Source organism: Actinomycetospora termitidis, assembly GCF_030286555.1.
In the GTDB taxonomy this organism is placed as follows: Bacteria; Actinomycetota; Actinomycetes; order Mycobacteriales; family Pseudonocardiaceae; genus Actinomycetospora; species Actinomycetospora termitidis.
This window is the reverse complement of record NZ_JASVWF010000004.1, coordinates 283594-396120: the sequence shown is the minus strand read 5'-3', so window position 1 is coordinate 396120 and position 112527 is coordinate 283594. Positions and strand designations below refer to the sequence as shown.

Genomic DNA, 112527 nt, shown 5'->3' with positions numbered 1-112527 from the left:
CCCGCCGGCGGGAACGCCCGAGGGCCATGTCCAGCCGCGCCAGCCCGAAGAACGCCGCCATCGTCACGACGACCCCGCCGACCCACACCGCCCAGCCCAGCGCGCCCACGCCGACCGCGCTCCAGCCGACCGCGTCCAGCGCCCCGGACGCCTGCCACACGCCGAGCACCAACCACACCCACAGTCCGACGTAGGCCACGAGCTGCAGCAGACCGTGCCGCACCAGGGGCCCGGAGGCCGGGTCGTCGTTGGCCATCGCGAACGGGATCAGCGCGACGATCCCGAACAGCCCGCCCACACCCGCGAGCACGACGACGTTGACCCACGCCAGCACGACCATGGCGCCGAGCCTCGCGGGGAGGGCCCGGGCCCGAGCACCGCGGAACTACTCAGCGGCCCGTCCACTGCGGCGCGCGCTTCTCCGCGAACGCCCGCGGACCCTCCTTCGCGTCCTCGCTGGCGAAGATCCGGTTGCGGGTCGCGCTGTTCGCCGCCCACGCGTCCGCACCGAGCTCGTCGTCGTGGGCCGCGGCGATCATGAGGGCCTTCGACTCGCGGACGGCGAGCGGGGCGTTCGCGACGATGGTCGCGGCGATCGACCGCGCGCCCTCGAGACTGGTGCCCGCCGGCACCACCCGGTTGACCAGCCCGAGCTCGTACGCCCGGGCGGCGCTGATCGGCTGACCGGTCATCGCGATCTCGAGCGCCACCGCCCGCGGGATCCGCTGCGGCAGCCGGATCAGCCCGCCCGCCGCCGCGACCAGCCCGCGTGTGACCTCCGGCAGGCCGATCTGGGCGTTCTCGTCGACGATCGCGAGGTCGCAGGAGAGCATCAGCTCGCAGCCGCCGCCGAAGGCGAGACCGTTGACCGCGGCGATCGTCGGCGTGGCGATCGGGTGCTGCGCGAACCCGCCGAAGCCCCACTCCGGGTGGTCGGCGTCGGAGAGCGTGTCGCCCTGCGCGACCGCCTTGAGGTCGGCGCCGGCGCTGAACGCCCGGCCGGTGCCGGTCACGACGATCGCGCGCACCGCCTCGTCGTCGTCGGCCGCCTGCAGCGCCCGCCCGAGCGCCGTCGCGACCGAGGAGTTGATCGCGTTGAGGGCCTTCGGTCGGTCGAGGGTGATGACGGTGATCCCGTCCGTCGTCTCGACCCGCACCTCGTCAGACACCAGCAGACCCCTTCCCGACGACGGCGGCCCGCGCCGCGCGATCATCGGCACCTTGCACCACGGCGGCGAGGTCGGCCAGCGTCGACCGGTCGTCGTCGTCCCGCACCGCGATCGAGAACTCCACGTCGGTCACCACCGACGCGTACCTCTCCAGCAGCCGCCGGCCGATCTCGTCGTGCCGCCCGATCACGACGAAGCGGTGCAGCGTCTCGTCGTCGATCATGCCCGGGAGCTCGTCCCAGCGCTGCGCCTTCGACAGTTCCTTCGCCGCGGCGGCCAGGTCCGACAGCCCGACGTGGTCGAAGGCGGCCCGGTACCCGGGGGTCGACGCGTAGAAGGCGATCCGGGCCCGGGCGTCCTCGATCTTGCGCGCCAGTTCCTCGTCGGTGCGGGCCGAGGCCACGAGCGGCTTCATGCACACCCGGAAGTCCTCCAGCGAGCGGCCCGAGCGCGCGGCCCCGCGGCGTACCGACGGCAGCATCACCTCGGCGATGTAGCTCGGGGTGCACACCGGGTGGGGGCGGATCCCGTCGGCGACCTCGCCGGCCACGGCGCACATGAACGGGTTCACCGCGGCGAGGTGCACCGGGATCGCCGGGTGCTCGATCGGACCGGCGTCGAACAGCGGCACCATGAGGTCGAGGTCGTAGTGCTCGCCGTGGAAGGCCAGCGGCGTGCCGTGCTGCCAGGTGTCCCACACCGCCCGCACCGCCTGCACGTACTCCCGCATCCACGGGGCCGGCGGGTGCCACTCCACCCCGTAGCGACGGCGGATGTGCCCGCGGACCTGCGTCCCGAGGCCGAGCGTGAACCGTCCGCCGGAGAGCTTCTGCTGCGTCCACGCCTGCAGCGCCATCACCGTGGGGCTGCGGGGGAAGGCGATCGTCACGGCGGTGGTGGTCCGGAGCCGCTGCGTCGCGGTGGCGGCGAGCGCGAGGACGACGAACGGGTCGTCCTTCGTCTCCTCCACGGCGATCCCGCCGTAGCCGATCTCCTCGAGGAACCGGGCCGTGTCCGCGACCGCGTGCAGGTCCAGCGGCGTCTCCGGGGCCCGCAGCCCGGGATCGACCTTGCCGAGCGGGAGCAGTGTCTCCAGGCGCACACGAGCAGTCTCTCCGTTCCGGACGGCAGGTGCTGCGGCACTCTGGGAGCCATGTCGGCCGAGAACACGCGCCCGCTGGAGTCGGGCATCGTCCGGGACTTCACCGAGAACCTGTCCTACGGGCGCTACCTGCACCTCGACGAGCTGCTCGCGGCGCAGCACCCACGCAGCGAGCACCACGACGAGATGCTGTTCGTCATCCAGCACCAGACCTCGGAGCTGTGGCTGAAGCTGGCACTCCACGAGCTGTCGGGGGCCTGTGACGACCTCGCCCGCGACGACCTCGCGCTCGCCCTCAAGCGCCTCGCGCGGGTCAAGCACGTGCAACGCCAACTGATCGAGCAGTGGTCGGTGCTCGCCACCCTGACCCCGAGCGAGTACCACGAGTTCCGGGGGTTCCTGGGCACCTCCTCGGGCTTCCAGAGCTACCAGTACCGCGCGGTGGAGTTCGTACTCGGCAACAAGAACGCCGCGATGCTCGAGCTCTTCGCCGACGACCCGACGGCGCAGCGGGTGCTCACCGAGGCCCTCGAACGGCCGAGCCTCTACGACGAGTTCCTGCGGCTGCTCGCGCGGCACGGCCACCCGGTGCCGGCCGAGCTGCTCGACCGGGACCTGACGACGGCCCACGTCGAGAACGCGGGGCTGGTGGAGGTGTTCCGGGGCATCTACGCCGACCCGGAGCGGTACTGGGACCTCTACGAGGCGTGCGAGGAGCTCGTCGACATCGAGGAGAACGTGCAGTTCTGGCGCTTCCGCCACCTCAAGACCGTGGAACGCACGATCGGTTTCCGCACCGGGACGGGCGGGTCGAGCGGCGCCGGATTCCTGCGCCGCGCGCTGGAACTGACCTTCTTCCCGGAGCTGTACGCGGTGCGGACCGCGCTCTAGATCGACGCGCCGGACGCGGGGAGTTCACGCCGTGCGTCCGTTCGCGCTAGCGTGCGCCGCTGACCAGCAGGTTCAACCACAGCCTGGGCACAGGAGGCCGTCATGGCGGGCAAGTTCGAGGTGTACGAGGACAAGTCGGGGAAGTTCCGCTTCCGGCTGAAGGCGAGCAACGGCCAGATCGTCGCCAGCGGCGAGGCCTACGAGACCCGTGCCGCGGCCAAGAAGGGCTGCGAGTCGGTGCAGAAGGCGGCCGAGGGCGCGCCCGTCACCGAGGTCTGACCACCGGCTCCACCGGCCCGGGGCCGGCGTCCCGTCACCGACGGGGCGCCGGCCCCGCGGCGTCTCCGGGGGACAGTGTCGGGGGGTCCTGGCAGAGTCCCCGTCGACACGTCACCGCCGACCCGGAGGACCCCGTGAGCGAGCTCGAGACCCTGCGCATGGTGATCGGCGGCAAGCCCGTCGACGCGATCTCCGGCAAGACGTTCGAGTCACAGAACCCGTACACCGGGCAGCCGTGGGCGGTGATCCCCGACGGGGACACCGACGACGTCGACGCGGCCGTCGCGGCGGCCCGCTCGGCCTTCGACGGGGAGTGGGGTTCGACGACGCCGTTCGCCCGCGCCGCGTGCCTGCGCCGGCTCGGCGACCTGATCACCGAGAACGCGGAGCGCCTCGCGCGCCTCGAGGTCAACGACTCCGGCAAGCTCTACCGCGAGATGCTCGGCCAGCTCAACGCGCTCGGCGGCTGGTACCACTACTACGCGGGCCTCGCGACGGCGATCGAGGGCGCTCAGCCGCCGTCGCCGAACCCGAACTACCTCGTCTACACGCGGCGGGAGCCGGTCGGGGTCGTCGCCGCGATCACGCCGTGGAACTCGCCGCTGCTGCTGATGAGCTGGAAGGTCGCGCCCGCACTGGCCGCGGGCTGCACCGTGGTGATCAAACCCAGCGAGCACGCGCCCGGCTCCACCCTCGGGTTCGCCGAGCTGATCGAGCAGGCGGGCATCCCGGCGGGCGTGGTCAACGTGGTCACCTCCCTGCGCGGCGAGGTCGGCGCGCACCTGGCCGCGCACCCCGGCGTCGACAAGGTCGCCTTCACCGGCTCGACCGCGACCGGCATCAAGGTCGGGCACGCGGCGATGGACAACCTCAACCCGGTCACCCTGGAGCTCGGCGGCAAGTCGCCGCAGGTCGTGTTCCCGGATGCCGACCTGCAGGCCGCCGCGAACGGCCTCGTCGCGGGGGTCTTCGCCGCCACCGGGCAGACCTGCATGGCCGGCTCCCGGCTCGTGGTCCACGCCGACGTGCACGACGAGCTCGTCCGGCTCGTGGCCGAGCGCGCCTCGCAGATCAAGCTCGGTGACCCCTTCGGTGAGGACACCGAGATGGGCCCGGTGGCCAACGGGCCCCAGTACGAGAAGGTCCTGGGCTACCTCGAGACGGCGCGGGACGAGGGGGCCACCATCCAGTACGGCGGGTCGGCCGAGGAGGCGCTCGGCGGGTACTTCGTGAAGCCGACCGTACTCACGGTCAAGCCGACCGACACGGTCTTCCGCGAGGAGGTCTTCGGGCCGGTCCTCTCGGCGGTGACCTTCACCGACGAGGACGAGGCGGTGAAGCTCGCCAACGACACCCCCTACGGCCTCGCGGGCGCGGTCTGGACCAAGGACATCCACCGCGGGCACCGGGTCGCCGGGCGGATCCGGGCCGGCACGGTGTGGATCAACGCCTACCGCGCCGTGGCCCCGAGCGTGCCCTTCGGAGGCTACAAGATGTCCGGGCTGGGCCGGGAGAACGGCCACGCCGGCCTCGAGCCCTACCTGGAGACGAAGTCGGTGTGGGTGGAGCTCACGGGCGGCACCCGGGACCCGTTCACGCTGGGCTGAGCAGGAATCGTCGCCGACCGCGAGGGGTTGTCCCGGGTATGACGAGCGTCGCGGAGGACCTGACCACCGAGTGGCAGCGCTGGCACGACGAGCGCGAGGAGACGCTGCGCGACCCGCACGGCTGGCTCTCGCTGACCGCGCTGGAGTGGCTCCAGCCCACCCCGCGCGCGATCGACGCTCTGCCCGGGACGTGGGCGGCGCCGGGCGACGGCACGGTGGTCGTGACGGCCGCGGCGGCCGACGGCGTCGAGGTGGACGGCACGATGGTCGACGGCTCCGTGGCCGTGACCCCGGTCGACGGAGCGCCGGGCGTACTGGTCACCGTCGGGGACAAGGTCGTCGAGCTCGCGCGGCGGACCGACGCGTACGTCCTGCGCGTCCGCGACCCCGAGGCGCCCACCCGGCGCGACTTCACCGGCGTCCCGGCCTTCCCGGTCGATCCCCGCTGGGTGGTCACGGGTCGCTACGAGCCGTATGCGGAGCCGCAGCGGATCACCGTCGGCGCGGTCGTCGACGGGCTGCAGCACTTCCCGACCGCGGTCGGCACCGTGCGGTTCACCGTCGACGGCGTCGAGCAGCAACTGACCGCGCTCGCCGGCAAGGACGGCGGCCTGTCCCTGCACTTCCGGGACGCGACGAGCGGCACGACGACCTACGGCGGCGGGCGCATCCTGCGAACCGACGACGCGGCCGGCGACGGCTCGCTCGTCATCGACTTCAACCGCACGGTGAACCTCCCCTGTGCCCTCACCGCGTTCGCCACCTGCCCGCTGCCCCCGGCGGAGAACGTGCTGGACGTGGCGGTGGACGCCGGCGAGAAGAGTGACCACTGAACAAATTCCCGGTCGATTGCGCGAAACGCGATCGCACGGGTGACTGAGAGCTTGCTGAGAGGGTAGGAACCTCCTCGACCGTGATCTGAACGAGATCGAGGAGGAACCATGACGCGGACGACCCGCCGCGCCGGCTACGCCGTGGCCGCCGCCGCGCTGTCGATCGGTGCCCTGGGGGCGTGCTCGAGCGGGCAGCCGCCGCAGCTCCCGAACGTGCCGTCGGGCGTGCCGACGGCGGTGCCGTCGAACCTGCCCAACATCCCGGGGATCCCGGGCCAGGGTGGTCAGCCGGGCCAGCCCGGTGCGCCGGGGCAGCCCGCTCCCGGACAGCCCGGCGCCGAGGGTGGCGCTGCCGGCGGGGCCGCGGGGGGCGCCGCTGGTGGCGCCGCCGGGCAGCCGGGCACCGAGGGCCAGGGCGGTGCGGCCGGTCAGGGCGGCGCCGCAGGCCAGGGCGGGACCGACGGCCAGGGCGGTGCGGCCGGTCAGGGCGGCGCCGCGGGCACGGGCGGCTCGGCCGACGGTTCCGGCAGCGGCTCGGGCTCGGGCAGCGGCTCGGGATCGGGCTCCGGCTCGGGCTCCGGCGGTGCGCCGAGCCAGACCCCGTCGGGCGGCGTCCAGACCGGCGGCGGCAGCACGACCGGCGTGGAGCACCCCGAGCTGTTCGGGCTGGGCGGCGTCGCGCTGCTCGCGGCCGGCGGTGTCGCGGTCGCCGCGACCCGTCGTCGTCGGGCCGAGGACTGAGCTGACGAGCTCCCCGGACGGTGCCGACGCCCCGGCGTCGGCACCGTCCGCCCGTCCGTCCCGACGACGGGTGGTGCTGCTCGCCGTGGCGGCCCTGCTCGCCGTCGTCGGGATCGTCGCGATCGTCGCCGCCGTCGTCCTGCAGCAGCGCCCGCCCGCCGAGCAGGACGCGGGTGTCCTGCCCGCGCCGCCCCCGCCGGTCACGACCACCTCCACCACCCCGGCCGGTCCACCCGCCTCGCCGCCGGCACGCATCGTCGTCGGGAAGATCGGGGTCGACTCCCGCGTCGAATCCGTCGGGCTGAACCCGGACCGCACCATGGAGGTCCCGGCCAAGGGACCGCTGTTCGACCTCGCCGCCTGGTACCGCTACTCCGTCACGCCGGGGCAGCAGGGGCCGTCGGTGATCATCGGGCACATCGACTCCGCGGAGAACGGCCCCTCGGTGTTCTTCCGCCTCGGCGCGCTGGCCCCCGGGGACACGATCGACGTGACCCGCGCGGACGGTCGCGTCGTCACCTTCACCGTCTACGCGACGCGGGCGTTCCCCAAGGACGCGTTCCCGACCGACGACGTCTACGCCGGCACCCCCGGCCCGGAACTGCGCCTGATCACGTGCAGCGGCTCGTTCGACGCGGCCTCGCGCAACTACCGCGACAACACCGTCGTGTTCGCCCGGGAGTCCTCCCCGCCCCTACGGTGAGCGGCATGGAGTTCGGCGTCGAGCACCTCGTCGGGACCTTCTTCGCCGTGCTGTTCGTCGTCCTGAACGCCGGGCTGCTGGGCACGGTGGGCCACGTCGTCGCCGTGGTGCTCGCCCTGGTCGCTGCGGCCGTCGTCGTGCTCGCCTATCTGCGGAGCCGTGCGGCCCGCGGCTCGGCGGGGATGTTCGCGATGACGCGCGCCTACCGGGTGATCGTCACCGTCGAGGTCGTCGCCCTCGTCGTCGGGATCGTGGTGTGCGGCCGGCTCGCCCCACAGCTCACCGTGCCGTGGATCGTCCTCGTCGTCGGGGTGCACTTCCTCGCCTTCGCCCGCTGGTGGCCGGACGGGACCGAGGCCGCGGCCCGGGGCGGCCGGGACGGGGCCCGGGCGTTCCTCGTGATCGGCGGGGTGATGACGGTGCTCGCGGTCGCGGGTGGGGTCGTCGGGATCCTCGGGGGCCCGGCCTCGCAACCGGTCGCAGCCTTCGTCGCGGGCTTCCTGACCGGCGTGGTCATGCTGGTCGGGCTCGTGGTCCCCGCGGTCGGACGCCTGCGCGCCTGACTCAGCCGGCGAGGGCCTGCAGCGCGTCGCCGTCGACCCGGTGGGTCGTCCAACCGTCCTGCGGGGTCGAGGAGAGCGTCGCGTAGAAGTCGAGCGCCGGGGTGTTCCAGTCGAGGACCGCCCACTCCAGGCGTTCGTAGCCGCGGTCGACGCAGGTGCGTGCGAGGTCGGCCAGCAGGGCGCGGGCCACGCCGTGGCGGCGGTGGTCGGGGGAGACGTAGAGGTCCTCGAGGTGGATGCCGTGCACCCCGGTCCAGGTGGAGTACGTGAGGAACCAGATCGCGACGCCGGCCACCTCCCCACCGACCCGGGCCACCGTCGCGAAGACCGCGGGCGAGGGACCGAACAGCGCGGCGTCCAGCTGCGCCTCGGTGAGCCGGCACGACTCCGGCTCGCGCTCGTAGGCGGCGAGCTCGTGGACGAAGCGGACGAGGATCGGGACGTCGTCGGGCTCGGCTGGTCGGATGGTGACGGACACGCGATCATCGTCGGTCATGACGGCACTGGTCACCGGCGGGGGCACGGGCATCGGACGGGCGATCTCGGAGGCGCTGGCGGGGCTGGGGCATCCGGTCGCCGTGGTCTACAGCCGATCGGCCGACGACGCGCAGCGGACCGTCGAGGCGATCACCTCCGCCGGTGGGCGGGCCGAGGCGTTCCGGGCCGACGTGACGGACGAGGCCTCGGTGCGCGCCGCGGCCGCCGCGGTGCGCGAGTCGCTCGGCTCGGTCACGGTGCTGGTGAACAACGCCGGCGGCACCGAGCACATCCCGCTGGCCGACCTCGACGCCGCCACCGACGAGGTCTTCGAGCGGCTGTTCCGGCTCAACGCGCTCTCGGCCTGGCACGTCGCGAAGGTCTGCGCCGACGACCTGCGCGCGGCCGACGACGGGTGCGTGGTCAACGTCGGCAGCGCGTCGGTCGCGTCCGGGCGCGGCTCGTCGGTGCCCTACGTCGTCTCGAAGGCGGCTCTGTCGGGCCTGACCCGGGCGCTGGCGAACGCGCTCGCCCCGGTGCGGGTGAACGAGGTCTGGCCGGGCCTCGTCATCACCCGCTGGTGGGCGGGCAAGGAGGAGCAGGGCCGGGCGCTGGCGTCGAACGCGATCGTCGGGCGGGAGACGACGGTCGAGGACGTGGCGGCCGCCGTCGTCGGGCTCGTGACCTCGCGGGCCATCACGGGTCAGACGATCACGATCGACGGCGGCCAGACGTTGTGAGCACAGGTGAGCACTTGTTGTCGCCATACCCACAACAGGTGCTCACCAGCCGGGACGGCACACCGTGCAACCCCGGTAGCCGGCGTCCCGGGCGGCCGCGGCGGAGCGGAACGACACCCGGTGGGCGTCGGTGATCCGCCGGGCGTGGTGGCACGACGGCAGGCAGGCGATGCCGGTGGTGTCGCTCCCGACGAGCACCGTGCGGGCGGCGGTGAACGCCGCGAGGCCCTCCAGGTCCGCGCCCTCGTCGGCGAGCAGCCGGGCCTTGGCCTCCTCACCGAGCATGTAGCGGCCCAGGGAGCCGTCGGCCTTCGTCACGCGGTGGCACGGCACGATCAGCGGGACGGGGTTGCGGGCCAGCACCGTGCCGACCGCCCGGACGGCCGCCGGGCTCCCGACCTCCCGTGCCACCCACCCGTACGGCCGGGTCTGCCCGGCCGGGATCGACGCCGTCGCGTCCAGGACGTCGCGCTCGAACGACGAGCACGCGCGGAGGTCGACCGGGGTGCGGGCGCCGATCGACGGTCCGGTCGTGCCGGGGACCAGCGGCCGGCCGAGGCGGCGCCGGTACTCGGCGCGGAAGCCGTCGACGTCGCCGACCGGGCGCAGGTAGGTCACCCCTTCCGCGGAGGAGGCGACGAGGACGTCGCCGAGCGGACCGGCCGTCGTCGTGAAGGTGTCCATCACCGCGCCGGAGAGATCCTTCTCGACGGCGGGTGGGCTCAGGCGGGCGAGCAGGGAGTCGGTCACGAGGCACTCCGATCGTGCGAGGCGAGCAGGGTCCGCAGCCGGGCGAGGCCGCGGGAGACGTGCGAGCGGGCGGTGCCCTCGCCGACGCCGAGCGCCGCCGCGACCGCGGGGACGTCGAGGTCGGCGACGTGGCGCAGGACGACGGCCTCCCGCTGGACGGCGGGCAGGCGGGCCAGGGCGGCGGCGAGGTCCGGGTCGGCGCGGGCCGCGACCTCGGCGGGTCCCGGCTCGTGGGCCGGCCGGTCGGGCAGCGGCGCGCCGGAGAGCGCCGGGCGACGGGTGGCGGTCCGGATCGTGTTGCGGTGCTCGTTGAGCAGGACGGTGACCAGCCAGGCCCGCAGGTCCAGGGCGGCGATCCGGTCGGCGTCGTAGTCGCGCAGGGCGCGGAACGCCCGCAGGAACGCCTCGGCGGTGAGGTCCTCGGCGCTCGCGCGGTGCCCGGTGAGACGTAGCGCGGTCCCGAGGAGCGATCCCTGGTACCAGCGCACGACCTGCGCGAACCCGCCGTCGAGATCCTCGACGAGGGCGTCGGTCAGGTCGCTCATGTCCGGGAGAACACCATCCCGACGACGGGTGTTGCGCGTCAGGGTGCGAACGAGGCGACGCGGGCCAGCGCGGCGTCGAGGGCGGCGCGCAGCGGGTCGGTGGTGCGCATCGTCCGGCTCAGTACGTTCCCGCCCGCGAGGGCCGCCAGCAGCGCGAGTGCCAGCTCGTCGAGGTCGGCGTCGGCGCGCAGGTCGCCGCGGTCGCACATCGCCGCCAGGCCCTCGCGGAGGATGCCCTGCCAGCTCAGGAACCCGCTGCTCAGCTCGGCGCGGGCCTCGTCGTCACCCACCGCCAGTTCGCCCGCGAGGGAGCCGAGCGTGCACCCGCCGACGCCCCGGTCGCGCTCCTGGTACTCGATCGCCGCGTCCGCCCAGGCGCGGAGCGCCTCCTGGCTGTCGAGCGCGCCGATCTCCGGACTCGGGCCGGCCGTGGCCTGGCGGGTGATGACCGCCCGGATCAGGGCCTGTTTGCCGTCGAAGTAGTGGTAGAGCTGCGACCCGCTCACCTCCGCGGCGCGGCGCACCTCGTCCAGGCTCAGCCCGGCCACGCCGCGCACGGCGATCAGATCGGTGGCCGCCGCGACGATGCGGTCGCGGGTCGCCCGGCCCTTGGCGGTGAGACGTGGGGCGGTGGTCATGACGACGATCCTACGCGGAATGGGTTGACGAACCCAGAAAAGCGAGCAAACTGGGTCGCACAACCCAGAAAGGGGCTTCCCATGACCACCACGTCAGACCTCACCGGTCGTACCGCCCTCGTCACCGGCGCCACCGCCGGTATCGGCCGCGCCGTCGCCCTGCAACTCGCCGACCGCGGTGCCACCGTCGTCGCGCAGGGGCGGGACGCCGATCGCGGCGCGGAACTCGTCGCCGCGATCACCGCGCGCGGCGGGGCCGCGCGGTTCGTCCCGGCCGACCTCGCCGAGGTCGCCGACGTCGAGCGCCTGGCCGCGGCCGCCGGCGAGGTCGACGTCCTCGTGAACAACGCCGGCGTCTACCGCTTCCTCGACACCCCGTCCACGAGCGCCGCCGAGTTCGACCGGCACGTCGCGATCAACACCCGCGCCCCGTTCCTGCTGGTCGCCGCGCTGGCGCCCGGGATGGCCGAGCGCGGCCACGGGGTGATCGTCAACGTCAGCTCCAGTGCCGCGACCACGCCCGCCCCGGTCGGGACGGCATACGGCGCCTCGAAGGCGGCGATCGAGCTGCTGACCCGCTCGTGGGCGGCCGAGTTCGGTGAGCGCGGCGTGCGGGTCAACGCCGTCTCGCCGGGACCGGTCCGCACCGCGGGCACCACCGGCATGCTGGGCGAGAACATCGACCTGCTCGGGAAGGTCACGCTCCGCGGGCGCGCGGCCGATCCGGAGGAGATCGCCGAGATCGTCGGCTTCCTGGTCGACGACACCCGCAGCGGCTACCTCAACGGCACCGTCGTCCTCGCCAACGGCGGCGAGCGCAGCGCGATGGCGGCCTGACGTGCAGGTCTACGTCATCGGGGCGACCGGGTTCGTCGGCGGCGGCATCGCCGCACACCTCGTCGCCGCGGGCCACCACGTTCTCGGCCTGGCCCGCACCGCGGAGGCCGCCGAGAGACTGGCGGCGCGCGGCGTCGAGCCGCACCGCGGCGACCTCGACGCCGGCCGGGCGGAGGTGGTCGCGACGGCGGTCGCGGCCGATGCCGTCGTCTACGCCGCCCAGCTCCCGGGTCCCGACGAGCTCGCCCTGACCGCCGCCCTGCTCGACGGCCTCGCCGGGACCGACCGTGCGCTCCTGTTCACCTCCGGCACCGGCGTGCTCCTGCAGCGGACCGGCGGCGCGTGGAGCCCGGACTCCTTCGCCGAGGACGACCCGTTCGACGTCGAGCCGCTCGCCGCCGGCCGGTACGCGGCCGAGCGGATGGTGCGCGAGGACGGTCGCTCCCGCGGCGTCGTCGTCCGGCCCGGGCAGGTGTGGGGGCCGGGCGACCACGGCCACGTCCACGCCACCTATCGCTCGGTCGCCGCGACCGGCGCCGCCTGCTACGTCGGCGACGGGCTCGCGACCTACACCCACGTCCACCTGGCCGACCTCGCCCGGCTGTACGACCTCGTCCTGACGTCGGCTCGGGGCGGTGCGGTCTACCACGCCGCCGCGGGCGAGGTGCCGAACCGCTGGATCGCCGAGGCCGTCGGCGCGGACCTCGGCCGCCCGACCCGCAGCCTCACCCTCGCCGAGGCCGTCGAGGTGTGGGGCGAGATGGGCGCGCTCGTCCTGGGCTCGTCCAGCCGCTCCCGCGACCCCCGGACCCGCATCGAGCTCGGCTGGCGCCCCGTGCACACCGACCTGCTGTCCACCGTCGGCGAGCCCCGCCTGCGCGCGCTCGCCGCCGTCCCCACCCCGTGAAGGAGACCGCCATGACCACCGCCACCGACGCCCTCGACGACGACCGCTGGGTCCCCGCCGGGTTCACCCGCGACCGCCTCACCACGAACGGCACCACGCTCTCCGTCCTGCACGGCGGTCGCACGGGCGGCCCCGTGATCGTCCTGCTGCACGGCTGGCCGCAGACCGGGCGCGCCTGGCGCCACGTGATGGGCCCGCTGGCGCAGCGGTACACCGTCGTGGTCCCCGACCTGCGCGGTGCCGGCGACAGCGACCGCCCGCTCGAGGGCTACCGCAAGATCGACCAGGCCGACGACGTCCGCGGGGTCCTGGAGGCGCTCGGGCTCGCCGGACCGTCGGTGGTCGTCGGGCACGACATCGGCGGGATGGTCGCGCTCGCGTGGGCGGCGCGGTACCCGGACGAGGTCGCGGCGCTGGTGACCCTCGACGTGGTCCTGCCCGGCCTCGGGCTGGAGGAGGCGATGGACGTCGCGCGCGGCGGCATGTGGCACTTCGGCTTCTTCATGCAGCCTGGCATCCCGGAGATGCTGTTCGACGGCCACGAGCTGGAGTTCTTCACCGCGACGTTCACCGCGCTCAGCAACCCCGGCACGTTCGACGAGGCCGACCTCGCCTGGCACGCCGCGGCCTACCGTGGCCGCGACCGCCTGCGCGGCGGCTTCTCGCAGTACCACGACCTGCTCACCGACGGCGCCGACAACCGCGCGATGCTCGCCCGCGGGCCCCTGACGATGCCGGTGCTGGCCGTCGGGGGAGCGGGGCGGGTCGCCGAGGAGGTCGGGCGGGAGCTCGCCCCGCACACCAACCGGCTGACCTCCCGGGTCGCGCCGACGGGGCACTTCGTCGCCGAGGAGGCCCCGGAGTGGCTCCTCGCCGCGCTCGACGACCTGTCCGCTCAGCTCACCACGCCGTGACGCCAGGCCCACGCGACCAGCGCCGGCCGGCCGTCGACCGCGAGCTTGGAGATCAGGTGGTTCACGTGCGTCTTCACGGTGGCCTCGCTGACGACCAGCTTCGTCGCGACCTGCTGGTTGGACAGCCCCTGGGCCACCAGTCGCAGGGTGTCCACCTCCCGGGCGGTGAGGCCCTCGGGGATCTCCGGCTCCGGCGGCGCCGCGGCCGGTGAGCCGGCCTCGATGGTCGAGCTCCGCTGCGCTGCGTCTCCGGCCAGCGACACGAGCCGCTGCTGGACGGCGGCGTCGAGCACCGAGCCGCCCGCGGCCACCGTCCGGATCGCCGAGCACAGCGCCTCGCCGGTGGTGTCCTTGGTGAGGTAGCCGGCGGCGCCCGCGCGGAGGGCGGGCAGGACGGCGTCGTCGTCGGCGTAGGTGGTGAGGATCAGGACGCGGACCTCGGGCGCCCGCCGCCGCACCTCGGCGGTGACCTGCGCGCCGTCCAGGCCGGGCATCCGCAGGTCCACCAGGGCGACGTCGGGGTGCTCGCGGACGATCGTCTCGACCGCCGCGAGGCCGTCCGGCGCCGTTGCGACCACGGTCAGGTCGTCCGCGGCGCCCAGCAGCATCGACAGCCCGTCGCGGACGACGGCCTGGTCGTCGGCGAGCACGATCCCGATCACCGACGTCGTCACGCCATCAGCCTGCCGGACACCGGGACGCGCAGCACCACCCGCCACCCGTCGTCGTGCGGGCCGGCCTCGACGGTGCCGCCCACCAGGGCCGCACGCTCCCGGAGCCCGACCAGGCCGTTCCCGCCCCCGACCCCGACGGCGGGTGTCCCGATCGGGGCCGTGTTGGTCACCGTCGCCTCCACGGTGTCCGGGCCCGCGGTGACGGTGACGCCGGTCCGGGCGCCCGGGGCGTGGCGGCCGGCGTTGGTGAGCGCCTCGCGGACGGCGGCGAACACGGCTTCGCGGACCTCCGGGGCGGTCCCGTCGAGATCGCCGTCGACGGTCAGCCCGGCGTCGTGGCGGTCGACGAGCGCCTGCAGGTCGGGGGTCGTCGGGGCGGGCGTCGACCGGAGGGCGGCGACGGCCTCCTTGGCCTCGGCGAGCCCGGACCGGGCGAGGTCCGCGGCGGTGTCGACGGAGGCGACGACGGCGTCGTCGGGACCGAGCCGCTTCGCGAGGACGGCCCGGATCGCCTGCAGGTGCAGCGAGAGCCCGGACAGGCTGTGGGCGAGGACGTCGTGCAGGTCGCGGGCGATCCGGGCCCGCTCCTGCGCGGCCGCGCCGGCGATCTCCGCCTCGCGCAGCGCGTCCCGCTCCGCGAGCAGGGCGACGACCCGGGCGTGCTCGCGGTGCAGGCGGGCCCGGTTCAGCGACTGCGACGCCAGGACCGGGATCGACAGGCCGAGCAGCAGCCCCCACGGCGAGCCGACAGAGAGCGCGAACACCGCCGACAGGGCCACCGCGGCCACGACGGCGAGGGTCCAGACCAGGCGCCCGTCGAGGACGACCCGTCCGGCGAGCCCGGCCGCGATGAACACCGTGGCGTAGCCCGCCCCGGCCGGGCTCAGCGAGGTGGCGACGAGCCCCGACAGCGCGCACAGGACGAGCAGCAGCGTGCGCCACGCGTCGCCCGGCGCCTGCTCGGTGGCGATCCGCGGGTCGCGCGCGGCGGCCACGGCGCAGAGCGCCCCGACCAGGACGACGGCCCCGCCCGCGATCGCGCCGGGGGTCAGCGGCCAGACGGTGCCGGCGATGACGGAGAGCCACAGCAGCGGTCGCAGGGCCTGCCCGAGCCCCGCCAGGCGGGAGCCCGCCTCGGAGCGCGGCACCCCCGCCGTCTGGAACGCGGGGCGGGGCGGGGGTTCCCGGTGCCCGGTGGTCGTGGCGGTCACGGGGCCGAGTCTGGACCCGTTCCCCGCCGGACACACCCGTTCTCCACCCCGTCTCCACCCGTGGGTCGACGTGCCGGGACCGCCGGCGGACGACCGTACGGAGCACACCAACGGGAGGGACGGATCATGAACGGGACGTTGTCGGCGGTGCTCGGGATCGCGGTGCTGGTCTGGGTGGTCTACAACCAGCTGCGGGTGCGTGAGTTCACCCCGCGCCGGGTGCGGGTGGCGGCGGTCCTGGGCGTGATCGGGCTCGTGCAGGTCGCGTCGGCGGCGGCGGACGCCCCCGTGTCGACCCTCGGCTGGACGCTGCTGGTCACCGGACTCGTCGTCGGCGGCCTGCTGGGTCTGCTGCGGGCGCGGACGATGAAGCTCTGGGTCGCCGACGGGACGGTGTTCACCCAGGGCCACTGGGGCACCGCGGCGCTGTGGATCGTCGGGATCGCGGCCCACGTCGGGCTGGATCTCCTGGCCCGGCTCGTCGCACCGTCGGCGGCCACGGTCAACGCCGCGAGCATCCTGCTGTTCGTCGGGGTGAGCCTCGGTGCCCAGGGTCTGGTGACGATGTCGCGGGCGCGGTCGCTCCCCGGTGCGCCGGCGATGACGCTGGAGCGGGTGCGCTGACCACCCGTTGTTGAGCGAAGGGCACCTTCGGTCGATCTATTCGACCGAAGGTGCCCTTCGCTCCGCGGGGGCCGGGTTGGCGAAGGGCGCCCACGGCCCGTCTATCCGACCGAGGGGGCCCTTCGCTCGGAACCGGGGGAGACCGGAGTGGCGCTCCACTACCGTGACGGCATGCCGCTGCGGGTGGTGATCGCCGAGGACGGCGTTCTCCTGCGCGAGGGCCTCACGCTCCTGGTGCAGGCGCGCCCGGAACTCGAGCTGGTCGCGGTCTGCGAGGACCTGCCGACGCTGCTCGACGCGGTCGCGGCGGACCCGCCGGACGTCGTCCTGACCGACATCCGGATGCCGCCCACCGGCACGGACGAGGGCCTCCGGGCCGCGCGACGGTTCCGGTCGTCCCACCCGGACCTCGGGGTCGTCGTGCTGAGCCAGTACGTCGAGCCGGACTACGCCTCGCAGTTGTTCGAGGACGGATCCCGACGCCGCGCCTACCTGCTCAAGGAACGGGTGTCCGACGTGGAGCAGGTCGTCGCGGCGATGCGCGAGGTCGCGGCCGGCGGGTCGGTGGTCGACCCGCGGGTCGTCGAGGAACTGGTGGCGGCCCGCCGGCGGGGCGGGGACGGGCCGCTCTCGCGCCTGACCGAGCGCGAGCTCGCGGTGCTGGCCGGGATCGCGCAGGGCCGCAACAACGCCGCGATCGCGGAGGCGCTGGTCCTCACGGTGCGCGCGGTGGAGAAGCACATCAACGCGATCTTCGCGAAGCTGGGCCTGGCCGCGGACCCCGGTAGCCATCACCGGGTCCGGGCCGCGCTGCTCTTCCTGGCCGAGTCGTCCGGCGCCGGCGGTTGAGGGCACGCGGCGGGTGACGGCACCCGCATCGTCAGGACGGTGCCCCCGCCCGGGCCCGACTCCACGCGGAGGCCGCCACCGACCGCGGCGAGCCGGTCCTCGATGCCGGCCAACCCGGTCCCGCGGTGGTGGGCGCCGGGGGCGAGGCCGCGCCCGTCGTCGGCGACCACGACCTCGAGGGCGTCCGCCCGCTCGAGCAGCCGGACGTCGACGCGCGCGGCCCCGGCGTGCTTCGTGACGTTCTGGAGGGCCTCGAGGACCCCGAAGTACAACGCGCTCTCCTGCGCCGGATCGCGGCGTCCCGGCGCCGGGCCGTGGATCACGACCGGCACCGGCGCGACGGCGGCCGCGTCCCGGAGGGCCGGAGCCAGCCCGTCCGCGTCGAGCACCGGCGGGTGGACCCCGCGCGCGAAGTCCCCGAGCGCCGCGAGCGCCGTCGCGGTGTCCGCGGCGGTCCGGGCGACGAGCGCCGCCGTCCGAGGGGCGCCGCGCAGGGCGGCCCGCCGGCCGAGGTCGTCGAGCCGCTCCCGCACCGCCGTCAGGGGCTCCGCAGCGCGGACCCGCACGTCGCGGCCGAGCAGGCGCCGCACCTGGTCACCGCTCTCCGCGAGCCGACGGCGGGAGGCCTCGAGCGCACGGACCTGCCGGGCGAGGTCGGCGGTGAGCAGGTTCGTGCGCAGTGCGAGCCCGAGCCCGCCCGCGACCGCCCGCAGCAGGCGTTCATCCGCGGGACCGATGCCGCGGGCCCGGCTCTTCGTGATCGACAGGGCACCGAGGACCTCGCCGTCGTGGACGACCGGCACCCGACGGGAGACGCCCTCCGCCGGCTCGCCGGCGACGGTCGCCGGGGGCACGGGCCAGCACGCCACGGGGCGCAGCGTGTCCCCGTCCCCGGCCCACACCGTGACGCCGGCGGCGCCGGTGCCCGCGGCGAGCCGCTCGGCGACGCGGTCGAGGGGGAGCGCCGCACCGGGAGCGGGCGGGAGCGCGCCCAGCACCTCGTGCGGGGCCGCGCGGCGGCCGAGGACGACCTCCGCGGCCAGCCGGCCGGCCCACCCCCGGAGCCGCGGCACGATCAGTGCCACCCCGACGGTGCCCGCGACGAGCACCGGGAGCCGCGTCGCCGCCTCGCCACCGACCAGCGCGGCGATCGCGAGGGCGGCGACGTACACCCCGATCACGACCACCGCGAGGATCGCCCCGGCCAGCGCCCGGGTCGCCACCAGCGACCTCACGACGCGGCACCCGCCAGTGCGGCGGCCCTCGTCGCGTCGGTCCGGTGCGTGGGCACCCGGCCGGTCAGGGTCGTGACGGCGCCGCGGGTCTCCACGCACAGGTCGCCCTCGAGGACGTCCAGCCGGTCCCGGACGAGGGCGAGGTCCGCCGTGTCCTCCCGGTCCCCGTCGCCCGGCGCGTCGGTCGCGCCGCTGACGCGGAAGACCAGCCCGTCGTCGTCGGTGCGGACGACGACGTCGAGCCGGTCCCGCGCCGTGCCCGACAGGTGGGCCACCGAGCCGAGGACCCCCAGGTAGACCGTCGTCTCGACGTCGGTCGGGAACCGTCCGGCCACCGCCACGTCCAGGGCGATCGGCACGGGGGCCAGACGCGCGGCGCTGCGCAGGGCCGCGAGCAGCCCCTCGGTCGCGAGCAGGGGCGGGTGGAGGCCGCGGGCGATCGTCCGCACCGCCTCCAGGACGTGCTGGACGTCCGCGGAGACCGCGTCGAGGTCCGCGGCGAGGTCGGGAACGGACTCGGCGCGCGCGGCGTCAGCACCGATGCCCAGGAGGAGCCGCAGGACGACGATGCGCTGCTGGGCGCCGTCGTGGAGGTCGCGCTCGCGGCTGCGTCGCTCCGCGTCCTGGGCGGCGACGAGCCGGACGCGGGAGGCCGCCAGCTCCCGGGCCCGCTCCTGCAGCTCGATCTGCAGGCGGCGGTGTCCGAGCAGGAGCGCCGCACCCGCGGCGGCGCCGCGGACCAGCCGCCGGTCGGCGGCGCTCACCGACTCGCCGCGTGCCTTCACGAGCGACAGGGCGCCGAGCGGCTCGTCGCCCTCGGGGACGCGGACGACGAGGTCGGCCTCGATCTCGTCGGGGTCGGCGACCGCCGCCGGGGTGTCGTCCTCGTCGGTCGAGCCGTGCGCCCAGGGACGGAACTCCGCGCCGACCCGGATCCACAGCACCACCGCCACCGCGCCCGTGCCGTCCGCGAGCAACCGGGCCAGACGGGCCGGGCCGCGATCGTCCGCGGTGGCCGCCAGACCGGCGTTGAGCTCGGTGAGGACGTCGGCCGGATCGGCCCGCCGTCCGTGGACCACGTGGTCCGCGAGCCGCTCCAGCCGGGCCCGCAGGGGCTCCACCGCGAGCGCGACGATCACCGTCACCGCGATCGAGAGCGGCAGGGTCGTCCCGGACCGGCCGACGACGGCGCCGACGCCACCCACGACGACGACGTAGAGCGCGGTCACGAGCGCGGCGAGGCCACCGAACACCACGGCCTTCGAGAGCACGACGTCGATGTCGTAGAGCCGGTAGCGCAGCACCGCGACACAGGCGCCGAGCGGGATCAGGACGAACACCCCGGCCGTCACGAAGGCGAACACGCCCTCGGCGACCGGGGACCCCGTGACGACGATCCCGACGACGAGCGTGCCGAGCAGGGCGGCCGCGGCCGCGGCGAGCCAGCGGAGCTGATGCCGTTCGTCGGCGCCGGCGCAGCGGTAGCGCAGGACCTGCGAGAGACAGCCGAGGAGGAAGCAGACGATCATCAGCGGCGAGAAGACGGCCTCCAGCACGTCGCCGAGGCCGCGCAGGTCACCGTCGAGCGGTGCGAGGTTCCCGGGCGGCACGCCGGTGTCGTGCCCGCCGAACCGGCCGGTCACGAAGCCCGCCGACGCACCCAGCAGGGCGGTCACCGCCGCGAGCCGGACGGCCCACCGCCATCGCCGGGACAGGAGGTGCCCGGTCGGGAAGATCAGCAGCACCGTCGTGAGCAGGCCGGAGACCGCCGCGGTCTCCAGAGCGGCCGCCACCCCGCTCGACCAGGACACCGTCCGCCCCACGAGCCCGAGCCGGATCGCGACGATCGCGCTCGGGACGAGGGTGCCGAGGCCGAGCGCCAGGAACGCCCACCCGACCCGGTGCCGCGGCCGGTGGACGCCGATGACCGACCCGGCGACGAGGAACGCCAGGTACGCCACCTGCCACACGCCGTCGGTGTCCTCGAAGGACGCTCCACCCGGGATCACGATCAGCACGACGACGACGAGGGCGCAGATCGACCCCAGGACCGAGAGCGCGATCACGACGCGACGCGCGACGTCGTCACTGCGCTCCCGCCCGATCGCGCCGACCATTCCGCGGATTCTTCGGCACGGTCCCGGCGCTGCGAAGGGGAGAAACCCCCCGATTCCGGGGGTGCCTGCATCCTCGGGCACCCGCCGGTCGACACCCTCGTGACCGGTCGCGCCGTTCCCGACACTTCTCGCCGACACATTCCGCAGGACGACGGGACGAGGAGTGCCGATGACGACACGCGCGCAGACACCGAGAACCACCCACCGGTCCGCCGGCGGCCTCTGCATGGTGGGCGCGGCACTGCTCACCGTGCTCGCGGTGACCGAGATCGGCTCCGCGGTCGGCCCACCCGTGCCCGGCATCGACCCGTGGATGGGCCTGGCCGCGCTCGGGATCGTGCTGACCGGCGCGGGCGTCCTGGAGACGGCGCGGGCCCGGCTCGCGGGCCCGGGACCCCTCGCCACGACCGGCGCCGTCGTCGCGCTGCTGGGCACGCTCGTCTTCGTCGTGGCGCACGTCCTCGCGTTCCTCGACGGCTCCCGCAGCGATTCCCCGATCTTCCCGGTCGGCCAGGTCCTCCAGGCCGTGGGCATGGTCGTGCTGGGCATCGCCGTCCTGTGGGGGCACCGCTGGACCGGCCCGGGCCGCGTGACGCCCCTGGTCTGCGGGCTGTACCCCGTCCTGGTCCTCATCCCGGTCTTCGCCGTGTCCGGAGCCCCGAACTTCGTCGCGATCGCCGGCTACGGCCTGACCTGGCTGGCGTTCGGCGCCGCCCTCGCGAGCACACGCACCGACGAGACACCACTTCCCGAAGGGATTCACCGATCATGAGCGCACCCACTCGCACGAATGCCGACACCGCCCGCCGGGTGTACGAGGTGTTCGGCGCCGGCGACATTCCCGGCCTGCTCGCGATGCTGTCCGAGGACGTCGCCTGGGAGAGCGACTGGGAGGACAATTTCGCCCAGCGTCCCGGCGGCCCCGCCTTCTACCGTCCGTTCTCCGGGCGGTCGAACCTCGGCCCGTTCTTCGACGCGATGGGGCGGAACGAGTTCTCGATGCTGGAACTCCGCGACGTGATCGCCGACGGCGACCGGGTCGTCTGCCGGGTGGCGCTGGCCTACACCCTGCCGGGTGGGGGCAGGTACCGCGACGAACAGCTCCACCTGTGGACGTTCGATAAGGCCGGGGCGATCACCTCGGTGCGGCACTTCCTCGACACCGCCAAGCTGCTCGCCGCCGCGGCCGGCGAGGACACCACCGTGCGGGCGGGGGACTCGTGACGGCCGTCGACGCCTACCGCTGCCCGGGCTGCGGCTACTTCGAGCGGGACCGGCCGCCCGGGGGAGCGTCGGACCACACGCACTGCCCGCGGTGCCTGACGCGGTCGGTCCTGCTCGGGACCCCGTCGGCCTTCGCCCGGAGGCACCCGGAGCTCGTGCGGAGGACCGCGTGACCGGCCACCCGTGAGCGGTGGTCAGTCCTCGTCGACGAAGCCCAGGTCGGCCAGGTCGGAGGGGCGGATCGTGCGCGAGTTCATCAGCCACAGGATGAGGTTGTGGTTGATCTGGTTGCCGAGCGGCGGGGCGATCTCCTCGGCACGCAGGCCGGCGAGGCCCTCCGCGGCCATCTCCTCCCGGATCCGGCGCACCCGGTTCTCGACGACCCGGCGGCTCCAGAGCCGGTCCGGGGCGACCTCGTCCAGCTCGGCCGCGACCTGCGCCCACGGCAGCGGGGCGGGGTCGGGCTCGAAGGCGAGGTAGCGGCGGGCCAGTGCGACCAGGACGAGGCGGTCGACCGGTGCGAGGTCGCGGCGCCGGACCCGGACGTCGTCGGTCTCGAGCCGGGCCTCGTCGTCCGCGTCGACGGGAGCGGGAGGCGGGGGCTCCCGCTCGCGGGTCACGCGGATCTCCACGAGGTAGTGCCGGCCGATCCGGGTCTCGAGGTGGACGGTCAGGTACCCCCGGCCGATCGGGACCACCTCCCCGGCACGGACCTCGCGCGCAGGTAGCCGGCAGGGGAGCGGGCCGTGGTTCGTCAGCTGCCACGTGGCCCCGTCGAAGAGCAGCGAGGCCTGAACCCGGGCGACCTCGGCGTCACCGGGAGCGAGGTAGACGTCCACCTCGGGCCGGTTGCGACCGATGAGCACGGGGCGCTCCCGGAACTCGCGTGCTCCCGGGTCGACCCGCACCCCGCCGTCGCCGGTGACCACGTAGAGCACGTCCGCCGGGTCCGTCCCGTCCGGGGTGCGCACCCGCGCGTCGGCGCCGGGCGGCAGGTGGGTCAGCGCGCGGCGGACGGAGGTCGGGGCCACCCGCCGGATCCTGCCCGGTGACGTCGTCCGCGGCGCGACCGGAGGGCACGACTCCCGGTCGTCAAATCGTCAGGTCGCCGACCGTGAGCGTGGTGTCGGAGAGCAGGAGGACCCGGCGTCCGTCCGGGGTGATCGCGACGCCCCCGGAGCCCGGCGGCGTGGGCACCGTGCTCCGGGTGGCCCCGGAGACGGCGTCGACGAGGGAGAGCGCGCTCGACGCGGGGGGACTCCGCCGGTCCTGCGCGACTGCGAGCACCCGCCCGTCGGGCGTGCCGGCGAGCTCGTAGGGCGCGCGCAGCGATGCCTCCGTGCGGATGCGTGCGGTCCGGCTGCGCGGGTCGATCACGTCGACGCCCGCCCGGGCCGGGTCGTCGTTCTGCACCACGACCCGCAGCGTGCCGTCCGGGAGCCCCACCATCGCCGACGGACTGCGGGGCGTCGGGATCCCGGTCACCGGGCCGCCGTCGAGCGGGATGACGGCGATCGTCCCGCTGGTGGGGCCGTCGATCCCGCCCGAGCTGGCCACGTAGAGCGTGGTCCGGTCCGGGGAGAGCACCATCCCGTCGGGCCGGGCGTCGACCGGGATCGTCCGGACGACCTCGCCGGTCGCCACGTCGAGCGCGGAGACGGTGGTCCCCGGCTCCTGCGTGGTGCCGTGGTCGCCCACGTACACCGTCCGGGAGTCCGGGGTGAAGAGCACGCGACCCGGCTCCACGCTCCGGTCCAGGCTCGTGCTGACCCGGGTGGGCAGGTCGACCAGGGTCACGCCGTAGCCGGTCCCGTCGTCGAAGCCCTGGTTCGCGACGGCGAGGGTGCGTCCGTCCGGGCTCAACGCCATCGCGAACGCCCCGAACCGGGCCGGGAGGAAGTCCGCCTCCCGGCCGGTCGCGAGGTCGACGACGACCACACCCCGTCGCTGCAGGTCCGAGACGTACGCCCGCCCCCCGTCGGCGGCCACGATCACCGCGCTCGCGTTCCGGAACGACACCGGGAGCGGACGCAGGTTCGTGACCCCGCTCACCGGTGGCCCCGCGGCGGCAGCGGGGCCGTCGCCGGTCCCGCCGGTCGGGCGGACGAGCACGACCGCCGTCACGACGGCCACCACCAGGACCAGCGCGGCTGCGGCGACGAGCGGTCCGCGGCGCCGGGCCGGGCTCGCAGGAGGCGGCTCCGGTGCGGCGGTCGCGGCGCGGGCATCCCGTGCGGCACGCGCCAGCTCCGAGGCCGAGGCGTACCGCTCGGCGGGGTCCTTCGCGAGCGCCCGGGCGATCACGGGGTCGTACCGCGCCAGGTCCGGGCGAACCGAGCTGGGGGCGGGCACCGGCCCGAACACGTGGGCGTGCATGGCGGACAGGGCCGTGGTCGCCGCGAACGCGCGGCGTCCGCAGAGCATCTCGTGGAGCACGCAGCCGAGCGCGTACACGTCGGTCGCGGCGGTGGCCTCGCCGGTGAGGTAGAGCTCGGGAGCGGTGTAGGAGCTGGTCCCGAGCACCTGGCCGGTCTCCGTCACGCGCCCGGCCGCGGTGTCGTCGGCGACCTTGGCGATCCCGAAGTCGGTCAGGTAGCAGAAGATCCCCTGCGACGCCTCGTCGAGCAGGACGTTCGCCGGCTTGACGTCCCGGTGGACCAGCCCGGCCGCGTGCGCGGCGTCCAGGGCCTCGGCGACCTGCTCCACGACCGTGAGCGCGCGGTCCTCGCCGATGCCGTCGGGCGCGTCCGCGAGCGCGTCGGCGAGGGTCCCGCCCGTCACCAGCAACATGTCCAGGAACGGGCGCCCGTCGATCTCGCCGAAGTCGTGGATCGGCACCACGTGCGGGCACGAGAGCGCCGCGGTCACGCGGGCCTCGCGGCGGAACCGGAACTCGAAGTCCGGGCGGTCGGAGTACTCGGCGTGCAGCCGCTTCAGGGCGACGACCCGGCCGCGGCGGGTGTCGCGCACGCGCCAGACCTCGCCCATCCCGCCCCGGCCGAGCAGTTCCAGCAGCTCGTAGTCGCCGAGTCGGTCACCCACCACGTCCACCGCGTCACCCCCGTGGAGGGACGGAACTGTAGTCCACGAGCGGATCACCGCGTCACCGGATCTTGGCGTCGAGCACCCGGACCAGGGCGGGCACCGACTCCGCGACCCACCTGCGGGCGGGGACCGGCGGGTCGGCGGGCAGGTGCCAGCCGAGGGAGTAGAGGACCTGGGGCGCGTGCAGGCACAGCACCTGGGCGACGTCCCCCGGCGGCGTCACGCGGATGCCTTCCGGGTCGGGGTCGTACGAGCTGCGGTCGAGCTGCCGCGCCCCGCAGCGGGTCGTGGGCGAGGCCGCGAAGGACCCGTCGTCGGGAAAGGGCTGGGGGACCGCGTCGGACGGCGGCACCGGCGTCGCCGACGGTGCGACCGTCGGCTCGTCCTCGGCGGCGGTGTCCTCGTAGACGAGGTCGTCGACACCGCCGACGGTGCGGAGCGCGAGCCGCAGCAGGGCTGTGCCGCCCTGCGGGCCGCGGACGGTCCACAGGCAGGTGACGGCGTTGGGGGTGCGCCCGATCCGTCGTCCGTCGAGGGACAACGGGGACCGTTGCGGCGCGGGCGTGCCCACCGTCGCGCCCGGGACGGCGGCCGCGATCTCGTCCGGCGTGAGCAGGGTGCACGCGTCCGGCCAGCGCCGGAACAGCTCGACGACCTCCTCGGCGGAGCGGGGACGGCCACCGGCGGTGTCGGGGAGGTCCAGGGTCTGACCGGTGATCAGCGCCCGGGGCACCGCAGGTGGGGGAGTCGCGACCGGTGTCGGGTCGCCGGGCCGCACCAGCCACGTGATGCCGCCCGCCACGAGCAGTACCAGGAGCGCCGCCGGCACCGACCACCACCACCGCGGGGACGCCGGACCGGGAGGGGCGGCCTCCGACGGGCGGAGGGTCGGCGCGCGGTGCAGCTCCGACGACGGGTCGAACCCGGCCGCCCGACAGGCCCGCGTCGCCGCGTCGGCCAGCTCACCGCACGACGCCGGCCGGTCCGCGGGGGCCTTCGCCAGCGCGGCGGCGACGACCTCGTCGAACGGGGCGAGCCGGGGCTCCACCGCCGACGGACGTGGGGGTGGGCTCACCAGGTGGTGCTGCATCACCGCGGCGACCCCGGGACCGTCGTAGGGTTCACGGCCGGTGAGGAGGCGGTACAGGGTGCAGCCCAGGGCGTAGACGTCGCTGCCGACCGACGCGGCCGTCGCGGAGCCGAACAGCTCCGGCGCCATGTAGTACGGCGTGCCGAGGGTGGACTCGCTGCGGGTCAGGCCGCGGTCGTGGGTCTCACCGAGCACCTTCGCGATGCCGAAGTCGACCAGGTAGCAGTGGTCCCCGCCGTGGCTCGCCGCGACCAGGACGTTGGACGGCTTGACGTCGCGGTGCACGATCCCGGCGCGGTGGGCGGTGTCGAGCGCATCCGCGAGCTGCCCGACGATCCGCGTCGCGCGGTCCGCGGGCAGGCGGCCCCCGGAGGCCGCGAGCAACGACGACAGGTCCCCGGCGTCGATCAGCCGCATGTCCAGGAACGGCTCGCCGTCGATCTCGCCCCAGTCGTGGATCGGCACGACGTGCACCGAGTCCAGCCCCGCCGTGGTCTCGGCCTCACGCCGGAACCGGACCAGGAACTCGTCGTCGTGCGCGGAGGGCGTGGTCAGCCGCTTGAGGGCGACGCGCCGTCGACGGCGGGTGTCGTAGGCCCGCCACACCTCGCCCATGCCTCCGCGGCCGACGAGCTCCTCGAGCCGGTACGGCCCGAACACGGCCTCAGCCACGGGAGAACGTGACGACCGGCCGACCGCGGTCGTCGCGGCCGGCCAGCCCGGCCTGGACCCGCAGGCCGGACGAGGTGCTGAACGATCCACCGGGCCCGACACCGCTGAGCGTCGTCGTCCCGACGGTCCCGGAGGGGAAGACCACCCGCACGGCGACACCGTCGGCCCCGGGGGTCACGGTGGTGCGGAAGTCGCCCACCCGGAACGTCGACGGGCCGTCGATCGCGACCTCGCACGCCCCGTCGGCGCAGGCCTTCACGTTCGTCCCGTCCCGCGCGGTGACCACCGGGAGCGCCGCACGGGTGGTGGTGGGCGCGGGGGTCGTGGTCGGGGACGCCGCCGGCGGGAGGGCCGCGGGCGACACCGTCGTCGGGGAGGCGGGCGGGGCCGGCGGTGGCGTCGGGGACCCGCATCCCGCGACCGTGAGCGCCACCAGCAGGGCCACCCCGCCGGCGACCGGACCGATCCTCGACGTGACCTCGGGCATCGCGCGTCCTCTCCTGCACCGCGAGCCCGGGCGTCCGCCGTCGGCGCGGCTCGCGGAGCCGGCGGCCCGCCCAGCAGACGCCACCGCGGTGAGGACCCCTCCTCACCGCGGGCGGCGACGCTGCGTGTCGCCGGCCGGCACGAGGCCGCACGAGACGGTCGGACGACCGGGACCGGGAGGACCTCCGTGGACGGATCCGACGTGCTCTCCGGTGCGGAACCGCCGCCGACCCGGGTCCCGCCCCCGGCCGTGGTCTGGCTGCTGCGGGTCACGGTGGTCTATGCGGTCGTCGAGACGGTCGTGGTCGTCGTCCTCCTGTCCGGGAACCCGGGGGTCGCCCTCGCCGCGGCCGTCGCACCCGTGGTCCGCGTCGCGCTCGGGGTCGCGACCCACCAGGGCAACCGGGTCGCGCGCTGGGCCGCCATCGTGCTGAACGGCGTCGGGGTGCTGGTCGGCTTCACCTCCGTCCCGCCGTCGGCCTGGCGGGTCGAGCCCTTCCTCGCGGTCGTGAGCGTCGTCGAGGTGGTCCTGATCGCGACGCTCCTGGTGCTGTCCCTCCTGCCGTCGACGGCGCGGTGGTGCTCCCCGCGGCGTCCGCGCGTCGAGGCCGACGACGTGACCCCGGCAGACCCGGCGTCGGGAACGGGGACGTCGGTCGTCCCCCTGCGCCGCGGCACGGGCCCAACCTCGACCCGCCCGCTGGTCCTCGTTCCCGAGGAGCAGTCGCCCACCTCGGAGACCGGCGACGGGACGCGCGGCTGCCGGATGTGCGGCACCCGGTGGCACTCGTACACGGCCGAGCTCGCGGACACCGGTCAGCTGGCCTCGCGCCCCGAGGCCGACGTGGAGGCGGTCGTGGCCTGGGCGGAGGTCGTCGGGCTGACCTGCCGGGCATGCGGCGGGGGAGCGTGCCGCGACCACATGATCCGGCTCGGGGCGGAGGACGCGCGGTGCCCGTCGTGCTCCGGTCGCCTCCTCCCGGGCTGAGAGGTCGGCACGGCGACGGCGGCCCGCCGGACGACCGGGACGTCGTCGTGTGGCCGCGCGAGCGGTGACGGCCGGAAGGGCCGTGCGCCTGCCGTCACCTCACCTCGACCTCGCCGCGCTTGCGGACCGCCACGTCGCGCAGGGTGGCGACGGCGGCCCGTTGGAGGGGCGAGAACCAGCTCGTGTCCCGGGAGAACAGGCCGATGGCCTCGGCGAGGTCGGCGTCGGCGACCCGGACCGCGCGCAGCCGGCCGGCGGCGACGTCGTCGGCCACGCAGTAGAGCGGCGCGAAGCACACCCAGCCGTTGTCGGCGACGGCCCGCTTGAGGGCCTCGGCGTGGCCGAGCCGGATCACGTACGACGGCGGCGCGAGGCCCGCGGCGCGGAGCTGGCGGTCGAGGACCCGCTCGATCGCGACCCCGGCCGGGACCCCGACGAGCGGGAGTGCGGCGACCTCGGCGAGGTCGATCGTGTCGCCGGCGGGTGGTCCGTCGGGCGCGGCGCAGAGCACGATGGGTTCGTCCCAGAGCTTCTCGGCCTGGACCCCGGGCGGCGGCACCTCGTCCATCCACGTGGTGACGGCGAAGTCGACCTCGCCGGTCTCGACGCGGCGCATCGCGACCGCCGGCTCGCTGATGGAGATGGTGATGTCCGCGCCCGCGCGCTCCCGCCGCAGGTCGGTCATCAGCGGGGGGATCAGGTAGGTGCCGATGGCCATGCTCGTCGCCACCGCGAGCGTGCCGGCCGCCCCGGAGTGCAGGTCGTCGATGTCGCGCTGGGCCTGTGCCGCGCCCGCCAGCGTCTCCGTCGCCCAGGCGTAGAGCCGCCGACCCGCCTCGGTGAGCACGATCCGGCGGCCCTCGCGCACGAACAGCGCCGCGTCGACCGCCTTCTCCAACGTGCGCATCTGGGCCGACACCCAGGGCTGCGCGACGTGGAAGCGCTCGGCGGCGCGGGTCACCCCGCCCTCGTCGACGACCGCGCAGAACATCTCGAGACGACGCAGCTGCGACAGCAGTGACATACGGGAAAGCTTATCCACAGCTCCGGTTACTCGTCTTGGACCTATGTGTTCTGCGTCTCTAGCGTCCTTCTCGTCAGCACGGACGAGGAGGTCTGCGGTGAACCCGCTGTTCAACGACAACGCACTGAAGCTGGGGCTGTTCTGCACGAACGGGACGGGCGCCTCGCAGACCCTCGTGCCCGAGGCCCCCGACACGTCCTGGGCGCGCTCGCTGCGGACCGCCCGCGCCGCGGACCGGGCCGGCCTGGAGGCCGTCGTGCCGTTCGCCCGGTGGAAGGGCTATCCCGAGGGTCGCCCGGAGCACCGGTCCGGCCGCGTCCTGGAGCCGTTCACCTGGGCCGCGGGCATCGCCGCCGCCACCGAGAACATCGGTGTGTTCGCCACCTCCCACGCGCCGACGCTGCACCCGATCGTCGCCGCGAAGCAGGCGGCGACCGTCGACCACATCTCCGGCGGGCGGTTCGCCCTCAACGTCGTGGGCGGCTGGAACCGGCCGGAGCTCGAGATGTTCGGCGCGCCGATGCGCGAGCACGACGAGCGCTACGACCACCTCGCCGAGTGGCTCGAGGTGATCCGCAGGCTGTGGGCCGAGACCGACGAGTTCGACTTCCACGGGCGCTTCTTCGACGTCGTCGGCGGGGTCTCCCAGCCCAAGCCCGTGCAGCCCACCATCCCGATCATGAATGCCGGCGGGTCGCCGCGCGGGATGCGGTTCGCGGCCGAGCATGCCGACCTGTGCTTCGTGATCGTGCAGGCCGAGGACGAAGCCGGGATCCGCCGTCAGGTGGAGTCCTACCAGGAGATGGCGCGCGAGCAGTTCGGTCGCGAGGTACGGCTCTGGACGCACACCGTCGTCGTCCAGCGCGACACCCAGGCCGAGGCGGAGGCGTACCTGCAACGGTTCTCCGCCGAGTTCGAGGACGTCGAGAGCGTCGACGCCTGGATGCGCCTGCAGGGCGCGAACACCCAGCTGATGCCGCCCGAGGTGATGGCCATGATGCGCCAGCGGTTCGCCGCGGGCGCCGGCGGCTTCCCGCTCGTCGGCACCGCGGAGCGGATCGCCGAGCGGCTCGAGATGCTCAGCGCCGCCGGGATCGAGGGTGCGCTGCTGACCTGGGTCGACTACGACGCCGGGCTGGACGCCTTCACCCACGAGGTGCTGCCCCGTCTGGAGCGGGCCGGGCTGCGGGCGCCGGTCGCCGACCGGACCTCCGTCACCCCGCCGCTCGCCGAGCCGGTGGCCGCGCGATGAGGCTCGCCCGCTTCACCACCTCCGGGCAGCCGGGCTTCGGGATCGTCGAGGGCGACGAGGTGGTCCGCCTGGACCACCGGGTCCGGAGCTTCGACCACCTGCTGGCCGCCCCCGTTCCGGCACGTCCCGACGACCCGCGGGTCCCCGTCGCCGACGTCGCGTGGCAGCCGCCGGCGGGGGACCACCCCAAGATCGTCTGCGTCGGGTTCAACTACCCGGCGCACGCCGCCGAGTCGTCCCGCGGGCCGGCCGACGTGCCGACCCACCCGACGTTGTTCACCCGCTTCGCGGACTCGTTCGTCGGCGCCGGGACGCCGGTCGTCCGGCCCACCGGTGACGACTCGCTCGACTGGGAGGGCGAGGCCGCCCTGGTCATCGGCCGACCCGGACGCCGGATCGCCGCCGACGACGCCTGGGCGTACGTCGCCGGCGTCACCTGCATGGCCGAGAACAGCGTCCGCGACTGGCAGCTCCACTCGACCCAGGCCACCGCGGGCAAGAACTGGCACCACTCCGGTGCGGTCGGACCGTGGGTGACCACCGCCGACGAGCTGGGCCGCGGCGCGTTGCGCGTCACCACCCGGCTGAACGGCGAGGTGGTCCAGGACGACACCACGGACCGGTTGACGTTCCCGTTCGCCGAGCTCGTCGCCTACGTCAGCGCCGTCACCCCGCTGCGCCCCGGCGACCTCGTCGCCACCGGGACGCCCTCGGGGATCGGGCTGCGTTGCGAGCCCCCACGGTTCCTGCGCCCCGGCGACGTGGTCGAGGTGGAGGTGTCCGGGGTGGGCGTCCTGCGCCACGGCGTGGTCGACGAGGTCCCCGTCACCGTCCCCGCCGAGCTCGCGGGGGTGGCGTCGTGAGGTTCTGGACGGAGGCCGACGTGCGGTCGGGGCCGACGGTGTCCGACGTGGTCGACGCGCTCGAGCAGGTGCTCGTCGACGAGGCCGAGGGCACGGCGTGGAACGTCGACAAGACGATGAGCGCCTGGCCGGTCGACGCCGGCCGGGCGAGCGCGCACGCGCTCGGCGCGGTGGACCGCACCGCCGGTCTGGCGATCTTCAAGACGTGGGTGAACACCCCGGCGGGAGCGAGCGCGCTGATGACGGTGTTCGGTGCGGACGACGGGGCGACCCTCGGCGTGGCCGAGGCCGGGACGGCCGGGACCCTGCGGACGGCGGCGGCCAGCGGGGTCGCCACCCGGCACCTCGCCGACCCGGACGCCGACGAGCTCGCCCTGCTCGGCGCCGGCCGGCAGGCGCTGCGCCAGGTCGAGGCGGTCGCCGCCGTCCGGCCGTTGCGGCGGGTCCGGGTGTGGAACCGGACCGTCGCCGGTGCGGAAGCGCTCGCCGGCCGCGTGCGCGACGAGCTGCACCTGGACGTCGACGTCGCCGGCACCGTCGAGGACGCGACCCGCGACGCCCCGATCGTCACCGCGGTCACCCGGGCCGAGGAACCGTTCCTGCGGGCGGACCACCTCGCCGCGGGCGCCCACCTGAACGCGGTCGGCGCCATCCTCCCGACCCACGCCGAGCTCCTCCCCGACGTCCTCGCCGCCACGTCGCTCGTCGTCGTCGACAGCGAGCCGAACGCCCGCCGTGGCTCCCGTGAGCTGCGCGAACACCTCGACGACGAGCCGGGGAGCGTGCACACGCTCGCCGAGGTCGTCGTCGGGAAGGTCGCCCGACCGGCCGCACCCCGCCTCACCGTCTTCAAGGGAATGGGCATGGGACTCTCCGACCTCGCCGTCGCCACGCTCCTCGTCGGGGGGCGGCCGTGAAGCACCGCAGCGACCCGACCTCGATCCGCGGCTCGATCGCCCCCGTCGTCACCCCGTTCACCGCCGACGGCGGGCTCGACCTCGACTCCCTGCGCGGGCTGGTCCGCCGGCAGCTCGACGCGGGCTCGCACGGCATCTCGATCGGCGGTTCGACCGGCGAGCCGTCGGCGCAGACCGTGGCCGAGCGGATCGCCGCCATCGAGGCGGTCGCCGCCGTGGTCGACGACGCCGTCCCGTTCCTGCCCGGCACGGGGTCGGCCAAGCTCGACGAGACGCTGGAGATCACCGCCGCGGCGCGGGACGCCGGTGCGGACGCCGCGCTCGTCATCACGCCGTACTACGCGCGGCCCACGCAGGAAGCGCTGTACCGGTGGTTCGCGACGATCGCCGGGGAGTTCCCCGACCTGCCGATCGTGCTCTACAACGTGCCCTCGCGGACCGCGGTCGACGTCGCCCCGGAGACCGTGGCGCGGCTGTTCCGCGACTGCGACAACGTCGTCGGGATCAAGGAGACGACGAAGGACTTCGAGCACTTCTCCCGCGTGCTGCACCTCTGCGGCCGCGACCTGATGGTCTGGTCCGGCATCGAGCTGCTCGGCCTGCCGCTGCTGGCCCTGGGCGGCGCCGGCTTCGTCTCCGCCGTCAGCAACCTCGCCCCGACCGCCGTCGCCCGCATGTACGAGGCGTGGGAGGCCGGTGACCACGAGACCGCCCGCGATCTGCACTACGCCCTGCACCCGCTGGTCGACCTGTTGTTCGTCGAGACCAACCCGGCCCCGGCGAAGTGGGTGCTGCACCGGCAGGGCCTGCTCGCCTCCGACCACGTGCGGGCTCCGCTGCTGCCCCTGACCGCCGACGCCCGCCCGCAGGTCGAGGCGCTGCTCGGAGCGGCCACCGGGTCGGCCCACATCGACCTCCTGGGAGGACGGCCATGACCGCCACCGACGTCCACCGCCTCGCGGCCGGCACCGCGGGCCACACCGTGGACATCACCGGGCAGGGCCCCGCCCGGCCCACCCCGTGGGCGCCGCTGCGGGTCACCGCCGCCGAGATCGCGGAGACCGTCGAGCACCTGTCCCGGGGCGCACGGCCCGACAACGGCCGCCGCGCCGCGGCGCTCGTGCACCCCGAGTCGACCACCGGACGCAGCTTCTCGCCCGGGGTGGAGGTCGTCGTCGAGGTCCTCCTGCCCGGGGAGAGCACGACCCCGGTGCGTCGCAACTCCAGCCTCGTGCAGATCGGCGTCGAGGGCACCGGCAGCGTCGAGGTGGGCAGGACCTCCCTGACGATGGGCGCCCGCGACGTGGTGACCGTGCCGTCCATGCGGCCCCACCGGTTCGCCAACCCCTCGGACCGACGGTGGGTGCGCCTGTCCTACTCCAACGCCCCCCTGCTCGACTTCCTCGGCACCCACTACGTCGAGCAGCTCGACTCCGCGTGGTCGCCGGGCGTCCCGCTCGACGGCCCGATCGACATGGACGAGTCCGCGGAGGTCGCCGACCGCGGGAGCGCGCCGGACCACGAGATCTCCCCGACCGGGGCCCGTCTGCGCGGCTACGAGTACCTCGTCGACATCGAGCCGGTCCCGAACCAGCCGCTGCACTGGCCGTACGAGACCGCCCGGGGACTGATGGCGCAGACCCTGGGCGACGGCCGGCGGACGATCATGGCGCTCTACAACACCGCGACCGAGCGCCGGCAGGGCGCGACCAACTCGTTCTTCGTCACCCTGTCGCGGATTCCCTCCGGCCTGAAGGCCCGCGCCGAGGGCCCCGGGCACCGCCACAGCTCGGTCGCGATCAACTACCACGTCGAGGGGACCGGCTACTCGGTCGTCGACGGGCAGCGCATCGAGTTCGGCCCCGGCGACCTGCTCCTGTCCGCGCCCTCGTGGCGCGAGCACGCGCACTACCCGAGCGAGTCCGGCCTGACCGTCTACACCGTCCAGGACCACCCCCAGCACATCGGCATGGAGTCGCTGATCTGGCAGGAGGACCTGGACGGGCCGATCTTCGCGCTCGGCCTGGAGAAGGGGCAGACCGGCTACACGGCGCCCCGCAACTGGGACGACTGACACCACCCCTCCACCACCTGAGACGAGCTCCCATGACCACGTCCCGACGACCACGCCGCGTCGCCCTGGCCGGCCTGATCGGCACGACGATCGAGTGGTACGACTTCTTCATCTACGGCACCGCCGCCGCGCTGGTGTTCGCCCCGCAGTTCTTCCCGAGCGTCTCGCCGGTCGCCGGCACCCTGGCCGCGCTCTCGACCTTCGCCATCGGCTTCGTCGCCCGCCCGGTGGGCGGTGCCGTGATGGGGCACTTCGGCGACCGGCTCGGCCGACGGCGGATGCTGGTGGCGTCGCTGCTGATCATGGGCGTGGGCACCCTGCTCATCGGCCTGCTGCCGACCTACGCGGTCATCGGGGCCGCGGCCCCGATCCTGCTGGTGCTGCTGCGCTTCGTGCAGGGCATCGGGGTCGGCGGCGAGTGGGGCGGTGCCACCCTGCTCGCCCTCGAGCACGCACCACCGCGCCGCCGGACCCTCTACAGCGCGCTGCCCCAGGTCGGCCTGCCCCTCGGGGTCGTCCTCGCGAGCCTCGTCTTCCTCGCCGTCCGGCTCGTGGTGGACGACGCGACCTTCGCCGCCTGGGCCTGGCGGATCCCGTTCCTGCTCAGCGCACTCCTCGTCGCCTTCGGCCTCGTGCTGCGGCTGCGGCTGGACGAGAGCCCGGAGTTCGAACGCGTCCGGTCCGCCGGCGTGCACCGGGCCCCGCTGGCCGAGGTCCTGCGGACCCCGCGGGTGCTCCTCCCGGCCGCCGGCCTCAACATCCTGATCTCCGGGTTCGCCAACGTCCTGCTCGTCTTCACGCTGGCCTACGTCGCGGCCCGGCAGCTGGTCGGGGCCCAGACGATGCTCGCGATCACCGTCGTCACCGCCCTGGTGTGGGCGGGGGCCCTTCCCCTGGCCGCGGTGTGGGCCGAGCGCATCGGGCGGCGACCGGTGATCCTCGTCGGCGTCGTCGGGCTGACCGCCTGGGCCTTCCCGTACTTCTGGCTGCTCGACACCGGGACCACCGCCGGTGCCCTCGTCGCGTGCGTGGTCGCCGGCGCCGGGTTCGGCATCGGCACCGGCGCGTACGGGGCCTACATCGCCGAGGCCTTCCCCGCGCCCGTCCGCTACAGCGGGTCCTCGGTGGCCTACGCGATCGGCAGCGTCGCCGGCGGCGCGCTCGCCCCGATCGTCGCCACCGTCCTGTTCGCGCAGACCGGCACCGGAGTCGGGATCTCCGCCTACGTCGTCGGCCTCGGGCTCGTCAGCCTCGTCGCGACCCTCGCCCTGCGCAGCCCGCACGCCGAGGTGCCGGACCCGCTGCCAGCGGCGTCCGTCGAGCCACGCGAGGCGACGGCATGACCGCGCCCGACCCCGGAGCCTCGGCGGGTCTCGTCGACCTCGACCCCTACGCGCCCGAGCTCACCGAACCGACGGTGTGGGAGGTCTACGAGGCGGCGCGCGCGGCCGGACCGGTCGCGCGCTCCCCGCGGCGCGGCGGGTTCTGGGTGCTCACCGGCTACGACGACGTCCGCGCCGTCCTGCGCGACCCGGCGACGTTCTCGTCCGCCTCCGGGCACCGCATCCCGACCGACGGGACCCAGCACGCCATCCCGATCGACGTCGACCCGCCGCTGCACACGGCCTACCGCAAGCTGATGGTCCCCGCCCTGTCCCCGGCACGGGTCCGGCGGCTCCGGCCCTTCCTCGAGCACACGATCACCGACCTCGTCGCCGGGTTCGCCGGGCGCGGTGGCGGGGACTTCGTCCGCGAGATCGCGCTGCCCCTGCCCCTGGCCGTGCTCTCCGAGCTCGTCGGCTTCGCGCCGGACACCGTCGCCCGGTTCCGCGAGGTCACCGAGCAGATGTGGTCGGGGCTCGACGCCGACGGTGGGGCCGTCGACTTCGTCGGCGCGCGCCGGCAGGTGTACGAGCTGATGGCGGCCGAGCTCGACGCGCACCGCGCGCACCCGGCCGACGACGTCGTCGCCGACCTCCTGAGTGCCGAGGTGGACGGCCGGCCGCTCGAGGAGGACGAGCGGGTCAGCATCCTCGCCACCTTCGCCGTGGCGGGACACGAGACGACGATGAACGCCGCGAGCACCCTCGTCCACCTGCTGCTGCAGGACCCGGCCCACCAGGAGCGGCTGCGCGCGGACCCCGCGTCCGCCACGGGATTCGTCGAGGAGATGCTCCGGCACCGCAGCCCCGCCCAGAACTTCGCCCGCCGCGCGACCTGCCCGGTGACCGTGGCCGGGCGGCGCCTGGAGGAGGGTGACGCGGTCCTGCTCTCGCTCGCCGCCGCCAACCGGGACCCGGACCGCTTCCCCGACCCCGACCGTTTCGACCCCGACCGGGACGCCCGCGGACACCTCGGCTTCGGCTGGGGCATCCACCAGTGCCCCGGCGGCGTCCTGGCGCGGACCGAGCTGACGATCCTGCTCCGGGTGCTGGCCGAGCACCCGGCGCTGGAGCTCACGGGCGACGTCACGTGGAGCGGCCTGCAGGGCGGGAACCACCTGGGCCCGACGTCGCTGCCGGTCCGCTTCGCCGCCGCCCCCAAGCTATAGCGGCTGACGGGGCTTGCGGCAAGACCCGGGGCGTGCTCCACCATCTCCGCTCGACGTGGAGGGGGAGTCCTTGGGTACCGATGTGCTGGACCTGCGGGAGATCGACCGGAGCCGTGCGGCCGAGGTCGGAGGCAAGGCGGCGAACCTGGGGGAGCTCGCGCGGGTGCCGGGGATCGCCGTGCCGGCGGGGTCCTGCGTGACCACGGAGGCGTTCCGCCGCGTGCTCGCGGGAGTGCCGTCGCTGGCCGACCGCCTCGAGCAGCTCAACCGTCCGAAGCCGGACGATCAGCGGGCGATCGCCGAGCTGAGCGCCGCCGTCCGCGAGGCGATCGTCGCCGCACCCGTCCCCGGCGAGATCGCCGAGGCCGTCGTCGCGGTCACGGGCGGGGGCCCGTACGCGGTCCGCTCCAGTGCGACCGCGGAGGATCTCCCGGCGGCCTCGTTCGCCGGACAGCAGGACACCTACCTGGACGTCCCGGGCCCGGAGGTGCTGGAGCACGTGCGGCGCTGCTGGGCGTCGTTGTTCACCGATCGCGCCGTCACCTACCGCCTGCGGCAGGGGATCGATCACCGCACGGTGCTGATGGCGGTCGTCGTGCAGGAGATGGTGGCCGCGGAGGCGTCGGGAGTCCTGTTCACCGCCGACCCCGTGACCTCACACCGCCGGGTCGCCGCCGTCGAGGCGGTCCCCGGCCTCGGCGAGGCCCTCGTGTCGGGCGTGACGAACCCGGACCGGTGGACGGTGCGCGACGGCGTCGTCGAGGGCGCCGTCGTGACGGCGCCCGGGGTGCTGACCGAGGCCCGGGTCCTCGAGCTCGTCGCGCTGGGCCGGCGCATCGAGGCGCACTTCGGGTGTCCGCAGGACATCGAGTGGTGCCTCGCCGACGGCGGGTTCGCCGTCGTCCAGAGCCGGCCGATCACGACGCTGTTCCCCGTCCCGGCCACGGACGACGACGACCTGCACGTCTACATCTCCACCGGGCACCAGCAGATGATGACCGACGCGATGACCCCGCTCGGGCTGTCGGTGTGGCAGATGACCACACCCCGCCCGATGGCGGAGGCCGGGAGCCGGCTGTTCGTCGACGTGACCGGGGCGCTGACCTCGTCCGGACGCCAGGCGCTGCTCGACATGTGGGGGCGCGGGGACCCGCTGGTGCGCGACGCGCTGGAGACGGTCCTCGCTCGCGACGAGCTCCGTCCGACGTCGGACGACCGCCGCGGCACCCCACCTCCTGCCCCGGAGATGATCGACGCGGACCCGGCGCTCGTGGCCGAGCTGATCGCCGCCGCCGAGGCGTCGGTCGCGGGCACCGCCCGCGCGATCCGGTCGCATCACGGCGAGGACCTGTTCGCGTTCGTCGCCGAGGACTTCGTCGAGCTCCGGCGGCTCCTGTTCGATCCCCGCAGCCACCAGGTCTTCATGACGGCGATGGACGCGGCCTTGTGGCTCGACGAGCACGTGGGGGAGTGGCTGGGCGAGGGCGACGTCTCCGACACCCTCACGCTGTCCGTCCCCGACAACGTCACCTCGCAGATGGGGATGGCGCTGCTGGACGTCGCCGACGTGATCCGTCCCCGTCCGGCGGTCGTCGCGTTCCTGCGGGGCCTCTCCGAGGACGACTCCCTCGACGGACTGCTCGACGTCGAGGGCGGCGCCGAGGCCCACGAGGCGCTGCACGGGTTCCTCGACACCTACGGCATGCGCTGCATCGGGGAGATCGACATCAGCCGGCCGCGCTGGGCCGAGCGGCCCGCGGCGCTCGTGCCGATCGTCCTCGGGCACGTCGACCACGCCGCACCGGGCGACGGCCGGCGTCGGTTCGACGCGGGGCGGGAGCAGGCGGACCGGAAGGGCGCCGAGATCCTCGAGCGATTGCGTGCTCTTCCCGACGGCGAGCGGAAGGCCGCCGAGACCAGGGCGATGATCGACCGGCTGCGCACCTTCATCGGCTACCGCGAGTTCCCGAAGTTCGCCATGATCCAGCGCTACTTCCTCTACAAGCAGGCCCTGCTCGACGAGGCCGGACGCCTGGTGGACGACGGCGTGCTCGACGCGGTCGACGACATGGCGCTGCTGCGGTTCGACGAGCTGCGCGAGGTCGTGCGCACCCGGCAGGTCGACCGCGGGCTCCTCGACGAGCGCCGGCAGGCCCTCGCCGTCGACCGCACGCTGACGCCGCCGCGGGTGCTCACCTCGGACGGCGAGGCCCTCTCCGGCACCTATCGCCGCGACGACCTGCCCGACGGCGCGCTCGCCGGGCTGCCGGTGTCCCGGGGGGTGGTCGAGGGGCGGGCGCGCGTGGTGCTGGACATCGCCGACGCCGCCTTCGAGTCGGGCGACATCCTGGTCACCGCCTTCACCGACCCCAGCTGGTCGCCGGCGTTCGTCGCGGTCGTCGGCCTGGTCACCGAGGTCGGCGGGACCATGACCCACGGCGCCGTCGTCGCCCGGGAGTACGGCCTGCCGGCCGTGGTCGGCGTGGAGCGCGCCACGCAGCGCATCCCGGACGGGCAGCGGATCCGCGTGGACGGGACGAGCGGGTCGGTGGAGTTCCTCCCGTCGTCGGCGCCGCCGTGATCATCAGGCCCTCAGGGTCGTCGGGCAGGGCCTCCGACAGCACAGGGTGCCCGCTCGTCGTCCGACGACGACGGAGTCGGATCCGTCCAAGCCGCACCGACCTGCCGTCGGGAAGGCTCTGGCCCATGACGAGCCCCGTGCGCCGCATCATCGCCGACGTCGCGATGCCCGACCCCACCGCCGACCGCGCCTTCTGGACCGAGCTGCTCGGCCTGGACACCCCGATGGACCAGGGGTGGGTGGTCAACCACAGCGCGACCGGGATCGCGCAGATCCCCCAGGTCCAGCTCATCACCCACGACGCGAGCGCGCCGGAGGACCCGGTCCTCTCGGTGGCGGTCGAGCCGTCCGAGCACGAACCGATCTACCGCCGGATGATCGACGCCGGGCTCGAGATCGTGCACCCGATGACCACCGAGCCGTGGGGCGTGCGGCGGTTCTTCGTCCGGACGCCCGGGGGCGTGGTGGTGAACGTCCTGGAGCACCACGAGGCGTGATCTGATGGTCCGGGTGAGGACACTGATCACCGGGGCGTCGAGCGGGCTCGGCGAGGGCATGGCGCGGGAGTTCGCCGACCGGGGCCACGAGCTCGCCCTGGTCGCACGGCGGGCCGACCGGCTGGAGACGCTCGCGACGGAGCTCTCCGCGCGGCCGGGGGCGTCCCCGGTCCTGACGGCCGAGCTCGACGTCACCGACGACGCCACCGTCGCCCGGGTCTTCCCGGAGCTCGCGCGGAAGCTGGGCGGGCTGGACCGCGTGATCGTCAACGCCGGGATCGGGGACGGGCGGAAGGTCGGGTCGGGGAAGCCGGAGGCGAACCTGCGCACCGCGCGCACCAACTTCGTCGCCGCGATCGCCCAGGCCGAGGCGGCGATGGAGATCTTCCGGGCGCAGGGGAGCGGCCACCTGGTGCTGATCACGTCGGTGGCCGCCGACCGCGGCCTGCGCGGCGCGCAGACCGTCTACGCGGCGGCCAAGGCCGGGCTCTCGACGTTCGCCGAGGGGCTGCGCTCGGACGTGCACGGCACCGGGATCGTCGTCACCGAGATCGCCCCGGGCTACATCCGCACCGACCTCAACGAGGGCATGACGATGCCGTTCGGCGTCGATGCGGCCACCGGGGTGCGCGCGATGGTCGACGCGATCGAGCGCCGGCCCGCGCACGCCTACGCGCCGCGCTGGCCGTGGTCGGTGCTGGGCCCGGCGCTCCGGCTGATGCCGATGCCGCTGGTGCGCGCCCTGACGTAGCCGCTACTCCACGAGGGCCTGCGTGCCGAGCACGACCGCCAGCTCCAGGCGTTCGGCGTCCTCGGTCCCCGGGTCGGCGGTGTAGACCATGATCCGCACGTCGTCGGTGGCCACGACGAGCGTGTCGCAGTCGAGGGTGACCGGCCCGACCGCCGGGTGGTCGATCGTCTTGCGCTTCGACTGCTCGCCCATCGGGTCGGGGAGGTCGGCGTCCCACAGCTCGACGAAGCGCGGGCTGTGTGCCGCGAGCTGCTCGACGAGGTGACGCAGGGAGCGGTCGGCGGGATAGCGGCTCGCGGTCATCCGCAGCGCCGCGACGACCATCTCCTCGAACGCCGCCTCGCCGTCGACGGTGTACACGACCCGTCCGCCCGGGCCGACGAAGTGCCGCCACAGCGCGTTGCGCTCGAGCCCCTGCCAGGCGGTCGTGTCGCCCATGAGCGCGTCGTAGGGCGCGTTCGCGACGAGCAGCGTCAGCGCCGCGTCGAAGACCGCGACCGGGGTGTGCTCGAGCCGGTCGAGCAGCCGCTGCACGCTGCGGGTGATCCGGGCGGGGACCACGTCGCGGCCCGGGGTGGCGTGCCCGGCGAGCGAGAACAGCAGGTCGCGCTCCGCGTCGGACAGGCGCAGCGCCCGCGCCAGCGCCTCCACCACCTGGGCCGACGGCGAGGTCGCCCGGCCCTGCTCGAGCCGGGTCAGGTAGTCGGCCGAGATGCCGGCGATCCCGGCGAGCTCCTCTCGTCGCAGTCCGGCGGCCCGGCGCCGCTGTCCGGCCGGCAGACCCGCCGTCGCGGGCTCCAGCCGATCGCGCCAGCGGCGCAACGTGCGCCCGAACTCCGAGGTCATGCGCCCCAGCATGCGCGCCGGGGAGCAGCACTGTCCTGGTCCTGGTGGTCCCACCACCGAATCCGGGTGGACCGCGACGCCTAAGCTGGTCGGGTGCTCAAGGAGAGGCTCCGCAGCGACCTGACCACCGCCATGAAGGCCCGCGACCAGACGCGGGTCGCGACCCTGCGCATGGCGCTGACGGCGGTGGCGAACGCCGAGACCGCGGGGACGGAGCACCACGACCTCTCCGACGACGAGGTCATGGACGTCCTCGTGCGCGAGACCAAGAAGCGCCGCGAGTCCGCGGAGGCGTTCGACGGTGCCGGCCGCTCCGAGCTGGCCGAGCGCGAGCGCGCCGAGGAGCAGGTCCTCGCCGGGTACCTGCCGCAGCCGATCGCCGACGACGAGCTCTCCGCGCTCGTCGCGGCCGCGATCACCGAGACCGGCGCGGACTCGATGAAGGCGATGGGCCAGGTGATGAAGGTCGTCCAGCCCCAGGTCGGCTCGCGGGCCGACGGCAAGCGGGTCTCGACCGAGGTGCGGCGTCAGCTCTCGGGTTCCTGACGGCGGGTCGGTGCGAGCCCGCCGAGGTGCCACACCGGTCCGGTGAGGAACCAGATCGCGGTGATCACGCCGAGCCGCGGGAACCAGTCGGTCAGGGCCGTGACCTCGGCGCCCGCCCCGGCCAGCAGGATCACCAGACCGATCCCGGCGGCGGCGATCGCGCCCGCGAGCAGCCAGCGGGCGAAGCTGCGCCACTCGTGGGCGGCACGCTCGCGGCCGTCCCGCGGCACCTTCTGCGGCCGCGGCGCACCTGCCCAGCGGTGCGCCGCGTGCCCGTCGGCCCACCGGATGACCGAGTGCCCGAACGCGACCGAGAACCCGACGTAGAGCGCGGCCAGCCCGTGCGCGGACGTCGCCGCACCGCCCGCGCGGACGTCGACCACGGCCGTCGTCAGGATGGCCAGGTCGACCAGGACGGTGCAGCCGAGCAGGCCCATCCCGAGGCGTGGGGCGCGCAGCAGGTAGCGGACGGCGAGGCCGCCGACCAGGAACACCCAGAACGCGACCTCGCCCACGACGATCGCGATCGTGGCCGGTGAGGTCAGCAGGTCCGTCGTCATGGGCCGAGCGTGCGTCGGCGGGGGAGCCGGGCGCGTCGGCCCGAGGTCGCGTCCGACGTGGTCCCTTCGACCGATGCCGGCGCGGTCCGGATCGTGGTCCGATGGCCGCATGATCCGGACCGTCCGGGACGTCCTGCCCCGCCCGTGGTGGTGGGACGCCGGCATCGCGCTGCTCACGGTGGCCGTGGGCGTCGCGTCGATGTCCCTCGTCCCGGTCCGGTTCGCGGTCGACGTCCCACCGGCGGCGCCGTGGGTCCGGCTCGCGCTGGTCGTGGCGGTGGCGGCGCCGCAGCTCCTGCGCACCCGGCGCCCCGGGCTCGCGCTGGTGCTCGTGGTCCCGCTCGCCGCCGCGGACGTCGCCGCCGGGTTCTCCCCGGCGTCGGCGCTGGCGCTGTGGGACCTGCTCTACTGCGCGGTCCTGCACGGCTCGGCCGCCGTCAGCCGCCGGGCGCAGCGCGCCGGTCCCGCGCTGTACGCCCTCGCGCTCGCCGGGCTGGCCCTGGCCGGGACGTCGACGGCGCTCCTGGTCGCCTCCGCGTTCACCGGGGCGGGCCTGCTGCTCCTGCCGGTGTGGTGGGCCGCGGAGGTCCGGCGGCCCACGCGGGAGGCGCTCGCGTCGCGGGAGGCGGCCGAGCAGGCGGCGCGGATCGCCGCGCTGGACCGGCGGGCGGCGGTGGCCGACGAACGCGCCCGCATCGCCCGCGAGCTGCACGACTCCGTGGCCGGGCACCTCGCCGCGATCGCCCTGCAGTCGCAGGCCGCGCTGCGCACCGCGGAACCGGCGGCGCGCGAGCGGGTGCTCGGCTCGGTCCGGGAGAACAGCGTGCGGGCCCTCGACGAGATGCGGGCGCTGATCGGGGTGCTCCGCACCGGCGCCGACGCCGCCGAGGGACCGTCGCCGACCGCCCCGCGGCTCGCCGACCTCCCCGCCCTGGTCGAGTCCGCCCGCGCGGGTGGGCTGGACGTGGAGGTGGACGGGGTCCTCGCGCCGGGCGGCGTCCCCGGTCCGGTCGACCTGACCGCGTACCGCATCGTGCAGGAGGCACTGACGAACGTCTCGGTCCACGCTCCCGGCGCGACGGTGCGCGTGGCGGTCGGCCGGGAGGGCGGGGACGTCCTGCTGCTCGAGGTGATCAACTCGCTCGCGGCGGGATCGTCGGGGCCCCACGTGGGCGCCGGGAGCGGGGTGGAGGGCATGAAGGTGCGGGCGGCCGCGGTCGGAGGCGAGCTCGAGGCCGGTCGGGACGAGGACCGGTGGCGGGTCGTCGCCCGGCTCCCGCTCGGCGGGGTCGCGCCGTGACCCGCGTACTGGTCGCGGACGACCACGACGCCGTCCGCACCGGCCTCGTCATGATCCTCGGGGCCGCGGACGACATCGAGGTGGTCGGCGAGGCGGGCGACGGGGCGACCGCGGTGCGCCGGGCCCGCGACCTGCGCCCGGACGTCGTCCTCATGGACGTCCGGATGCCGGGCACCGACGGCATCGCGGCCACCGCGGAGCTCGTCCGCGACGACGTCTGCCGCGTGCTGGTGCTGACGACGTTCGACCTCGACGAGTACGTGTTCGCCGCGCTCCGGGCCGGGGCCGCGGGCTTCCTGCTCAAGTCCGTCGACGCGGACGCCCTGGTCGACGCGGTGCGCGGGGTCGCCGCCGGCGACGGGGCCCTCGCACCCGGCGTGACCCGGCGGGTCATCGAGGCCGTCGCCGCGGGCGCTCCCGAGCCCGACCTGCCGTCGGGACTGGCGGACCTGACCGGCCGGGAGCGGGAGGTGTTCGGGCTGCTCGGGGAGGGGTTGTCGAACGCCGAGATCGGCGGACGCCTGCACCTCTCCGAGGCGACGGTGAAGACCCACGTCTCCCGGGTCCTGACGAAGCTGGACCTGCGGTCGCGCACGCAGGCGGCGGTCCGCGCGGCGCGGCTGTGACTCAGACCGGCACGAGCCGACGGCGGGTGCGCTCCGGCTCGGCGCGGTACCAGGCCAGCGTGGCGGCGATGCCCTCCTCCCAGCTCGTGGCCGTCGTCGGGAAGGCCGACCGGAACGCCGCGTCGTCGACGAGGAACGGCTGGGAGAACTGGTAGAGCAGCTGGGCGCCCTCGCGGGCGACCGGCGAGACGACTCGCAGCGCCGCGACCATCGCCGGGGTGATCCGTCCCAGCCGCACCGGCCGGCCCGCCGTCGCTGCGATCCGCCCGACGAACTCCCGTCCGGTGCTCGCGGGCGGGACCGGGGTGTGCCAGACCCGGCCGGTCGCGCTCGTCGGGGCGAGCGCGAGGTCGACCAGGGCCGCGCCGACGTCGGGGGCGTAGCCGGCGGTCATCGGGAGGTCCGGGTCGCCGGGCCAGCGGGCGGTCGCGCCGCGGGACGCGGCGGCGAACAGGCCGGCGCCCAGCAGGGACTCCACGCCCGGACCCCACAGCTCCGGGGCCCGGCCGATCACGACCTCGACCTCGTGCCGCGCGTGCGCCGCCAGCACCATCTCGGCCAGCCACGCCCGCAGCACCCCCTTCTCCGAGACCGGACGGACCGGAGTGTCCTCCCGCATCGGGCCGTCGACCCGGCCGTACATCCACGTGTCGTCGGCGAACACGAACCGCGCCCCGGCGGCGCCGGCTGCCCGCAGCAGGGCCCGCGTCGCCTCCGGGAAGGCGGTGCGCCAGGAGGCGAAGGGCGGGTTGACGCAGTGGTACACGGCGGCCGCACCGGCGCAGATCCTGGTCATCGCGGCGGCGTCGGTCGCGTCGGCGGCGACGTTCTCCGCGCCCGGGACGTCCGGCTCGCGACGCGACACCGCCCGGACCGGGAGGCCCCGGCGGGCCAGCTCGGCGCAGACCGCCCGGCCGATCCCGCCGGAGGCGCCGACGACGACGTGGACGCTCATCGCCCGACCCCCGTCGGCACGTCGAGGTCGACGAGGCCGTCGCGCTCGGCCGCGAGGAGACGGTCGAGGGCGGCCGGGGCCGCGGTGTCGGGCAGCGCCCGGAGCATGGCGTTCCGCGCCGCGACGGCGACCGGGGAGCGGAGCCCGGCGACCTGGCCGGCCCGGCGCGACCTCCGCGCCAAGGCCCGGGCGGTCCGGGCCCGACGGTGCTCGTAGCGATCGAGGCCGGAGCCGTCGGCGCGCGCTTCCTGCGCCAGTACGACGGCGTCGAGGAACGCCTGTCCCGCGCCCTGACCGAGGTTCGGGGTCATCGCGTGGGCGGCGTCGCCGAGCAGTGCGACCCGCCCGTGGTGCCACGACGACGGCGGGCGGAGGTCGGCGAGCTCGTGCACCGCGACGGACGCGGCCGCGTCGAGGACGGCGGGGATCGGGTCGTGCCAGGCCGCAAGACGGCGTCGCAACCACGGGAGGGCGTCCCGGGGCGGGACCTCCGCGGTGGGGACGACCGCGTAGAGATAGGTGCGGTCCCCGGGGAGCGGGGCGAGCCCGACGTAGTCGCCGCGTCCCCAGGTCTCACCGCCGGCCGCGCGCCGGTGGTCGGCGATCAGTCGGAACGCCGTGCGACCGGTGGGCCGGGGCACCGCTTCCGGCCAGAACGGCACGCGGACGCCACTGCGCAGGCCGTCGGCGGCGACGACGAGGTCGGCGGTGAGCGCGCGGCCGCGGACGTCGTGGACGACGGCGGGCCCGGGGCCTCCGGGATCGACGGAGCACACCGCGGTGTCGGTCTCGATCGGCGGTGCGGCCGCCCGCAGCAGGTCGTGGAGCACCGGCCGGTCCACCACGACGACCCCGTCGCCCTGATGGCGGCGTAGCGCCGCGGCGTCGGTGCGGGCCAGCCACCGGCCACGGTGGTCGCGGATCCCACCGTCGCCCTCGACGGTGCCGGCCGCCCGTACGGCGTCGCCGAGACCGAGCGCGTCGAGGGCCCGCAGGCCGTTCGGCCACAGTGCGATCCCGGCACCCACCTCCCCGGCCCGCTCCCGGCGCTCCAGCACCGACACGTCCCACCCCCGCCTCGCCAGCGCGATCGCGCCCGCCAGCCCTCCGAGTCCCGCTCCCACCACGACCGCCCGTGCCATGACCCCACGCTCCTCTACGTCTGTAGTAGAGCGGTACTCTACGGGTGTAGAGGGTCCGACGGGAAGAGGTGCAGGGTGGAGCGACGGGACCTGCTCGCCGAGGCCGCGATCGACGTCCTGGCGACGGCGGGGGCGCGGGGTCTGACCCACCGGGCGGTCGACGCCGCGGCAGGCCTGGCGGAGGGCACGAGCTCGTACTACTTCCGCACGCGGGCGGCGCTCCTGGACGCGTGCTGCCGGCGTCTGGCGTCGGACGTGGTCACGCGGGTCGGTGCGGCCGCCCCGTCGGGCGGGATCGAGGGACTCGTCGAGCGCGCCTGCGCCCACCTCGAGCGGGTCGTCGGTCCGGACCGGCCCCGGCTGGTGGCCCGACTCGAGCTCTCGCTGGAGTCGACCCGCCGTCCGGAACTGGAGGCGGCGCTGGTGGCGGCGGGCGCGCAGGTCCGCGCGGGGGTGGCGGCCGCCCTCGCCGACCTCGGCGTGGCGGACCCGCAGGACGCCGCGGTCGACCTCGTCGCCTGCCTCGACGGGCTGGCGTTCGACCAGGTCGCCGGCGCCGGCCGGTCCGTGCGGGACGCGGCGGGCCGACGGCGGGCCGTGACGGCGGTCGTGGAGGCGTTCGCCCGGGTCAGCTGACCGCCTGGACGAACAGCACGACGGCCAGCACCAGCCCGGCGACCGCGATCCCGACCCGGAGCACCGCCGGAGGCAGGCGGCGGGCGATCGCCGGTCCGGCGTAGTTGCCGACGAACAGCCCGATCATGAGCGGGAGCGCGGCGGTCCACACGACCGTGCCGAACACGATGAAGCCGATCGCCGCGACCGCGTTCGACGCCCCGAGCAGCACGTTCTTCACCGCGTTCACCCGCACCAGCGTGTCCGCGAGCAGGTGCGAGAGCAGGGCGAGCATCAGGACGCCCGCGGCGGCACCGAAGTACCCCGAGTAGACCCCGATGAGGATCGTGCCCAGGACGGTGAGCGGGTCGGGCCGGCCGTCCCGCCGGCCCTCCCCGGCCGGAGCGGCCTTCGGCGGGCGCAGCAGGACCAGCGACGCGAACGCCACGAGGAACGGCACGATCAGCGCGAACGTCTCCGACGGCGTCACCAGGACGAGGGCGCCGCCGATCACGCCGCCGAGCACCGTCAGCGGGATCAGGCGCAGGACCCGCCCGCCCTGGCCGCGCAGCTCGGGCCGCGACGACGCGATCGACCCGGCGCTCGAGACGGCGAGCGCGATCGTGTTGGTCTGGTTCGCGACGACGGGTGGCAGGCCCACCGCGAGCAGCGCCGGGTAGGAGAACAGCGACGCGAGGCCGGCCATCGACCCGGACAGGCCCGCCGCCACCCCGGCCAGCAGGAGCAGGACGGCCGTGGTCACCGTGTGATCAGATCACGGCATGGCAGACGGGGGCGCGATCCGGGACGTCGACGTGACCGGGACGATCCGGCTGGGCCAGTTCCTCAAGCTCGCGGGCCTCGTGGAGCACGGCGCGGACGCGAAGGACGTGGTCGCGTCCGGCGAGGTGACCGTCAACGGTCGCGCGGAGATGCGGCGCGGCCGGCAGCTCGTCGACCAGGACGTCGTCGCGTACGCGGGGGAGCGGGCCCGCGTGGTGGCCCCCGGCTGACCCGGGGTTGCGGGGCGCACACGGTCGGCGGGGTCGGTGCACCGGTGGGTGGGCGTTGCGGGGCGCACACGGTCGGCGGGGTCGGTGCACCGGCGGATGGGCGTTGCGGGGCGCACAAGGTCGGCTCGCGCGAGTGCGACGTGACGCAGGTTCGGGTGCGGCGGTTCCTGCGTGGTGTCGACCTCGCGGCCGGGGCGGCCGGGTGCGGCGAGCCCGTGCGCCACGCAACGCGTGCGGCGCGGAAGGCGCGCTGCTCTGGCCGTGTGCGCGACGCAACGCACCCGTTCGGCCCTGCCCGTGCAGACGGGGCGTTTTGCGACGGTTCGATCGGGTGCAACGGAACCCGGGAGTCGGCGTCCCGGCAAGCCGGGTGGAACGACGACGACCCCCGGATTCCGCCGAGATGAGCCCTGCCGAGAGGTCGTAGGCAAGGCCGTGCCCGAGCTTAGTGCCCCTCCGGCCGAAGGGGTGACGAGGTCGGCCCTGGACCACCGAAACGGCCGAACCCAGGCGATCGGGGGAGCGCTCCGGTCGTGAACGGCGACATCGATTGCTCCGTTCGCGTCGCAATCGGACACCCGCTCGAAACACGGACGGCATACGATCACCCACTGCCATGCCTGCCTTCACATCCGGGGGGACGTGACGGCCCGAACGGCACAGGCTGATGACGACGAGTAGCAGGGGTGGGTGCACAACGTGACCGACGAGGACGAGAGCGAGGGCCGGCGAGGACGGCTCCGCCGCCGCCCGCAGGTCGGCCGGACCGGCGCCCGGTTCCCCCGCCCGCCGGCTCCCGAGCCCGAGGTCGAGGCGCCGACCGAGGCGCCCGCCGCCGTCGACGTCCCGTCCGCCCCGACCCCGACGTCCGACGCCCTCGTGGGCCGCACCGGCGCCCGGTTCAACTCCCGCGCCCGCCGGGACCGCCGCCGCGCCGCGACCGGCCCCCTCGCGCTCCCGCCGGGTCCGTCCTCGGCCGGGGCGCCTCCTGCCGAGGCCCCCGTGGCGGACGACACGATGATCGGACGGACCGGTGCCCGGTTCGGCTCGCGCGCGCGGCAGGTCCGACGGGACGAGGAGCGTCGCGCCGCCGAGGACGCCGTCGTCCCGGTCCAGGCCGCGCACCGTCGCGAGCGCTACGACCCGCTCGACCCCCGCCCGGACGACTCGCACACCGCGCCGCTGCACCTCGCCGAGCTGAAGAACCGCGCCGAGGGCTACGAATCGCGGGTGTCGGTGCGGCCGTACGTCCGCACCCGTGGCCGCACGCGGGCGCGACCCGACCTGCTCGTCGAGACCCTGATCTCGCTGCCGCGTCCCCGGCCGCCGCTCGACGACCCCGAGCAGGTCGCGATCGGCGACCTGTGCGACCGCGCGCCCCGCTCGGTCGCCGAGATCGCCGCGCTGATGCAGGTGCCCCTCGGCGTCGCCCGCGTACTGATCGGCGACATGGCCGACGACGGCACGGTCACGGTGCACCCGACCGCGGCCGGCACGTCGCGGCACCAGGGCCCGGACCGGGAGGTCATGGCCCGCGTGCTGCGGGGGCTGCACCGGCTCTAGTCGGCGGCGGTTCCGGTGGTGCCCGACGGGCCGATCTGGCGGACACTGGGCCCATGACGGCGGTGGCGGACAAGCGGTTGACCGGCTACGCACACGGTGGCGGGTGCGCCTGCAAGATCCCGCCGGGCGAGCTGGAGTCGTTCGTGCGCACGCTCGCCCCTGCGCCGACCGCGGAACGGGTCGGCGAGCTCGTCGTCGGGCTGGACGACGGCGACGACGCCGCAGCGGTGACGATCCGCGACGGCCTCGCCCTGATCGCCACCACGGACTTCTTCACCCCCGTCGTCGACGACCCCTACGACTGGGGACGCATCGCCGCCGCGAACGCGCTGTCCGACGTCTACGCCATGGGCGGCCGCCCGGTCGTCGCGCTGAACCTGCTGTGCTGGCCGCGCGACATCCTGCCCTACGAGATGGCCGCCGAGGTGCTGCGCGGCGGACTCGCCGTGGCCGACGAGGCGGGCTGCCACGTCGCCGGCGGGCACTCGGTGGACGACCCGGAGCCCAAGTACGGCATGGCGGTCACCGGCACCGCCGACCCCGCGAAGCTCATCCGCAACGACGCCGGGCGGGCCGGGCTGCCGCTCACGCTCACCAAGCCGCTCGGGCTCGGCGTCCTGAACAACCGGCACAAGGCGACCGGCGAGGTGCACGCGGGCGCGGTCGAGACCATGACGACGCTCAACGCGGCCGCGGCCCGCGCGGCGGTCGACGCCGGCATCCTCGCGGGCACCGACGTCACCGGCTTCGGACTGCTCGGCCACGCCTTCAAGCTGGCCCGCGCCTCCGGGGTGACCGCGGTGATCGACGCCGCGGCCGTCCCGTACCTCGACGGGGCCCGCGCGGCGATCCGCGAGGGCTACGTCCCGGGCGGGAGCCGTCGCAACCTGGACTGGGTCGCCCCGGAGTCCGACCTCGACGGCGTGTCCGAGGAGGACCGCATCCTGCTCGCGGACGCGCAGACCTCGGGCGGGCTGCTGCTCGTCGGCGAGATCCCCGGGCACCCGGTGATCGGCGAACTGGTTCCCGACGACGGGGTGCGCCTGCGGGTCAGGTGAGCCCGCTCTGCCCCCACAGGTCCTGCGCGGCCTCGTGGACGTCGGCGACCGGCACGTCGTGGGTCGCGGACGCCTCGTGCCCGCACCAGCCGTCGAGCACCCGCAGGCCGCAGACCCGGCAGCCGCCGTGCCACGAGACCAGCACGCGGTGCCAGACGCGGGTCAGCGGGGCGACGTCCGCGAGGTTGGCGTAGGTGAACACCGCGACGGTCGGCGTCCCGACCGCGCCCGCGACGTGCCGCGGGCCCGAGTCGTTGCCGATCATCAGCCGCGCCCGGGCGAGCAGCCCGACGAGGCCGGGCAGGTCGAGCCCGCCGACCGAGGTCTCCGGCTCGGACCCGCGCACGGCCGCGTAGCCCGCCGCCACCGCCCGCACCCGCTCGCCCTCGGAGCCGCCGCCGACCACGACCACCCGCGCCCCCTCGAGCCCGGCCGCGACCGCACCCAGCCGGTCCTCGGGGTAGCAGCGCCGCGCGTCCGTGGCACCCGGGTGCACGACGACCAGCGGCTCGTCGGTCTCGGGCACGACCCTCCGGGACGCGGCGAGGTCGTCCGCCGTCACGGTCAGGCGCGGCTCGACGCGCGTGGCCGGCGCCCCGACCGTGGCGGCCAGCTCGTTCCAGCGCAGCGTGTCGTGCTGGTAGGGGGTGTAGGGCACCCAGCGGTCGAGGCGCGGCGCGCCGGGCGCCGCGGTCCCCGCCGTCACGCGGGCCCCGAGGCGGGCCAGCAGCGGGTTGGAGTTCCCGCCGCCACCGTGCATCTGGATCGCGAGGTCGAAGCCGTACCCGCGCTGGTCGGCCGCCCACGCCTCGACCTCCTCCGCGGGCGCGTCCGGGCCGGGTCCGACCCGCACCCCGGGGACGGCCGGCACCGTGACCACGCGGTCGACGGGGGAGGGGCGCCCCGCGAGCAGGGCCGCGTGGTGCGGCTGGCCGAGCAGGGTGATCTCGGCGTGCGGGTAGGCCGCGCGGACGGCGGACAGCGCCGGCTCGGCGACGACGAGGTCGCCCAGGCCGTTGGCCCGCAGGATCGCCAGCCGCCGCACGTCGGGCACCAGCGGGGCGGGGTCGGCGGGCAGGCCCAGGGCCGGTCCGTTCCCGACGACGGGTGGGGTCATGACGGCACTCACGGGCCCGTGGTGCCCACCGAGGGCCTCCCGACACCTGTCGGAACGACCGGTGGCCGCCCGGGCGCGCCGACCGGTCCCGCCGGTGCCGGGCGCCACCGCATCGGCGGCCGGCCGTGCGCAGGTCACCTACCGCGGGTGGATCGCGCCACCTACCGTCGCGTGGGTGAGCACACCTGCGGAGGACCGCGCCGCCATCGTCACCGGATCGACCAGCGGGATCGGCCGTGCGGTCGTCGAGCGTCTGGTCTCCGACGGGTGGCGGGTGCTCGGGGTCGACCTGGAGGCCGCCGACGACCTGAAGGGCGCCGAGACCCTGGGCGCCGACCTGACCACCCGCGAGGGCAACCGCGCCGCCGTCGACACCGCCCTGGAGGCGTTCGGGCGGATCGACCTCGTCGTGCCGAACGCGGGGTTCCAGCACGTGTCGCCGGTCGCCGACTTCCCCGAGGACCGCTGGGACGCCCTGCTCCAGATCCTGCTCACCAGCCCGTTCCTGCTGGCCAAGTACGCGTGGCCGTCGCTCGTCGAGGCCCCGCGCGGCGGACGCTTCGTCCCGATCGCCTCGGCGCACGCGCTGGCCGCGAGCCCGTACAAGGCGGGCTACGTCTCGGCGAAGCACGGCGTGCTGGGCCTGGTGAAGACGCTGGCGCTGGAGGGGGCCGCGCAGGGCGTCACCGCCGCGGCGGTCTGCCCGGGCTACGTGCGCACCCCGCTCGTCGAGAAGCAGATCGCCGACCAGGCCAAGGCCCACGGCATCAGCGAGGACCGCGTCATCGAGGAGGTCATCCTCACCCCGCACGCGGTCAAGCGGCTGATCGAGCCGAGCGAGGTCGCCGACGTCGTCGCGTTCCTCACCACGCCGGCGGGCGCCACGTTCACCGGCGTGCCGGTGACGATGGACATGGGATGGACCGCGCGCTGACAGACTGGCCCCCGTGACGCTCCGGGAGATCGCGGCCGAACGCTGGCTGACGGTGCCGAACCTGCTGTCGGTGATCCGCCTGGCCGGCGTGCCGGTGTTCCTGTGGCTGCTGCTCGGGCCGCAGGCCGACGGCTGGGCCCTGGTCGTCCTCGTGATCTCGGGGGTCACCGACTGGCTCGACGGCAAGCTCGCCCGCTGGCTGGACCAGTACTCCAAGCTCGGCGAGGCCCTCGACCCGCTGGCCGACCGGCTCTACACGCTCGCGGCGCTGGTCGCGTTCGTGATCCGCGACATCGTGCCGTGGTGGGTGGTCGTCCTGATCGTCGGCCGCGACGTCGTGGTCTCTGCTGCGCTGCCGCTGCTGCGCCGCAAGGGGTACCTGGCGTTCCCGGTGCTCTACCTCGGCAAGGCGGCGACGTTGTGCCTGCTCTACGCGTTCCCCCTGCTGCTGCTCGCGCAGATGGACTGGCCGGGCGCCGACCTGGCGCGGCCGTTCGCCTACGCGTTCACCGCGTGGGGCATCGCGCTGCACCTCTGGTCCGGGACGCTCTACGTCGTCCAGCTGGTCCGGACGCCGTCACGCTAGGGTGCCACGGCCCGCAGCCAACTGATCATGAGCAGGGAGTCGACGTGGTCCCGGAGGGTCTGCAGTACACGGCGGAGCACGAGTGGATCGCCTCGGCCGGCGAGGACCAGGTGGTCCGGGTCGGGATCACCGACTTCGCCCAGGAACAGCTCGGGGACGTGGTCTTCGTCCAGCTGCCGACGGTCGGCGACTCGGTCTCGTCCGGCGACTCGATCGCCGAGGTCGAGTCGACGAAGTCGGTCTCGGAGATCTACGCCCCGCTGGCGGGGGAGATCACGGCGGTGAACGAGGACCTGGCGGACAGCCCGGAGCAGGTCAACTCGGACCCGTACGGGTCCGGGTGGATGTTCGAGTTGCGCCTCTCGGACGCCGGGGCGCGATCCGAACTCCTGGACGCCGAGGCCTACCAGGCGGTCATCGACGGGTCCTGATCCGGACCCCGACGTTGGGTAACCGAATCGGTCACGGCGCGTTGACGACGGTAGTGGGCGGTGAAGCGGTACCGACCCACGGCGTGATGGTGACGCACGGTACCGTGACCACGGCCTCGTCCTCACGGCCCCGACCGGGGACCGTGGGGGTGGCTCGGCCGGGTGACGCACCCGAGTGAGGGTCCCTGCAGAGGACCGGTACGACCAGCGGCACGCGAGCATCGACGGAGGAGCACGGTGAGCACAGGCGGTCCGGTCCCCCCCGAGCGTCAGGGTGAGACGACGTCGGTCTTCCGGGCCGACTTCCTCGCCGAGCCCGGCGAGGAGTCCCGCGGCGGGAGCGTCTCCGGCGTCGACTCGCTGCCCGCCGGGTCCGCCCTGCTGGTCGTGAAGCGCGGACCCAACGCCGGGTCGCGCTTCCTGCTCGACCGCGACACCACGAGCGCCGGTCGGCACCCCGACAGCGACATCTTCCTCGACGACGTCACCGTCTCCCGCCGGCACGCGGAGTTCCGCCGCGACGGTGCCGAGTTCGTGGTGGTCGACGTCGGCAGCCTGAACGGCACCTACGTCAACCGGGAGCCGGTCGACACGGCCGTGCTCGCCAACGGCGACGAGGTGCAGATCGGCAAGTTCCGTCTCGTCTTCCTCACCGGGCCGCGGGACGCCGGCTCGGTCGGACAGGGCGCCGAGCACTCGTGACGGCGGCAGGGCTGCCCCAGGGCGACACCCGGGGCACGCTGTCGATCGGCGCGGTCCTCGACGCCCTGCGCGGGGACTTCCCCGAGATCACGATCTCCAAGATCCGGTTCCTCGAGTCCGAGGGCCTGATCTCCCCGGCGCGCACGCCGAGCGGGTACCGCCAGTTCGCGCACGCCGACATCCGCCGCCTGCGGTTCGTGCTCTCCGCCCAGCGCGACCACTACCTGCCGCTCAAGGTCATCCGGGCCAAGCTCGAGGAGTTCGACGCGGCGCCGACCCCGGACGGGCCCGTGCTCTCCGCGCCGGCCGACGTCGCCACCCCGGCGGACGCGCCGTCGGTGGACGGCGGCGGGCCCGGCGGGCCCAGCGGCCCCGGCGGGGGTCCCGACGACGGGGCGCGGCGGCTGGGCTCCGTGCCCCGCGCGCGCACGCTCAGCGCGGTCGGGTCGACGGCCCCGGCGGCCGACGACGACCCGGACCGCGCCCTGGGCGCCGTCGGGATGTCCGACGAGGGGGTCGCCCGGGAGACCGTCCTGGCCGAGGACGGGGTCGACGAGGCGCTGCTGACCTCGCTCGAGCACCACGGGATCCTGCGCCCCGACGTCTCCGGCCGCTACGAGCCGGAGGCCCCGGTCATCGCCCGGACCGCGGCGTCGCTCGCGGCCCTCGGCGTCGAGCCCCGGTTGTTGCGGGGCCTGCGCGCCGGCGCGGACCGCGAGGTCGGACTGCTCACCCAGCTCGTCACCCCGGTCGCCCGTGGTCGCGCCCCCGAGGCCGCCCGGCGCGCACACGACCTCTCCGGCGAGCTCGCCGCCCTCTCCGGGCGGCTGCACGCCCTGCTCGTGGGCTCCGGCCTGCGCCACGGCCTGCGGCGCTGACCTCTCGGTCGGCGCCGCCCCGGCCCGGCGCGCGTCTTGTCGTGGGTTGCCGGCCGTCCGGCTGCGTCTTGTCGTGGGGATTCCCAGCGACAGGACGCCCGGCCGCGGGCGATTCCCCGCGACAGGGCGACGGTGATGGCCCCGCAGGGAGCTCACCGGCCGGGCTTCGTGACCCGTCGGGAAGGCTCGGAGGCCGTCGCCGAACGGGACTTCGCCACCGCCCCGGGAGGCGCCGGAGCGTGTAGCGTTCCCCTCCGTCGACGGGGTGCACTGTTGCCCGGTGCGCCTCACTCGATCTTCGCCAGTCCACGGCGCGTCCCGGACGCGCCACGGCCGAACAGGAGGCGAGACGCATGAGCGAGATGCGTGTCGTGGGCGTCAGGGTCGAACTGCCCGCGAACCAGCCGATCCTCCTCCTGCGGGAGTCCGACGGGGACCGCTACCTGCCGATCTGGATCGGGTCGGTGGAGGCGACGGCGATCGCCCTCGAGCAGCAGGGCGTCAAGCCCGCGCGCCCGCTGACGCACGACCTGCTCAAGGACGTCCTCGGGGCGCTCGACCGGCGCCTGGAGCAGGTGCGGATCACCGACCTGCAGGAGGGCACCTTCTACGCCGAGCTCGTCTTCGACGGCGACGTGCGGGTGTCCGCCCGGCCGAGCGACTCGGTCGCGCTCGCCCTGCGCGTCGGCGTGCCGATCCACGCCGAGGAGGGCGTGCTCTCCGAGGCCGGGCTCGTCATCCCCGACGAGCAGGAGGACGAGGTCGAGAAGTTCCGCGAGTTCCTCGACACCGTGTCGCCGGAGGACTTCGCCGGGACCTAGGGAGACGGAGCGCCGCGGAGCTCGACCATCGAGTTCCGGCGGGAGCGACGGCGCGTCCCCGACGACGCGCCGTTCGTCTCACCGTGAAGTCAAGGTAGAGAGTTGGCCGCGCGTCGCGTTGACCCCCGTGGACGGCCCTCGTACGGTCGTCTGACCAGGGCCGGACGACCGGTCGGGACTCCACGAGGAGGCAAGTGTGGCGGGAGCCGGAGAGCGGCCCGAGCAGGGTGCCTCGTTGCAGCCTCTGGGTCCGGCGGGGGAGCAGGGCTCCCTCTTCCCCGACGAGCTCTTCGGTGAGGGCCCGAACGACGACGTCCTCGGGTACCGCGGGCCGGCGGCCTGCCAGATCGTGGGCATCACCTATCGCCAGCTCGACTACTGGGCCCGCACGAAGCTCGTCGTGCCGAGCATCCGGACCGCGACCGGCTCCGGCTCGCAGCGGCTCTACTCCTTCAAGGACCTCGCGGTGCTCAAGGTGGTCAAGAACCTCCTCGACACCGGGGTCTCGCTGAACAACATCCGCACCGCGGTCGAGCAGCTGCGCCGCCACGGCGTGCGGGATCTCGCCAAGATCACGCTCTTCTCCGACGGGGTCACGGTCTACGAGTGCACCTCGCCCGAGGAGGTCGTCGACCTGCTGCAGGGCGGCCAGGGCGTGTTCGGGATCGCGGTCGGCGGGGCGATGCGCGAGCTGTCCGGCTCGATCGCGCACTTCCCGGCGGAGCGCGCCGGGGCCGGTGCCGCCGTCGTCGACCAGGCCCCGGAGGACGAGCTCGCCTCGCGTCGGGCGCGCGGTGCCCGCTCGGCCGGGTAAGACCTCACGCCGTCGGTGGGCTGACAGCACGGGGAGTCGGCGGTAAAATCGCCGCCGTTGGTCGTCAACGCCACGCGGGAGAGACCTGCAGTCAGAAGCCTCTGGACGCAGGCGCCGAAGGAGCAACTCCTCCCCGGAATCTCTCAGGCACCCGGTACCGCGCGGTCGAGACCACCTCTGGAAAGCGGTGACCTCCGTCAGAGATGACGAGGGTCGCCCGCCGATGGTGCAAGCCGGCCCGACGTCGTCGTCGGGAAGAGGTCCGGTGAAGCTCTCAGGCGCCCGCGCAGGACGAAGCGGGCAGTGGCAGAGGGGGAGGGATCCCGGGCGCCCGTCGAGGCGCGGCCCGGGAGGACCCTGACCGCCGGATGCCGGGAGGCCCCGCGTGAGCCCCAGCAAAGACCGCTTGTCCCTCGCCGCCCTCGAACACGGCCGGCCCTTCTCCGAGCGCCACATCGGCCCGGACGCCGCCGAGCTGGCGCGGATGCTGGAGACGATCGGCGTCGGATCGCTGGAGGAGCTGGCGGACGCCGCGATGCCGACCTCCATCCGCACCGACCCGGCGGACTGGGAGACCAGCGGCACGCGTGACCAGGCCCCGCCGCCCGCCGCGACCGAGGCCGAGGTCCTCGACGAGCTGCGCGTCCTCGCGGAGCGGAACACCACGCTGGTCCCGATGCTCGGGCTGGGCTACCACGGCACGATCACCCCGCCGGTGATCCGCCGCAACGTCCTCGAGGACCCGGCCTGGTACACCGCCTACACGCCCTACCAGCCCGAGATCAGCCAGGGCCGGCTCGAGGCGCTGCTGAACTTCCAGACCGTGGTCTGCGACCTCACCGGTCTCGACGTCGCCGGTGCCTCCATGCTCGACGAGTCCACCGCGGCCGTCGAGGCGATGATGCTGCTGCGTCGGGTGGTCAAGAACCAGGGCGACCGCTTCCTCGTCGACGCCGACACGCTGCCGCAGACGATCGCCGTGCTGCGCACCCGGGCGGACTCCCTGGGGATCGCGATCGAGCTGGTCGACGTCACCTCCGAGCTCCCCGAGGGCGACTTCTTCGGCGTCCTGCTCGCCGCGCCCGGCGCGTCCGGGGCCCTGCGCGACCACACCGCCGTCATCGCCGCCGCCCACGAGCGGAAGGCCCAGGTCGTCGTCGCGTGCGACCTCCTCGCTGCCACGATGGTGACGCCGCCCGGGGAGCAGGGCGCCGACGTCGCCGTCGGGTCCACGCAGCGCTTCGGGGTGCCGCTCGGCTTCGGCGGCCCGCACGCCGGGTTCCTCGCCGTCCGCCAGCAGCTCGCCCGCCAGCTGCCCGGCCGCCTCGTCGGGACGTCGATCGACGCCGACGGCAACCCCGCGCACCGGCTCGCGCTGCAGACCCGCGAGCAGCACATCCGCCGCGACAAGGCCACCAGCAACATCTGCACCGCGCAGGTGCTGCTCGCCGTCATCGCCTCGATGTACGCCGTCTACCACGGGCCCGCGGGGCTGGCCGACATCGCGCGGCGCACCCACCGGATGACCGCGGTGCTCGCCGCCGGGCTGGTCAAGGGCGGGGTCGAGGTCGTCCACCGCGACTTCTTCGACACCGTGCTGGCCCGGGTGCCGGGGAACGCCGCGGAGGTGACGCAGGCCTGTCGTCGGGAAGGACTGCTCGTGCGGGAGGTCGACGCCGACCACGTCGGCGTCTCCTGCTCCGAGGTGACCACCCGGGAGCACCTCGCGGCCGCGTGGCGCGCGTTCGGTGTCGGGGAGATCGAGACGGCCGACCTCGACGCGGCCACCGAGGACGCCGTCCCGGCCGGGCTGGTGCGGTCCTCGCAGTACCTGACCAACCCGGTGTTCCACCGCCACCGCAGCGAGACCGCGCTGCTGCGCTACCTGCGCACGCTCTCCGACAAGGACGTGGCGCTGGACCGGAGCATGATCCCGCTGGGGTCCTGCACGATGAAGCTCAACGCGACCGCCGAGATGGAGCCGATCACCTACCCCGGCTTCGGGAACCTGCACCCGTTCGCGCCGGAGTCCGACGCGCCCGGGATGCTCCAGGTGATCCACGACCTCGAGGCGTGGCTGGTGCACCTCACCGGCTACCACGCGGTGTCGCTGCAGCCCAACGCCGGCTCGCAGGGCGAGCTCGCCGGCCTGCTCGCGATCCGCGCCTACCACCACTCGCGCGGGGACACCGACCGCGACGTCTGCGTCATCCCGGCCTCCGCCCACGGCACCAACGCCGCGTCGGCGATCTCGGCGGGTATGCGGGTCAAGGTCGTGAAGACCACCGAGCGCGGCGACGTCGACGTCGAGGACCTCCACCGCGTGATCGGCGAGGTCGGCGACCGGCTGTCCGCGATCATGATCACCTACCCGTCCACGCACGGTGTGTACGAGCCCCACGTGCGCAAGGTGCTGGCCGCGGTGCACGACGCCGGCGGCCAGGTCTACGTCGACGGCGCCAACCTCAACGCGCTGGTCGGGCTCGCCCGGCCGGGCCGCTTCGGTGCCGACGTCAGCCACCTGAACCTGCACAAGACCTTCTGCATCCCGCACGGCGGCGGCGGACCCGGCGTCGGGCCGATCGGGGTCGCCGAGCACCTCGCGCCGTTCCTGCCCAACCACCCGGCGCAGCCGTCGGCGGGCCCGGAGACGGGGGTCGGTCCGGTCGCCGGCGCGCCGTGGGGGTCGGCGTCGATCCTGCCGATCTCGTGGGCGTACGTGCGGCTCATGGGCGTCGACGGGCTGCGGCGCGCGACCCTGACCGCCGTGGCGGCGGCGAACTACGTCGCGGCGCGGCTGCGCGACTCGTTCCCGGTGCTCTACACCGGCCCGGGCGGCTTCGTCGCCCACGAGTGCATCCTCGACCTGCGGCCCCTGACGAAGTCCTCGGGCATCACGGTGGACGACGTCGCCAAGCGCCTGGCGGACTACGGCTTCCACGCGCCGACGATGTCGTTCCCGGTCGCCGGCACGCTCATGGTCGAGCCGACCGAGTCGGAGGACCTCGCCGAGATCGACCGGTTCTGCGACGCCATGATCGCGATCCGGGCCGAGGCCGCGCGCGTCGAGTCGGGGGAGTGGCCGGCGGACGACAACCCGCTGGTGCACGCCCCCTTCACGGCCCGCTCGGTGCTCGTCGACGAGTGGACGCACCCGTTCACCCGCGAGGAGGCGGCCTTCCCGACGGCGGGTCGGGCCGAGAAGATCTGGGTCCCGGTCCGGCGCATCGACTCCGCGCACGGCGACCGGCACCTCGTGTGCTCCTGCCCGCCCCTGGAGGAGCTGGCGGAGGCGTAGTCCCGCCGCCGTTGAGCGAAGGGCCCCTTCAGCCGGTCTATTCGACTGAAGGTGCCCTTCGCTCGACGGGGTGCCGGTGGGCGAAGGGCGCCCCTGGCCGGTCTATTCGACTGAAGGTGCCCTTCGGTCGACGGCGGCCGGGTCGGCCTCGCCGCGCTCCCGGGCGATCCGCGTCCCGACGAGCACCGCCACCACCGCGGCCGCGACCATGCACACGCCGACCACCCACAGGCCCGCGCGCTGCGAGCCGGAGACGTCCGCGAGCGCGCCGGTGATGTACGGCGCGGTGAAGCCGCTGAGGTTGCCCAGCGAGTTGATCAGCGCGATCCCGCCGGCGGCCGCGGCACCGGTGAGGAACTGCGAGGGCAGCGCCCAGAACGGCGCCAGCGCCCCGCACACCCCGACCGCGCAGAGCGTCACCGCCGCCATCGCGAGCCACGGGTTCGCGAGGTACAGCGCGACCGGGATCGCCAGACCACCGAGCAGCGCCGGCGCCGCGACGAACCAGGCGCGGCTGCGCATCGACCCCGCCGAGTCGGCCCGGCGGCCCCAGAACACCATGACCACGGCGGCGACCACGTAGGGGATCGCGGTGACGAAGCCCCGCGCCAGGACGTCGAGCTTCGTCCCGAACTGCTGCTCGAACCCGGCGACGATCGTCGGGAGGAAGAAGCTCAGGGCGTACAGGCCGTAGGTGATGCCGAAGTAGACGAAGGCGAGCGCGAGGATCCGCGGGTGGGTCAGCGCGCGGCGCAGCGGCCAGTGGGCGGTCTGCTCGGTGGCCCGGGCCTCCGCCTCGAGCTTCGACGTGAGCCAGGCGCGCTCGTCGTCGCGCAGCCACCGGGCCTGGCCCGGCCGGTCGGTGAGCGCGAAGAAGGTCAGCACGCCGAGCAGGATCGCGGGCACGCCCTCGGCGGCGAACATGACCCGCCAGCCGGAGGCACCGAACAGCCCGTCCCCGGAGCTGATCAACAGGCTGGAGACCACCGAGCCGACCGCGACCGACACGGGCACCGCCGTCATGAACAGCGCGACCGCCCGGGCCCGCTGCTCGGCGGGGAACCAGTAGGTCAGGTACAGGATGATCCCGGGGAAGAAGCCCGCCTCGGCGACGCCGAGCAGGAACCGCAGCACGATGAGCGTCGTCGCGTTGGGGACGAAGGCCATCGCGGTGGCGATGATCCCCCAGGACACGAGGATGCGGGTGATCCAGATCCGGGCGCCGAAGCGGTGCAGCGCCAGGTTCGAGGGCACCTCCAGCACCAGGTAGCCGATGAAGAAGATGCCCGACGCGAACCCGAACATCGTCGCCGTCAGCCCGAGCTCGCGGTTCATGCCGTTCGGCCCCGCGAACCCGATGTTGACCCGGTCCAGGTAGTTGACGAAGTACAGCAGGACGAGGAGCGGGAGCAGCCGGACCGCCACCCGTCGCAGGGTCCGTCGCCCGATCTCGGCATCCGGGGTCGTCGTCGACATGACGGACACACGACACCGCGGTGAGCCCAGCGTCAAGACCCGTCGATCACCCGTCGCTGCGCTCGCCCCGCACGATCACCGCGGGCACCGGGGCCGCCGCCAGGATCGCGCCCACGCGGTCGCCGAGGAAGAAGCGGGTGGCGGCACCCGGCGTGCCGCCCACCACGAGCAGGTCGCCCGCGGTCCAGCCGGCGGCGTGCACGGCCTCGTCCCAGCCGGCGCCGGCGTGCACCCCGGTCTCGGCCTCGAGACCCTGCTCGGCGAGGGCCGCCTTCTGGGCCGCGCCGATCTGCTCCGACCACTCCGCGATCACCGGCTCCTCGGCGTCCAGTCCGACCTCCGGGGGGATCGCGGCCCGGCGCCGCACCGCGAACGAGGCCACCCGCAGCGTCGCGGAGGATCGTCGGGCGAGGTCGGCGGCCGCCGCGAGCACCGCGGACGAGGCGGTCGTGCCGTCGAAGGCGCAGGTCACGCGGGTCACCGGCATGCCGGGTGCCGCCCCGGTACCGCGGGCGAGGACCACGGGCACCGGGGAGCTGCGGGCGACCCGGACCGCGATCCGCCCGGAGCGGTCCGGGTCCGTCCCGAGCACGATCGCGGACACCCCGTCGGCGCCCGCGGCCTCGACGAGCGCGTCGGCCACCGAGCGGCCGCGCACCGTGGTCCACCGCACCGCCAGGTCGGTTCCGGCCAGGACGCCGTCCACGGCGGCGTGGGCGATCGCCGGCGGCTCCGGGTCCCCGCCGTCGGCGGTCGCCGGGTCGGTCTCCGTCCCCGGCGTGACGACGACCGCGACGGTCAGGTCCTCGTCCCAGGCGCCGGCGAGCCGCGCCGCGAGCCCGATCGCGCCTCCGGCGTCGTCCCGGGCCTCGGGCGAGAGCCCCACGAGCAGCGTCATCGACCTTCCTCCCCGTGTGTGATCAGCGCCGACCGCTTCGACCCGTACGCCACCCAGAACACCAGCGCCGCCACCAGCCACACCAGGAACACGATGATCGTCACCCACGACAGTCCGGAGATCAGGTAGAGGCACGCCACGATCGACAGGACGGGGGTGACCGGATACCCCGGGACCCGGAACCCCCGAGGGAGATCCGGCGCGGTGCGACGCAACACGATGACGCCGACCGACACCACGGTGAACGCCACGAGCGTGCCGATGGAGACGAGGTCGGCGAGCACGTCGAGCGGGACGAACCCGGCCAGCAGACCCACCGCCACGGCGACCACGACGGTGTTGCGCACCGGGGTCAGCGTCCGCGGGTCGACGTGGGAGAACAGCGGCGGCAGCATCCCGTCGCGGCTCATCGTGAACAGGATGCGGGTCTGCCCGTACATCGTGACCAGGGTGATCGAGAAGATCGAGATCACCGCCCCGGCGGCCAGGACGATCGACGGCCAGGCCGACCCGGTGACGTCGCCCAGGATGGCGGCCAGGCCGGCCTCCTGCCCCTCGAACCGCGGCCAGTCCTGCGCGCCGATCGCGGTGACCGCGACGAGCAGGTAGATCACGGTGACGATCACCAGCGCCAGCACCAGCGCCCGCGGGAGGGTGCGCCGCGGGTCCTTGGCCTCCTCGCCCGCCGTCGAGACCGCATCCAGCCCGATGAAGGAGAAGAACACCGTGCCCGCGGCCGCTCCGACCCCCGCCGTCCCGAAGGGGGCGAAGTCGGCGAACCGGTCGGTGGAGAACGCGGTCGCCGCGATCACCGCGAACATCACCAGGACCGCGATCTTGATGACGACCATGACGGCGTTCGCCGTCGCGGACTCGCTGACCCCGCGCACCAGCAGCAGCGCGCACAGCACGACGAGCACCATCGCCGGCAGGTTGATCACGCCGCCCGCGCCCGGGGCGCCGGACAGCAGGTCCGGGATGCGCACGCCGATCGTGTCGGCCAGCAGCGCGTTGAGGTACTCCGACCAGCCGACCGCGACGGCGGCCGAGGAGACCATGTACTCCAGCAGCAGGCAGGCCGCGACCGCCATCGCCGGCGCCTCGCCCAGCGTCGCGTAGGCGTAGGAGTAGCTCGAGCCGCTCACCGGGACCGCCGAGGCCAGTTCGGCGTAGCAGAGCGCCGTCAGCCCGGCGGTGACCGCCGCGACCACGAAGCTGATCACGACGGCGGGTCCGGCCTCCGGGGTGGCCTCGGAGAGCACGAAGAAGATGCCGGTGCCGACGGTCGCGCCGACCCCGAACGCCGTGAGCTGGAACAGTCCGATGCTGCGTCGCAGCTCACCGCCCCCGGCGGACTCCGCCCCGGCCGCGCCGCCGTCCACCCGGTCCGGGTCGACCCCGGTCTCGGCCGACACGGTCGTGACCGGTTTGCGCCGCAGCCAGGCGCCGCCGGTGGGGACGATCGACATGCTTCGGCACCCTAACGGGGCACCGGGCCCGTCAGGTGCAGGAGCGCAGGGCGGTGACGTCCGGGTCGGCGCCGCGTTCGAACGAGATGTGCACGTGGTCCTCGTGGTTGGCGGTGGCGCCGCCGCGGTCCTCCATGCCCTTCCAGCCGGAGCCGGTGTTGATCCGCTGGTCCCAGATGGCGTAGCTGACGCCGAGCGCGTCCTTGTTCTCGATGACGCAGTCGGCGATCGCGTCGCCGTCGGTGGTCATGAAGTCCAGCGCGTAGCCGCTGGGGTGGTCGGAGACGTTGCCGCGGCTGCCGACGCCGCCCACGTCGTGGCCGGGGAAGACACACTCCAGCGCGTTGCCCACGGTCTGCACCGAGTCCGCGACGCCGCCGTAGCTGGAATCGGCCCCGCAGTTCGTGATCCGGGCGGTGCGGTCCGCCGCGGCCTTGGCCTGCTGCGCCTCGGCGGCCTTCGCCTGCTCGGCGGCGGCCGCCTGCTCGGCCTCGGCGGCCTGCCGGCGGACCCGGTCGCCCGCCTTGAACAGGTCCGCGGTCGCAGCGTCCTGCCCGGCGTTCACGACGACGGGTGCGACGGCCGAGGCGGCCGCGGCCGGTTCCAGGCGGGTGCTCTCCGAGGAGAGCGCCAGCGTGGCGTCCTCGGTGGGCAGCTGCAGGGCGGCCGGGGCGACCGCGGCCAGCGCGACCGTCGCGACCCCCGCGGCGGCGAGGCCGTGGCGGCGGACGTCCGGGGCCGTGCCGTGCCGGCCCGTGCGGCGGGCGGGACGACCGACACGGTCCGGGGTGTACCCGGCGCGGGCCTGACGCTCGGCCACCAGGGCGGCGAGGTCGAGCACGGTGGTCGGGGCGTCGACCTGGGGACGGTCGGGTCGGGGCCGGGCGCGGTCGGGGGTGACCGCGCCACGGCCCCGGGGGGAGCGATGCCGTGACACGCGGGGCCTTTCACCTTCGGGGAGCTGTCTCCTGCACGGAGGCGTCCCCCGGTCCGGCCGTCGGGGTCGGCCGGTCCGGGGTGGAAGGACTGCTCACGGCGTGGTGGGGAGCCGATGCCGTGACCGTTCCGTGACTTCTCCTTGACCCAACGTAGGCCGCCACCCGTCGTCGGGAAGGAATCGAGAGGAATCGACGACGGCCGGACGTGCTCCCGCGTCGAGCGGCCCGGTTTCTCAGGCTCGTTCTCAGGCTGGTGAGGTCAGCAGGTGACGCGGGCCGCGAGGGCGCGGCCCAGCAGCGTCCCGGACCGCCACGCCGTCTCCACCTTGGGGGAGCCCCAGCCGTCGCCGACGACCGCGACCAGGTCGTCGTCGAGGTGGTACGGGGCGTCGTCGGGGGTCTCGTGCGGCTCGGCGGGGCTCGCGAAGGTCCAGCGGTGGGCGTGGGTCCAGGTCGGGGCCGCGTCCAGGCCGAGGAGCTCGCCGACCGCGCCCGCCACCTCGTCGACCACCCCGGCGGGGTCGTCGAGGTGGCGGCGGGCGGTCTCGCCGGTGGTGTGCGCGACGAGCACCGGGGCGTCGTCGCCGCGCCGGGACCCGTCGTCGGCGATCAGCGAGAGCACGGGGTGGTCGTTGACGAAGGCCGCGGGCAGCTCCGGCCAGGACCGCTCGGGGTACCCCAGGGCCACCGCGATCACCGGCTCCCACGGCCGGTCGGCCAGCACCCGCGCCGAGCGCATCGGCGCCCGCACGAGGCGCACGGCCTGCGGGTCCGGCATCGCCAGGACGACCCCGCAGGCGGGCTCGCCGTCGACGGCGGGTCCGGGCGTCACCGCGGAGACCTCGCGGTGCGTCTCGACGGTCAGTCCCTCGGCGAGGTCGGCGACCAGGGAGCGCAGCCCACCCGGGGCCGCCCAGCGCTGCGGTCCCGGCTTCGGCTCCCGCGAGCCGTCCCCCGCGTACGCCTGCATCGTGTCGGTCCACGGGCGCGCGAGGCCCCGGCGCTGCCAGTCGGCGACCTGCGCGCCGAACTCGTCGTCGGAGACGGTGAAGTAGGCGGCGCCCAGGTCGACGGGTCGGCCCTCGGCATCGGAGCGGGGGAGCGGGGGACTGGACAACCGCCCGCCGACCCGGCCGCTGCGCTCGAGCACCCGCACCGGGACGCCCGCGTCGGTCAGAGCCCGGGCGCAGGCGATCCCGCTGATGCCGCCGCCCACGACCAGGACGTCGGTACGGGGCTGCGCGCTGTCGGCCATGGAGATCAGGTCCCCGGCGCGCGCCCCGCCCATGCGTGCCGCCTAGGTCCGGCTGCCCGACCGTGCGTGCGTGGTGTCGCGGACGGTACCGACGTACTCCTCGATGAGGTCCTCCAGCGCGACCACCCCGACCGTCGTGCCGTCCTCGTCCACCGCCCGCGCCAGGTGGGCGTTCTCGCGGCGCATCGAGGCGAGCGCCTCGTCGACCGGCGCGGTCACGGTGACCCGGGGGAGGGCGCGGACCCGTTCGGTCGGGACGACGCGGTCCTCGCCGCCGTCGAGGTCGAGCACGTCCTTGATGTGGAGGTAGCCGCCGAGCTCGACGCTCGGGGCGACGCCGGTCCGCTCGGGGAGGATCGGTTCGGTCCCGGGCTCGAGCGGGTGGGTGTCCAGACGGGGGTGGGCGTCCGGGGCCTCGGGGGACTGCACCGGGTAGCGGGAGAACCCGGTCCGCGCGACCGCCTCCTCGACGGCGCCGACCGTGGGGTGCGCGGGGAGGACGGTCAACCGCTCGCGGGGGATGAGGACGTCCGCGACGGTGCGCTCGGCGGTGTTCAGCGCCTGGGTCAGACGGCGGGTCTGCGAGGCGTCCAGCAGCCCCTCGCGCCGGGACTCCGAGAGCATCTCGGCGATCTCCGAGGTGGTGTACGCCGACTCCCGCTCGTCCTTCGGCTCGACCCCGAGGAGCTTCAGGACGTGGTTCGCGATCCAGTTCAGCAGCACGATCACGGGCCGGGTCACCTTGAGGAAGACCACCAGCGGCGGGACCAGCCACACCGACGTCCGCTCGGGGCCGGCGATCGCGATGTTCTTCGGGACCATCTCGCCGATGACGATGTGCAGCACCGTCACGATCAGCAGCGAGATGACGAAGGCGATCGGGTGCAGCAGGGCCTCGGGCACCCCGAGCGGGTCGAAGATGCCCTCCAGCAGGTGCGCGAGGGCCGGCTCGCCGAGGGAACCCAACGCCAGCGAGCAGATCGTGATCCCGAGCTGCGCGGCGGCCATCATCATCGAGAGGTGCTCGGTGGCGCGCAGCACCGTGGCCGCCCCGGAGGTCCCGGCGTCGACCATGGTCTCCACCCGGTCCCGGCGGGCGGAGATGAGCGCGAACTCCGCGCCCACGAAGAAGGCGTTGGCCAGCAGCAGCCCGACCATGGCCAGCAGCGCGACGTAGTCGTTCATCCTGCCCCCGTCGCTTCGCTCGCCCCGCTCACGGCGTGATCCCCGCCGTCTCCCGCTGCTCCCGGGTCGACTCCGCGTCCGGGGGCCGGGTGATCCGCACGTCGGCGATCCGGCGCCGGTCCATCCGCACCACGTCCATCCGCCAGCCGTCGTGGGTGACCGTGTCGCCCACGGACGGGATGCGGCCCAGCTCGGCGAGCAGGAACCCGGCGAGGGTCTCGTAGACCTCCGAGTCGGGGAACGACCAGCCGACCAGGTCCTCGAGCTCGTCCGGGCGCAGGGTGCCCGACACCATCCAGGTGTCGTCGCCCGTCGTCCGGAACCGGGCGGCCTCACCGCGGTCGTGCTCGTCGCGGACGTCGCCGACGATCTCCTCGACGAGGTCCTCGAGCGTGACGATGCCCGCGGTGCCGCCGTACTCGTCGACCACCACGGCCATCTGGAACCCGGTGCCGCGCAACCGGTCGAGCAGCTCGTCGCCGTCGAGCGAGTCCGGCACCGTGGTGGGGGTCCGCATCAGGTTGCGCAGGAACTGCTGGCCGCGCCGCGGCCGCGGCTCGGCGAAGGCCTGCTTCACGTGCACCACCCCGCGGACGTCGTCGAGGTCGCCGTCGATCACCGGGAACCGCGAGAAGCCGGTGCGGGCCGTCGCGGCGAGCAGGTCGTCGACCGTGTCGTCGGTGTTCAGGCTCTCCACCCGCATCCGTGGTGTCATCAGCTCGTCGGCGGTGCGCTCGCCGACCCGCAGGGTCCGGGCCAGCACCGCCGCCGTGCCCTCGTCGATCGTGCCCTGCTCGGCGCTCGTGGCGACCAGCGAGCCGAGTTCCTGCGGCGAGCGCGCCGAGCGCAGCTCCTCGGCCGGTTCCACCCCGAGCCGGCGCACGATCCAGTTCGCCGCGCCGTTCAGCCCCCCGATGAACCAGCCCAGCGCCTTCGAGAACGCCGCCTGGATGCCCGCCACCGCCCGGGCGGTGCGCAGCGGCGCCGCGATCGCGAGGTTCTTCGGCACCAGCTCGCCGAAGACCATCGACAGCGCCGTCGCGAGGATCAGGGCGATCACCGCCGCCGCGCCGGCCGCGGCGCCCGCCGGGATCCCGACGTCCTCGAGCAGCGGCGAGATCAGGGTCGCGATCGCCGGCTGCGCCATGTACCCGGTGACCAGCGTGGTGATCGTGATGCCGAGCTGGGCGCCGGAGAGCTCGAAGGACAGGTTGCGGTGGGCCGTCGCGACGGCCTTCGCCCGCCGGTCGCCGACCTCGGCCGCGTGGTGGTCGATCTGGCTGCGTTCCAGCGTGGTGAGGGAGAACTCGGCCGCGACGAAGACTGCGGTGCCGAGGGTGACCGCGACGACCCCGACGAGGCCGAGCACGGAGAGCAGGACGTCCACGTGGGGCTCCGGTCAGTCCCGGGCGCCGGGCTCGGCCGACCGGGGCGGGAAGCCGCCGGTGGCGATCGGACCCCAGTGGTCGATGGTGAGGCGGATCAGCGACTTGTTCCCATCGGCCATCGCCTGCCGGTACTCGTCCCAGTCGGGGTGCTCGCCGGAGATCGACCGGAAGTACTCGACCAGACCGTCGAGCGCCTCGGGCATGTCGACGATCTCGGCGGTGCCCTCGACGTGCACCCACGGCCCGTTGAACTCGTCGGAGAGCACGCACATCGCGATCCGCGGGTGCTTGCGGATGTTCACGACCTTCGAGCGCTGCGGGTAGGTCGACACCAGCAGGCGCCCCTGGGCGTCGATCCCCAGCGTCACCGGGGACGTCTGGTCCCCGCCGTCCTCCCGCTTGGTCACGACGATCGCCTTGTGCCGCGTCCGGAGGAAGTCGACCAGCCCGTCGAAGTCGACCCGGTCGTTGGTCGCGATGTTGGCCATGCCCGGGATCCTACGGCCGGGCCCGACGACCCCGCCCACGGTGATCACTAGGCTGGGCGGGTGGCCGACCTCGCGGACCGACGGGTGCTCGTCGTGGGCGCGTCCTCCGGGATCGGCGCGGCGATCGCCCGCGCCGGCGGTGCCGCGGGGGCCCGGCTCGGCCTCGTGGCCCGGCGTCGGGAACGGCTCGAGGAGCTGGCGGGCGAGCTGGACGGTGCGGCCGTCGCCGCGGGCGACGTCACCGACGCCGCGGCGATCGGTGCCGCCGTCGACCGGATCGCGGCGGAGCTCGGCGGGATCGACGACGTGGTGCTCGCCGCCGGGGTCATGTCGCTCGGGTCGGTCGCCGACACCGACCCCGAGGTGTGGCGCGGCATCCTCGACGCCAACGTCACCGGCCTGCTCACCTCGGCCCGGGCGGTGCTGCCCCACCTGGGGGCCGGCAGCACGCTCGTCGTGGTCTCCTCGATGTCCGGACGGCGGGTCGCCTCGGCCGCGGGCGGCGTCTACGCCGCGAGCAAGCACGCCGCGCACGCGGTCGCCGAGACGCTGCGCCTCGAGGTCGGTCCGCGGGGCGTGCGGGTGACCACGGTCTCGCCCGGGTTCGTGGCGACCGACCTCGTGGCCGGTCAGGAGGGCGCCGCGGACTTCGAGGACCGGATGCACGACGAGGGCCTGGATCCGGCCGACGTCGCCGCCGGGGTGGTGCACGTGCTGGGGCTCCCGCCGCAGGTGGTGGTGGTCGAGTACGCGGTTCAGTCGATCCGGCAGCTGGGGTACCGGAATTGATGCAGCCCGTGACCTGGCGGACAGCCGGTGGCGGCCGGCCGGGTGACCGTGGCCAGAATGGGCGCCCATGAGCGGGTCCCCGTTCGTCGACTTCGACCGCGCCTCCTGGGCGGCCCTCCGGGACGAGTCCGGCGACCTCCCCCTGACGGCGACCGAGCTGGAGGAGCTGCGCTCCCTCGGCGACCCCGTGGACCTCGACGAGGTGCGGGACGTCTACCTCCCCCTCTCCCGCCTGCTGGACCTGCACGTCCGGGCCACCAGCGGGCTGCTGGAGGCCTACCGGGAGTTCCTGCGCCAGGACGAGGAGCGGACCCCGTTCGTGATCGGGATCGCGGGGTCGGTGTCGGTGGGCAAGTCGACCACCGCCCGCCTGCTGCGCCTGCTGCTCGCGCGCTGGACCGACCACCCGCACGTCGCCCTGGTGACCACGGACGGCTTCCTGCACCCCAACGCCGAGCTCGAGCGGCGGGGGATCATGAGCCGCAAGGGCTTCCCGGAGTCCTACGACCGGCGCGCCCTGCTCCGCTTCGTCTCCGACATCAAGGCGGGCAAGCCCGAGGTGCCGGCCCCGGTGTACTCCCACCTGGTCTACGACGTCCTCGACGAGCAGCGGACCGTCGCCCGCCCGGACGTCCTCGTACTCGAGGGGCTGAACGTGCTGCAGCCGGCCCCGCAGACCGGCGAGCGGGCCAGTGCCCTCGCCGTCAGCGACCTGATCGACTTCTCGATCTACGTCGACGCGCACCCCACCGACGTCCGCCGGTGGTACGTCGAGCGCTTCCTCGCCCTGCGCGAGACCGCCTTCCGCGACCCGGCGTCGTACTTCCGCCGCTACGCCGAGATGGACGAGCCCGCCGCGCGGGAGCGCGCCGCCCAGTTGTGGGACGAGATCAACGGGCCGAACCTCCGGGAGAACATCGCGCCCACCCGGTCGCGGGCGGATCTGGTGCTGACCAAGGGTCCTGATCACGCCGTGCGACGGATCCGGCTCCGGCGCCTCTGAGCCACACGGCCGAACGGGCTACGGCTGGACCGGTGAATCGGACGAAAACGGCATGAAATAGGCTCCCGGTGGTGGGCAGCCCGCGTTGTTGATGGGATAGTGAGGTATGCCAACGACCTCGTCCGACCTCGCGTCCTCCCCGATGGGCGTGGGGGAGGTGACCGATCCCCACGACCCGATGCTCCCGGCCCGGCTGCGGCTGGCCGTCGGTCGGCTGAACCGGCGCATCCGGGTCGACGCCGCCGCCGTCCTGCCCCCGCTGCAGACCTCGGTCCTGGTGACACTGGAGGAGCACGAGCCCCTGCGGCTCTCCGAGCTCGCCCGGCGCGAGGCGGTCACGCCGCCCACGATGAGCCGGGTCCTCGCCGCGCTCGACGACGCCGGTCTGCTCGTGCGCACGCCGGACCCGCAGGACGCGCGGTCCGCGCTCGTCGAGCTCTCGGCCGACGGCCGCGCCATGATCGAGCGGCTGCGCACCGAGCGGACCGCGATCCTCGCGGAGCGCCTGGACCGGTTGCCCGCCGAGCAGCGCGAGGCGCTCGCCGCGGCCCTGCCCGCGCTCGAGGCGCTCGCGACGGTGCCGGCGCAGTAGGGGGACGGCCTCTCACCCGGGGGCCGTCTTGTCCCGCGCGGCGCGGCCCGGCATGCTGGGCCGCCGCGATCAGTTCCGGCACGCACCTCCGGTGCACGGCGCCCGGCCGACGTGGCCCCGGTGCAGCCGTGGCCCGGCACGCCCGACGGCGGGACGACAGTTGAGCATCGACGACCCCCAGCACGCCGGGGACGACGCCGTCTTCCGCGCGCCGGTGCGCCGCCTCCAGCCGCCCCAGGTGGCCGACGAGCGCGAGGCGCTCGAGGGCTGGCTGGACTACTTCCGCGCCCAGGCCGTCCTCGCGATGGACGGCCTCCCGCACGCGGCCCTGCGTCGTCGGGTCCCCGAGTCCGGCGCCTCCCTGGTCGGGATCGTGCGGCTGCTGACCGACCTCGAACGCACGTGGCTGGTCGAGCGCTGGGGCCAGCGCGGCGGCCGGGCGGCGTACTCGTTCAGCTACGTCGACGACTCCGACGCCGTCTTCCGGTTCTCCGAGCTCGACGAGCCCGAGGCCATCGTCGGGGCCTATCAGGAGACCTGCGAGAAGGGCCGCGACGCGCTCGCCGGCGCCGAGTCGCTGGACGACGCCGTGCGCGACGACCGCCGCGGCCACATCGAGCTGCGCTGGATCCTGCTCCACCTGATCACCGAGACCGCCCGCCGCGCGGGTCAGGCGCAGGCCCTGCGCGAGTTCCTCCTCGCCGACGAGGGCTGACGCTACCCGACGGTCACGGTGAACTCGTCGGAGAAGCAGACCCGTCCCGCGATGCCCCGGGACTCGTCGAGGGGTGACTGGTAGGACCACGCGCCGTCGACGACGGTCGTGTCGCCGGTCTGTACGGTCCAGTAGGTGGAGACGCCCTTGTAGGGGCACACGGTGGTCGTGTCCGTCCGGGTCAGCTCCGAACGCACGTCGTCGGGGCGCAGGTAGAAGCGGACGTCGAGGCCGGTCTCGTCGAGCAGGACCGCGCCGGTCGTGGACGCGACGACGGTGCCGTCGGGGGCGGTGACGGTGACCCGGCGGCTCGTCGGGCGCAGGTCGACGCGGTGGTACGGGTCGGGCAGGTGGCCGAGGACCTCGACGTCCTCGTCGAACCAGCGGTCGGCGGCGCCCATCGGCAGCGCGACGAGGCCCGCGAGCCACGACGCGTCCGGCTTGGGGTCGGGGTAGGCCCACACCGCGTCCGGGATCGTGCGGTCGCCGACCGTGAGGTTCCGGTAGGAGGCGTCGCCCTTGAACGGGCAGTGCGTGACGGTGTCGCTGGGGGAGAGCAGGTCGGCGCGCAGGTCACCCTCGGGCAGGTAGAGCTGCGGCCCGAGGCCCGTCTCGAACAGCAGCGACCCGGCGACCGTGTCGAGCACGGTCACGTCGTCGACGACCGCCCGGACCCGGCGGCGGAACGGCTGGAGCAGCAGCGAGTGCGCCGGCCCCTCCACGGTGAAGGTGCGGGTCCCCGGGAGGTTCCTCGACAGCGGGCCGCCGAAGCGCGTGAGTGCCATGTGTCCTTCGTACTCGTGAGCACCTGTGGTCGCTATGGCGACCATTCCTGCTCACCTGCGCGCAGCGCACACGGCGTACACCGGGTCGCCCGCCGAGGGCCGCTCCTGCGCCACGGGCTCCTCGAACGCCCCGGACGCGCGGAAGTAGTCGGAGACGATCTGCACGTGGCCGGCGTCGTCGGTCGCGAGCCAGCCGCGCACGGCCTTCGTCGGGAAGCAGCGGTTGGAGAAGGTGACCGCGAACCGGCCGCCCGGGCGCAGGACCCGCGCGACGTCGGCGAAGACCGCCACCGGCGCCGTGAGGTAGTCCACCGAGACGGTGCTGACGACGGTGTCGAACGAGGCGTCGGCGAACGGCAGGCGGGGGTCGGCGTTGAGGTCGTGCACCACGCGCTCGTGGGCCCAGGTGTTCGCGGCCAGCTCCGCGGCGTTCATCCCGAGCAGGGTCAGGTGCCGGGGCGGGGTGGAGAGGTGGGAGACCCACGACGACATGAGGTCCAGGACGTCGCCGTCCACGCCCACCTCGTCGTAGTAGGCGCTCACCGCGGCGACGGCGGCGTCGTCGATGTGCTGCACGAGGCGGGGCGGGCGGTAGAAGACGGCGTCGTCGCGGGAGTCCGACCGGTCGAAGAAACCCGGCGCGGAGAAGGAGGACCCGGACCTGCTCGCGGTGTCGGCCACGGACGTGATGTTCCCGGACGCGTCGGTGGGCACTCCCCGTCCTGTGACCCCCGTCGAGCCCGTCACCGCTCTCGCCCCGCCGTTCGCCGGCCCGACGATGATGACCCAGTCCTGGCGCGACGCCGCGTTCCTGCACTGGGCGGTCGAGCCCGACGCGGTCGCGCCGTTCCTGCCGCCCGGGATCTCGCCGGACGTGATCGGCGGGGCCACCTACGTCGGCCTCATCCCGTTCCGCATGGTCGGGGCCGGGCTCTCCCGCGGACCCGCCGTGCCGTGGTTCGGCACGTTCCTGGAGACCAACGTGCGGCTCTACTCGGTCGACGAGCGGGGACGCCGGGGGATCGTCTTCCGCTCGCTCGACGCGGACCGGCTCGCGGTCGTGGCCGGCGCGCAGGCGGCGTTCGGGTTGCCCTACCGGTGGGCGCGGATGTCCTTCCGGTTCGCCGACGGCGAGGCGACCTACCGGTGCGCGACCCGCGTCGGCGGTCACCGCAGCGTGGTGCGGGTGCGTCCGGGCGAGCCGGTCGCCGACGAGCTGACGACGTTCCTCACCGCGCGGTGGGGCCTGCACGAACGGCACCTCGGGGTGCCGCTGTACGTGCCGAACGTCCACGGGCCCTGGCCGTTGCGCACCGCGGAGCTCACGGCGTTCGACGACGAGCTGGTCGCGGCCGCGGGCTTCCCGCAGCTCGCCGGGCGCACGCCGGACCTCGTGCACTTCTCGCCGGGGGTGTCGGTGCGCTTCGGTCTCCCCGGGACGCGACCCCGCCCCGCGTGAGGGTGACGCTCACGCCGAGGCGAGCCACGCCGCCCACTGGGCCTGCAGGCGCTCGGCCACGGCGTCGTCGCCGAAGAGCAGGGCGTGGATCTCGTGCACCGGTGGCGTCCCCGAGGTCGAGAGCACCACGACGCCGGGCAGCGGCTCGTCCAGGAGCAGCGTCGCGCCGCTGTGGTGCTGCCCGCCGCGACGCTCCAGGCACGTGCCCGCCATCGTGGGGACGCCGCGGAACGTGGTGAACGGCTGCCGCGGCGCCACCATCCCGACCTGGCCGAGGAACCGGGCGTGGGCCTGCTCCTGGGTCGAGGCGGCGGACCGTCCCCGCGAGGGGCCCCAGGCGTGCAGCTCCGTGCCGGGCGGGTCGGGGAAGTGCTCCAGGTGCGCCGCCAGCGCGACCAGCACCGTCGTCATGCGCTCGGTGAACGCCCGTGGGTCGGCGGCGCCGGACGACCGGGCGGTGACGACGGTGGTGCGGTCGGGCCGGCCATCGACCGTCCAGGTCGTCGTGACGGCGCTCCCGTCGTCGTCGACCGCGGTGACCAGCGCCTCGTCGTCGGACGAGACCACGGAGACCGGCGCGTCCCCGGTGACCACGGCGATCTCGCCCCCGGCCCGGGACTCGACCGCGGTGTGGCGCAGCCACACCGCGACGGCCCGGGGCAGCTCGGCGCGGACCCGTCCCGGGTCGGCGGCGATCTCGACGGCCATGTCCACGCTCTCCACGACGGTGCACCCTTCCGTGTGGGTGCACCGCGGTCAGCGGTGGGTGTACTGCAGCTCGGCGAACACCGCGACGGCGGCCGCCTGGGCCAGGACGACCACGGCCCCGAGCACGGTCAGGTCGGACCAGATCCCGACGACGAGGGCCACGCTCGCGAGCACCCAGGCGCCGTCGCCCAGCACCACCACCCAGGTCAGGCCCCGGGGGACCGTCGCGAGCCGGGACAGGACGACCAGGCCGAGGGCGTAGACGACGAGGAACACCCCGACGCCGAGCAGGAGGGCGGCCGGCAGGCCGAGGAGGTCGTCGAGGGCGGAGGACCCGGCGGCGCCGAGCACGCCGAGCGCGCCGGAGGCCGCGGCGTCGAGCAGGAGGACCCGCCGCAGCGGGGCCTGGGAACGGGTGGCAGTCATCGTGTTGGTCATGGGGAGAACGGTCGCCGCGGACCGGTGCGCGGGTCGATGACCTCCGAGGTCATGGTCCCCGTTCCCGGTGGGCCCTAGCGTCCTGGGCCATGACCACCGCCGGGGCGATGCTCAAGGGTTGGCGCACCCGCCGTCGTCGGAGCCAGATGGACCTCGCGCTGGAGGCGAACGTCTCCACCCGCCACCTCAGCTTCGTCGAGACGGGGAAGGCGCAGGCGAGCCGGGCGCTGCTGCTCGACCTCGCCACGCGCCTGGACGTCCCGCTGCGGGAACGCAACGTCCTGCTGCTCGCGGCCGGGTACGCCCCGAGCTACGGCGAGTCCGCGCTCGACGACCTCTCCGGGGTCCGGGACGCGCTCGAGCACCTCCTCGCCGGGCACGAGCCGTACCCGGCGGTCGTGGTCGACCGTCGGGGCGACGTGGTGCTCACGAACCGGGCGGTGGCTCTTCTGCTGGCCGGGGTCGACGACGCCTGGCTCGCCCCGCCGATCAACATCTACCGGCTCGCGCTGCACCCCGACGTCCTCGACGTCCGCAACCGCGCGCAGTGGTCGGCGCACCTGCTCCACCGGCTCGACCGGCTCGTGGACCTCACCGGCGACCCCCGCCTGGTCGCACTGCGCGACGAGGTCCGGCCCTGGGTAGCTCGCGACAATGCAGACGAGCACGCCGATAGGAGGTCGGGGCCGGTCCTCGACCGGGCCGCGCAGCTCATGCTGCCGCTGCACCTCGGGCACCCGGAGCACGGCGAGCTGCGGTTCTACTCGACGATCACGCACTTCGGGGCGGCGTTCGACGTCACGCTCGACGAGCTGTCCATCGAGTCGTTCGTCCCGGCCGACGAGCACACGCGACGGGTGCTGACTCAGCCGACCGCGGTCCCCAGCGCCATGCCGATGCCGTAGGTGACGGCGAGTCCGAGCCCGCCCCCGACGATCACCCGCAGCACCGCCTTGCGGGTCGACGCCCCGCCCAGGTTGGCGGACACGTACCCGGCGACCCCGAGCGCGATCAGCACGACGACGACGCACACCGGCACCCGCCACGACGTCGGCGGCAGCAGGATCGCGAGCAGGGGGAGCAGGCCCCCGAGCGTGAACGCGACCGCGGAGGTGAGCGCGGCCTGCGTCGGGCTGGTCAGGTCCTCCGGGTCGATCCGCAGCTCGGCCTCGACGTGGGCGGCGAACGCGTCGTGCTCGGTGAGCTCGCGCGCGACCTGCATCGCGGTCTCCTCCGACAGCCCCTTCGCCTCGTAGATCGCGGCCAGTTCCTCGAGCTCGTCCTGCGGGTCCTCGGCGAGCTCGCGGCGCTCCTTGGCCAGCATGGACTTCTCGGCGTCGCGCTGGCTGGACACCGACACGTACTCGCCGAGCGCCATCGACACCGCGCCGGCCACGAGGCCGGCCACCCCCGCCGTCAGGATCGGGCCGCTCTCGATCGTCGCCCCGGCGACGCCGACGACGATGCCCGCGACCGACACGATGCCGTCGTTCGCGCCCAGCACGCCGGCCCGCAGGCGGTTGAGGCGGTTCTCGTTCTGCTCGACGTGCGGCTCGTCGGCGTGGGTGGGGAGGGCGGAGCTGTCGTCGGACACGACGGGGCAGTGAAGCAGCTTTCCCGGGGTGCTTCCAGGCAGGTGAGGCTGCCCTGGGCGCCTCCCGTCGGGTTGACGCATTGGCAGTTCGTTTTTAGGATCAGTCGGTATGGATACCGTGACCGCCGAGGAGTTCGACGCCGCCGTGGCGGCGTTCCGGGAGCGCGAGAAGGCCGAGATGCGAGCGCGGGACGCGTTGGCCGCCGCCCGCCGTCGGCTCCCCGCCGTGGAGGTGGACCCCGCGCTGGAGTTCACCGCCATCGGGGGAGCGCGGCGCACGCTGACCGACCTGTTCGAGGGCCGGCCCCAGCTGATCGTCTACCAGCACATGCTCGGCCCCGGGGACGACGATCCGTGCGCGGGCTGCTGCATGGTCGCCGACCACGTGGCCCACCTCGACCACCTGAACGCCCGCGGCGTGACCTTCGCCCTGACCTCGCGCGCCCCGATCGACGAGATCGAGGCGTTCCGGGCCCGGATGGGCTGGCGGCACATCCCCTGGTACGCCGACCGCGACGCCGGGCTCGCCCGGGCCACGGGGCTGGGGAGCTTCCAGCTCGACGTGTTCCTCCGGGAGGGCGACCGCGTGCTGCGGACCTACTCCACCACCGGCCGCGGGGTCGAGGCGCTCGGCAGCACGTGGTCGTTCCTCGACCTCGTGCCCTACGGGCGCCAGGAGACGTGGGAGGACACCCCGGCGGGCCGGCCGCAGTCCGAGCCGTACGTCTGGTGGCGACGGCACGGGGAGTACGCCGAGGTGTGAGCAGGGCCCGTGTGACGCGCGTCGGACCCGGCGGCGCGTCGGCGCCCCACCCGGCCACCATGACGGCATGCCCGGTCCGGTCCCCGCCGCACTCACGCACCCCGCCGCCTACCCGGTGCTGCGGGACGTGTCCCCGCGCTACTCCGACCTCGGCCCCGACGGGCGCATCTCCGCGATCGGCCTGACGCGCTGGTTCGAGGACGCCCGCGTCGGGGTCGAGCTGCCGGCGTTCCGGCGGCTCGTCGAGGACGGCGAGTTCGGCGCCTTCCGAGTGCTGCTCGCCGGCCAGGGCGTCGAACGGCTGGACGCCATGCCGTTCGACGGCAAGTACCGCATCGGCCTCGGCGTCCGCCGCGTCGGCGGGTCCTCGTTCACCTACGGCTACGGCGTGTTCTGCGACGACCGCTGCGTCGCGCTCGGCGACACGGTCACGGTGTTCGCGACCGAGGCCGGCCCCGCCCACCTGCCCGACGCCCTGCGCTCCGACCTCGCCGGCCTCGTGCTCGACGAGCCGGACGCCTCGCCGTCGTACCGTCCGGGACCGGAGCGCCGCGACCGGTCGTCGTACCCGTTCGCGGTGTCGTTGCGGGCGCGCGTCGGGGACATCGACACCAACCGCCACGTCAACAACGTCGCGCTGGTGTCCTGGTACGCCGACGGCGTCGCCGCCCTGCACGACGAGCTCCTGACGCCGGGCTGGGGCGGGCCGTCCCCGGAGCTCGCGCCGTCGTCGTTCCGGGTGCAGTACGTCGCCGAGGTGGGCTACCCGGCCGAGTACGAGATCGGCGTGGCGGTCCTCGGGGTCGATGCCGGGACGGGAGACGCAGCGGAGCGGAGCTCGACCCGGGAGACGGTGACGTACGGGCTCGGGGTGTTCCTGGGGGATCGGTGCGTCGGGCTGGCCGACGCCACCGGGACACGGGGCGAGCTCGACGCGAACGCGCTGGACGCCTGGCGCATGATCGGTGGATGACCGACCGCATCGAGGTCTCCCGCCCGATCCCCGCCATCCCGGCGGAGGTGTTCGCCGTGCTGACCGACCCGATCGGGCACGTCGCGATCGACAGCTCCGGGATGCTCATGGACGCGACGGGGGAGCGGGTGACCGCGGCCGGTGACACCTTCGTGGTGCACATGGACCGCGAGGCACTCGGCGACGTCCCGCTCGGGCGCTACGACGTGACCGTGGTGATCGCGACCTTCGAGCCCGACCGGGAGATCGCCTGGACCATCGAGGGCACGATCCGCCCGCCCATCGGCCACGTCTACGGCTACCGCCTCGACCCACAGGACGACGGCGGGACGCTCGCCACCTCGTACTACGACTGGTCGGACATCCGCCCGGAGTGGCGCGAGCGGGGCATCTTCCCGGTCATCTCCGAGCAGGCGCTCAAGGGGACGCTCGGCATCCTGGAGCGCGTCGTCCGGCGCGGCTATCGGTGAGTCGCCCGTGAGGTGACTCTCCAACTGGTAGTCGTATCCCATGTCGATCTCCTCCGTTGTCGGTGACGTGAACCGACGGACGGCGCTCGCCCTGACCGCGGTGGCAGCAGCTCTCTCCCTGGCCGCGTGCGGCGGCTCCGGAGAGGACGCCCCACCCCAGACCGTGCGGGTCGAGCGGGCCTCGGTGAGCTCGGGGGTCGACTCGAGCGGTTCGATCTCCGCGCTCGGCGCGACCAACCTCGGGTTCGCGACGGCGGGTCAGCTCACGTCCGTGCGGGTCAAGGTGGGCGACCGCGTGGAGCCCGGCGAGGTCCTCGCGACGATCGACGACTTCCAGGCGCGCCAGGCGCTCAAGCAGGCCCAGGCCGGCCTCGCGGGCCAGGAGGCGCAGTACGACCAGGCCAAGGCCAGCACCTCCGTCGGTGGTGCGCAGAACTCCGTGAACGCCGCGGCGTCGGTGGTGTCGGCGACGAAGCGCCAGGTCGACGCGACGCTGAAGGCCGACGACCAGGCGATCGCCGCCGCCAAGGCGGCCGTGCCGCAGGCGGAGGCGGGGGTCACGCAGGCAACGGCGCAGCTGACGGCGGCGCAGACCGGCTGCCAACCGGGCGGTTACGTGACGGTGCAGAACGCGGCCGCCTGTCAGTCCATCCCCGCCGCGCAGTACGCCGTGCAGTCCGCCCAGCAGGGTCTGCAGCAGGCGCGACAGGCCGTCGGGCAGGCCCAGCAGAAGCGCGACGTCGACGCCGCGGCCGGCAACCTGCAGGTGACGAGCGCCCGGCAGGGCCAGGTCAGCGCGCAGAACGGACTGGACTCGGCGAGCGCCACCCGCCCCGGCAGCCTCGACGCGGCCGCGGCCGCCGTCGACAACGCCCGGACCCAGGTCGAGATCGCGCGGCGCAACGTCGCGAACACGACGCTGCGCGCACCGGCGGCGGGCACCGTCTCCGCCCTAAACGGCGCCGAGGGCGAGTACCTCTCGCCGAGCACCGGTACCTCGGCGCTGGCTCCCGGGTCGGACGCCACGATCCCGGGCGCCGCGCAGGCCGCCGGGGCGGCCGGGGCCGGCGCCGCCGGTGCGGCCGCCTCGCCCACTCGGCCGGGCGGCACGCAGTTCCTGGTGCTGCAGAACGTGGCAGAGTTCCAGGTCGTGGCCCCGTTCCAGGAGGTCGACGCCGCGAAGATCGCCCCGGCCCAGCAGACGGTGGTCTCGCTCGACGCGATCCCCGAGCGCACGTTCGCCGGCACCGTCCTGTCCGTCGCGCCGTCCGGCACGGCGATCGGCGGCAGCATCGAGTACTACGTGACGATGGCGCTCACCGACACCGACCCGCGCGTCCGCGACGGGCAGTCCGCGCGCGCCACCGTCGTCACGGCCCGGTCGGACAAGCTGTCGGTGCCGAACTCGGCACTGCGGCGTGAGGGGAGCCGGACGGTCGCGACCGTGCTGACGCCCGACGGTCGCCAGACCCCGACGCCGGTGACCACCGGCCTCGCGGGCGCCGACCGCACCGAAATCCTCGGCGGGCTCTCCGAGGGCCAGCAGGTCGTCATCGGGGGAGGGTCGTCGTGAGCACGCCGCAGGGGACCGACACCGGGGACGTCACCGACGACACCGCGACGCCGGCGTCGGGGTCCGAGGAGCAGCCGAAGGGCCGCCGGCCGCTCAAGCGGTCGACGAAGATCGCGCTCGTGGTGATCATCGTCCTGGCGGTGCTGGCCGCGGCCGCCTTCGCCGTCTCCTACTTCCTCAACGCCAGCAGGTTCGTCTCCACGGACAACGCGCAGGTCGACGGGACGCAGATCCCGATCGTCGCGCCGTCGAGCGGGACGCTGACCGGTTGGAACGTCTCCGTGGGCACGGTGCTGCACAAGGACCAGGTCCTCGGCCGCGTCGAGCTGCAGGGCGCCTACGTCCAGCCGCAGCTCCCGATCCGCGCCCCGGCCGACGCCACCGTGGCCACGACGAACACCGCCGAGGGCGCGTACCTCACGGCCGGCTCCCAGCTCGCCATCGCCTACGACCCGGCCGACGTCTACGTCACCGCCCGCGTCGACGAGACCGACATCGACGAGGTGCAGGTCGGCCGTCCCGTCGACTTCACCGTCGACGCCTACCCGGGGCGGACCTTCCACGGCTACGTCGACCAGATCCAGGGCGGCGCGGCCGCGGTGTTCTCCCCGTTCCCGCAGTCGAACTCGGGTGGGAACTTCCAGAAGGTCACCCAGGTCATCCCGGTCCGCGTGGGCATCACCGACATGCAGGGGGCCGACCTCATCCCCGGCATGAACGTCACGGTCGACATCCACAAGCCGGGGGAGTAGTCCCGAACGGCCCTCGCCGGCGACCAGGGCCGGTCATGCTGCTCTGGTGCGTCCGAGCCGGGAGGAGCAGCATGACCGGTATGACCGAGCTGGTCGGGAGCGAGGCCTACACGGTCGACGACCTCGACGCGATGCCGGACGACGGGCGTCGTCGTGAGCTCATCGACGGGATGCTCTTCGTGAGCCCGTCCCCGGGCTGGGCCCACCAGGAGATGGCGCTCACGCTCTACCGTCTGCTCCACGCCGCGTGCCCGTCGGCGTTGCGGGTCCTCGCTGCACCGTTCGGGGTGCGGACGAGCCTGCACGACGAGGTCGAGCCCGACGTTCTCGTCGCGCGGTACGCCGACCTGACCCTCGCGAACCTCCCCGTCGCCCCGCTGCTGGCGGCGGAGGTCGCGTCCCGGAGCACCCGGCTGTACGACCGCAACACCAAGCGAGCGCACTACGAGCGCCTCGGGGTCCCCTCCTACTGGCTGCTGGACCCGACGGGCCCGGGCCGGATCGAGGTGCTGGAGCTCGACGACGGGACCTACCGGCCGGCTGGTGAGGCCACCGGGGAGGAGCCGCTGACGGTGGACCGGCCGTTCCCCGTCGTCGTCACCCCGGCCGAGCTGTTGGTGGGCCTCCAGCCGCGCTGACCCGGTCACCGGACCCGGCGCAGGACCCGCTCGGCCACGTCGTCGGGGAGCGCGTCCAGCGCGGGGACCAGGTCGGGGAGGAGCTCCGGAGTCGTCATGACGGCGCGGAACGCGAGTCCCACGGTGACGTCGTGGTCCGGCCGCTCGACGGCGACCGGATCGCCCGCCCGGACCTCGCCGGGCTCCACGACCCGCAGGTAGGCGCCCGGCACGGCTGCGGCCGTGAACTCCTTGACCCACCCGTTCCGGTCCAGCCACGCGGCGAACGTCCGGCAGGGGATGCGGGGGACCGTCACCTGCAGGACCACCCCGTCCCCGATCCGCCAGCGCTCGCCGATCCGTGCCCCGGTGACGTCGAGTCCGCGGGTCGTGAGGTTCTCGCCGAACACGCCGTCGTGCAGCGGCCCGAGCGTCGGTCCCCACGCGTCGAGGTCCTCGCGGGCGTAGGCGTACACCGCCTGGTCGGGCCCGCCGTGGTGCTCGACGTCGCTGATCGTGTCGCCGGCCAGGCCGCTGTCGCCGGTGCCGGGCACGCCGACGGCCACCGGCCCGTCCACGGGCCGCTTGTCGATCCCGGACCGCCCGGTCTTGGCCAGGATCGGCCGCTCCACCCCGACGTTGACCGAGACGATCACACCCACATCTCCCGACGGTAGTGCGGGAACCCGGCACCCGTGAACGCCGGAAGGGTCCGCATCGGCACGTCGGGATGGACCTACGAGCACTGGCAGGGCTCCTTCTACCCCGACGGCCTCGCCAAGCGGCGGCGGCTGGAGTACCTCGCCGGGCAGCTTGACGCCGCCGAGGTCAACGGGACGTTCTACTCGCTGCAGCGGGCCTCGTCGTTCCGCACGTGGGCGGCGGCGACGGGGGAGGACTTCCGGTTCGCCGTGAAGGGCAGCCGCTACATCACGCACATGAAGAAGCTCCGCGGCGTCGAGGAGGCGCTCGGGCGGTTCCTCGCGTCCGGTCCGTTGGCCCTCGGGTCGAAGCTCGGGCCGATTCTGTGGCAGCTCCCGCCGAACCTCGGGTGGGACGCCGAGCGGGTGGGGGAGTTCCTCGCCCTCCTGCCCCGCACAACGGGGCAGGCCGCGGCGGCCGCCGCCCCCTACGCCGACCGCGTGCCCGACCCGTGGACCGTCACCGACGAGGACCGCCCGCTGCGCCACGCCCTCGAGGTGCGGCACGCGAGCTTCCGGGACCCGGAGCTCGTCCGGCTGCTCCGCGACCAGGACGTCTCGCTGGTGGTCTCCGACGGCGCGGGGGAGTTCCCGATGTTCGACGACGTCACCGCCGACCCGGTCTACGCCCGGCTGCACGGTGACGCGGAGCTCTACCGCAGCGACTACTCCGACACCGCGCTGGACGGCTGGGCGACGCGGGTCCGGGCGTGGGCCGCGGGAGAGACGGCCGCCTCACCGCACACGATCGCGCCCGACGACCCGGCGTCGCGGACGGCCCGGGACGTCTGGGTGTTCTTCGACAACGACGCCGCGGGGTACGCCCCGCGGGACGCGGTCGGGCTCGCGCGGCGCTGCCGCCCATGACGTACGGCACCACGCCCGGGTCGGTCGAGCACGCCGCCGCACCCACCGGTTAAGGTCGTCCTCCCTGGTTCAGACGCGAGGCAGGCACGTCGTCGTGTCGTCCCTGCTGAGGAAACCAGGTGAATTCGAGGGATCTTCTCGACTCGTCCGCGCGTCTCTCCCGCGAGCTGCTCGCGATCATCCACGACGAGCCCTCCACCATCGACCAGATCGCCGCCGGCATCGTCCACGCCGCCACCTCGCTGCTGCCCGAGCACGGGATCGCCGTGACGCTGCACGTCGACCGCGCGCACTCGATCCACGCCGGGAGCACGCCGACCGTCGAGGAGCTCGTGGCGCTCGAGACCAGGACGCGGACCGGGCCCGCCACCCGCGCGGCGCGCGATCTGCGTCCCGCGGACCACGACGGGTTGACCGACGGCACCGGCGACGCCTGGGCGGCGGCCCTGGAACGGGCCGGCTTCTGCGCGGTGCTGGCGGTCCCGATCGAGGTCGGGGGAACGGCCGCGGGAGTGATCTCGGTGCACCAGCCGGGCATCCCGACCTTCGCCGAGCGGGACCGGGACAGCGTGATGATGCTCGCGCAGCAGGCGGCGCTCGTCGTGGAGGGCGGCCGGCGGATCGTGCAGCTCCGGGACGCCGTGATCAGCCGCGACGTGATCGGGCAGGCCAAGGGCATCCTGATGAGCCGCTACGGGATCGACGCCACGACGGCGTTCGGTCGCCTGGTCGAGGCCTCGCAGGACATGAACGTCAAGCTCGTGGACATCGCGCGCTGGTACGTCACCGATCAGGACGGGGCCGCGCCGTCCCGTCCGTCCTGATGGTCATGGACCCCGTGGGGCGGTCCTGGCGGCTGCCACGTCTGCACCGACAGGACCTGCACCGACCGTTCGCCCGGGCGTCCGACGCGGTGCACCGCCTACGTACCCGACCGCTCCGAGCGACACACACCGAAATGCGGAGACGGTGCCGTGCGCGACACCGTCCATCCGGGTAGGGATGCAGGCATGGCGACCGAGCAGGAGTGGCAGGCGGCCCGGCAGCGGTTCGTGCGAGAGGCCGGGGGAGGAGCCGGTGTCGTGGACGGTGTCGTGGACGGGCGGGTCGACGGCCGGATCGACGCGGCCTCCGACCAGGCGCCCGGCCCCCTCCAGGACCAGTTCTTCGCCCTCGCCCGCGACCTGTTCTCCGTGCCCGCCGACGCCGGTGTCGTGGGCGTCCTGGAGAGGGTCGTCCGGCGGGCGCACGAGCTCGTCCCGAACGCCGCCATGGTCTCGGTGACCCTGCGGGAGTCGGACGGCCGCTACCGGACGCCGGTGGAGACCGACCCGACGGCCACGGAGGCCGACCACATCCAGTACGAGACCGGCGAGGGGCCGTGCATCGAGGCGACCGGGTCGTCGAGCTCCGGGATGACGTCCTCGCGGGACCTCGCGCACGATCCCCGGTACCCCCGTTTCGGCCCGCGGGTCGCGCGGCTCGGGATGCACGCCGTGATCGCCGCCGGCATGTTCCCGGAGGGCGACCCGCCCCGCCTCGGGGCGCTGAACTTCTACTTCCGCTCCGCCGAGCACCTCGCCGACGTCGACCAGGACGTGCTGCTCCTGCTCGCGGCGCACGGCTCGGTGGCGCTGCAGGCCGCCCGGGACGTGGCCGCCAGCCGTCTGGAGACCGCCCAGCTCACCGAGGCGCTGCGGTCCCGCGACGTGATCGGCCAGGCCAAGGGCATCCTCATGGAGCGCCGCGGCGTCGACGCGGACGAGGCCTTCGACATCCTGCGCCGGGCCTCGCAGGACCTGAACGTCAAGATTCGCGACGTCGCGACGACGATCGCCAGCCGTCGCGCCGAGCTGTAGGGGATCGGCGGTCCCACCGGGGCCCGCCGGTTCCGTTCTATCTGACATAATGTCGATTATCGGATCGCGCGGGACGTCGGGCGATCGGGGTCGAGAGCGACGTCAGGCAGCTCCTGGGCGTTCGAGGCGTGTCAGGTGTCGCACTCACTCGGCGGCGACGCCCGCGGATCGCCGGTGGTCCCACCGCACCGAGAGGCACATGAGGCACCGTCCGGTGGACGCTGACGTGCCTGGTGTGCCTCTCGGCGGCCTGCGCCGTCGGGTCCGGTGTTGGCGCCGCCAACACGGGTCGATAGTGTTGGCGTTGCCAACACTGCGGGAGGTCCCGTGCCGACGTCCTGGTCCGACCTGGAGACCTCGCTCCTCGCCCGCGCCGCCACGCACGCGCACGCCGTCCTCGCCGGCCGCCTGTCCGACGCCGGGTCCAGCGCGTTCGAGTACCGCGTCCTCACGACCCTCGCGGGCGTCGAGCACCGCACCCAGGCCGACCTCGGGCGCGCCGCGTCCCTGGACCGCAGCGACGTCACCGCCACCGTCCGGACGCTCGAGGGCAAGGGTCTCGTGACCCGTCGTCCGGACCCGGAGCACGCCCGCCGCGTCCTCGTGGCCCTCTCCCCCGCCGGCGTCGCGGCGTTCGCCGAGCTCGCCGTCGTCGTGAACGAGGTCCAGGGCGAGGTGTTCGGCGTGCTGGACCGCGAGGACCGCGCCCGCCTGTGGCACCTGCTGGAGCGACTCACCGACTGAGTTGCGTTCGAGCGCGCTCGAACTCCTAGCGTGGTCGCCATGAGCCTTCCGATCATCCCGCTCGGCGACGGACTCGAGGTCAGCGCGCTCGGTTTCGGTGGCATGGCGCTGTCCGACGTGTACGGCACCACCGACCCCGACGAGGGCGTGCGCACGCTGCACGCCGCACTCGACGCGGGAGTCACCTTCATCGACACCGCCGACGTCTACGGCACCCCCCGCGAGGGCACCAGCGGCCCGGCCGGCACCAACGAGGAACTGATCGCCCGCGTGCTGGCCGATCGCCGCGACGAGGTCCAGCTCGCCACCAAGTTCGGCATCGCCGGCAGTGCCGCCGACGGCATCACCCGGGGCGACCGTGACTACGTCCGCCAGGCCTGCGAGAACTCGCTGCGCCGGCTCGGCGTCGACACCATCGACCTGTACTACATGCACCGCCGCCAGCTCGACCTGCCGATCGCCGAGACGGTCGCCGCGATGGCCGAGCTGGTGGCCGAGGGCAAGGTCCGGCACCTGGGGCTCTCCGAGGTCACGGCGACCGAGCTGACCGAGGCCACCACGGTGCATCCGATTGCCGCCGTGCAGAGCGAGTGGAGCATCTGGTCGCGCGACATCGAGGCGAACGTCGTCCCGAGGGCGGCCGAGCTCGGCGTCGGGCTGGTGCCCTACAGCCCGCTCGGGCGCGGCTTCCTCACCGGGACGATCACCGCGGAGCGGATCGCGCAGACCGCGCTCAGCCGCTCGCCGCGGTTCTCCGAGCACTTCGACGCCAACCAGGGGGTCGTCGAGGTCGTCCGGGAGGTCGCCGGGGAGCTGGACGCCACGGCCGCGCAGGTCGCCCTGGCGTGGGTGTACGCCCAGGGCGCCGCCTTCGGTGTGCCGACGGTGCCGATCCCCGGCACGCGGTCGGCGCAGCGGGTCGTCGAGAACGCCGGCGCGGTGTCCCTGACGCTCTCCGACGCCCAGAAGGCCCGGCTCGACACCGCCGCCGACCTGGTCCGGGGCGGGCGCAACTTCTCGTTCTCCGCCGACGACTGGATCTCCTCCGGCCGGGAGTGATCCTCTACAGGACGTCGAACCCGCTGACGAGCCAGCGGTCGTCGGCGTCCGGCTCGAGCGTCAACCGCGCGCTGCGGGGCTCCGTGGTCGGCGCGGCGCCCTCCCGGGTCGTCGTCTGGGTGTACAGGACGAGGGTCTCGACGCGGTCGGGTGCCGACGCCGTCACCGCGACCCGGGCGACGGCGGCCGACGAGCTGCTGCGCGTCTCGGTCGCGGCCGGGACCACCAGGCTCGCGACGATGGCCCGGTTCTGCTCGGCGAACGGGCCGGTCGTGGCGTCGTCGATGCGTGCGGCGTCCTCGTCGAGCGTGCGCCAGTCGTAGGTCAGCAGCACCGGCGTCAGTGCGGTCGCGGCGTGGGTGGCGGCGTCGACGGCGTCGGACGTGCGGGCGTCGGTGGCCACCCCGCGGACCAGCAGGCCGACGACGACGGCGAGGGCGAGCACGACGCCGCCGAGGACCCCGACGACGAGGCGGGGGCGCCTCACGCGACCTCGCTCACATCGGCCACGAGCCATCGGTCATCGGCCCGGACCAGGGCGACCGCGGCGCGGAACGGGCGGGGCACGGTGCCACCCGCGACGAGGCCGACGGCGAGGACGCGGGCGTCGTCGCCCTCGAGGGACTCCAGGCCGGCCGAGCGCACCACCGTCGTCGTGGGACGCCCTGCGGGCGTGGCGGCGACCCGGTCCCGCCAGGTCCCGGTGGCACCGCCGAGCGCGCGGTCCCGCGCCGCGGGGTCGGTCCCGGCGGCGCCGAGGTCGGCCAGGTGGGCGCGGGCCGCAGCCATCGCATCCTGCCGGTCGGCGGTGCGTGCCGAGGCGCGGGCGTCGAGGACGCCGAGGACGACCGCCGCGACCAGCAGGACGCCACCCACCGCGAGCAGCACGGCGACGGGGCCCGCAGGCCGGCGTCGTGCCGGGGTCATGTCGCACCGCCTCCTGTTCGAGTGTCCTCACCCGTTCGGACGGGGTGGATCATGCCCTCCCGACGGTCCGATGCGCAGATCCGGGAGGTCGACCGGCACGGCTCGGCACGCAGACCACCGACACGCCGAGACATAGGGCCATTCGGCCCTGCTTCTACTGCTCTGAAAAGGTCAAATAACAAGTCTGTTCGGGCTGCGATCGTCGCCTCCCGGTCGACCAGTGGTGCCGTTCGTCGCCGCAGGACGACCGGTGGCGGCGCCTCTCGTCGAGCGTCGACCGGATCGACCTGCCACTGAGGCGACGCGAGGCGCCGTCGACCGACGGCTCCTTCCGCGCGGACGCGTCGGTGGGTCACGGTGTCATCACACGACGGCGTGGAGTCGAGGCCGGTCCGGGATCACCGATCGGGGCCCGCCTCGCCACGTGGAGTGATCGACACGGCGACGGTCGAGCCAACGGCCGGTCGCCTGGTGATCATTCGAGGGGGTTCGGGGCACGGGTGGGCACGCGAGCAGAGCAGCGGGACGAGGGGTCGGCGTCCGGGGCGCGCCGGTGGGCGGCATGACGCCCGGGCCGGCGTCCCGCGGCGACCGCGACGCGCTCGAGCTCGGACCCTTCCTGGTGCGCCACGACGCGCTCCTCCAGCCGCGGGCCGCGATCCTCGGGCACGCCTACGGGGCCGGCGCCCACGACGTCTTCCTCCTGACCCGGGCCGCCCTGCACGAGCGCTGGCCCCAGCTCTCGACCGCCGGCGAGGACGTCCGGGCGCTCGAGCTGACGCTGCTGCTCGTCCGGACCGCGCGCAGCGTCGGCGGGCACGCGACGCCCGGGACGCACCGCCCCCGCCCCGCCGCGCCTCCCCCGCCCCGCGCGATGCTCGCGGCGCGCTCGCTCGACCCGTCGTGGCGACACCCCGACCCGTGGCGCCTCCTCGCCGTTCCCGCGGCCCGACCGCTGCGCGCCCTCGCGCACCTCGACCCGCTCGCGCGCGACCTCGCGGTGCTGCGCTGGCTCGACGTCCCGGCCGCGGACGCCGCGCCCGAGCTCGGCCTGCCCCTGCACGAGTTCGGACAGCGGCTGGACGCCGCCGTGCGGCAGTGGGGCGCGGTGACCGCGGCCGCCGGGGAGGACGGGTCGTGAGCGGCGACCCGGTCGGCAGCGACCCGCGCGAACTGGACCGGCTCGTCGCCTCCGCCCTCGCCGGCGACCGCGGGGCGATGGACACCCTGCTGCGCGTCCTGCGGCCGCTGGTGGTGCGCTACTGCCGCAGCCGGCTCGGCGGCTACGACCGCGTGAACGCCTCCCCGGACGACGTCGCGCAGGAGGTCTGCCTCGCGGTGCTGCGGGCGCTGCCGACCTACCAGGACCAGGGGCGCCCGTTCCTGGCGTTCGTCTACGGCATCGCCCAGCACAAGGTCGTCGACGCCCACCGCTCCGCCGGGCGCGACCGCTCGGACCCCGTCGACGAGCTGCCCGAGGAGCAGGACGTCCACGACGGCCCGGAACAGCACGCGGTCAACCTCTCCGACTCCGTCGAGATGGCCGCCCTGCTCGCGGAACTGCCGGAGAAGCAGCGCGAGGTGCTGCGGCTGCGGGTCGTCGTCGGGCTGTCCGCGGAGGAGACCGCCGAGGCCGTCGGGTCGACGGCGGGTGCGGTGCGCGTCGCCCAGCACCGGGCACTCACCCGGCTGCGGCAGCTGATCGTCGAGCGCGGCGACCGGCTGCCGCCCCCCGGCGACGGGCCCGAGGCGGCGCCGCGCCGGCGGGGCGGCGCGCGGGGGCCGCGGCGCCGGGGCGCGGCCCACTCCGACGCGGCGGCGGCCGAACCACTCCTGCCCCCGGTCCCCCGACCGCCGACCCCGCCCCAGGGCATCGACTGGCACGCGGCCCCGCGGACCGGCGACGTCGTCCTCGACCGGCTGCTCGATGCCGCCGACGCCCACGTGCTGTGGGCCGCGAGCGACACCCGGTCCAACGACGGTCCGGTGGGCGTCGCGGACCGCGGTGCGCGGCAGGACGTCCTCTCGGGCGAGGACGCCCGGATGGCCGAGGCGGCCCGCCGGTTCCGGGGCCGGTAGGCAGGGTCAGTAGGCGGGACGCAGCGGGAAGCCGGAGCGGCCCTGGTCGTCCAGCTTGACCCCGAGCACCTGGTGGAGCTGGATGTTGTTCAGGTCGAACCCGACCGCGCACGCGGGCATGTAGAGCTTCCACACCCGGGACCGGCCCTCCCCCGCCTCGGCGACGCACTCGTCCCAGTGCGCCTCGAGGTTGGCCGTCCAGGCCTTGAGGGTCTTCGAGTAGTGCTCGCGCAGGTTCTCCTCGTGCCGGATCTCGAACCCGGCCCCGTTCATCCGCGAGACGAGGTGCCCGATCGGCAGGAGCTCGCCGTCGGGGAAGACGTACCGGTCGATGAACGGGTCGGCGTGCGCGCGGTGGTGGGCGTCGGGACGGGTGATGCAGTGGTTGAGCAGGCGCCCGCCCGCGCGCAGCTTCGAGTACAGGAACGAGAAGTAGTGCTTGAGCTGGGCGCGGCCGATGTGCTCGGTAAGGCCGATGGAGGCCACGGCGTCGAACTCGGTCTCGGCGACGTCGCGGTAGTCCCCGTGGCGGATCTCGACCAGGTCGGACAGCCCGCGCCGGGCGACCTCCTTCTGCGCCCAGAGCGCCTGGTCGCGGGAGAGCGTGACGCCGAGCGCCTGGACCCCGTGGTGCTCCGCGGCGTGCATCGACATCTGACCCCAGCCGCACCCGACGTCGAGCAGGCGCATGCCGGGCTTCAGTGCGAGCTTGTCCGCGACGAGTGCGTGCTTGGTGTACTGGGCCTCCTCGAGCGAGGAGGTCTCCTCGGGGTACGCGGCGCAGGTGTAGGCCATCGACGGGCCGAGCACCAGCTCGTAGAACCGGTTCGAGACGTCGTAGTGGTGCGCGATCGCGTCGGCGTCGCGGGACTTCGAGTGCATCAGGCCGCTCTGGCGGTGCTCCTCGGGCGGCGGGCCGAGGCGCCGGTGGCGCAGCCGGATCGGCGCGAGGCGCAGCGCCATCTCGGCGAGCGTGCGCGGCGCGACGTCCGAGATCGTCAGCTCGCTCATCGCGGTCAGCGCGGTGTAGAGGTCCCCGTCCACGTCGAGGTGACCGGAGACGTACGCCCGGGCGAGGCCGAGGGTGTTCGGCGACTGGGCGAGGTAGGCCAGGGCCGTCTCGCTCTGGACGTCGACGGTGGCGACGGAGCCGCCGCGGGCCGGGGCCGAGACACTGCCGTCGTAGCCGCGGACGGTGATGGGGGCCTCGGCTCCGAGCACCGGACGGAAGAGTTCCGCGACTGCTGCGCCCTTCATGACTTCCTCCTACGAGTTCACGACGCATTTGGTGTAGAGATCGGGCAGACGGCGCGCGGGGTCGTAGCGCTCCTTGAGCCGGCGGTACTGCTCCCCGCCGTAGAGCGTGTCGAACTCCTCGCGGGTGTAGCTCGCCGTGGAGTACAGCGACTTGTGGCCGTCGAGCTCCATGAGCTTCCGCTCGATGAGCCGGTTGTGGTGGTCCCGTGCCATCCCGGGCCGCAGCAGCGCGTCGGACCAGAAGCCGACGTTGACGTAGGTCCGGTGCGGCTCGAGCGGGTAGAGCGGCCAGGTGCGCTCCCCGCGCAGCTGCAGCGGGCAGACCCAGACCGGCGCGATGCCGATCTCGCGGTGGAAGAAGTCGAGGAACTCCGCGAGGTGCTCCACCGGCACCTCGACGTCCTGGATGATCGGCTCGACGCCGATCGCGCCGGTGGCGCGGGTCTGGATCCGCTCGGAGAACCGGTAGCGCCGGTCCAGCGCGACGAGGCGGCGGTAGACGTCGCTGCGGCGGTACCGGGAGGGCCACACGCGGCGCACCAGCGGGTGCTGCACCCCGAGCGCGCGCGAGCACCAGAACCAGTCGGTGTCCCAGCGCCACAGGTAGTCGGCGATGGAGAGGAAGTCGGTGCTCCGCTGCTGGATCGAGCGGTAGTAGATGCCCTGGCCGGTGTAGTCCGAGAGGTACGGGGCCTCGTCGACCATCCGCCCCAGGGTCAGGTACTGCTCGTCCGCGGAGAAGACGGTGCCGTCGAGGAAGTCGACCGCCTCGCCGTCGTGGGCGCGCTCGGCCGTGATGCGGGCCGACGCGTCGGCCATCGACGCGGCGTCGTCGAAGCGCAGGTGGCGCAGGGCGACGAACGGGCGGACGGGCGCGAGCTCGATCGTCAGCGCGACCGCGTAGCCGAGCGTGCCGTAGGAGTTCGCCAGCCCGGCGTGCAGGTCCGCGTGCTCGTTCTCCGCGGTGGCGTGGACGATCTCGCCGCCTCCGGTGAGGACGTCGGCGGCGAGCACGGACTCGTGGGGCAGCCCGTCGCGGAACGAGGTCGACTCGATGCCGAGCCCGACGACGGCCCCGCCCAGGGTGATCGTCTTGAGCTGCGGGACGACCAGCGGCATCAACCCGTGCGGCAGCGTCGCGGCCACCAGGTCCTCGTAGGTGGTCATGCCGCCGACGTCGGCGGTGCGGGCCCCGACGTCGACGTGCAGCACCCGGTCGAGGCCGTCGACCTCGAGGCCACCGGCGCCGTCGCGGAAGCGGAAGAGGTTGGAGGTCTTCTTGTGCAGCCGGACCGGTGCGTCCGCCGGCAACGCCGCCAGCCGCTCCCGGGCCGCCGCCACCGCCCGCTCGTGTGCCGTCGCGGACCCGATCTCCGTCGCAGTGCTCGCCTCGGCCACGGCACCGGAGACTATGCCTGGTCACGGGGGCGGGGCACGGGACTCGACAGTGGGATCCTTCACCGCGGGGACACAGGGAGGATGGGCGCCGTGGGCGAGCTCAGGACGTACCGGGACAAACGGGACCCGGGGCGGACGCCGGAACCGTTCGGGGAGGTCGGGGCGGCCGACACCGATGCGGGCGGCCGGTTCGTGATCCAGGAGCACCACGCCCGACGGCTGCACTACGACGTGCGCCTCGAGCGCGGCGGCGTGCTCGTCTGCTGGGCGGTGCCCAAGGGGCTCCCGGAGTCCCCCGGCACCCCGCGCCTCGCGGTGCACACCGAGGACCACCCGTTGGAGTACCTCGACTTCCACGGCGAGATCCCCGCCGGCGAGTACGGCGGCGGCAGCATGACGGTCTGGGACTCCGGGACCTACGAGACCGAGAAGTGGCAGGACGACGAGGTCGCGGTCACCCTGCGCGGGGAGAAGGCCGACGGGCGGTTCGTGTTCTTCCGGCCGAAGCGCAACGACGACCCGAAGGACTGGCTCGTCACGAAGAAGACCGATGACGGGACGACGAAGGCGTCCGAGCGCAAGGACGTGCAGTCACCGCGGGTGTCGGTCGGCGGGCGGACGTTGAAGCTGTCCAACCTGGACAAGGAGCTGTACCCGGGTACTCCGAAGAACGCGGTGATCGACTACTACGCCCGCGTCGCCGACACGGTCCTCCCCCACCTCGCGGGCCGGCCGCTCACCCTGCGCCGCTTCCCGGACGGCATCGACGCCGAGTCGTTCTACGAGAAGAACGCCGGCCGCAACGCCCCGTCGTGGTTGCGGACGGTCGTCGTGCCCACCCCGGGCTCGTCGAAGGGGACCTCGACGGCGGAGTTCGTCGTCGTGGAGGAGCTGGCGACGCTGGTCTACCTGGCGAACCTCGCTGTGCTGGAGCTGCACGTGCCGCAGTGGCGCGTTCCCGACGGGTCCGACGGCGGGGACGCGGAGGACGTGCGCCTGCCGCCCGACGAGCTGGTGTTCGACCTCGACCCCGGCCCGTCGACCGGGCTGCTCGAGTGCTGCGCCGTGGCGCTGCGGGTGCGGGACCGCCTGCAGGACGACGGGCTCGCCCCGGTGGTCAAGACGAGCGGGTCGAAGGGGATGCAGATGACCGCGCCGGTCGTCGTGGAGGATCCGGGCCGCACCTCCGAGTACGCGCGGGCGATCGCCCAGGAGCTGGCCCGCGAGACCCCGGACGCGGTCACGGCCGTGATGGCGAAGGACCGCCGGCGCGGGAAGGTGTTCATCGACTGGTCGCAGAACAACGTCGCCAAGACCACCGTGGCGCCGTACTCGCTCCGGGCCCGCGCCGCGCACGGCGCACCGACCGTGTCGACCCCACTGACCTGGGAGGAGGTCGCCGCGTGCGAGGACCCGGACACGCTGGTGTTCTCGCCGTCGGACGTCCTCGCGCGCATCGCCGAGCACGGTGATCTCTACGCGGGCGCGCTCGCGGAGGGTGTGGAGCTGCCGTAGTCCGGGGTGGGCGCGCCTTGTCGCGGGTTACCGGCGCTCCCCCGGCGCCTTGTCGCGGGGATTCACAGCGACAAGGTGCCGCGTGGACGGTGGAAAGCCGCGACAGGTGCTGTTGTGGGGCTGCGGGTGCCGTGCCGTGTGCTCGGCGGACGTGTTGTCGCGGGGATTCACAGCGACAAGCTGGAACCCGACGCCTTGTCGCGGTCTATCGGCGTTGCCCCGTCGCCTTGTCGCGAGGATTCACAGCGACAAGGTGCAGGGTGGACGGTGGCAAGCCGCGACAAGGTGACCAGTGGCCGCTCCCCCCGCCGTCCTGTCGCGGGGATTCACCGCGACAAGGTGACGTCGAGGCGTCAGAGCAGACCGCCGACCACGCCGCCCGCGGCCTCGCCGACCGAGTTCACCGTTCGGCCCACTGCGGGAAGCAGCCCGTCCTGCTGCTTCGGAGTCGACTTCTTCTCCGGAGCAGCCTTCGAGGTGCTCGTCGTCGGCTTCGGCTTCGACGGGGTGGAGCCGGACTTCGGCGTCTCCGAGGGCTTCGTGGACGTCGTGGTGCCGGTGGTGGTCGTGGGCGTCGTCGGACGGGTGGCCGACCGGGCCGGTGGGGCGACCGCCGTCGTCGGGCGCACGACGGCGGCCGGCCGCGGCGCGGGAACGAGGACGGGCGCCGGCGCGACCGCGACGGCACCCGGGGCCGACCCGCCGTCGGGAACCTGGAGGAGCCCCGAGCCGGTCCGGTCGCCCTCGATGACGGTGGGCCGGGAATCCCGGATCCCCGACTCGACGCCACCCGAGCCGGGCAGCGGGCCGGGCGCACCGGCGGTGAACGTGTTGATCTTCGGCAGCGGCTCGTCCGAGCGGTCGGCGGCCACCGAGGAGATGGCGAGCGGCACGGCGGTGACCGCGGCGGCGACCGACACGATCGCCACGCCCCAGCCGCGCGTGGTCTGGCCGGCCCCGCCCCGGGCGGCCGCGCTCCGCCGGCCGACCACCGCGGTCGGGGCCTCCGGCTCGTCGTGGCCCGCCTCGTCGAGGTGGCGCTGCGCCCAGGACGGCAGCCCGGCGGACGCGGCGGTGCTCTGCGAGCGGCGGTGCCGCGAGCGCCCCATGCGTCCCCCGAGTTCGATGGTCGCCATCCGTGATGACCGAGGCGACACTACTCCATGTGTACGTATCCCCCCAAGGTGGCCACGGGGTGACGGCTGATCATCGTGTCGGCCCTGTGATCACGTCGTGTCGTCGGCGTGTCCCGGCGGACGGGGGACATAGGGGTGCCCGTGGGTGACACGTGGGGGCCGTCCGGCCGACACCCACGCGTCGGTCCGGTCGGGCACACTGCACCCCCGTGATGCCGGCCGTGCGTTCCCACCCGTACCTCGCCGCCGCCCGACCCCGCGCCTTCGCCCACCGGGGCTGGCACGTCGGGGACCTCGAGGGCCTGGAGAACACCGTCGCGGCCTTCACCCGTGCGCGGGACGAGGGCTACGCCTACGTCGAGACCGACGTCCACGCCACCCGCGACGGGGTGCTCGTCGTCCACCACGACGCGACACTGCGCCGGGTCGCCGGCCACCCCGGGGTGCTCCGGGCGATGGACTGGGCCGACCTCGCCGACGTGCGGGTCCGGGGGCGGGAACGGCTGCCGCGCCTGGAGGAGGTCCTCGAGGCGCTGCCGGAGCTGCGGTTCAACGTCGACATCAAGTCGCCCGGGTCGCTGCGGCCGATGCTCGAGCTGCTGGAGCGGGACGACGTCGCCGAGCGGATCGCGGTCGCGAGCACGGACGAGGGGCGGCTGCGCGCCGTCCGGCAGCGCTTCGGTGACCGCGTGGTCACCGGCGTCTCCGCGCGCGCGGCGCTGTCGCTGCGCACGCGGTCGGTGCTGCCGAGCCGGCTCGCCCGCCGGGTGCCGGTCGGCGGGGACCTCGCCCAGCTCCCGACCCACGTCGGCGGGCTGCCCGTGATCGACCCGACGACGATCGCGGCCGCCCACGCAATGGGCATCGAGGTCCACGTCTGGACCATCGACCGGCCCTCGGAGATGCACCGGCTGCTCGACCTCGGGGTCGACGGGCTGATGACCGACCGTCCGGACCTGCTCCGCGACGTCCTGGCCGTCCGCGGAGAGTGGGCCGGATAGGCGCGCCCGGTGTGACGTCCCCGCCCCGCGGGTAACACGGACGTGAACACATCGATGTGTGCCAGGGGTCGGGAACCGTCGCGCGGCGACACGTGAGACGGGTCACGACCACATGTCCGGGCGGTGTCACGGGAACGAACACACGTCGCCGGGCGTTGGGACCTGGAGTGCCACCCCGGTGAGGGGTCCGCACGCATGCAGTCGAGGGAAAGGACAGCACTCATGGCCGACCGCGTCCTCCGTGGAAGCCGCCTCGGAGCCGTCAGCTACGAGACCGACCGCGACCACGACCTCGCCCCCCGCCGCGCCTTCGCGTACCGCTGCCCCAAGGGCCACGACTTCGAGGTCCCGTTCTCCGACGATGCCGAGGCCCCGGTCACCTGGGAGTGCCGCCTCCACGGCGAGGAGGGCAAGCGCATCGACGGGACCGAGCCCGAGCAGAAGAAGACCAAGCCGCCGCGCACGCACTGGGACATGCTGCTCGAGCGCCGCTCCGAGCCGGAGCTCCAGGAGCTGCTCGACGAGCGTCTCGGTCTGCTGAAGGAACGTCGCGGAGCCTGATCCGGCCGCGGACCGCGCCCCGTCACCTCGTGGTGGCGGGGCGTTCTCGTGTGCGGAGACGATCTCGCACCGCCCACGCGGTGATCCGCCACAATGCCTCGCGGACGACGGCGCCGCTCATCTTCGACGCCCCGGCGCAGCGCTCGGTGAACACGATCGGCACCTCGCGCACCGTGTAGCCCGCGCGTTGCACCCGGAACGCCAGGTCGACCTGGAAGCAGTAGCCCTGCGAGGAGACCGGGGCGGCCGTGACCGCTGCCAGCACCTCGCGGCGGAACAGCCGGAACCCCCCGGTCACGTCGCGGACCGGCAGCCGCAGGGCGTGTCGCGAGTACACGTTGGCCGAGCGGGACAGCGCGTCGCGGTACCAGGGCCAGTTCACGACCCGACCGCCCGGCACGTAGCGCGACCCGAGCACGAGATCGGCGCCCTCGGTCCGCGCCGCCGCGAGCAGCGCCGGCAGGTCCTCCGGGGCGTGCGACCCGTCGGCGTCCATCTGGACGACCCACCCGACGTCGTGCGCGCCGTGCGTCGCCATCACATGCGCGAACGCGTCCACGTAGGCGGCGCCGAGGCCGCGCTTCGGGTGGTGGTGCAGGACGGCCACGCGGTCGTCGCGGGCGGCCATCGCGTCGGCGAGCTCGCCGGTGCCGTCCGGGCTGCCGTCGTCGACCACGAGCAGCCGCGCCGCGGGCACCGTCGCCAGGACCCGTTCCACGAGGCCCGGGAGGTTCTCCCGCTCGTCGTAGGTCGGGACGACTACGAGGACCCCGCTGCCGTCCGGGGCCGGAGCCGCAGGCTCACGCACGGGTGTCCCCTGCGCCGCACTCATCCCGCACGCCCCTCCCGCCGTCGCGCCACCAGCGCGGTGGCCACCGCCGCCACCGCCAGCCCGGCCGCCACCCACTCGGGGACCGCGCCGAGCCGGGTGGCCAGCGTAGTCGTGGTCCGCAGCGGGACCTCGTCGACGAGCACGCCGGGCGTGAAGAGTTCACCGGTCCGGTCCAGCACCGTCCCGTCGGGGGCGATCACGGCGCTCTGCCCGCTGGTCGCGGCGATGACGACGGCGCGGTCGTGCTCCACCGCGCGGAGCCGGCTCATGCCCTGCTGCTGGTAGGTCATGGTGGTGAAGCCGAAGGTGGCGTTGTTCGTGGGGACCGCCAGCAGGTCGGCGCCCGCGGTCACGGCGTCGCGGACGTCGCCGTCGAACACCACCTCGTAGCAGGTCGCGATGCCCAGTCGGGCCGGGCCGGCGGTGATGACCGGGTCCCCGGTGCCGGGCTCGAAGTCGACCACGCGGGCCACGTCGCCGGAGAACAGCGACGCGAGGCCCCGGACGGGGATGTACTCGCCGAACGGCAGCAGGTGACGCTTGGCGTACTGGTCGGTGGGCCCGACCCGCGGGGTCCAGACGACGGCGACGTTGCGCGGGCCCTGCACCAGCTCCGTGCCCTCGGCGTTCATCGTGCCGCGCAGCACCGCCCCGACGACCACCGGGACCCCGATCTCGTCGGTGACCGCCTGGATCTCGGCACCGGCGTCCGCGTTGCGGAACGGGTCGATGTCCGAGGAGTTCTCGGGCCAGATCACCAGGTCCGGGCGCGGCTCCTGCCCGGCGCGCACCCTGGCGGCGAGCAGCCGGGTCTCGCGCACGTGGTTGTCGAGCACCGCGCGGCGCTGGCTCGCGAAGTCCAGCCCCGCTCGGGGGACGTTGCCCTGCACGGCGGCCACGGTGATCGTCCGGTCCCCCGGCTCGGTCGCCGCGTGGGACGGCACCGTCATCCCGACGACGGGTCCGACCAGGACCGCCACCAGCGCACCCACGAGGGGGACGACCCGCCGTCGGGAACGGGCCAGGGCCCAGAGCCCGGCGCCGGAGAGGACGACCGCGAAGCTCACCAGCGGCGCCCCGCCGAGCGCGGCGAGCTTCGCGTAGGCGCCGCCCGCCTGCCCGAACGCGAGCTTGGCCCAGGGGAAGCCGCCCCACGGGGCCCGCTCGATCACCGCCTCCCCCGCGACCCACAGGCACGCCGCCCACAGCGGCGCTCCCGGCAGCCGGGCCACGAGCGGCACGAACGCCAGCGGGACCGCGACGGCGAGCACCACCACCGCCAGCGCACCCAGCCAGACCGCGCCCACGTAGGTCCCGGTCCACGACAGCAGCGGGTACTGGTAGGCGACGGCGGCCAGCGCGCCCCACCCGAGGGCGCCCCGCGGGGACCGGTCGGCGACGACCGTGAGCAGCAGACCGACGCCCAGGGGCGCTGCCCACCACCAGCCGAGCGGCGGGAAGCTGACGAACAGGGCGGCGCCGGCGACGACCGCTACGACCGCCCGCAGGAGCGTCGCGCGCGCGGGACGCCGTCGCCGCGGGGAGGCCTCCCGCGGCGAGTCGGCCGTCAGCACGAGAGCAGCTCGTGGGGGCGGGTGTTGACCGCCTCGCACCCGTCCTCGGTGACGACGACGATGTCCTCGATCCGGGCGCCCCAGCGGCCCGGGAAGTAGATGCCGGGCTCGATCGAGAACGCCATGCCGGGCTCGAGCGCCAGGGTGTTCCCGGCGACGATGTAGGGCTCCTCGTGGACCTCGAGCCCGATGCCGTGTCCGGTGCGGTGCACGAAGTACTCGCCGTACCCGGCGTCGCGGATGATCGCCCGGGCCGCCTCGTCGACGCTCTCCGCGGTCACGCCCGGCGTCGCGGCGGCCACCGCGGCGGCCTGCGCACGCTGCAGGACGGCGTAGACCTCGACGATCTCGTCGGTCGCGCCGCCGACGACGTAGGTGCGGGTGCAGTCGGAGTTGTAGCCCTCGGGCAGCGGGCCGCCGATGTCGACCACGACGACGTCGCCGGTCTCGATCACGCGGTCGGAGAGCTCGTGGTGCGGGCTCGCGCCGTTCGGCCCGGAGCCGACGATCACGAACGCGGCCTCGGCGTGCCCGGCTGCGACGATGGCCGCGGTGATGTCCGCGCCCACCTCGGCCTCGGTGCGCCCGGCCCGCAGCAGTCCCGGGACCTGCTCGTGGACCTCGTCGATGGCGGCGCCCGCCCGGCGCAGGTGGTCGACCTCCGCGGGGTCCTTGCGCATCCGCAGCTCGCGCAGCACCGGCGTCGCGAGCTCCTGGGTGGCCAGCGGCAGCGCGTCCCGGAGGCCCAGGACGTGCAGTGCGGGCATGTCCGAGGCGACCGCGACCCGCTTGACGCCGTCCAGGCACGCCGCGACGAGGCCGTGCGGGTCCTCGCCGTCCACCCAGTCGATCACGCGGATTCCGGCCTGGTCCACGCCGCTGCCGTCGAGCCCGGGCCGCTCGAGGCGCGGGACGACGAAGGCCGCCTCGTCCTGCGTGGGCAGCACCAGCGCGGACAGCCGCTCGTGGGAGTGCTTCACGACCCCGGCGAGGTACTGCAGGTCCGGGCCGGGCGTGACGACGAGGGCGTCGACCCCGGCGTCCGCGGCCAGCCTCCGGGCACGGTCGAGGCGGGCGGTGACCTGGTCGGCGAGCGAGGACCCCATGCGAACCACCTTAGGTAGTTGTCCCCTCCCCGGTCACACGCCCTCGCGGCAGGGTGTGCGCCATGACCTCGGCCGACCACACCGCCCTGCTGGACCGCCTCGACGGCGAGCTCGCCGACCTGGGGGCCCGGCTCTCCCGGGTCCGCTCCGACCTCGGGGCGCTCCGCTCCCCCGTCCCGACGACGGGTGAGGTCGGCCCCGCGACGCACTCGCCCGTCGGGACGGGCCCGGTGCCGACGCCACCCGGCGGGCCTCCCCCGGGCTTCCGGCCCTGGTCACCCGGCGCGCCGGCCGGCCCGCAGCCGGAGCGCCCCACCCCGGCGCCCGGCACCGTCGCACCCGCCGGCCTCGGCGCACCCGGTCCGGGATGGTCCTGGCCACCGGCGGCGCCCTGGCGTCGGCCGTCCGACGCACCCGCGGCGCCCACCCGGCCCCCGATGCGACTCCCGCGCCTGACCGGCGCCCGGCTGCTCGCCGTCACCGGAGCCGGGGTGACGCTGCTGGGCATCGTCCTGCTGCTCGTCCTCGCCGCCTCGCGCGGCTGGTTCGGGCCCGAGGCGCGGGTCGGCCTCGGCGGCCTGGTGGGCCTCGGCCTCGTCGGCGCCGGACTCGTGCTGCAGCGGCGCCGGGGCGGCGACGGCGCCACCGCCGACCCGGGTCCGGTCACCCTCGCGGCCACGGGGATCACCGCGCTCTACCTGACCGTGGCCGCGGCCGCCTCGCTCTACGACCTCCTGCCGCCGGCCGTCGCCGTCGTGCTCGCCCTCGCGGTCGCCGCCGGCGGGCTCGCGCTGGCCGACCGCTGGCGCCGGTGGGGGCTCGCCCTCGGGGTCGTCGTCGGCGTCGACGTACTCGTCCCGTCGGTCCTGGACCGCGCCTCGCCGTTCCTGGTGGTCCTGCTCGTCGTCGTGCTCGCGGCGGTCCTCCCGGTCGCGGCCCGGCGGACGTGGCCCGCCCTCGTCGCGGTCGCGGTCGTCGCGGCTTCGCTCGGCGCGGCCGTCGTCGCGGCGTCGGTGACGCTCCGCTCGGGGCCGACGGGCGCGGAGGCGCTGCAGACGGCCGGAGCGGTCGCGGTGCTGCTCGTCGTCGGGGCCCTCGCGGCACTGGTGCTGGTCGCGGCCTCCGACCGGGAGCGGACCAGCACCGTCGTCGCCGGGGTCGCCCTCGCCGCGCCGGTCCTCCCGCTGCTGGGGATCGCCGCGACGCTCGCCCGGCCCTGGGGTGCGGTCCTCGACGTCGTCGCGGTGCTCGTGCTGCTCGGCGTCGGCGTCGTGTTCGAGCGCGGCGCCCGCCGGGTCCCGGCGACGCCCGCGCTGGTCACGGTGGTGATCGCGGCGGCCGCCGTCGTCGCGCTGCAGGCGGTGCCGCTCGCGCTCACCGGCGTGGCCCAGGGCGGCACCCTGCTCGCGCTCGCGGTCGTGCTGGCCGTCCTCGCCCGGCGGACCGCCCGGACCGACCTGCTCGTCGTGGCCGGCGTGTTCGGGGTGGTCGGCGGGATCGTCGCGCTGGTGCGGGACCTCCCGGTCGACGTCGTGGTCGACGGCGACGTGCGATCCACCGGGACGCTGCTCGCGATGGCCGTCGTCGGGGTGCTGCTCGCCGCGGCGGCGGGGACCCTGCTGCACGCGATCGCCGGCGCCGGCCTGCTGCACGGTCGGGACCGCACGGCGGTGATCGTCGGGGCGTTCGGCCTGGCCGGGCTGTACGGGGCCGCGGGGGTCGTGGTGACCCTCGCCCTCGCCGTGTCGCCCACGCGCGACGGCTTCCTCGTCGGGCACGTCCTCGTCACGATCTCGTGGACCGCGCTCGCGCTGGTGCTGCTCGTGCGTGGCGTGGCGTCCTCCCTGCCGCGCGTGCTGGGCGGGGTCCTCGTGGTCGCCGCCGTCGCCAAGCTGATCCTCTTCGACCTCACCGCCCTCGACGGGCTGGCCCGCGTGGCGGTGTTCCTCGGCGCCGGGCTGGTCCTGCTCGTGGCGGGGACGCGGTACGCCCGACTGGTGTCGCAGGCGGGCGCCGAGGAGGAGCCTGGCACTCTTGCGAGCCATGGCGGAGACGGAGCGCAGCGGAGCTCGATCCATGAACAGTGACGGGCCGGTGCTGCTCCTGGACTCGGCGAGCCTGTGGTTCCGGGCGTTCTACGGGGTGCCGTCGTCGTTGACCGCGGACGACGGCACGCCCGTCAACGCCGTCCGGGGCTTCTGCGACATGGTCGCCCGGCTGGTGCGGGCCCGGCAGCCCTCCCGCGTGGTCGCCTGCCTCGACCGCGACTGGCGCCCGGCCTTCCGGGTCCGGGCGCTGCCGTCGTACAAGGCACATCGCGTCGACACCTCGTCGGGCATCGACCCGTCGGACCCCACCGTGGGCGGCGGGCCGGACGCCGAGGCCGCGCCCGCGGAGCTCGGCGTGCAGGTCCCGATCATCCTCGACGTCCTCGCGGCCGCCGGCATCCCGACGGCAGGTGCGGAGGGCTTCGAGGCCGACGACGTGATCGGCACGCTCGCGAGCCAGGAGGCGACGTCGGCGGTCGAGGTGGTGTCCGGCGACCGGGACCTCCTCCAGCTGGTGCGCGACGAGCCCACCCCGGTACGGATCGTCTACATCGCCCGCGGGGTGTCGAAGTACGAGGTCTACGGGCCGGAGGAGGTCGCGGCCCGCTACGGCGTCCCGGTCGCCCGGGCCGGCGACGGCTACGCCGAGATGGCCATGATGCGCGGCGATCCCTCCGACGGCCTCCCGGGCGTGCCCGGGGTCGGCGAGAAGACCGCCGCTCAGGTGGTGTCCAAGTTCGACTCCTGGGCCGACCTCATCGGCGCCGTCGTCGAGGGCGGCGATCCCCGGCTCTCCGCGGCGGTGCGCACCAAGCTCGTCAAGGCGGCGCAGTACCTCACGGTGGCGCCCGAGGTCGTGCTCGTCGCGAAGGACGCTCCGATCGACTGGACCGGCTCCGCGCGGACGCTGCCGCACGAGGCGGCGGACCCCGACGCACTGGCCGCCCTCGCGGAGCGCTGGAGCCTCACCGGGTCGGTCGACCGGCTGACGGCCGCCCTCGCGGGGCAGGACGCCTGACGAGAGGTACGTGAGGCACCTTCCGCGGCGTCGCGAGGTGCCTGGTGTGCTTCTCGGCGCGGGTCAGGCCGGGTCGCGCGGGTGTCGGCGCAGCACCATCGCGGGCGCCGCGGCGTACCAGGCCTCCGTGACCAGCTCGGCGAGCTCGTCGTCGGGCACGGCGTCGAGGTGGACGAGCACGCTGGCGTGGCCGTCGAAGTGCGGCGTCGTGAAGTAGAACCCGCTCTCCTCGGCGACGAGCGCCTCCTTGGCACCGAGGTCGGGCACGCGCGCCCCGAGGACCGGACCCGGCTGCTCCGACCAGCCCAGGTCGGCGAGGTCGCCCCTGCGCAGCGGCCGCTCCCAGACGAACAGCTTCTTCTTCACCTTCCAGGAGGACGCTCCACCGAAGGTCGGGAGCTCCTCGACCTCGGGCAGCGCGAGGGCGTGCCGCCGCACGTCGTCCCAGGTCGCCATGGTCGAGGACGGTAGCGCGGGTCGGCCCGACCGCCCATGCCGCAGCATGATCATCGAGCACCCTCGGCGATCCGGGGACGCTCCGGCCGCCCTGAAGGCTCGCTGATCATGGCCGGGGCAGAGGCTAGCGGGGTTGGCCGACCTCGTAGGTGCCGTTCTCGTCGACGACGTCGACCGGGATGCGGACGGGCCGACCGTCCACGGTGCCGGTGCACTCGAAGGTCGCCCCCGGGCGGACCCGGACGTCGTCCGGGCAGGCGACGCCGGTCGCCTGGCGCTTCCAGTCCCGCGTCACGACCTCAACGACCCCGCGCTCCACGGCCGCCCGGTCCAGCACGTCGTAGCGCGCGAACCGCGGCCCGACGAGGAACGCCAGGAGGGCGACCACCACGGCGGCGACGACGACGAGGCCGAGCAGCACCGCGAGGAGGACCCGGCGGACCCGGCGACGACGGGCCGGGTCCGCGGGCGGCCGCGGCGGAGGCGCCCAGCCGGGCATCGTGTCCGAGCGGGTGGCCGGCGCGAACCCGGGCGCGGCCCAGGCGGCACCCGGTGAGGGCACCGGAGCCGGTCCGGTGGTCCGCATCGGCACGCCGGGAGTGGCGATGCCGGACGGCGGCGTGGCGTCGTCGTCGCGCGCGGGAGCCGGCGTCTCCGACCACCGCACCCCGGTGGGTCGGGCGGTCCCCGACGGTGGGGTGGGCTCGGACGGGCCGTCCGGCTCCGGCTCTGCGGCCCCGGTCGGCTCACGCGTCGCAGCCTCGGCCGACCCGGTGTCCCCGGACGACGGTTCCGACGACGACACCACGCCCTCGTCCGACGGCCCTCTGTCGGACGGCGACCCGGCAGCAGGAGGGTTGCTCGGTGCCTCAGGAGACTCCGTCGGGGCGGTCGACCGCGGGGTGGGCTCCTCCCCCGCCGTGTCCGCCACGCCGCTCACGATCTCACGGGCAGGCGCGTCCGGTCAGCTCTCCCCCACCGCGACCACGCCCCGCCGGATCGCACGCCCGGCGTTCGCGGCCGCCCGGCCGACCGGGTCCTCCCCGCCGCAGACCGCGCGGATCTGGTCGAGCAGGTCGAGCACCTGCCGGCACCAGCGCACGAAGTCGCCCGCCGAGAGCTCCGTGCCGTGGGAACGGGCCGACGAGAGCACCGAGGACAGCGCGTCGCCGCGCGCCCATCGGTACACCGGCCAGGCGAAGCCCAGGTCCGGCTCGCGCGTGCGGTCGAGGTGGTGGCGGCGCTCGTCGTGGACCAGGTCGGTCCAGATCTGCACCGTCTCCCCGACCGCGGTCTCGACGCTGTCGGGCACCCGCGGGATGCCGCCGTCGTCGCGTCGCGAGTCGTAGACCAGCGACGACGCGACCGCGGCGAGGTCGGCCGGGCCGAGCCCGAGCCACACCCCGTGCCGCAGGCACTCGGCCACCAGCAGGTCCGACTCGCCCCAGAGCCGGGACAGCCGGTGCCCGGCCGGGGTCAGCTCCTCGTCCGGGTCCCGCTCCGCGCCGCCGAGCAGATAGCCGCGCTCGGTGAGCAGGCCGCGGATGCGGTCGAAGGTCCGCGCGAGCGAGTGCGTCGTGGAGCGCACGCGCTGCTCGAGCTGCTCGGTCTCCCGGGTGAGCCGGGCGTGCCGCTCGGCCCAGCGGGCGCGGTCCTCGCGGTCGGCCCGCCCGTGGCAGGGGTGCGACCGCACGGCCCGGCGCAGCGACGCGAGCTCGGGGTCCTCGGAACCCGCCCCGCCCCGCCGTCGGGAACGGCCCGGAGCCTCGATCCCCGTCTCGCGCAGCGCGTTCGCCAGGTCGCGACGGACCCGCGGCTCCTTGTGGTCCACCCGCTTGGGCAGCCGCATGGAGCCCAGCGGGGAGACCGGGTCGGGGAAGTCCGCGATCGAGAGCCGCCCGGCCCACCGGTCCTCGGTGAGCACGAGCGGTCGGGGCTCCATCCCGCGTCCCGAGCGGTCCACGCCCGGGTCCAGCACGACGGCGAGGCCCGCCCGCTTCCCGGACGGCACCGCGATCACGTCACCCCGGCCCAGGGCCTCCAGGGACGCGGACGCCTCCGCCTTCTGCTGCGTCCGGCCCTGCTTCGCGAGCTGCTTCTCCCGCTCGGAGAGCCGGCGGCGCAGGTCCATGTACTCGGCGAAGGCCTCGGCCGAGGCGCCCTCGGCGTCGTCGGAGGTCGAGCCGCCCCCCATCGCCTCCGCGTAGCCCTCCAGGGCCTCCCGGTTGCGCTCCACCCGCTTCGCGAGGTGCACCACCGACCGGTCGGCCTGGAACTGGGCGAACGACTGCTCCAGCAGCTCCCGCGCCTCGGTGATCCCGAGCCGGTCGACCAGGTTGACGGCCATGTTGTAGCCCGGCCGGAACGACGAGCGCAGCGGATAGGTGCGCGTCGAGGCGAGCCCCGCCACCTGCGCCGGGTCCATCCCCGGCGCCCACAGCACCACCGCGTGCCCCTCGACGTCGATGCCGCGCCGACCCGCGCGCCCGGTGAGCTGCGTGTACTCGCCGGGGGTGAGCTCGACGTGCGACTCGCCGTTGTACTTGACGAGCTTCTCCAGCACGACGGTGCGCGCCGGCATGTTGATCCCCAGGGCGAGGGTCTCCGTGGCGAACACCGCCCGCACCAGGCCGCGGACGAAGAGCTCCTCCACGGTCTCCTTGAACGCCGGGAGCATGCCCGCGTGGTGGGCCGCGACGCCGCGCTCGAGGCCCTCGCGCCACTCCCAGTAGCCCAGAACGTCCAGGTCGGCGTCGGGCAGGCCCGCGCACCGCCGGTCGACCACCGTGCGGATCTGCTCGATCTCGTCCCGGTCGGTGAGCCGCAGCCCCGAGCGCACGCACTGGAGCACGGCCGCGTCGCACCCGGCGCGGCTGAAGATGAACGTGATCGCGGGCAGGAGCCCCGCGGCGTCGAGGCGCTCGATGACGTCGACCCGCGACGGCGGCCGGTACGACGACCCGGACCGGCCGTTGCGGCCCGGACCGGACCCGCGGTCGTCCCGACGACGGCCGTCGCGGCCGCGTCGAGGAGGCGGGCCGGAGCGGCCGCGCCGGGAGCCCCCGCCGTCCCGGTCGACCTCGGCGACGGCCTTCGCGAGCGTGGGGTCGACCGTGACCTTGTGGGAGTCGCCGGCCTTCTGCTCCTCGGCGAACAGGTCGAACATCCGGGAGCCGACCACCATGTGCTGCCACAGCGGCACCGGGCGGGTCTCGTCGACGACGACCGTGGTGTCGCCGCGGACCTCGACGAGCCAGTCGCCGAACTCCTCGGCGTTGGACACCGTCGCCGAGAGCGACGCCAGCTGCACGTGCTCGGGCAGGTGGAGGATGACCTCCTCCCACACCGCCCCACGGAACCGGTCGGCGAGGTAGTGCACCTCGTCCATGACGACGTAGGCGAGGCCGTCGAGCGCCGGGGCGTCGGCGTAGAGCATGTTGCGCAGCACCTCGGTCGTCATCACGACGACGGGTGCGGACCCGTTGACGGCGGTGTCGCCGGTCAGCAGACCGACGGCGTCCGCGCCGTGCCGGGCGGCCAGGTCGGCGTACTTCTGGTTCGACAGCGCCTTGATCGGCGTGGTGTAGAAGCACTTCTGGCCCCGCGCGAGGGCGAGGTGGACGGCGAACTCACCGACGACGGTCTTGCCCGCCCCGGTGGGCGCGCAGACCAGGACACCGTGCCCCTCCTCCAGCGCGAGGCACGAACGCCGCTGGAAGTCGTCGAGCTCGAAGCTCAGGGACGAGACGAAGCTGCCGAGCTCGGGGTGCGCCGCGCGCGTGCGCGCTGCGGCGTAGGCCTCGGCGGGAGAGCGCATGGCCACCTCTCCACCGTGTCACACCTCGGGGGATCCCGTCGGGTCCCCGCGGTGCGTGGCGGAGGGTGATCGCTCACTCGGCCTTGCGGGCCTCGTCGGGAACCGTCTCGCGCGGCTTCTCGACGACGGGTGCGGACGCCTCGACGGGCTTCGGCGTCGGCTCGTCGGTGGCGCGGGCCTTCGCGTCGTCCTCCTTCATGCCGCGGGTCTCGGCCTTGAAGATGCGCATCGACTGTCCGAGGCCCCGGGCCATGTCCGGCAGCTTCTTGGCGCTGAAGAGCAGCACGACGCCGACGACGGCGACGATGATCCATTCGGTCACGAGGGTGCTCCTTCCGTCCCTGGGCCCGACTGTACCGGTGACCCCGCGGGCGCCCGCCGTCGTGCAAGCCGCACCTGCAGTGCCGCCACCCGCGCCCGGAGCAGGCCCAGCCGGTCACCCAGCAGCGCGGTGAAGGCGCCGAGCACGGTCGTGGTGCGGTTCGCGTGCCGCAGCAGGCCCACGACCAGCACGGCGAGCACGACCAGCGCGACGACGACGGCGACGATGCTCCACACGATCGGACCGAACACGGCGGCGACCCTAGCGCGCTACAGCGCGCCGTACGCCGCCAGCGCCTCGCGGGCGCGTTCCGCGCGGGCCACGGCGAGGTCGGCGGGCCACAGCACCTCGACGGCGTCCCCCAGGCCCAGCAACAGGCGGACCATCCACGCCCGGTCGCCGTAGCGCATCTGCACCCGGGCGGACCCGTCGTCGTCGGCGACGACGTCCTCCATCGGGTAGTACTCGGCCACCCATCGGGCCTCCGGCGCCAGTCGCAGCGCCGCGAGCCGCTGCTCGTCGTCCGGGGTGAGCAGGCCGGAGGCGTCGGCGGGGACGTCGCGTCCGACGGCGTCCGACGGCGGGTGCGACGGCTCGTCGAGGACCTCCGCGTCGTCCACCCGGTCCAGGCGGAACATGCGCACGCCCTCCGCCCGGCGACACCAGGCCTCGAGGTAGGTCGACCCGTCGACGAGCAGCAGGCGCATCGGGTCGACGTCCCGGCGCCCGACGGCGTCGCGCGAGGCGGAGTAGTAGGTCAGCCGCAGGGCCCGGTGCCGCGCGACGGCGTCGCGCACCAGAGCCTCCGCGCGGGCGTTGCCCGGCGAGCGGCCGAGCCCGACCGCGACGGTGTCCGGGGCCTCGCTCCGTCCCGAGGCCTCCTCGATCTTGGCGAGCGCCCGGTACACCGCGTCGGTGTCGGCGACCCCCGGCGCGTCGGCCAGGGCGCGCAGCGCGACCGCGAGGGTGGCCGCCTCCGGGCCGGAGAGACGCAGCGGGCGGGAGAGCCCGGCGTCGTAGACCACGGTGATCGTGTCGCCCTCGAACGACAGATCCACCAGGTCGCCCGGCCCGTACCCGGGCAGCCCGCACATCCACAGCAGCTCGAGGTCGCGTCGCAGCTGGGCCTCGGTGATCCCGAACTCCGCGGCCGCCTCGGCCACCGGCACGCCCGGCCGGGCCAGCAGCCACGGCACGAGGGTCAGCAGCCGCGGCAGCCGCTCCGCGACCCCTTCGGCGCTCACGGCGCCCCACCCGCGGCGCCCGCCACGGCGTGGTCGGCGGCCAGGCCGGCCTTCAGGGTCACGACGACGGCCTCGCGCAGCTCCGGGGGCTCGAGCACGACCGCGTCCGGCCCGTACCCGGCGATCCACCGGGCCAGGGCGTCGAGGCGGGCGAGGTCGAGCTCGACGACGTCCGGGTCGCCCTGCGGGTCGGGCCGCCCGGCCCGGCGCAGCCCGGCGGCGCGGCCGGGGCTCAGCCGCACCCGTGCTGTGCCCGACGGCGGGGGTGGCCCGGCCGAGCGGGCCACCAGGTCGACCAGGTCGACCCCCTCCGGCCGGGTCACCGTGCCGCGGGCGCCGATCGGCGTGACCTCGCCCTCGATGCGCGAGATGCGGAAGCAGCGCACGTCCTCGCGGTCGCGGTCGTGCCCGACGAGGTACCAGCGCCCGCGGTAGGACACGACGCCCCACGGCTCGACGGTGCGGACGCGGGCGGGGGCGGCCGGGTGCCCGCGGTGGTGGAACGTCACCGCGCGCCCGGCCCGGGCGGCGGCGAGCAGGGGCGCGAACGCCGGGTCGGTGGTGCGCACCCGCGGCTGGACCTCGGACGCCGCGGTCGGGTCGACCTCCACCCCGGCCGCCCGCAGCTTCGTCACGGCCGTGCGGGCCGCGCCCGCGAGCTGCGGGGAGTCCCACAGCCGGGCGGCGAGGGCCACCGCGGTCGCCTCGTCGGGGGCCAGGTCGATCGCGGCCAGCTCGTAGTCGCCGCGCGCGATCCGGTAGCCCTCGACGGTGTCGAACACCGACTGCCGCCCGGTCTCCAGCGGGACGCCGAGCTCGCGCAGCTCGGCCTTGTCCCGCTCGAGCATGCGGTAGAACGCCTCGTCGGTGGTGGCGTCCTCGTAGCCGGCCACGGTGGTCCGGATGCGGTCGGCGCTCAGGAACTGGCGCGTCGACAGCAGCGCCAGCACCAGGTTCACGAGGCGCTCGGCGCGAGCGGTCGGCTGGGGTGGCACGACAGCGAGCCTACGACGCCGGGTCCTCCCGGCGGGGGAGATCGGCCTCGTTCGATCGCGTGTTCGAGACCTCAGGCCGAGTCGGCGCTCCCCCGGGACGCGGAGCGGATCTCCAGGGCGCCCTGCTCGTTGCGGTCCACCTCGAAGACGTAGGTCTCCCGGCTGGTGCGCCCGCTCGACGTCACGAAGAACAGGTTCGCGCGGGCGGACCCGCCGTCGACCTGCACGTCGTCGGCGCTGACCGAGGTGATGCCGCCCCAGAACCGCTGGTACCCGCCGTAGCCCCCGGAGGCGCTCCGCGCGTCGCCGGAGAGCAGCGCCCACGCGCCCGGGATGTCGCCGGGCAGGCTCGCGTAGTAGGCGGACACGGTGCGCCGCACGTCGTCCTCGGTGACCGGGGCGTCCGGGTCCGCCGCGGGCAGCCCGTCCGCCGCCGTCGGGCTGCCGGGCGAGAGCGGCGCCCCGGCGACCGGCGGCACCGTCTCCGTGGTCGGCGGGGCGAGCGGTACCGCTGTCGTCGTGGCGCCGGGGGCGGGCGCGGCGGCGGCCTGCGGCGCGGTCGCCCGGGGGTGGTCGGCGGCGGCGATCGCGGCGCCGACCCCGGCGGCCAGGACCACCGCGGACGCGGCGGCGACCGCGAGCACGCGGCGCCGCCGGCGGCGCGGCCGCGGAGCCGGGGACGGGGACTCCTCGGGCGCGAGCGGGAACCACGACTCGTCGTCCTCCCCACCCGGAGCGGTCGGCGGCCCCGCGGCGGCCCCGCTGCCCGCGCCGGCGGTGTGGACCCGCCGGCCCGCGACGTCGGCCGTGGACGGGTCGGCCGCCTCGGCCTCCGGTTCGGGAGCGGGCGTGGGCGGCGGGACGACGGCGATCGACTCCCCGAGGGCCGCGCGGGCCTCCAGGGCGGAGCGCAGCAGGGCGGTGTCGGGTCGGTGTCGGGCCTCCAGGCGCAGCATCGCCGAGAGCGGGCGGCCCAGGACCCCGGCCCGGGTGGCCGGCCGCAACCGTCCCTCGGCCATCGCGTGCAGCACGGCCAGGGTGTTGTCCAGCCGGCCGCAGACCAGCTCGTTCTCCACGGCGGCGTAGAGCGTCGCGCCCAGGGAGAACACGTCCGACGCGGGCGTCGGGTCGCTGCCGCGGGCGACCTCCGGCGCGAAGTAGCCCGGTGTCCCCGCGACCACGCCCCCGGCGGTGGCCGAGGTGTCCCAGGAGGCCCTCGAGACGCCGAAGTCGGTCAGCTTCGCGACGCCGTCGTCGGTGAGCAGGACGTTCCCCGGCTTGACGTCGCCGTGGACGATGCCGGCCTCGTGCACCGCGGACAGCGCGTCCGCGATCTGCGCGCCGATCCGCGCCACCTCGGTCGGCGGGAGCGGCCCGCGTTCGGCGAGCACCGCCGCGAGCGAGCGCGACGGCAGGTACTCCATGACGATCCACGGCATCGACGCGTGCATGACGAC

The 112527-nt window shown here is 74.7% G+C and carries 117 protein-coding genes, 1 pseudogene and 1 riboswitch (2 of these 119 cut by a window edge); of the genes and pseudogenes, 66 read left to right on the top strand and 52 right to left on the bottom strand.

Annotation, left to right across the window (positions count from 1 at the left end; translation table 11 throughout):
- The 3 genes in view from QRT03_RS20155 to QRT03_RS20145 are tightly spaced (at most 49 nt apart) and all read right to left on the bottom strand, a layout consistent with a single transcriptional unit that may run on beyond the window.
- Positions 1–340: the 5' portion of a hypothetical protein gene (locus tag QRT03_RS20155; protein ID WP_286054814.1), read on the bottom strand. Its footprint begins 8 nt before the window's first position; only the first 340 of its 348 coding nucleotides appear in the window; its start codon is at positions 338–340; its stop codon lies off the left edge, out of view.
- A gap of 49 nt (positions 341–389) precedes the next feature.
- Positions 390–1169, bottom strand: coding sequence for a crotonase/enoyl-CoA hydratase family protein (locus QRT03_RS20150; protein WP_286054813.1), 780 nt, complete (start codon positions 1167–1169; stop codon positions 390–392).
- On the bottom strand, positions 1162–2271 hold the full coding sequence (locus QRT03_RS20145; protein ID WP_286054812.1) for a TIGR03617 family F420-dependent LLM class oxidoreductase: 1110 nt from the start codon (positions 2269–2271) through the stop codon (positions 1162–1164). The genes QRT03_RS20150 and QRT03_RS20145 overlap by 8 nt, the downstream gene beginning before the upstream one ends.
- A gap of 51 nt (positions 2272–2322) precedes the next feature.
- On the opposite strand from QRT03_RS20145, the gene kynA reads away from it, so the two are divergent.
- The 7 genes from kynA to QRT03_RS20110 all read left to right on the top strand — a co-directional run bounded on the left by kynA (position 2323) and on the right by QRT03_RS20110 (position 7888).
- A complete protein-coding gene (gene kynA, locus QRT03_RS20140) occupies positions 2323–3162 on the top strand; it encodes a tryptophan 2,3-dioxygenase (protein WP_286054811.1) in 840 nt (279 codons plus the stop codon).
- A gap of 102 nt (positions 3163–3264) precedes the next feature.
- Positions 3265–3441, top strand: coding sequence for a YegP family protein (locus QRT03_RS20135; RefSeq protein ID WP_286054810.1), 177 nt, complete (start codon positions 3265–3267; stop codon positions 3439–3441).
- A gap of 134 nt (positions 3442–3575) precedes the next feature.
- Positions 3576–5048, top strand: coding sequence for an aldehyde dehydrogenase (locus QRT03_RS20130; protein ID WP_286054809.1), 1473 nt, complete (start codon positions 3576–3578; stop codon positions 5046–5048).
- 38 nt (positions 5049–5086) lie between these two features.
- Entirely contained in the window at positions 5087–5881 is a 795-nt protein-coding gene (locus tag QRT03_RS20125) for a DUF1684 domain-containing protein (protein ID WP_286054808.1), read from the top strand.
- Positions 5882–5989: 108 nt separating this feature from the next.
- The gene (locus QRT03_RS20120; protein ID WP_286054807.1) at positions 5990–6622 is read left to right on the top strand and encodes a hypothetical protein; all 633 of its coding nucleotides are present in this window, start codon (positions 5990–5992) and stop codon (positions 6620–6622) included.
- Between the two features lie 73 nt (positions 6623–6695).
- Positions 6696–7325 carry a class F sortase gene (locus QRT03_RS20115; protein ID WP_286054805.1) on the top strand — a complete coding sequence of 210 codons (630 nt, stop codon included), beginning with the start codon at positions 6696–6698 and terminating at the stop codon, positions 7323–7325.
- Between the two features lie 5 nt (positions 7326–7330).
- On the top strand, positions 7331–7888 hold the full coding sequence (locus tag QRT03_RS20110; protein WP_286054804.1) for a hypothetical protein: 558 nt from the start codon (positions 7331–7333) through the stop codon (positions 7886–7888).
- Between the two features lies 1 nt (position 7889).
- On the opposite strand, the gene QRT03_RS20105 is transcribed toward QRT03_RS20110, so the two are convergent.
- Positions 7890–8366 (bottom strand): GNAT family N-acetyltransferase, encoded by a 477-nt coding sequence (locus QRT03_RS20105; protein ID WP_286054803.1) that lies wholly within the window; start codon positions 8364–8366, stop codon positions 7890–7892.
- A 16-nt stretch (positions 8367–8382) separates the two neighbouring features.
- Here QRT03_RS20105 and QRT03_RS20100 point away from each other — a divergent pair, with 16 nt between their 5' ends.
- Positions 8383–9105, top strand: a complete 723-nt coding sequence (locus tag QRT03_RS20100; RefSeq protein WP_286054802.1) for an SDR family NAD(P)-dependent oxidoreductase — start codon at positions 8383–8385, stop codon at positions 9103–9105.
- Positions 9106–9147: 42 nt separating this feature from the next.
- On the opposite strand, the gene QRT03_RS20095 is transcribed toward QRT03_RS20100, so the two are convergent.
- The 3 genes from QRT03_RS20095 to QRT03_RS20085 are packed head-to-tail and all read right to left on the bottom strand — an operon-like array spanning position 9148 to position 11038.
- Complete coding sequence (locus QRT03_RS20095) at positions 9148–9855, bottom strand: methylated-DNA--[protein]-cysteine S-methyltransferase (protein WP_286054801.1); 708 nt, start codon at positions 9853–9855, stop codon at positions 9148–9150.
- Complete coding sequence (locus QRT03_RS20090; RefSeq protein WP_286054800.1) at positions 9852–10400, bottom strand: RNA polymerase sigma factor; 549 nt, start codon at positions 10398–10400, stop codon at positions 9852–9854. The genes QRT03_RS20095 and QRT03_RS20090 overlap by 4 nt, the downstream gene beginning before the upstream one ends.
- Positions 10401–10438: 38 nt before the next feature.
- The gene (locus QRT03_RS20085) at positions 10439–11038 is read right to left on the bottom strand and encodes a TetR/AcrR family transcriptional regulator (protein WP_286054799.1); all 600 of its coding nucleotides are present in this window, start codon (positions 11036–11038) and stop codon (positions 10439–10441) included.
- 81 nt (positions 11039–11119) lie between these two features.
- On the opposite strand from QRT03_RS20085, the gene QRT03_RS20080 reads away from it, so the two are divergent.
- From QRT03_RS20080 to QRT03_RS20070, 3 genes are read left to right on the top strand one after another with little or no spacing between them, the layout of a single operon-like run.
- Positions 11120–11875, top strand: a complete 756-nt coding sequence (locus QRT03_RS20080; protein WP_286054798.1) for an SDR family NAD(P)-dependent oxidoreductase — start codon at positions 11120–11122, stop codon at positions 11873–11875.
- 1 nt (position 11876) lies between these two features.
- A complete protein-coding gene (locus QRT03_RS20075; RefSeq protein ID WP_286054797.1) occupies positions 11877–12782 on the top strand; it encodes an NAD-dependent epimerase/dehydratase family protein in 906 nt (301 codons plus the stop codon).
- 11 nt (positions 12783–12793) lie between these two features.
- Entirely contained in the window at positions 12794–13696 is a 903-nt protein-coding gene (locus QRT03_RS20070; protein WP_286054796.1) for an alpha/beta fold hydrolase, read from the top strand.
- Here QRT03_RS20070 and QRT03_RS20065 read toward each other — a convergent pair.
- On the bottom strand, positions 13678–14370 hold the full coding sequence (locus QRT03_RS20065) for a response regulator (RefSeq protein ID WP_286054795.1): 693 nt from the start codon (positions 14368–14370) through the stop codon (positions 13678–13680). The two genes, QRT03_RS20070 and QRT03_RS20065, sit on opposite strands and share 19 nt — an antisense overlap.
- Positions 14367–15581, bottom strand: a complete 1215-nt coding sequence (locus QRT03_RS20060) for a sensor histidine kinase (RefSeq protein ID WP_286054794.1) — start codon at positions 15579–15581, stop codon at positions 14367–14369. Before QRT03_RS20060 ends, QRT03_RS20065 begins: the two co-directional genes overlap by 4 nt.
- Positions 15582–15707: 126 nt before the next feature.
- Here QRT03_RS20060 and QRT03_RS20055 point away from each other — a divergent pair, with 126 nt between their 5' ends.
- Entirely contained in the window at positions 15708–16205 is a 498-nt protein-coding gene (locus QRT03_RS20055; protein ID WP_286054793.1) for a hypothetical protein, read from the top strand.
- 147 nt (positions 16206–16352) lie between these two features.
- The gene (locus QRT03_RS20050; protein WP_345783269.1) at positions 16353–17054 is read left to right on the top strand and encodes a response regulator; all 702 of its coding nucleotides are present in this window, start codon (positions 16353–16355) and stop codon (positions 17052–17054) included.
- Here QRT03_RS20050 and QRT03_RS20045 read toward each other — a convergent pair.
- Entirely contained in the window at positions 16997–18289 is a 1293-nt protein-coding gene (locus QRT03_RS20045) for a GAF domain-containing sensor histidine kinase (protein ID WP_286054792.1), read from the bottom strand. The genes QRT03_RS20050 and QRT03_RS20045 overlap by 58 nt on opposite strands.
- Positions 18286–20406: a histidine kinase gene (locus QRT03_RS20040; protein ID WP_286054791.1), complete on the bottom strand. Its 2121-nt coding sequence runs from the start codon at positions 20404–20406 to the stop codon at positions 18286–18288. Before QRT03_RS20040 ends, QRT03_RS20045 begins: the two co-directional genes overlap by 4 nt.
- Before the next feature lie 169 nt (positions 20407–20575).
- On the opposite strand from QRT03_RS20040, the gene QRT03_RS20035 reads away from it, so the two are divergent.
- Genes QRT03_RS20035 through QRT03_RS20025 form a run of 3 tightly spaced genes read left to right on the top strand, consistent with a single transcriptional unit; the run spans position 20576 to position 21803 of the window.
- Positions 20576–21178 carry a hypothetical protein gene (locus tag QRT03_RS20035; RefSeq protein WP_286054790.1) on the top strand — a complete coding sequence of 201 codons (603 nt, stop codon included), beginning with the start codon at positions 20576–20578 and terminating at the stop codon, positions 21176–21178.
- On the top strand, positions 21175–21630 hold the full coding sequence (locus tag QRT03_RS20030) for a nuclear transport factor 2 family protein (protein WP_286054789.1): 456 nt from the start codon (positions 21175–21177) through the stop codon (positions 21628–21630). The genes QRT03_RS20035 and QRT03_RS20030 overlap by 4 nt, the downstream gene beginning before the upstream one ends.
- A complete protein-coding gene (locus QRT03_RS20025) occupies positions 21627–21803 on the top strand; it encodes a hypothetical protein (protein ID WP_286054787.1) in 177 nt (58 codons plus the stop codon). The genes QRT03_RS20030 and QRT03_RS20025 overlap by 4 nt, the downstream gene beginning before the upstream one ends.
- Before the next feature lie 21 nt (positions 21804–21824).
- Here QRT03_RS20025 and QRT03_RS20020 read toward each other — a convergent pair whose 3' ends face one another.
- From QRT03_RS20020 to QRT03_RS20005, 4 genes are all read right to left on the bottom strand, one after another.
- Positions 21825–22661 carry an FHA domain-containing protein gene (locus QRT03_RS20020; RefSeq protein WP_286054786.1) on the bottom strand — a complete coding sequence of 279 codons (837 nt, stop codon included), beginning with the start codon at positions 22659–22661 and terminating at the stop codon, positions 21825–21827.
- Between the two features lie 61 nt (positions 22662–22722).
- Positions 22723–24672 (bottom strand): serine/threonine-protein kinase, encoded by a 1950-nt coding sequence (locus QRT03_RS20015; RefSeq protein ID WP_286054785.1) that lies wholly within the window; start codon positions 24670–24672, stop codon positions 22723–22725.
- Between the two features lie 61 nt (positions 24673–24733).
- Entirely contained in the window at positions 24734–26437 is a 1704-nt protein-coding gene (locus QRT03_RS20010) for a serine/threonine-protein kinase (protein ID WP_286054783.1), read from the bottom strand.
- Positions 26430–26924: a hypothetical protein gene (locus tag QRT03_RS20005; RefSeq protein ID WP_286054782.1), complete on the bottom strand. Its 495-nt coding sequence runs from the start codon at positions 26922–26924 to the stop codon at positions 26430–26432. Before QRT03_RS20005 ends, QRT03_RS20010 begins: the two co-directional genes overlap by 8 nt.
- 186 nt (positions 26925–27110) lie before the next feature.
- On the opposite strand from QRT03_RS20005, the gene QRT03_RS20000 reads away from it, so the two are divergent.
- Complete coding sequence (locus QRT03_RS20000; protein WP_286054781.1) at positions 27111–27911, top strand: hypothetical protein; 801 nt, start codon at positions 27111–27113, stop codon at positions 27909–27911.
- Between the two features lie 94 nt (positions 27912–28005).
- Here QRT03_RS20000 and QRT03_RS19995 read toward each other — a convergent pair whose 3' ends face one another.
- Entirely contained in the window at positions 28006–28935 is a 930-nt protein-coding gene (locus QRT03_RS19995) for a LysR family transcriptional regulator (protein ID WP_286054780.1), read from the bottom strand.
- 97 nt (positions 28936–29032) lie between these two features.
- Between QRT03_RS19995 and QRT03_RS19990 the strand changes: the two genes are divergently transcribed.
- The 10 genes from QRT03_RS19990 (at position 29033) to QRT03_RS19945 (ending at position 40421) form a co-directional block, all read left to right on the top strand.
- A complete protein-coding gene (locus QRT03_RS19990) occupies positions 29033–30187 on the top strand; it encodes an LLM class flavin-dependent oxidoreductase (protein ID WP_286054779.1) in 1155 nt (384 codons plus the stop codon).
- Positions 30184–31050, top strand: a complete 867-nt coding sequence (locus tag QRT03_RS19985; protein WP_286054778.1) for a fumarylacetoacetate hydrolase family protein — start codon at positions 30184–30186, stop codon at positions 31048–31050. The genes QRT03_RS19990 and QRT03_RS19985 overlap by 4 nt, the downstream gene beginning before the upstream one ends.
- On the top strand, positions 31047–31967 hold the full coding sequence (locus QRT03_RS19980) for an ornithine cyclodeaminase family protein (protein WP_286054777.1): 921 nt from the start codon (positions 31047–31049) through the stop codon (positions 31965–31967). Before QRT03_RS19985 ends, QRT03_RS19980 begins: the two co-directional genes overlap by 4 nt.
- Positions 31964–32902, top strand: coding sequence for a 4-hydroxy-tetrahydrodipicolinate synthase (gene dapA / locus QRT03_RS19975; RefSeq protein WP_286054776.1), 939 nt, complete (start codon positions 31964–31966; stop codon positions 32900–32902). Before QRT03_RS19980 ends, dapA begins: the two co-directional genes overlap by 4 nt.
- On the top strand, positions 32899–34041 hold the full coding sequence (locus QRT03_RS19970; protein ID WP_286054775.1) for a cupin domain-containing protein: 1143 nt from the start codon (positions 32899–32901) through the stop codon (positions 34039–34041). The genes dapA and QRT03_RS19970 overlap by 4 nt, the downstream gene beginning before the upstream one ends.
- A gap of 32 nt (positions 34042–34073) precedes the next feature.
- Positions 34074–35384: an MFS transporter gene (locus tag QRT03_RS19965; protein WP_286054774.1), complete on the top strand. Its 1311-nt coding sequence runs from the start codon at positions 34074–34076 to the stop codon at positions 35382–35384.
- The gene (locus tag QRT03_RS19960) at positions 35381–36592 is read left to right on the top strand and encodes a cytochrome P450 (protein WP_286054773.1); all 1212 of its coding nucleotides are present in this window, start codon (positions 35381–35383) and stop codon (positions 36590–36592) included. Before QRT03_RS19965 ends, QRT03_RS19960 begins: the two co-directional genes overlap by 4 nt.
- Before the next feature lie 70 nt (positions 36593–36662).
- A complete protein-coding gene (locus QRT03_RS19955; RefSeq protein WP_286054772.1) occupies positions 36663–39173 on the top strand; it encodes a phosphoenolpyruvate synthase in 2511 nt (836 codons plus the stop codon).
- A 125-nt stretch (positions 39174–39298) separates the two neighbouring features.
- Positions 39299–39670, top strand: a complete 372-nt coding sequence (locus QRT03_RS19950) for a VOC family protein (protein WP_286054771.1) — start codon at positions 39299–39301, stop codon at positions 39668–39670.
- Between the two features lie 4 nt (positions 39671–39674).
- Positions 39675–40421, top strand: coding sequence for an SDR family oxidoreductase (locus QRT03_RS19945; protein WP_286054770.1), 747 nt, complete (start codon positions 39675–39677; stop codon positions 40419–40421).
- Between the two features lie 3 nt (positions 40422–40424).
- On the opposite strand, the gene QRT03_RS19940 is transcribed toward QRT03_RS19945, so the two are convergent.
- Positions 40425–41267 carry a helix-turn-helix transcriptional regulator gene (locus tag QRT03_RS19940; protein WP_286054769.1) on the bottom strand — a complete coding sequence of 281 codons (843 nt, stop codon included), beginning with the start codon at positions 41265–41267 and terminating at the stop codon, positions 40425–40427.
- Positions 41268–41360: 93 nt separating this feature from the next.
- Here QRT03_RS19940 and QRT03_RS19935 point away from each other — a divergent pair, with 93 nt between their 5' ends.
- Entirely contained in the window at positions 41361–41813 is a 453-nt protein-coding gene (locus tag QRT03_RS19935; RefSeq protein ID WP_286054768.1) for a GatB/YqeY domain-containing protein, read from the top strand.
- Here QRT03_RS19935 and QRT03_RS19930 read toward each other — a convergent pair.
- The gene (locus QRT03_RS19930; protein WP_286054767.1) at positions 41795–42373 is read right to left on the bottom strand and encodes a hypothetical protein; all 579 of its coding nucleotides are present in this window, start codon (positions 42371–42373) and stop codon (positions 41795–41797) included. The two genes, QRT03_RS19935 and QRT03_RS19930, sit on opposite strands and share 19 nt — an antisense overlap.
- 109 nt (positions 42374–42482) lie before the next feature.
- On the opposite strand from QRT03_RS19930, the gene QRT03_RS19925 reads away from it, so the two are divergent.
- A complete protein-coding gene (locus QRT03_RS19925) occupies positions 42483–43673 on the top strand; it encodes a sensor histidine kinase (protein ID WP_286054766.1) in 1191 nt (396 codons plus the stop codon).
- Positions 43670–44299 (top strand): response regulator, encoded by a 630-nt coding sequence (locus QRT03_RS19920; RefSeq protein WP_286054765.1) that lies wholly within the window; start codon positions 43670–43672, stop codon positions 44297–44299. The genes QRT03_RS19925 and QRT03_RS19920 overlap by 4 nt, the downstream gene beginning before the upstream one ends.
- Position 44300: 1 nt before the next feature.
- Here QRT03_RS19920 and QRT03_RS19915 read toward each other — a convergent pair whose 3' ends face one another.
- Both QRT03_RS19915 and QRT03_RS19910 read right to left on the bottom strand, forming a co-directional pair.
- Positions 44301–45254 carry an NAD-dependent epimerase/dehydratase family protein gene (locus QRT03_RS19915; RefSeq protein ID WP_286054764.1) on the bottom strand — a complete coding sequence of 318 codons (954 nt, stop codon included), beginning with the start codon at positions 45252–45254 and terminating at the stop codon, positions 44301–44303.
- Entirely contained in the window at positions 45251–46396 is a 1146-nt protein-coding gene (locus QRT03_RS19910) for an FAD-dependent monooxygenase (RefSeq protein ID WP_286054763.1), read from the bottom strand. Before QRT03_RS19910 ends, QRT03_RS19915 begins: the two co-directional genes overlap by 4 nt.
- Positions 46397–46471: 75 nt before the next feature.
- Here QRT03_RS19910 and QRT03_RS19905 point away from each other — a divergent pair, with 75 nt between their 5' ends.
- Positions 46472–47032, top strand: a complete 561-nt coding sequence (locus QRT03_RS19905) for a TetR/AcrR family transcriptional regulator (RefSeq protein WP_286054762.1) — start codon at positions 46472–46474, stop codon at positions 47030–47032.
- On the opposite strand, the gene QRT03_RS19900 is transcribed toward QRT03_RS19905, so the two are convergent.
- Positions 47025–47774: a sulfite exporter TauE/SafE family protein gene (locus tag QRT03_RS19900; RefSeq protein WP_286054761.1), complete on the bottom strand. Its 750-nt coding sequence runs from the start codon at positions 47772–47774 to the stop codon at positions 47025–47027. The two genes, QRT03_RS19905 and QRT03_RS19900, sit on opposite strands and share 8 nt — an antisense overlap.
- Before the next feature lie 19 nt (positions 47775–47793).
- On the opposite strand from QRT03_RS19900, the gene QRT03_RS19895 reads away from it, so the two are divergent.
- The 3 genes from QRT03_RS19895 (at position 47794) to selD (ending at position 50645) form a co-directional block, all read left to right on the top strand.
- The gene (locus QRT03_RS19895) at positions 47794–48024 is read left to right on the top strand and encodes an RNA-binding S4 domain-containing protein (protein ID WP_286054760.1); all 231 of its coding nucleotides are present in this window, start codon (positions 47794–47796) and stop codon (positions 48022–48024) included.
- 699 nt (positions 48025–48723) lie between these two features.
- Entirely contained in the window at positions 48724–49587 is an 864-nt protein-coding gene (locus QRT03_RS19890) for a DUF742 domain-containing protein (protein ID WP_286054759.1), read from the top strand.
- A gap of 53 nt (positions 49588–49640) precedes the next feature.
- Complete coding sequence (gene selD, locus QRT03_RS19885; RefSeq protein WP_286054758.1) at positions 49641–50645, top strand: selenide, water dikinase SelD; 1005 nt, start codon at positions 49641–49643, stop codon at positions 50643–50645.
- Here selD and QRT03_RS19880 read toward each other — a convergent pair.
- On the bottom strand, positions 50638–51774 hold the full coding sequence (locus QRT03_RS19880) for a glycosyltransferase family 9 protein (protein ID WP_286054757.1): 1137 nt from the start codon (positions 51772–51774) through the stop codon (positions 50638–50640). The two genes, selD and QRT03_RS19880, sit on opposite strands and share 8 nt — an antisense overlap.
- Before the next feature lie 163 nt (positions 51775–51937).
- Here QRT03_RS19880 and QRT03_RS19875 point away from each other — a divergent pair, with 163 nt between their 5' ends.
- From QRT03_RS19875 to gcvP, 8 genes are all read left to right on the top strand, one after another.
- Positions 51938–52696, top strand: coding sequence for an SDR family oxidoreductase (locus QRT03_RS19875; protein ID WP_286054756.1), 759 nt, complete (start codon positions 51938–51940; stop codon positions 52694–52696).
- 13 nt (positions 52697–52709) lie between these two features.
- Positions 52710–53282, top strand: a complete 573-nt coding sequence (gene clsA, locus QRT03_RS19870; RefSeq protein WP_286054755.1) for a cardiolipin synthase ClsA — start codon at positions 52710–52712, stop codon at positions 53280–53282.
- 44 nt (positions 53283–53326) lie between these two features.
- Positions 53327–53713, top strand: coding sequence for a glycine cleavage system protein GcvH (gene gcvH, locus QRT03_RS19865; protein WP_286054754.1), 387 nt, complete (start codon positions 53327–53329; stop codon positions 53711–53713).
- 237 nt (positions 53714–53950) lie between these two features.
- Positions 53951–54415, top strand: a complete 465-nt coding sequence (gene garA, locus QRT03_RS19860) for a glycogen accumulation regulator GarA (protein ID WP_286054753.1) — start codon at positions 53951–53953, stop codon at positions 54413–54415.
- Positions 54412–55293 carry a MerR family transcriptional regulator gene (locus QRT03_RS19855; protein WP_286054752.1) on the top strand — a complete coding sequence of 294 codons (882 nt, stop codon included), beginning with the start codon at positions 54412–54414 and terminating at the stop codon, positions 55291–55293. Before garA ends, QRT03_RS19855 begins: the two co-directional genes overlap by 4 nt.
- 353 nt (positions 55294–55646) lie before the next feature.
- A complete protein-coding gene (locus QRT03_RS19850; protein WP_026204493.1) occupies positions 55647–56114 on the top strand; it encodes a bifunctional nuclease family protein in 468 nt (155 codons plus the stop codon).
- A 196-nt stretch (positions 56115–56310) separates the two neighbouring features.
- The gene (locus QRT03_RS19845; protein ID WP_286054751.1) at positions 56311–56928 is read left to right on the top strand and encodes a MerR family transcriptional regulator; all 618 of its coding nucleotides are present in this window, start codon (positions 56311–56313) and stop codon (positions 56926–56928) included.
- Positions 56929–56993: 65 nt separating this feature from the next.
- Positions 56994–57098: riboswitch (glycine riboswitch) on the top strand.
- Between the two features lie 215 nt (positions 57099–57313).
- On the top strand, positions 57314–60226 hold the full coding sequence (gcvP, locus tag QRT03_RS19840) for an aminomethyl-transferring glycine dehydrogenase (RefSeq protein ID WP_286054750.1): 2913 nt from the start codon (positions 57314–57316) through the stop codon (positions 60224–60226).
- 102 nt (positions 60227–60328) lie between these two features.
- Here gcvP and QRT03_RS19835 read toward each other — a convergent pair whose 3' ends face one another.
- The 8 genes from QRT03_RS19835 to QRT03_RS19800 all read right to left on the bottom strand — a co-directional run bounded on the left by QRT03_RS19835 (position 60329) and on the right by QRT03_RS19800 (position 69323).
- On the bottom strand, positions 60329–61702 hold the full coding sequence (locus QRT03_RS19835; protein ID WP_286054749.1) for an MFS transporter: 1374 nt from the start codon (positions 61700–61702) through the stop codon (positions 60329–60331).
- Positions 61703–61748: 46 nt separating this feature from the next.
- Entirely contained in the window at positions 61749–62600 is an 852-nt protein-coding gene (locus tag QRT03_RS19830) for a universal stress protein (protein WP_286054748.1), read from the bottom strand.
- A complete protein-coding gene (locus QRT03_RS19825) occupies positions 62597–64069 on the bottom strand; it encodes an APC family permease (RefSeq protein WP_286054747.1) in 1473 nt (490 codons plus the stop codon). Before QRT03_RS19825 ends, QRT03_RS19830 begins: the two co-directional genes overlap by 4 nt.
- Positions 64070–64100: 31 nt before the next feature.
- On the bottom strand, positions 64101–65006 hold the full coding sequence (locus tag QRT03_RS19820; protein ID WP_286054746.1) for a VldE C-terminal domain-containing protein: 906 nt from the start codon (positions 65004–65006) through the stop codon (positions 64101–64103).
- A gap of 260 nt (positions 65007–65266) precedes the next feature.
- Positions 65267–66295, bottom strand: a complete 1029-nt coding sequence (locus tag QRT03_RS19815; protein WP_286054745.1) for an NAD(P)/FAD-dependent oxidoreductase — start codon at positions 66293–66295, stop codon at positions 65267–65269.
- A gap of 9 nt (positions 66296–66304) precedes the next feature.
- Complete coding sequence (locus tag QRT03_RS19810; protein ID WP_286054744.1) at positions 66305–67447, bottom strand: hemolysin family protein; 1143 nt, start codon at positions 67445–67447, stop codon at positions 66305–66307.
- Positions 67448–67475: 28 nt separating this feature from the next.
- Positions 67476–68834 carry a hemolysin family protein gene (locus QRT03_RS19805; RefSeq protein WP_286054743.1) on the bottom strand — a complete coding sequence of 453 codons (1359 nt, stop codon included), beginning with the start codon at positions 68832–68834 and terminating at the stop codon, positions 67476–67478.
- Positions 68835–68846: 12 nt separating this feature from the next.
- Positions 68847–69323: a PPOX class F420-dependent oxidoreductase gene (locus tag QRT03_RS19800; protein ID WP_286054742.1), complete on the bottom strand. Its 477-nt coding sequence runs from the start codon at positions 69321–69323 to the stop codon at positions 68847–68849.
- A 60-nt stretch (positions 69324–69383) separates the two neighbouring features.
- Here QRT03_RS19800 and QRT03_RS19795 point away from each other — a divergent pair, with 60 nt between their 5' ends.
- The 4 genes from QRT03_RS19795 (at position 69384) to QRT03_RS19780 (ending at position 72422) form a co-directional block, all read left to right on the top strand.
- Positions 69384–70112 (top strand): SDR family oxidoreductase, encoded by a 729-nt coding sequence (locus QRT03_RS19795; protein WP_286054741.1) that lies wholly within the window; start codon positions 69384–69386, stop codon positions 70110–70112.
- Positions 70113–70179: 67 nt separating this feature from the next.
- Complete coding sequence (coaA, locus tag QRT03_RS19790; RefSeq protein WP_286054740.1) at positions 70180–71115, top strand: type I pantothenate kinase; 936 nt, start codon at positions 70180–70182, stop codon at positions 71113–71115.
- Positions 71116–71221: 106 nt separating this feature from the next.
- Positions 71222–71707 (top strand): MarR family winged helix-turn-helix transcriptional regulator, encoded by a 486-nt coding sequence (locus tag QRT03_RS19785; RefSeq protein WP_286054739.1) that lies wholly within the window; start codon positions 71222–71224, stop codon positions 71705–71707.
- 160 nt (positions 71708–71867) lie between these two features.
- Complete coding sequence (locus QRT03_RS19780) at positions 71868–72422, top strand: mycothiol transferase (RefSeq protein ID WP_286054737.1); 555 nt, start codon at positions 71868–71870, stop codon at positions 72420–72422.
- 2 nt (positions 72423–72424) lie between these two features.
- Here QRT03_RS19780 and QRT03_RS19775 read toward each other — a convergent pair whose 3' ends face one another.
- Both QRT03_RS19775 and QRT03_RS19770 read right to left on the bottom strand, forming a co-directional pair.
- Positions 72425–73207 (bottom strand): DUF427 domain-containing protein, encoded by a 783-nt coding sequence (locus QRT03_RS19775; RefSeq protein WP_286054736.1) that lies wholly within the window; start codon positions 73205–73207, stop codon positions 72425–72427.
- Positions 73208–73258: 51 nt separating this feature from the next.
- Complete coding sequence (locus QRT03_RS19770) at positions 73259–73921, bottom strand: class I SAM-dependent methyltransferase (protein ID WP_286054735.1); 663 nt, start codon at positions 73919–73921, stop codon at positions 73259–73261.
- A 10-nt stretch (positions 73922–73931) separates the two neighbouring features.
- Here QRT03_RS19770 and QRT03_RS19765 point away from each other — a divergent pair, with 10 nt between their 5' ends.
- Positions 73932–74666 (top strand): YqjF family protein, encoded by a 735-nt coding sequence (locus QRT03_RS19765; protein WP_286054734.1) that lies wholly within the window; start codon positions 73932–73934, stop codon positions 74664–74666.
- Positions 74667–74675: 9 nt separating this feature from the next.
- Here the strand turns inward: QRT03_RS19765 and QRT03_RS19760 are convergent, their stop codons facing one another.
- Together QRT03_RS19760 and QRT03_RS19755 are read right to left on the bottom strand one after the other, a co-directional pair.
- On the bottom strand, positions 74676–75389 hold the full coding sequence (locus QRT03_RS19760; RefSeq protein ID WP_286054733.1) for an SRPBCC family protein: 714 nt from the start codon (positions 75387–75389) through the stop codon (positions 74676–74678).
- A gap of 33 nt (positions 75390–75422) precedes the next feature.
- Positions 75423–75812, bottom strand: a complete 390-nt coding sequence (locus QRT03_RS19755) for a hypothetical protein (RefSeq protein ID WP_286054732.1) — start codon at positions 75810–75812, stop codon at positions 75423–75425.
- An 89-nt stretch (positions 75813–75901) separates the two neighbouring features.
- Between QRT03_RS19755 and QRT03_RS19750 the strand changes: the two genes are divergently transcribed.
- The gene (locus tag QRT03_RS19750) at positions 75902–76717 is read left to right on the top strand and encodes a helix-turn-helix domain-containing protein (protein ID WP_286054731.1); all 816 of its coding nucleotides are present in this window, start codon (positions 75902–75904) and stop codon (positions 76715–76717) included.
- Here QRT03_RS19750 and QRT03_RS19745 read toward each other — a convergent pair.
- Positions 76678–77406, bottom strand: coding sequence for a VIT1/CCC1 transporter family protein (locus QRT03_RS19745; RefSeq protein ID WP_286054730.1), 729 nt, complete (start codon positions 77404–77406; stop codon positions 76678–76680). The two genes, QRT03_RS19750 and QRT03_RS19745, sit on opposite strands and share 40 nt — an antisense overlap.
- Before the next feature lie 109 nt (positions 77407–77515).
- Here QRT03_RS19745 and QRT03_RS19740 point away from each other — a divergent pair, with 109 nt between their 5' ends.
- From QRT03_RS19740 to QRT03_RS19715, 6 genes are all read left to right on the top strand, one after another.
- A complete protein-coding gene (locus QRT03_RS19740) occupies positions 77516–78169 on the top strand; it encodes a DUF899 family protein (protein WP_286054729.1) in 654 nt (217 codons plus the stop codon).
- Positions 78170–78236: 67 nt separating this feature from the next.
- Positions 78237–79142 carry an acyl-ACP thioesterase domain-containing protein gene (locus tag QRT03_RS19735; RefSeq protein ID WP_286054728.1) on the top strand — a complete coding sequence of 302 codons (906 nt, stop codon included), beginning with the start codon at positions 78237–78239 and terminating at the stop codon, positions 79140–79142.
- On the top strand, positions 79139–79612 hold the full coding sequence (locus tag QRT03_RS19730; protein WP_286054727.1) for an SRPBCC family protein: 474 nt from the start codon (positions 79139–79141) through the stop codon (positions 79610–79612). Before QRT03_RS19735 ends, QRT03_RS19730 begins: the two co-directional genes overlap by 4 nt.
- Positions 79613–79679: 67 nt before the next feature.
- Positions 79680–81185 (top strand): biotin/lipoyl-binding protein, encoded by a 1506-nt coding sequence (locus QRT03_RS19725; protein WP_286054726.1) that lies wholly within the window; start codon positions 79680–79682, stop codon positions 81183–81185.
- Positions 81182–81937, top strand: a complete 756-nt coding sequence (locus QRT03_RS19720) for an efflux RND transporter periplasmic adaptor subunit (RefSeq protein WP_286054724.1) — start codon at positions 81182–81184, stop codon at positions 81935–81937. Before QRT03_RS19725 ends, QRT03_RS19720 begins: the two co-directional genes overlap by 4 nt.
- A gap of 80 nt (positions 81938–82017) precedes the next feature.
- Positions 82018–82575: a Uma2 family endonuclease gene (locus tag QRT03_RS19715; RefSeq protein WP_345783268.1), complete on the top strand. Its 558-nt coding sequence runs from the start codon at positions 82018–82020 to the stop codon at positions 82573–82575.
- Between the two features lie 5 nt (positions 82576–82580).
- Here QRT03_RS19715 and QRT03_RS19710 read toward each other — a convergent pair whose 3' ends face one another.
- Complete coding sequence (locus QRT03_RS19710; protein WP_286054721.1) at positions 82581–83216, bottom strand: MOSC domain-containing protein; 636 nt, start codon at positions 83214–83216, stop codon at positions 82581–82583.
- 33 nt (positions 83217–83249) lie between these two features.
- Between QRT03_RS19710 and QRT03_RS19705 the strand changes: the two genes are divergently transcribed.
- From QRT03_RS19705 to QRT03_RS19685, 5 genes are all read left to right on the top strand, one after another.
- Positions 83250–84122 (top strand): DUF72 domain-containing protein, encoded by an 873-nt coding sequence (locus tag QRT03_RS19705; protein ID WP_286054720.1) that lies wholly within the window; start codon positions 83250–83252, stop codon positions 84120–84122.
- A gap of 119 nt (positions 84123–84241) precedes the next feature.
- Positions 84242–84946 carry a GAF and ANTAR domain-containing protein gene (locus tag QRT03_RS19700; protein WP_286054719.1) on the top strand — a complete coding sequence of 235 codons (705 nt, stop codon included), beginning with the start codon at positions 84242–84244 and terminating at the stop codon, positions 84944–84946.
- Positions 84947–85132: 186 nt separating this feature from the next.
- Positions 85133–85981, top strand: a complete 849-nt coding sequence (locus QRT03_RS19695; protein ID WP_286054718.1) for a GAF and ANTAR domain-containing protein — start codon at positions 85133–85135, stop codon at positions 85979–85981.
- A gap of 327 nt (positions 85982–86308) precedes the next feature.
- Positions 86309–86725: a MarR family winged helix-turn-helix transcriptional regulator gene (locus QRT03_RS19690; RefSeq protein WP_286054717.1), complete on the top strand. Its 417-nt coding sequence runs from the start codon at positions 86309–86311 to the stop codon at positions 86723–86725.
- A 39-nt stretch (positions 86726–86764) separates the two neighbouring features.
- The gene (locus QRT03_RS19685; protein ID WP_286054716.1) at positions 86765–87784 is read left to right on the top strand and encodes an aldo/keto reductase; all 1020 of its coding nucleotides are present in this window, start codon (positions 86765–86767) and stop codon (positions 87782–87784) included.
- A gap of 4 nt (positions 87785–87788) precedes the next feature.
- Here QRT03_RS19685 and QRT03_RS19680 read toward each other — a convergent pair whose 3' ends face one another.
- Together QRT03_RS19680 and QRT03_RS19675 are read right to left on the bottom strand one after the other, a co-directional pair.
- Complete coding sequence (locus QRT03_RS19680; protein ID WP_286054715.1) at positions 87789–88271, bottom strand: hypothetical protein; 483 nt, start codon at positions 88269–88271, stop codon at positions 87789–87791.
- Complete coding sequence (locus QRT03_RS19675; RefSeq protein ID WP_286054713.1) at positions 88268–88711, bottom strand: hypothetical protein; 444 nt, start codon at positions 88709–88711, stop codon at positions 88268–88270. Before QRT03_RS19675 ends, QRT03_RS19680 begins: the two co-directional genes overlap by 4 nt.
- A 562-nt stretch (positions 88712–89273) precedes the next feature.
- On the opposite strand from QRT03_RS19675, the gene QRT03_RS19670 reads away from it, so the two are divergent.
- Both QRT03_RS19670 and QRT03_RS19665 read left to right on the top strand, forming a co-directional pair.
- A complete protein-coding gene (locus QRT03_RS19670; RefSeq protein ID WP_286054712.1) occupies positions 89274–89852 on the top strand; it encodes a hypothetical protein in 579 nt (192 codons plus the stop codon).
- Positions 89849–90415: pseudogene (locus QRT03_RS19665) on the top strand (sigma-70 family RNA polymerase sigma factor); the annotation flags it as partial. The gene QRT03_RS19670 and the pseudogene QRT03_RS19665, both read left to right, overlap by 4 nt.
- 381 nt (positions 90416–90796) lie before the next feature.
- On the opposite strand, the gene QRT03_RS19660 reads toward QRT03_RS19665, so the two are convergent.
- A complete protein-coding gene (locus QRT03_RS19660) occupies positions 90797–92047 on the bottom strand; it encodes an SAM-dependent methyltransferase (RefSeq protein WP_286054711.1) in 1251 nt (416 codons plus the stop codon).
- A gap of 9 nt (positions 92048–92056) precedes the next feature.
- Positions 92057–93445, bottom strand: coding sequence for an FAD-binding oxidoreductase (locus tag QRT03_RS19655; RefSeq protein WP_286054710.1), 1389 nt, complete (start codon positions 93443–93445; stop codon positions 92057–92059).
- Between the two features lie 90 nt (positions 93446–93535).
- Here QRT03_RS19655 and ligD point away from each other — a divergent pair, with 90 nt between their 5' ends.
- Positions 93536–94960 carry a non-homologous end-joining DNA ligase gene (gene ligD, locus QRT03_RS19645; protein ID WP_345783267.1) on the top strand — a complete coding sequence of 475 codons (1425 nt, stop codon included), beginning with the start codon at positions 93536–93538 and terminating at the stop codon, positions 94958–94960.
- A gap of 353 nt (positions 94961–95313) precedes the next feature.
- On the opposite strand, the gene QRT03_RS19640 is transcribed toward ligD, so the two are convergent.
- A complete protein-coding gene (locus QRT03_RS19640) occupies positions 95314–96096 on the bottom strand; it encodes a hypothetical protein (RefSeq protein ID WP_286054709.1) in 783 nt (260 codons plus the stop codon).
- Between the two features lie 212 nt (positions 96097–96308).
- On the opposite strand from QRT03_RS19640, the gene QRT03_RS19635 reads away from it, so the two are divergent.
- Both QRT03_RS19635 and QRT03_RS19630 read left to right on the top strand, forming a co-directional pair.
- The gene (locus QRT03_RS19635; protein WP_286054708.1) at positions 96309–97097 is read left to right on the top strand and encodes a glycerophosphodiester phosphodiesterase family protein; all 789 of its coding nucleotides are present in this window, start codon (positions 96309–96311) and stop codon (positions 97095–97097) included.
- Positions 97098–97319: 222 nt separating this feature from the next.
- Positions 97320–97658, top strand: a complete 339-nt coding sequence (locus tag QRT03_RS19630) for an RNA polymerase-binding protein RbpA (RefSeq protein ID WP_286054707.1) — start codon at positions 97320–97322, stop codon at positions 97656–97658.
- Positions 97659–97680: 22 nt separating this feature from the next.
- Here QRT03_RS19630 and QRT03_RS19625 read toward each other — a convergent pair whose 3' ends face one another.
- The 3 genes from QRT03_RS19625 to QRT03_RS19615 are packed head-to-tail and all read right to left on the bottom strand — an operon-like array spanning position 97681 to position 101170.
- Positions 97681–98490: a polyprenol monophosphomannose synthase gene (locus QRT03_RS19625; RefSeq protein ID WP_425604870.1), complete on the bottom strand. Its 810-nt coding sequence runs from the start codon at positions 98488–98490 to the stop codon at positions 97681–97683.
- Positions 98487–100064 carry an apolipoprotein N-acyltransferase gene (lnt, locus tag QRT03_RS19620; protein WP_286054705.1) on the bottom strand — a complete coding sequence of 526 codons (1578 nt, stop codon included), beginning with the start codon at positions 100062–100064 and terminating at the stop codon, positions 98487–98489. Before lnt ends, QRT03_RS19625 begins: the two co-directional genes overlap by 4 nt.
- Complete coding sequence (locus QRT03_RS19615; RefSeq protein WP_286054704.1) at positions 100058–101170, bottom strand: M24 family metallopeptidase; 1113 nt, start codon at positions 101168–101170, stop codon at positions 100058–100060. The genes lnt and QRT03_RS19615 overlap by 7 nt, the downstream gene beginning before the upstream one ends.
- A 62-nt stretch (positions 101171–101232) precedes the next feature.
- Between QRT03_RS19615 and QRT03_RS19610 the strand changes: the two genes are divergently transcribed.
- A complete protein-coding gene (locus QRT03_RS19610) occupies positions 101233–103257 on the top strand; it encodes a DUF2339 domain-containing protein (RefSeq protein ID WP_286054703.1) in 2025 nt (674 codons plus the stop codon).
- Positions 103247–104236 (top strand): 5'-3' exonuclease, encoded by a 990-nt coding sequence (locus QRT03_RS19605; protein WP_286054702.1) that lies wholly within the window; start codon positions 103247–103249, stop codon positions 104234–104236. Before QRT03_RS19610 ends, QRT03_RS19605 begins: the two co-directional genes overlap by 11 nt.
- Before the next feature lie 63 nt (positions 104237–104299).
- On the opposite strand, the gene QRT03_RS19600 is transcribed toward QRT03_RS19605, so the two are convergent.
- The 8 genes from QRT03_RS19600 to QRT03_RS19565 all read right to left on the bottom strand — a co-directional run.
- Positions 104300–104692 (bottom strand): MmcQ/YjbR family DNA-binding protein, encoded by a 393-nt coding sequence (locus tag QRT03_RS19600; RefSeq protein WP_286054701.1) that lies wholly within the window; start codon positions 104690–104692, stop codon positions 104300–104302.
- A 124-nt stretch (positions 104693–104816) separates the two neighbouring features.
- Positions 104817–105497: a DUF4333 domain-containing protein gene (locus QRT03_RS19595; RefSeq protein WP_286054700.1), complete on the bottom strand. Its 681-nt coding sequence runs from the start codon at positions 105495–105497 to the stop codon at positions 104817–104819.
- A 159-nt stretch (positions 105498–105656) separates the two neighbouring features.
- Positions 105657–108509 carry a DEAD/DEAH box helicase gene (locus tag QRT03_RS19590; RefSeq protein WP_286054698.1) on the bottom strand — a complete coding sequence of 951 codons (2853 nt, stop codon included), beginning with the start codon at positions 108507–108509 and terminating at the stop codon, positions 105657–105659.
- A 73-nt stretch (positions 108510–108582) separates the two neighbouring features.
- Positions 108583–108831, bottom strand: coding sequence for a Sec-independent protein translocase subunit TatA (tatA, locus tag QRT03_RS19585; protein ID WP_286054697.1), 249 nt, complete (start codon positions 108829–108831; stop codon positions 108583–108585).
- A complete protein-coding gene (locus tag QRT03_RS19580; RefSeq protein ID WP_286054696.1) occupies positions 108828–109082 on the bottom strand; it encodes a hypothetical protein in 255 nt (84 codons plus the stop codon). Before QRT03_RS19580 ends, tatA begins: the two co-directional genes overlap by 4 nt.
- Positions 109083–109100: 18 nt before the next feature.
- The gene (locus tag QRT03_RS19575; protein ID WP_286054695.1) at positions 109101–110075 is read right to left on the bottom strand and encodes a helix-turn-helix transcriptional regulator; all 975 of its coding nucleotides are present in this window, start codon (positions 110073–110075) and stop codon (positions 109101–109103) included.
- Positions 110072–111070, bottom strand: a complete 999-nt coding sequence (locus tag QRT03_RS19570) for a helix-turn-helix transcriptional regulator (RefSeq protein ID WP_286054694.1) — start codon at positions 111068–111070, stop codon at positions 110072–110074. Before QRT03_RS19570 ends, QRT03_RS19575 begins: the two co-directional genes overlap by 4 nt.
- 71 nt (positions 111071–111141) lie before the next feature.
- On the bottom strand, positions 111142–112527 hold the 3' portion of the coding sequence (locus tag QRT03_RS19565) for a serine/threonine-protein kinase (RefSeq protein WP_286054693.1). 333 nt of this gene lie beyond the right edge of the window; 1386 of the gene's 1719 nt are visible here — the last part of the coding sequence; the start codon falls outside the window, past its right edge — the gene reads right to left on this strand; its stop codon occupies positions 111142–111144.

Bases quoted from the DNA above. Each gene is read 5' to 3' on its own strand.
- QRT03_RS20110 (WP_286054804.1), top strand. From the start codon at position 7,331: ATGGAGTTCGGCGTCGAGCACCTCGTCGGGACCTTCTTCGCCGTGCTG.
- QRT03_RS19775 (WP_286054736.1), bottom strand. From the start codon at position 73,207: ATGGCACTCACGCGCTTCGGCGGCCCGCTGTCGAGGAACCTCCCGGGG.
- QRT03_RS19810 (WP_286054744.1), bottom strand. From the start codon at position 67,447: ATGAACGACTACGTCGCGCTGCTGGCCATGGTCGGGCTGCTGCTGGCC.
- QRT03_RS19640 (WP_286054709.1), bottom strand. From the start codon at position 96,096: ATGGCGACCATCGAACTCGGGGGACGCATGGGGCGCTCGCGGCACCGC.
- QRT03_RS19755 (WP_286054732.1), bottom strand. From the start codon at position 75,812: ATGACCAACACGATGACTGCCACCCGTTCCCAGGCCCCGCTGCGGCGG.
- QRT03_RS19685 (WP_286054716.1), top strand. From the start codon at position 86,765: ATGAGCCTTCCGATCATCCCGCTCGGCGACGGACTCGAGGTCAGCGCG.
- QRT03_RS19715 (WP_345783268.1), top strand. From the start codon at position 82,018: ATGACCGAGCTGGTCGGGAGCGAGGCCTACACGGTCGACGACCTCGAC.
- QRT03_RS19835 (WP_286054749.1), bottom strand. From the start codon at position 61,702: ATGTCGACGACGACCCCGGATGCCGAGATCGGGCGACGGACCCTGCGA.
- QRT03_RS20090 (WP_286054800.1), bottom strand. From the start codon at position 10,400: ATGAGCGACCTGACCGACGCCCTCGTCGAGGATCTCGACGGCGGGTTC.
- QRT03_RS19695 (WP_286054718.1), top strand. From the start codon at position 85,133: ATGGCGACCGAGCAGGAGTGGCAGGCGGCCCGGCAGCGGTTCGTGCGA.
- QRT03_RS19950 (WP_286054771.1), top strand. From the start codon at position 39,299: ATGACGAGCCCCGTGCGCCGCATCATCGCCGACGTCGCGATGCCCGAC.
- QRT03_RS20085 (WP_286054799.1), bottom strand. From the start codon at position 11,038: ATGACCACCGCCCCACGTCTCACCGCCAAGGGCCGGGCGACCCGCGAC.
- QRT03_RS19910 (WP_286054763.1), bottom strand. From the start codon at position 46,396: ATGGCACGGGCGGTCGTGGTGGGAGCGGGACTCGGAGGGCTGGCGGGC.
- QRT03_RS19635 (WP_286054708.1), top strand. From the start codon at position 96,309: ATGCCGGCCGTGCGTTCCCACCCGTACCTCGCCGCCGCCCGACCCCGC.
- QRT03_RS19660 (WP_286054711.1), bottom strand. From the start codon at position 92,047: ATGAAGGGCGCAGCAGTCGCGGAACTCTTCCGTCCGGTGCTCGGAGCC.
- QRT03_RS19945 (WP_286054770.1), top strand. From the start codon at position 39,675: ATGGTCCGGGTGAGGACACTGATCACCGGGGCGTCGAGCGGGCTCGGC.
- kynA (WP_286054811.1), top strand. From the start codon at position 2,323: ATGTCGGCCGAGAACACGCGCCCGCTGGAGTCGGGCATCGTCCGGGAC.
- QRT03_RS19970 (WP_286054775.1), top strand. From the start codon at position 32,899: ATGACCGCCACCGACGTCCACCGCCTCGCGGCCGGCACCGCGGGCCAC.
- QRT03_RS20035 (WP_286054790.1), top strand. From the start codon at position 20,576: ATGACGACACGCGCGCAGACACCGAGAACCACCCACCGGTCCGCCGGC.
- QRT03_RS19960 (WP_286054773.1), top strand. From the start codon at position 35,381: ATGACCGCGCCCGACCCCGGAGCCTCGGCGGGTCTCGTCGACCTCGAC.
- QRT03_RS19610 (WP_286054703.1), top strand. From the start codon at position 101,233: ATGACCTCGGCCGACCACACCGCCCTGCTGGACCGCCTCGACGGCGAG.
- QRT03_RS19785 (WP_286054739.1), top strand. From the start codon at position 71,222: ATGCCAACGACCTCGTCCGACCTCGCGTCCTCCCCGATGGGCGTGGGG.
- coaA (WP_286054740.1), top strand. From the start codon at position 70,180: ATGAGCGGGTCCCCGTTCGTCGACTTCGACCGCGCCTCCTGGGCGGCC.
- QRT03_RS19730 (WP_286054727.1), top strand. From the start codon at position 79,139: ATGACCGACCGCATCGAGGTCTCCCGCCCGATCCCCGCCATCCCGGCG.
- selD (WP_286054758.1), top strand. From the start codon at position 49,641: ATGACGGCGGTGGCGGACAAGCGGTTGACCGGCTACGCACACGGTGGC.
- QRT03_RS19800 (WP_286054742.1), bottom strand. From the start codon at position 69,323: ATGGCCAACATCGCGACCAACGACCGGGTCGACTTCGACGGGCTGGTC.
- QRT03_RS19930 (WP_286054767.1), bottom strand. From the start codon at position 42,373: ATGACGACGGACCTGCTGACCTCACCGGCCACGATCGCGATCGTCGTG.
- QRT03_RS19750 (WP_286054731.1), top strand. From the start codon at position 75,902: ATGACCACCGCCGGGGCGATGCTCAAGGGTTGGCGCACCCGCCGTCGT.
- QRT03_RS19825 (WP_286054747.1), bottom strand. From the start codon at position 64,069: ATGTCGATCGTCCCCACCGGCGGCGCCTGGCTGCGGCGCAAACCGGTC.
- QRT03_RS20120 (WP_286054807.1), top strand. From the start codon at position 5,990: ATGACGCGGACGACCCGCCGCGCCGGCTACGCCGTGGCCGCCGCCGCG.
- QRT03_RS20005 (WP_286054782.1), bottom strand. From the start codon at position 26,924: ATGCCCGAGGTCACGTCGAGGATCGGTCCGGTCGCCGGCGGGGTGGCC.
- QRT03_RS19605 (WP_286054702.1), top strand. From the start codon at position 103,247: ATGAACAGTGACGGGCCGGTGCTGCTCCTGGACTCGGCGAGCCTGTGG.
- QRT03_RS19985 (WP_286054778.1), top strand. From the start codon at position 30,184: ATGAGGCTCGCCCGCTTCACCACCTCCGGGCAGCCGGGCTTCGGGATC.
- QRT03_RS19995 (WP_286054780.1), bottom strand. From the start codon at position 28,935: ATGTCACTGCTGTCGCAGCTGCGTCGTCTCGAGATGTTCTGCGCGGTC.
- QRT03_RS20135 (WP_286054810.1), top strand. From the start codon at position 3,265: ATGGCGGGCAAGTTCGAGGTGTACGAGGACAAGTCGGGGAAGTTCCGC.
- QRT03_RS19675 (WP_286054713.1), bottom strand. From the start codon at position 88,711: ATGACCCCGGCACGACGCCGGCCTGCGGGCCCCGTCGCCGTGCTGCTC.
- QRT03_RS20040 (WP_286054791.1), bottom strand. From the start codon at position 20,406: ATGGTCGGCGCGATCGGGCGGGAGCGCAGTGACGACGTCGCGCGTCGC.
- QRT03_RS19740 (WP_286054729.1), top strand. From the start codon at position 77,516: ATGGATACCGTGACCGCCGAGGAGTTCGACGCCGCCGTGGCGGCGTTC.
- QRT03_RS20080 (WP_286054798.1), top strand. From the start codon at position 11,120: ATGACCACCACGTCAGACCTCACCGGTCGTACCGCCCTCGTCACCGGC.
- QRT03_RS19815 (WP_286054745.1), bottom strand. From the start codon at position 66,295: ATGGGCGGGGCGCGCGCCGGGGACCTGATCTCCATGGCCGACAGCGCG.
- QRT03_RS19925 (WP_286054766.1), top strand. From the start codon at position 42,483: ATGATCCGGACCGTCCGGGACGTCCTGCCCCGCCCGTGGTGGTGGGAC.
- QRT03_RS19670 (WP_286054712.1), top strand. From the start codon at position 89,274: ATGACGCCCGGGCCGGCGTCCCGCGGCGACCGCGACGCGCTCGAGCTC.
- QRT03_RS19850 (WP_026204493.1), top strand. From the start codon at position 55,647: ATGAGCGAGATGCGTGTCGTGGGCGTCAGGGTCGAACTGCCCGCGAAC.
- QRT03_RS19735 (WP_286054728.1), top strand. From the start codon at position 78,237: ATGCCCGGTCCGGTCCCCGCCGCACTCACGCACCCCGCCGCCTACCCG.
- QRT03_RS19830 (WP_286054748.1), bottom strand. From the start codon at position 62,600: ATGACGCTGCTCGTGGGGCTCTCGCCCGAGGCCCGGGACGACGCCGGA.
- QRT03_RS19615 (WP_286054704.1), bottom strand. From the start codon at position 101,170: ATGGGGTCCTCGCTCGCCGACCAGGTCACCGCCCGCCTCGACCGTGCC.
- QRT03_RS19600 (WP_286054701.1), bottom strand. From the start codon at position 104,692: ATGGCGACCTGGGACGACGTGCGGCGGCACGCCCTCGCGCTGCCCGAG.
- QRT03_RS20100 (WP_286054802.1), top strand. From the start codon at position 8,383: ATGACGGCACTGGTCACCGGCGGGGGCACGGGCATCGGACGGGCGATC.
- QRT03_RS19630 (WP_286054707.1), top strand. From the start codon at position 97,320: ATGGCCGACCGCGTCCTCCGTGGAAGCCGCCTCGGAGCCGTCAGCTAC.
- QRT03_RS20070 (WP_286054796.1), top strand. From the start codon at position 12,794: ATGACCACCGCCACCGACGCCCTCGACGACGACCGCTGGGTCCCCGCC.
- QRT03_RS19625 (WP_425604870.1), bottom strand. From the start codon at position 98,490: ATGAGTGCGGCGCAGGGGACACCCGTGCGTGAGCCTGCGGCTCCGGCC.
- QRT03_RS19940 (WP_286054769.1), bottom strand. From the start codon at position 41,267: ATGACCTCGGAGTTCGGGCGCACGTTGCGCCGCTGGCGCGATCGGCTG.
- QRT03_RS19915 (WP_286054764.1), bottom strand. From the start codon at position 45,254: ATGAGCGTCCACGTCGTCGTCGGCGCCTCCGGCGGGATCGGCCGGGCG.
- QRT03_RS20125 (WP_286054808.1), top strand. From the start codon at position 5,087: ATGACGAGCGTCGCGGAGGACCTGACCACCGAGTGGCAGCGCTGGCAC.
- QRT03_RS19965 (WP_286054774.1), top strand. From the start codon at position 34,074: ATGACCACGTCCCGACGACCACGCCGCGTCGCCCTGGCCGGCCTGATC.
- QRT03_RS20030 (WP_286054789.1), top strand. From the start codon at position 21,175: ATGAGCGCACCCACTCGCACGAATGCCGACACCGCCCGCCGGGTGTAC.
- QRT03_RS19895 (WP_286054760.1), top strand. From the start codon at position 47,794: ATGGCAGACGGGGGCGCGATCCGGGACGTCGACGTGACCGGGACGATC.
- QRT03_RS20055 (WP_286054793.1), top strand. From the start codon at position 15,708: ATGAACGGGACGTTGTCGGCGGTGCTCGGGATCGCGGTGCTGGTCTGG.
- QRT03_RS19590 (WP_286054698.1), bottom strand. From the start codon at position 108,509: ATGCGCTCTCCCGCCGAGGCCTACGCCGCAGCGCGCACGCGCGCGGCG.